Annotated in this window: 91 protein-coding genes and 1 rRNA gene (1 of these 92 running past the window's edge); 33 read left to right on the forward strand and 59 right to left on the reverse strand. The window is 61.4% G+C overall.

Going from position 1 to position 95,070, the window contains the following annotated elements:
• The 10 genes from ruvB to tyrS all read right to left on the reverse strand — a co-directional run.
• Positions 1–901 carry the 5' portion of a Holliday junction branch migration DNA helicase RuvB gene (ruvB, locus tag ACQ4WZ_RS25280; RefSeq protein WP_101483827.1) on the reverse strand. Its footprint begins 155 nt before the window's first position, so the window shows 901 of its 1,056 coding nt (coding positions 1–901); its start codon is at positions 899–901; its stop codon lies off the left edge, out of view.
• Positions 902–907: 6 nt separating this feature from the next.
• Positions 908–1,486: a Holliday junction branch migration protein RuvA gene (ruvA, locus tag ACQ4WZ_RS25285; RefSeq protein WP_070222695.1), complete on the reverse strand. Its 579-nt coding sequence runs from the start codon at positions 1,484–1,486 to the stop codon at positions 908–910.
• Positions 1,487–1,528: 42 nt separating this feature from the next.
• Positions 1,529–2,068 carry a crossover junction endodeoxyribonuclease RuvC gene (gene ruvC / locus ACQ4WZ_RS25290; RefSeq protein WP_101483826.1) on the reverse strand — a complete coding sequence of 180 codons (540 nt, stop codon included), beginning with the start codon at positions 2,066–2,068 and terminating at the stop codon, positions 1,529–1,531.
• 182 nt (positions 2,069–2,250) lie between these two features.
• Entirely contained in the window at positions 2,251–3,837 is a 1,587-nt protein-coding gene (gene purH / locus ACQ4WZ_RS25295) for a bifunctional phosphoribosylaminoimidazolecarboxamide formyltransferase/IMP cyclohydrolase (RefSeq protein WP_133988668.1), read from the reverse strand.
• 106 nt (positions 3,838–3,943) lie between these two features.
• Positions 3,944–4,177, reverse strand: coding sequence for a helix-turn-helix domain-containing protein (locus tag ACQ4WZ_RS25300; RefSeq protein WP_008445162.1), 234 nt, complete (start codon positions 4,175–4,177; stop codon positions 3,944–3,946).
• A gap of 178 nt (positions 4,178–4,355) precedes the next feature.
• Entirely contained in the window at positions 4,356–5,396 is a 1,041-nt protein-coding gene (gene dusB, locus ACQ4WZ_RS25305; RefSeq protein ID WP_101483824.1) for a tRNA dihydrouridine synthase DusB, read from the reverse strand.
• Positions 5,397–5,558: 162 nt separating this feature from the next.
• Positions 5,559–6,203 (reverse strand): histidine phosphatase family protein, encoded by a 645-nt coding sequence (locus tag ACQ4WZ_RS25310; RefSeq protein WP_436574770.1) that lies wholly within the window; start codon positions 6,201–6,203, stop codon positions 5,559–5,561.
• A 3-nt stretch (positions 6,204–6,206) separates the two neighbouring features.
• On the reverse strand, positions 6,207–6,839 hold the full coding sequence (locus ACQ4WZ_RS25315; RefSeq protein ID WP_436574771.1) for a YbhB/YbcL family Raf kinase inhibitor-like protein: 633 nt from the start codon (positions 6,837–6,839) through the stop codon (positions 6,207–6,209).
• A gap of 25 nt (positions 6,840–6,864) precedes the next feature.
• Positions 6,865–7,314 (reverse strand): D-aminoacyl-tRNA deacylase, encoded by a 450-nt coding sequence (gene dtd / locus ACQ4WZ_RS25320; RefSeq protein WP_101483821.1) that lies wholly within the window; start codon positions 7,312–7,314, stop codon positions 6,865–6,867.
• Positions 7,311–8,576 (reverse strand): tyrosine--tRNA ligase, encoded by a 1,266-nt coding sequence (gene tyrS / locus ACQ4WZ_RS25325; RefSeq protein WP_076568307.1) that lies wholly within the window; start codon positions 8,574–8,576, stop codon positions 7,311–7,313. The genes dtd and tyrS overlap by 4 nt, the downstream gene beginning before the upstream one ends.
• Before the next feature lie 154 nt (positions 8,577–8,730).
• Between tyrS and ACQ4WZ_RS25330 the strand changes: the two genes are divergently transcribed.
• Together ACQ4WZ_RS25330 and ACQ4WZ_RS25335 are read left to right on the forward strand one after the other, a co-directional pair.
• Positions 8,731–10,098, forward strand: coding sequence for a M23 family metallopeptidase (locus ACQ4WZ_RS25330; protein ID WP_101483820.1), 1,368 nt, complete (start codon positions 8,731–8,733; stop codon positions 10,096–10,098).
• A gap of 110 nt (positions 10,099–10,208) precedes the next feature.
• A complete protein-coding gene (locus ACQ4WZ_RS25335; protein WP_436574772.1) occupies positions 10,209–11,339 on the forward strand; it encodes an anhydro-N-acetylmuramic acid kinase in 1,131 nt (376 codons plus the stop codon).
• 65 nt (positions 11,340–11,404) lie between these two features.
• Here the strand turns inward: ACQ4WZ_RS25335 and erpA are convergent, their stop codons facing one another.
• The 5 genes from erpA to rplM form a co-directional block, all read right to left on the reverse strand.
• Positions 11,405–11,767, reverse strand: a complete 363-nt coding sequence (erpA, locus tag ACQ4WZ_RS25340; RefSeq protein WP_029496047.1) for an iron-sulfur cluster insertion protein ErpA — start codon at positions 11,765–11,767, stop codon at positions 11,405–11,407.
• A gap of 98 nt (positions 11,768–11,865) precedes the next feature.
• Entirely contained in the window at positions 11,866–12,255 is a 390-nt protein-coding gene (locus ACQ4WZ_RS25345) for a bactofilin family protein (protein ID WP_436574773.1), read from the reverse strand.
• A gap of 91 nt (positions 12,256–12,346) precedes the next feature.
• The gene (gene argC, locus ACQ4WZ_RS25350) at positions 12,347–13,384 is read right to left on the reverse strand and encodes an N-acetyl-gamma-glutamyl-phosphate reductase (protein ID WP_101483818.1); all 1,038 of its coding nucleotides are present in this window, start codon (positions 13,382–13,384) and stop codon (positions 12,347–12,349) included.
• A 168-nt stretch (positions 13,385–13,552) separates the two neighbouring features.
• A complete protein-coding gene (gene rpsI / locus ACQ4WZ_RS25355; RefSeq protein WP_010393285.1) occupies positions 13,553–13,945 on the reverse strand; it encodes a 30S ribosomal protein S9 in 393 nt (130 codons plus the stop codon).
• 9 nt (positions 13,946–13,954) lie between these two features.
• Positions 13,955–14,383, reverse strand: coding sequence for a 50S ribosomal protein L13 (rplM, locus tag ACQ4WZ_RS25360; RefSeq protein WP_010393282.1), 429 nt, complete (start codon positions 14,381–14,383; stop codon positions 13,955–13,957).
• A gap of 225 nt (positions 14,384–14,608) precedes the next feature.
• Here rplM and ACQ4WZ_RS25365 point away from each other — a divergent pair, with 225 nt between their 5' ends.
• Entirely contained in the window at positions 14,609–15,031 is a 423-nt protein-coding gene (locus tag ACQ4WZ_RS25365) for an OsmC family protein (RefSeq protein WP_436574774.1), read from the forward strand.
• A 51-nt stretch (positions 15,032–15,082) separates the two neighbouring features.
• Here ACQ4WZ_RS25365 and coq7 read toward each other — a convergent pair whose 3' ends face one another.
• Together coq7 and ACQ4WZ_RS25375 are read right to left on the reverse strand one after the other, a co-directional pair.
• Complete coding sequence (coq7, locus tag ACQ4WZ_RS25370) at positions 15,083–15,727, reverse strand: 2-polyprenyl-3-methyl-6-methoxy-1,4-benzoquinone monooxygenase (RefSeq protein WP_133988677.1); 645 nt, start codon at positions 15,725–15,727, stop codon at positions 15,083–15,085.
• 85 nt (positions 15,728–15,812) lie between these two features.
• Positions 15,813–16,244: a hypothetical protein gene (locus tag ACQ4WZ_RS25375; RefSeq protein ID WP_101483815.1), complete on the reverse strand. Its 432-nt coding sequence runs from the start codon at positions 16,242–16,244 to the stop codon at positions 15,813–15,815.
• Between the two features lie 148 nt (positions 16,245–16,392).
• Here ACQ4WZ_RS25375 and ACQ4WZ_RS25380 point away from each other — a divergent pair, with 148 nt between their 5' ends.
• The 4 genes from ACQ4WZ_RS25380 to ACQ4WZ_RS25395 all read left to right on the forward strand — a co-directional run bounded on the left by ACQ4WZ_RS25380 (position 16,393) and on the right by ACQ4WZ_RS25395 (position 23,046).
• Entirely contained in the window at positions 16,393–17,172 is a 780-nt protein-coding gene (locus tag ACQ4WZ_RS25380) for an ABC transporter ATP-binding protein (RefSeq protein ID WP_101483814.1), read from the forward strand.
• Positions 17,173–17,175: 3 nt separating this feature from the next.
• On the forward strand, positions 17,176–18,372 hold the full coding sequence (locus tag ACQ4WZ_RS25385) for an ABC transporter permease (RefSeq protein ID WP_436574775.1): 1,197 nt from the start codon (positions 17,176–17,178) through the stop codon (positions 18,370–18,372).
• Between the two features lie 191 nt (positions 18,373–18,563).
• The gene (locus tag ACQ4WZ_RS25390; protein ID WP_133988678.1) at positions 18,564–19,457 is read left to right on the forward strand and encodes an ABC transporter ATP-binding protein; all 894 of its coding nucleotides are present in this window, start codon (positions 18,564–18,566) and stop codon (positions 19,455–19,457) included.
• A gap of 10 nt (positions 19,458–19,467) precedes the next feature.
• Positions 19,468–23,046 (forward strand): ABC transporter permease/M1 family aminopeptidase, encoded by a 3,579-nt coding sequence (locus ACQ4WZ_RS25395; protein ID WP_436574776.1) that lies wholly within the window; start codon positions 19,468–19,470, stop codon positions 23,044–23,046.
• Positions 23,047–23,095: 49 nt separating this feature from the next.
• Here ACQ4WZ_RS25395 and ACQ4WZ_RS25400 read toward each other — a convergent pair whose 3' ends face one another.
• The 4 genes from ACQ4WZ_RS25400 to ACQ4WZ_RS25415 form a co-directional block, all read right to left on the reverse strand.
• Positions 23,096–23,479, reverse strand: coding sequence for a hypothetical protein (locus ACQ4WZ_RS25400; protein WP_436574777.1), 384 nt, complete (start codon positions 23,477–23,479; stop codon positions 23,096–23,098).
• Positions 23,480–23,651: 172 nt separating this feature from the next.
• Positions 23,652–25,115: a catalase gene (locus tag ACQ4WZ_RS25405; protein ID WP_101483809.1), complete on the reverse strand. Its 1,464-nt coding sequence runs from the start codon at positions 25,113–25,115 to the stop codon at positions 23,652–23,654.
• Between the two features lie 93 nt (positions 25,116–25,208).
• Positions 25,209–25,865: a DsbA family protein gene (locus ACQ4WZ_RS25410; protein ID WP_436574778.1), complete on the reverse strand. Its 657-nt coding sequence runs from the start codon at positions 25,863–25,865 to the stop codon at positions 25,209–25,211.
• Between the two features lie 20 nt (positions 25,866–25,885).
• Positions 25,886–26,755, reverse strand: coding sequence for an MBL fold metallo-hydrolase (locus tag ACQ4WZ_RS25415; protein WP_436574779.1), 870 nt, complete (start codon positions 26,753–26,755; stop codon positions 25,886–25,888).
• A 304-nt stretch (positions 26,756–27,059) separates the two neighbouring features.
• Here ACQ4WZ_RS25415 and ACQ4WZ_RS25420 point away from each other — a divergent pair, with 304 nt between their 5' ends.
• From ACQ4WZ_RS25420 to ACQ4WZ_RS25430, 3 genes are all read left to right on the forward strand, one after another.
• A complete protein-coding gene (locus tag ACQ4WZ_RS25420; RefSeq protein ID WP_436574780.1) occupies positions 27,060–28,511 on the forward strand; it encodes an alkaline phosphatase in 1,452 nt (483 codons plus the stop codon).
• A gap of 29 nt (positions 28,512–28,540) precedes the next feature.
• Entirely contained in the window at positions 28,541–29,965 is a 1,425-nt protein-coding gene (locus ACQ4WZ_RS25425) for an alkaline phosphatase (protein WP_436574781.1), read from the forward strand.
• Positions 29,966–30,038: 73 nt separating this feature from the next.
• Positions 30,039–30,764 carry a hypothetical protein gene (locus ACQ4WZ_RS25430; RefSeq protein ID WP_436574782.1) on the forward strand — a complete coding sequence of 242 codons (726 nt, stop codon included), beginning with the start codon at positions 30,039–30,041 and terminating at the stop codon, positions 30,762–30,764.
• An 80-nt stretch (positions 30,765–30,844) separates the two neighbouring features.
• Here the strand turns inward: ACQ4WZ_RS25430 and ACQ4WZ_RS25435 are convergent, their stop codons facing one another.
• From ACQ4WZ_RS25435 to dprA, 3 genes are all read right to left on the reverse strand, one after another.
• Positions 30,845–33,511 carry a DNA topoisomerase III gene (locus ACQ4WZ_RS25435; protein WP_436574783.1) on the reverse strand — a complete coding sequence of 889 codons (2,667 nt, stop codon included), beginning with the start codon at positions 33,509–33,511 and terminating at the stop codon, positions 30,845–30,847.
• Positions 33,512–33,883: 372 nt separating this feature from the next.
• Positions 33,884–34,348, reverse strand: coding sequence for a Smg family protein (locus ACQ4WZ_RS25440; RefSeq protein WP_101483804.1), 465 nt, complete (start codon positions 34,346–34,348; stop codon positions 33,884–33,886).
• 94 nt (positions 34,349–34,442) lie between these two features.
• Entirely contained in the window at positions 34,443–35,546 is a 1,104-nt protein-coding gene (dprA, locus tag ACQ4WZ_RS25445; RefSeq protein ID WP_436574784.1) for a DNA-processing protein DprA, read from the reverse strand.
• 302 nt (positions 35,547–35,848) lie between these two features.
• On the opposite strand from dprA, the gene def reads away from it, so the two are divergent.
• Positions 35,849–36,391, forward strand: coding sequence for a peptide deformylase (gene def / locus ACQ4WZ_RS25450; protein ID WP_436574785.1), 543 nt, complete (start codon positions 35,849–35,851; stop codon positions 36,389–36,391).
• Between the two features lie 97 nt (positions 36,392–36,488).
• The gene (gene fmt, locus ACQ4WZ_RS25455) at positions 36,489–37,445 is read left to right on the forward strand and encodes a methionyl-tRNA formyltransferase (RefSeq protein WP_436574786.1); all 957 of its coding nucleotides are present in this window, start codon (positions 36,489–36,491) and stop codon (positions 37,443–37,445) included.
• A 78-nt stretch (positions 37,446–37,523) separates the two neighbouring features.
• On the opposite strand, the gene ACQ4WZ_RS25460 is transcribed toward fmt, so the two are convergent.
• Entirely contained in the window at positions 37,524–40,001 is a 2,478-nt protein-coding gene (locus ACQ4WZ_RS25460; RefSeq protein ID WP_436574787.1) for an IPT/TIG domain-containing protein, read from the reverse strand.
• A 664-nt stretch (positions 40,002–40,665) separates the two neighbouring features.
• Here ACQ4WZ_RS25460 and metH point away from each other — a divergent pair.
• Entirely contained in the window at positions 40,666–44,436 is a 3,771-nt protein-coding gene (gene metH, locus ACQ4WZ_RS25465) for a methionine synthase (protein WP_436574804.1), read from the forward strand.
• A gap of 329 nt (positions 44,437–44,765) precedes the next feature.
• On the opposite strand, the gene ACQ4WZ_RS25470 is transcribed toward metH, so the two are convergent.
• The 8 genes from ACQ4WZ_RS25470 to rsmB all read right to left on the reverse strand — a co-directional run bounded on the left by ACQ4WZ_RS25470 (position 44,766) and on the right by rsmB (position 52,994).
• On the reverse strand, positions 44,766–46,046 hold the full coding sequence (locus ACQ4WZ_RS25470; RefSeq protein ID WP_101483799.1) for an EAL and HDOD domain-containing protein: 1,281 nt from the start codon (positions 46,044–46,046) through the stop codon (positions 44,766–44,768).
• A 137-nt stretch (positions 46,047–46,183) separates the two neighbouring features.
• Positions 46,184–46,963 carry a class II glutamine amidotransferase gene (locus ACQ4WZ_RS25475; protein ID WP_101484851.1) on the reverse strand — a complete coding sequence of 260 codons (780 nt, stop codon included), beginning with the start codon at positions 46,961–46,963 and terminating at the stop codon, positions 46,184–46,186.
• Between the two features lie 77 nt (positions 46,964–47,040).
• Positions 47,041–47,298 carry a BTH_I0359 family protein gene (locus ACQ4WZ_RS25480; protein WP_071079509.1) on the reverse strand — a complete coding sequence of 86 codons (258 nt, stop codon included), beginning with the start codon at positions 47,296–47,298 and terminating at the stop codon, positions 47,041–47,043.
• A gap of 151 nt (positions 47,299–47,449) precedes the next feature.
• A complete protein-coding gene (locus ACQ4WZ_RS25485; RefSeq protein WP_436574788.1) occupies positions 47,450–47,851 on the reverse strand; it encodes a GTPase in 402 nt (133 codons plus the stop codon).
• Positions 47,848–48,567, reverse strand: a complete 720-nt coding sequence (locus tag ACQ4WZ_RS25490; RefSeq protein WP_436574789.1) for a response regulator — start codon at positions 48,565–48,567, stop codon at positions 47,848–47,850. Before ACQ4WZ_RS25490 ends, ACQ4WZ_RS25485 begins: the two co-directional genes overlap by 4 nt.
• A 98-nt stretch (positions 48,568–48,665) precedes the next feature.
• Complete coding sequence (locus ACQ4WZ_RS25495) at positions 48,666–50,963, reverse strand: sensor histidine kinase (protein WP_101483796.1); 2,298 nt, start codon at positions 50,961–50,963, stop codon at positions 48,666–48,668.
• Positions 50,963–51,523 (reverse strand): DUF4390 domain-containing protein, encoded by a 561-nt coding sequence (locus ACQ4WZ_RS25500; protein WP_243857861.1) that lies wholly within the window; start codon positions 51,521–51,523, stop codon positions 50,963–50,965. Before ACQ4WZ_RS25500 ends, ACQ4WZ_RS25495 begins: the two co-directional genes overlap by 1 nt.
• A 43-nt stretch (positions 51,524–51,566) precedes the next feature.
• Positions 51,567–52,994, reverse strand: a complete 1,428-nt coding sequence (gene rsmB / locus ACQ4WZ_RS25505) for a 16S rRNA (cytosine(967)-C(5))-methyltransferase RsmB (protein ID WP_101483794.1) — start codon at positions 52,992–52,994, stop codon at positions 51,567–51,569.
• 376 nt (positions 52,995–53,370) lie between these two features.
• Between rsmB and argS the strand changes: the two genes are divergently transcribed.
• The 7 genes from argS to ACQ4WZ_RS25540 are packed head-to-tail and all read left to right on the forward strand — an operon-like array spanning position 53,371 to position 59,583.
• A complete protein-coding gene (gene argS, locus ACQ4WZ_RS25510) occupies positions 53,371–55,080 on the forward strand; it encodes an arginine--tRNA ligase (protein ID WP_133988691.1) in 1,710 nt (569 codons plus the stop codon).
• Between the two features lie 20 nt (positions 55,081–55,100).
• Positions 55,101–55,823 (forward strand): SPOR domain-containing protein, encoded by a 723-nt coding sequence (locus ACQ4WZ_RS25515; protein WP_133988692.1) that lies wholly within the window; start codon positions 55,101–55,103, stop codon positions 55,821–55,823.
• A gap of 9 nt (positions 55,824–55,832) precedes the next feature.
• Complete coding sequence (locus ACQ4WZ_RS25520; protein ID WP_101483790.1) at positions 55,833–56,504, forward strand: thiol:disulfide interchange protein DsbA/DsbL; 672 nt, start codon at positions 55,833–55,835, stop codon at positions 56,502–56,504.
• Between the two features lie 37 nt (positions 56,505–56,541).
• Positions 56,542–57,324 carry an SDR family oxidoreductase gene (locus ACQ4WZ_RS25525; RefSeq protein WP_101483789.1) on the forward strand — a complete coding sequence of 261 codons (783 nt, stop codon included), beginning with the start codon at positions 56,542–56,544 and terminating at the stop codon, positions 57,322–57,324.
• Positions 57,325–57,339: 15 nt separating this feature from the next.
• Complete coding sequence (locus tag ACQ4WZ_RS25530; RefSeq protein ID WP_436574790.1) at positions 57,340–58,134, forward strand: biotin--[acetyl-CoA-carboxylase] ligase; 795 nt, start codon at positions 57,340–57,342, stop codon at positions 58,132–58,134.
• Between the two features lie 4 nt (positions 58,135–58,138).
• Complete coding sequence (locus ACQ4WZ_RS25535; protein ID WP_436574791.1) at positions 58,139–58,897, forward strand: type III pantothenate kinase; 759 nt, start codon at positions 58,139–58,141, stop codon at positions 58,895–58,897.
• Positions 58,891–59,583 (forward strand): SPOR domain-containing protein, encoded by a 693-nt coding sequence (locus tag ACQ4WZ_RS25540; protein ID WP_436574792.1) that lies wholly within the window; start codon positions 58,891–58,893, stop codon positions 59,581–59,583. Before ACQ4WZ_RS25535 ends, ACQ4WZ_RS25540 begins: the two co-directional genes overlap by 7 nt.
• On the opposite strand, the gene ACQ4WZ_RS25545 is transcribed toward ACQ4WZ_RS25540, so the two are convergent.
• From ACQ4WZ_RS25545 to ACQ4WZ_RS25570, 6 genes are all read right to left on the reverse strand, one after another.
• Complete coding sequence (locus ACQ4WZ_RS25545; protein ID WP_101483785.1) at positions 59,584–60,627, reverse strand: septal ring lytic transglycosylase RlpA family protein; 1,044 nt, start codon at positions 60,625–60,627, stop codon at positions 59,584–59,586.
• Complete coding sequence (gene rodA, locus ACQ4WZ_RS25550) at positions 60,627–61,742, reverse strand: rod shape-determining protein RodA (RefSeq protein ID WP_101483784.1); 1,116 nt, start codon at positions 61,740–61,742, stop codon at positions 60,627–60,629. Before rodA ends, ACQ4WZ_RS25545 begins: the two co-directional genes overlap by 1 nt.
• A 9-nt stretch (positions 61,743–61,751) precedes the next feature.
• Complete coding sequence (gene mrdA / locus ACQ4WZ_RS25555; protein WP_133988697.1) at positions 61,752–63,722, reverse strand: penicillin-binding protein 2; 1,971 nt, start codon at positions 63,720–63,722, stop codon at positions 61,752–61,754.
• Positions 63,723–63,734: 12 nt separating this feature from the next.
• Entirely contained in the window at positions 63,735–64,247 is a 513-nt protein-coding gene (mreD, locus tag ACQ4WZ_RS25560) for a rod shape-determining protein MreD (RefSeq protein ID WP_035824494.1), read from the reverse strand.
• The gene (gene mreC / locus ACQ4WZ_RS25565; RefSeq protein ID WP_436574793.1) at positions 64,244–65,311 is read right to left on the reverse strand and encodes a rod shape-determining protein MreC; all 1,068 of its coding nucleotides are present in this window, start codon (positions 65,309–65,311) and stop codon (positions 64,244–64,246) included. The genes mreD and mreC overlap by 4 nt, the downstream gene beginning before the upstream one ends.
• A gap of 104 nt (positions 65,312–65,415) precedes the next feature.
• Positions 65,416–66,459: a rod shape-determining protein gene (locus tag ACQ4WZ_RS25570; protein WP_010393186.1), complete on the reverse strand. Its 1,044-nt coding sequence runs from the start codon at positions 66,457–66,459 to the stop codon at positions 65,416–65,418.
• Between the two features lie 351 nt (positions 66,460–66,810).
• On the opposite strand from ACQ4WZ_RS25570, the gene gatC reads away from it, so the two are divergent.
• From gatC to ACQ4WZ_RS25600, 6 genes are all read left to right on the forward strand, one after another.
• The gene (gene gatC / locus ACQ4WZ_RS25575; RefSeq protein ID WP_101483781.1) at positions 66,811–67,113 is read left to right on the forward strand and encodes an Asp-tRNA(Asn)/Glu-tRNA(Gln) amidotransferase subunit GatC; all 303 of its coding nucleotides are present in this window, start codon (positions 66,811–66,813) and stop codon (positions 67,111–67,113) included.
• A 178-nt stretch (positions 67,114–67,291) separates the two neighbouring features.
• Positions 67,292–68,776: an Asp-tRNA(Asn)/Glu-tRNA(Gln) amidotransferase subunit GatA gene (gatA, locus tag ACQ4WZ_RS25580; RefSeq protein ID WP_436574794.1), complete on the forward strand. Its 1,485-nt coding sequence runs from the start codon at positions 67,292–67,294 to the stop codon at positions 68,774–68,776.
• 35 nt (positions 68,777–68,811) lie between these two features.
• Positions 68,812–70,287, forward strand: coding sequence for an Asp-tRNA(Asn)/Glu-tRNA(Gln) amidotransferase subunit GatB (gene gatB / locus ACQ4WZ_RS25585; protein WP_279587407.1), 1,476 nt, complete (start codon positions 68,812–68,814; stop codon positions 70,285–70,287).
• A 189-nt stretch (positions 70,288–70,476) separates the two neighbouring features.
• Positions 70,477–70,860, forward strand: a complete 384-nt coding sequence (locus ACQ4WZ_RS25590) for a BlaI/MecI/CopY family transcriptional regulator (protein WP_133988700.1) — start codon at positions 70,477–70,479, stop codon at positions 70,858–70,860.
• Positions 70,857–72,104, forward strand: coding sequence for a TonB family protein (locus tag ACQ4WZ_RS25595; RefSeq protein ID WP_436574795.1), 1,248 nt, complete (start codon positions 70,857–70,859; stop codon positions 72,102–72,104). The genes ACQ4WZ_RS25590 and ACQ4WZ_RS25595 overlap by 4 nt, the downstream gene beginning before the upstream one ends.
• Positions 72,105–72,201: 97 nt before the next feature.
• Positions 72,202–73,239, forward strand: a complete 1,038-nt coding sequence (locus tag ACQ4WZ_RS25600; protein WP_101483776.1) for an oxidoreductase — start codon at positions 72,202–72,204, stop codon at positions 73,237–73,239.
• Between the two features lie 21 nt (positions 73,240–73,260).
• Here ACQ4WZ_RS25600 and ACQ4WZ_RS25605 read toward each other — a convergent pair whose 3' ends face one another.
• The 5 genes from ACQ4WZ_RS25605 to ACQ4WZ_RS25625 form a co-directional block, all read right to left on the reverse strand.
• Positions 73,261–73,575: a hypothetical protein gene (locus ACQ4WZ_RS25605; RefSeq protein ID WP_101484850.1), complete on the reverse strand. Its 315-nt coding sequence runs from the start codon at positions 73,573–73,575 to the stop codon at positions 73,261–73,263.
• Positions 73,575–74,039: a carboxypeptidase-like regulatory domain-containing protein gene (locus ACQ4WZ_RS25610; protein WP_101483775.1), complete on the reverse strand. Its 465-nt coding sequence runs from the start codon at positions 74,037–74,039 to the stop codon at positions 73,575–73,577. Before ACQ4WZ_RS25610 ends, ACQ4WZ_RS25605 begins: the two co-directional genes overlap by 1 nt.
• 65 nt (positions 74,040–74,104) lie before the next feature.
• Positions 74,105–74,296: a YqaE/Pmp3 family membrane protein gene (locus ACQ4WZ_RS25615; protein ID WP_092716721.1), complete on the reverse strand. Its 192-nt coding sequence runs from the start codon at positions 74,294–74,296 to the stop codon at positions 74,105–74,107.
• 93 nt (positions 74,297–74,389) lie between these two features.
• On the reverse strand, positions 74,390–75,265 hold the full coding sequence (locus ACQ4WZ_RS25620) for an alpha/beta fold hydrolase (protein WP_101483774.1): 876 nt from the start codon (positions 75,263–75,265) through the stop codon (positions 74,390–74,392).
• A gap of 21 nt (positions 75,266–75,286) precedes the next feature.
• On the reverse strand, positions 75,287–76,180 hold the full coding sequence (locus ACQ4WZ_RS25625; protein ID WP_034749390.1) for a LysR family transcriptional regulator: 894 nt from the start codon (positions 76,178–76,180) through the stop codon (positions 75,287–75,289).
• A gap of 124 nt (positions 76,181–76,304) precedes the next feature.
• Here ACQ4WZ_RS25625 and ACQ4WZ_RS25630 point away from each other — a divergent pair, with 124 nt between their 5' ends.
• Both ACQ4WZ_RS25630 and ACQ4WZ_RS25635 read left to right on the forward strand, forming a co-directional pair.
• Positions 76,305–77,048, forward strand: a complete 744-nt coding sequence (locus ACQ4WZ_RS25630) for a sulfite exporter TauE/SafE family protein (protein WP_436574796.1) — start codon at positions 76,305–76,307, stop codon at positions 77,046–77,048.
• Positions 77,036–77,290 carry a GNAT family N-acetyltransferase gene (locus ACQ4WZ_RS25635; RefSeq protein ID WP_180338576.1) on the forward strand — a complete coding sequence of 85 codons (255 nt, stop codon included), beginning with the start codon at positions 77,036–77,038 and terminating at the stop codon, positions 77,288–77,290. Before ACQ4WZ_RS25630 ends, ACQ4WZ_RS25635 begins: the two co-directional genes overlap by 13 nt.
• On the opposite strand, the gene pyrE is transcribed toward ACQ4WZ_RS25635, so the two are convergent.
• The gene (gene pyrE / locus ACQ4WZ_RS25640) at positions 77,287–77,949 is read right to left on the reverse strand and encodes an orotate phosphoribosyltransferase (protein ID WP_010393161.1); all 663 of its coding nucleotides are present in this window, start codon (positions 77,947–77,949) and stop codon (positions 77,287–77,289) included. The two genes, ACQ4WZ_RS25635 and pyrE, sit on opposite strands and share 4 nt — an antisense overlap.
• A gap of 108 nt (positions 77,950–78,057) precedes the next feature.
• Here pyrE and ACQ4WZ_RS25645 point away from each other — a divergent pair, with 108 nt between their 5' ends.
• On the forward strand, positions 78,058–78,834 hold the full coding sequence (locus tag ACQ4WZ_RS25645) for an exodeoxyribonuclease III (protein WP_101483771.1): 777 nt from the start codon (positions 78,058–78,060) through the stop codon (positions 78,832–78,834).
• Between the two features lie 6 nt (positions 78,835–78,840).
• Here the strand turns inward: ACQ4WZ_RS25645 and ACQ4WZ_RS25650 are convergent, their stop codons facing one another.
• The 13 genes from ACQ4WZ_RS25650 to ACQ4WZ_RS25710 form a co-directional block, all read right to left on the reverse strand.
• On the reverse strand, positions 78,841–79,740 hold the full coding sequence (locus tag ACQ4WZ_RS25650; protein WP_101483770.1) for a pseudouridine synthase: 900 nt from the start codon (positions 79,738–79,740) through the stop codon (positions 78,841–78,843).
• Between the two features lies 1 nt (position 79,741).
• On the reverse strand, positions 79,742–80,644 hold the full coding sequence (locus ACQ4WZ_RS25655; RefSeq protein ID WP_101483769.1) for a M48 family metallopeptidase: 903 nt from the start codon (positions 80,642–80,644) through the stop codon (positions 79,742–79,744).
• A complete protein-coding gene (locus ACQ4WZ_RS25660; protein WP_101483768.1) occupies positions 80,625–81,884 on the reverse strand; it encodes an AmpG family muropeptide MFS transporter in 1,260 nt (419 codons plus the stop codon). Before ACQ4WZ_RS25660 ends, ACQ4WZ_RS25655 begins: the two co-directional genes overlap by 20 nt.
• Positions 81,884–82,495: a methionine biosynthesis protein MetW gene (gene metW / locus ACQ4WZ_RS25665; protein ID WP_070222822.1), complete on the reverse strand. Its 612-nt coding sequence runs from the start codon at positions 82,493–82,495 to the stop codon at positions 81,884–81,886. Before metW ends, ACQ4WZ_RS25660 begins: the two co-directional genes overlap by 1 nt.
• Positions 82,492–83,691 carry a homoserine O-succinyltransferase MetX gene (gene metX / locus ACQ4WZ_RS25670; RefSeq protein WP_101483767.1) on the reverse strand — a complete coding sequence of 400 codons (1,200 nt, stop codon included), beginning with the start codon at positions 83,689–83,691 and terminating at the stop codon, positions 82,492–82,494. Before metX ends, metW begins: the two co-directional genes overlap by 4 nt.
• Before the next feature lie 134 nt (positions 83,692–83,825).
• Complete coding sequence (ptsP, locus tag ACQ4WZ_RS25675) at positions 83,826–85,568, reverse strand: phosphoenolpyruvate--protein phosphotransferase (RefSeq protein WP_436574797.1); 1,743 nt, start codon at positions 85,566–85,568, stop codon at positions 83,826–83,828.
• Between the two features lie 44 nt (positions 85,569–85,612).
• Positions 85,613–85,882 carry an HPr family phosphocarrier protein gene (locus ACQ4WZ_RS25680; protein ID WP_034749416.1) on the reverse strand — a complete coding sequence of 90 codons (270 nt, stop codon included), beginning with the start codon at positions 85,880–85,882 and terminating at the stop codon, positions 85,613–85,615.
• Positions 85,883–85,974: 92 nt separating this feature from the next.
• Positions 85,975–86,379: a PTS sugar transporter subunit IIA gene (locus ACQ4WZ_RS25685; RefSeq protein WP_029496035.1), complete on the reverse strand. Its 405-nt coding sequence runs from the start codon at positions 86,377–86,379 to the stop codon at positions 85,975–85,977.
• A 2-nt stretch (positions 86,380–86,381) separates the two neighbouring features.
• Entirely contained in the window at positions 86,382–87,350 is a 969-nt protein-coding gene (gene gshB, locus ACQ4WZ_RS25690) for a glutathione synthase (protein WP_133988707.1), read from the reverse strand.
• 97 nt (positions 87,351–87,447) lie between these two features.
• On the reverse strand, positions 87,448–88,746 hold the full coding sequence (gshA, locus tag ACQ4WZ_RS25695) for a glutamate--cysteine ligase (RefSeq protein WP_101483765.1): 1,299 nt from the start codon (positions 88,744–88,746) through the stop codon (positions 87,448–87,450).
• 204 nt (positions 88,747–88,950) lie between these two features.
• On the reverse strand, positions 88,951–90,486 hold the full coding sequence (locus ACQ4WZ_RS25700) for an ammonium transporter (protein WP_436574798.1): 1,536 nt from the start codon (positions 90,484–90,486) through the stop codon (positions 88,951–88,953).
• An 11-nt stretch (positions 90,487–90,497) separates the two neighbouring features.
• A complete protein-coding gene (locus ACQ4WZ_RS25705; RefSeq protein WP_010393464.1) occupies positions 90,498–90,836 on the reverse strand; it encodes a P-II family nitrogen regulator in 339 nt (112 codons plus the stop codon).
• A gap of 11 nt (positions 90,837–90,847) precedes the next feature.
• Complete coding sequence (locus ACQ4WZ_RS25710) at positions 90,848–91,615, reverse strand: TorF family putative porin (protein WP_101483763.1); 768 nt, start codon at positions 91,613–91,615, stop codon at positions 90,848–90,850.
• A 269-nt stretch (positions 91,616–91,884) separates the two neighbouring features.
• On the opposite strand from ACQ4WZ_RS25710, the gene ACQ4WZ_RS25715 reads away from it, so the two are divergent.
• The 4 genes from ACQ4WZ_RS25715 to ACQ4WZ_RS25730 all read left to right on the forward strand — a co-directional run bounded on the left by ACQ4WZ_RS25715 (position 91,885) and on the right by ACQ4WZ_RS25730 (position 94,900).
• On the forward strand, positions 91,885–92,133 hold the full coding sequence (locus ACQ4WZ_RS25715; RefSeq protein ID WP_035824443.1) for an accessory factor UbiK family protein: 249 nt from the start codon (positions 91,885–91,887) through the stop codon (positions 92,131–92,133).
• A 111-nt stretch (positions 92,134–92,244) separates the two neighbouring features.
• Positions 92,245–93,765 carry a YifB family Mg chelatase-like AAA ATPase gene (locus ACQ4WZ_RS25720; RefSeq protein ID WP_133988709.1) on the forward strand — a complete coding sequence of 507 codons (1,521 nt, stop codon included), beginning with the start codon at positions 92,245–92,247 and terminating at the stop codon, positions 93,763–93,765.
• 64 nt (positions 93,766–93,829) lie between these two features.
• Positions 93,830–94,375, forward strand: coding sequence for a hypothetical protein (locus tag ACQ4WZ_RS25725; protein ID WP_436574799.1), 546 nt, complete (start codon positions 93,830–93,832; stop codon positions 94,373–94,375).
• Between the two features lie 180 nt (positions 94,376–94,555).
• Positions 94,556–94,900, forward strand: coding sequence for a DUF1840 domain-containing protein (locus ACQ4WZ_RS25730; RefSeq protein WP_133988711.1), 345 nt, complete (start codon positions 94,556–94,558; stop codon positions 94,898–94,900).
• 60 nt (positions 94,901–94,960) lie between these two features.
• On the opposite strand, the gene rrf is transcribed toward ACQ4WZ_RS25730, so the two are convergent.
• Positions 94,961–95,070, reverse strand: a 5S ribosomal RNA gene (rrf, locus tag ACQ4WZ_RS25735); the annotation flags it as partial.

The raw sequence follows: 95,070 nt of genomic DNA on the forward strand, positions 1-95,070 counted from the left end.
CCGCTTCACCGATAGCGGCCGCCAGGTTGCCGATGCCGACGGGACCGCCGCCAAACTTGAACAGCACGGCTTCGAGCAGCTTGCGGTCCATCACGTCGAAGCCCACAGAATCGACGTCCAGCATGGCCAAGGCGCGGTCGGCCACCACCTTGGTGATCTCGCCATTGCTTTTGACTTCCGCAAAATCGCGCACGCGGCGCAGCAAGCGGTTGGCGATACGCGGCGTGCCACGGGCGCGCTGGGCGATCTCGTGCGCGCCTTCCGGGTCGATGGGCGCTTTCAGCAAGGCGGCGCTGCGCGTGACGATCTTCGTCAGTTCGCCCGTGTTGTAAAACTCCAGGCGCGCCACGATGCCGAAGCGGTCGCGCAGCGGGTTGGTCAACATGCCGGCCCGCGTGGTGGCGCCGACCAGGGTAAACGGCTGCAGATCGAGTTTCACGGAACGGGCAGCCGGGCCTTCGCCGATCATAATATCGATTTGATAATCCTCAAGCGCCGGATACAAAATCTCTTCCACGACCGGCGACAGCCGGTGGATTTCATCGATGAACAGGACGTCGTTCGCTTCCAGGTTCGTCAAAATCGCCGCCAGGTCGCCCGGGCGCTCCAGCACGGGGCCGGACGTCTGGCGCAGGTTGACGCCCATTTCGCGCGCGATGATGTGCGCCAGGGTCGTCTTGCCCAGGCCCGGCGGCCCGAACAGCAAGGTATGGTCGAGCGCTTCCTTGCGCTGGCGCGCCGCCGTGATGAAGATTTCCAGCTGGTCGCGGATCTTTTCCTGCCCCACATACTCGTCTAGCTGCTTGGGGCGCAAAGCCCGTTCGATGGCTTCTTCGTTGTGCGAGATAGGCGCCGCGTCGATGATGCGCTGTTCCGTGAAGCTGTCGGTCTGGATGCTCATGCCTTATCAGCCTTTCGACAGCGCTTTCAGCGCCAGTTTGATGCCGTCCGAGACGCCGCTGCCAGCCGGCACGTTTTTCACGGCGGCCAGCGCTTCCTTGTCCGAATAACCGAGCGCCACCAGCGCGTTCAAAATATCCGATTGCGCGTCCGGCGCCGCGTGTGCGCCACCGGCGCCGATATCGGCACCCAACTTGCCCTTCAATTCCAGCAGCAGACGCTCGGCCGTCTTCTTGCCGATGCCAGGTACTTTGACCAGGCGGCCCGAATCCTGCAAGGTGATCGCTTGCGCCAGGTCGGCAATCGTCATGCCCGACAGGATGGACAAGGCCATGCGCGCGCCCACGCCCGTGATCTTGATCAACTGGCGGAACACGGCCCGCTCAGCCGCATTGCCGAAGCCAAACAACAGATGCGCATCTTCGCGGATGGCCTGGTGCGTGAACAGCACGACTTTTTCACCCACGTGCGGCAAGTTGTAAAACGTGCTCATCGGCACGTCGACTTCATAGCCGACGCCCTGGCAATCGACCAGCAATTGTGGCGGATTCTTTTCAAGCAAAATACCGGAGAGACGACCTATCATCGCGTGTTCCTAATGTTGTGTATATAGTTATGGGCCATGCGTTTACCCCACTAAACGGCCGCGCTTCATGCGCAAGCCCTGCAGCTGGGGCGCCAGTGCGCCTATCATGGCCAGCGCATCGATGCTGTTGGCGTGGCAAATGGCCACGCCCAGGGCATCGGCCGCATCCGTGCCGGGCAAGCCGGGCAGTGACAACAGCCGCGACACCATTTCCTGCACCTGCTCCTTGGCCGCCTTGCCGTGGCCCGTGACGGCCTGTTTCACTTGCAGCGCCGTATATTCGGCCACCGACAGGTCGGCATGCACGAGCGCGCAGATGGCCGCGCCGCGCGCCTGGCCCAGCAGCAAGGTCGATTGGGGATTGACGTTGACAAACACTTTTTCGATGGCAGCGCAGTCGGGCTGGTAGGTGCCGACAATTTCGCTCACGCCCTGCAGGATGATCTTCAGGCGCGGTGGCAATTGCCCTTCGGAACCCGTCTTGATGGTCCCTGACGCGATATAGCGCAGCTTGTTGCCGTGTTTTTCAATGACCCCAAAGCCGGTCGTGCGCAGGCCAGGATCGATGCCAAGAATAATCATCGCCAGATTCTATAATGAATACGGCAGGCACCGGTGAATAACCGATGCCTGCCGCTGAGTACTTTTTAGAGAGGCTGTAGGTCGGATTAGCGGTACGCGTAATCCGACATGCGTTGCCAACTGCGCTTGTCGGATTACGCGCGACCTGCGGCCCCGCTAATCCGACCTACTTTCTCCATCGATCAATGACGGAAGTGACGCGTGCCCGTGTAGAGCATGACCACGCCGCGCTCGTCCGCCGCATCGATCACTTCCTGGTCGCGCATGGAGCCGCCCGGGTGGATGACGCAGGTCGCGCCCGCATCGACGACGACGTCGAGGCCGTCGCGGAACGGGAAGAAGGCGTCCGACGCCACCACGGAACCGGTCAGCGACAGGCCCGCGTTTTGCGCCTTGATGGAAGCGATGCGGGCCGAATCGATACGGCTCATCTGGCCAGCACCCACGCCCAGGGTCATGTTATTGCCGCAGAAGACGATGGCGTTCGACTTGACGAATTTCGCCACTTTCCAGGCGAACATCAGGTCGGACAATTGCTGCGGCGTTGGCTGCAGCTTGCTGACCACGCGCAAGTCGCCGATACCGACGTTTTTCGCGTCCGGCGATTGCACCAGCAGACCGCCACCCACGCGCTTGAAGTCCATGGCGTTGACGCCATTGCCCAGTGGGATTTCCAGCATGCGCACGTTTTGCTTGCTCGACAGAATCTGTTTCGCTTCCTTTGAAAACGATGGGGCGATCAGCACTTCCACGAACAGCTTGGCGATTTCGCCGGCGGTGGCGCCATCGAGTTCCGTGTTGAAGGCGATGATGCCGCCAAACGCGGAGGTCGGGTCCGTCTGCAGGGCACGCGCATACGCTTCGGCCGCATTCTTGCCCAGGGCTACGCCGCATGGGTTCGCGTGCTTGACGATCACGCAGGCGGCGCTTTGCTCGAAGCCGCCCAGGCTCTTCACACATTCCCAGGCTGCATCGGCATCGGCGATGTTGTTATACGACAATTCCTTGCCTTGCAGCTGGCGATAGTTGGCCAGCGCGCCATCGATGGTCACCAGGTCGCGGTAGAAGGCGGCGCTCTGGTGCGGGTTTTCACCGTAGCGCATGTCTTGCACTTTTTCAAAGGCAACGTTCAGGATTTGCGGATAAGCGCCGCGCTCGGCGTGCACTTTCGTCGGGCCCAGGCTGGTCAGGTAGTTGGTGATGGCGCCATCGTATTGCGCCGTGTGCGCAAAGACTTTTTTCGCCAGCATGAATTTGGTGTCGTAGCTGACGTCGCCTGCCTTGCCGTCGGCCGAGCGCATTTCCGCCAGCACGGCGTCGTAGTCGGTCGGGTCGCAGATGACGACCACGTCCTTGTGGTTCTTGGCCGCCGAACGCAGCATGGTCGGGCCGCCGATATCGATGTTTTCAATGGCGTCTTCCAGCGTGCAATCGGCCTTGGCAACCGTGCCCTGGAACGGGTACAGATTGACCACCACCATGTCGATGGTCGGCATGTCGTGCTCGACCAGTTTCGACATGTGCTCAGGGAAATCGCGGCGCGCCAGGATACCGCCATGCACTTTCGGGTGCAGGGTTTTCACACGGCCATCGAGCATCTCCGGGAAACCCGTGTAATCGGCAACTTCCGTGACAGGAACACCGTTGTCTGCCAGCAATTTTGCGGTACCGCCGGTGGACAGGAGGTTGACGCCGAGGGCCGACAGGGCACGGGCGAATTCGAGAACGCCGGTCTTGTCGGAAACGGAGAGGAGAGCTTGTTTGATCATGGCTGTGGCTAGGTGGTTAAGTGTTCTTGGCGAATGGCGCAGCGCTCAGCTTCAGGCTAAGCCCGCTGCGGCGGATTCAAATCTTGGCGTCACTTGCATGCCGGCATTACAGCAAACCGTGCTCCTGCAATTTCTTGCGCAGGGTATTGCGGTTGATGCCCAGCATCTGCGCGGCGTGCGACTGGTTGCCATCGGCGCGTGTCATCACGACTTCCAGGATGGGCTTTTCCACGGTCAGCACGACCATGTCATAGATATTCGATGCTTGCTGTTCGCCCAGGTCATTGAAGTAATCTTCTAGACTTTTCTGTACGACTTCCTGAATGCTTTCTTTGCTCATTTTTATGCTTCAACCGGCTGAACACCTGGCAATGCGGTGCCGCGCCGCTCATGCGGTCCGCGTGCTGCCCTTTTGCCTCGGTGTTGTAATTAATATTGCATGACGCTCTGTATAGGCGCTCGCCCTTGTACTTCTCGCAACTATTGCTTGTAACTTATATCACTGCGTTGCTATCTGCTCATGCTGCCGTGGCCGTTTCCAGCAGGCCACTTTCACTGGATTCGGAGAGGCGGTATTGTAACCGCTCGCCAAATTTCCATTGCGACTCAAAAAATTGATCGACGGCCAGCAATTGCGCGTCCGTCGACTCCAGCAAGTTCATTTGCTGGCGGAACGCTTCGCCGCCTTCCAGGTCTTTCACATACCAGCCGATGTGCTTGCGCGCCGTGCGCACACCGAGAAATTCTCCGTAAAACGCGTAATGGGCGCGCAAATGCTCATCCATCAAGGTACGCACTTCATCCACGTAGGGTGCCGGCAACACGGTGCCGGTGCGCAGGAAATGGTCGATTTCGCGGCAAATCCACGGCCGGCCCTGCGCCGCGCGGCCGATCATGACGGCATCGGCACCCGTTTGATCGAGCACAAAACGGGCCTTCTGCGGACTGGTAATGTCGCCATTGGCCACCACGGGAATGCCCACTGACGCTTTCACGGCGGCAATGGTTTCATATTCGGCATCGCCCTTGTAGCCATCGGCGCGCGTGCGGCCGTGCAAGGTCAGCATCTGGATGCCAGCCTGCTCGGCGATGCGGGCGATTTTCAGGGCATTCTTGTTTTCGCGGTTCCAGCCCGTGCGAAATTTCAGGGTGACGGGGACGTCAACGGCATTGACGACGGCGTGCAGGATCTTTTCGACCAGGCTTTCGTTTTGCAGCAGGGCCGAACCGCACCAGCTGTTGCACACCTTCTTCACGGGGCAACCCATGTTGATGTCGATGATCTGCGCGCCCCGGTCCACGTTGAACTTGGCGCAATCGGCCAGGTCTTGCGGATCGGCACCGGCGATTTGCACGGCTTTCGGCTCCATTTCGCCTTCGTGGTCCGTGCGGCGCGCACTTTTTTCCGTCGCCCACAGGCGTGGATTCGACGCCGCCATTTCCGACACGGCATAGCCGGCACCCAGCTGCTTGCACAACTGGCGGAAAGGCCGATCCGTCACGCCCGCCATGGGAGCGACGAAAACGTTATTGCGCAGAATGTAAGGGCCGATTTGCACTGAAGAACCTGGAATGGACGGAGGAACCTGCTATTTTAACCGATTCCCTGCCTATTTAATAAGCACTATTTTTTTGTTTCAGTGCGCCAGAGTGGGCGCCGCGCTTGTGCAGCACAGCAAAACGGACCGCTGGCGGCCCGGTCCGGCAGCGCGCCCCAACTGTTAGCTCAGCTCGTCCATTGCGGGCACGCTCAGGTGGTCGATGTCTCCCCAGTGCTTTAATTGCAGCTTGCCATCCGCATACAAGAAGCGGTTGACGCTGGCATTTTGAACCTGGAAGTCGCGCGGACTGTCGAGCGCCATGCCGATCGCCTCGCGGTAGGCGCATTCGAGCACGCCGCCGTGTGCCACGATGGCAATCGTCTGGCCGTCATAGCGCTGGGCCCAGCACGCTATGGCGCCATTTGCGCGCGCATAGAACTGGCGGAAGCTCTCCGCTACGCGCTCGCCTGAGGGCATCACGGCATCGATCTGCCGCGATTGCCATTGCGCATACTCATGCGGATAGCGCGCGGCGATATCCGCATACAGCAAGCCTTCGAAGGCGCCATAGCAGCGCTCGCGCAGCAAGGGGTCTGCCTGCACGGGAAGGTCTTTCACATCGGCTACGGCTTGCGCCGTCTGCTGCGCGCGTTGCAAGTCGCTGGCAATGATGGCGGCCAGCGGTTCGTCCGCCAGCGCCTGCCCCAGCGCGGCCGCTTGCGCCAAGCCCGCCTCGTTCAAGGCGATGTCGATATGGCCCTGCAGGCGGCGACCCGCGTTCCAGGCCGTTTCGCCATGGCGTATCAGTAAAATCGTGGTGCTCATGCTTTATTTCTTCAGGGTAAGTGCCAGCTCGGGCTTGAGCGAGTAGGCAACGACGAGCTGGGCTTCGTCGAGGATGTGGCCGTAGAGAGCGGCATGGGCTTGCTGCCCCGTAAAACGCTCGGGCAAGGCCAGGCGCGGCACGTCGAGCGCATACAGGCGGAAGATGTAGTGGTGGATGCGCTCATCATTCCACGGCGGGCACGGGCCATCATAACCGTAATAATCGCCGGCCATGGCGGCATCGCCGGCAAACCAGCCCGTGTAGTCGTTGATGCCCTGGCGCAACACAGTACCAGCAGGCTTGCCGCGCGGCGTGATGCCGCTGGAAAACTCTCCGGCGGCTATGACCCGCATGTCCGGCGGCAAGTCGAGCAAGCTCCAGTGATAAAAGTCGCCGCGCGGCGCCGTCAGCGGCAGAGCCTGGTCATCGCGGTTGGCCAGACTGGCGTCTTGCGGCGCATCGGGGTCGATGCAGAACAGGGCCAGCGATTCGGTGCCGCTCGGCACCTCATCCCAGGCCAGATGGGGATTGCGGTTGCCGGCGAGGCGCACGCGGCTGACCGGATCGATCTCGGCAAACGCATAGTCGGCCGGCATCAGACCGCCATCACGAAACGTCTCGCTCCACAATTTCATCGCTTGCTCCCTTTTATCTTTTTAGTTATTGCTTTGCATTCACTTGCAGCCAAAAGGTGACGGGTCCGTCATTCGTCAGCGACACTTGCATGTCGGCGCCAAACTGTCCCGTTTGCACGGTCGCATGGCGGCTGCGCGCCTGTTCCACAAAATGCGAAAACAGGCGCAAGCCATCCTGCGGCGCGGCTGCCGGCGTAAACGACGGGCGCGTACCGGACTTGGTATCGGCCGCCAGCGTAAACTGGGGCACCAGCAGCAAGCCGCCGGCCACGTCCGTCACACTGCGGTTCATCTTGCCCGCCTCGTCGGCAAACACGCGATAGCCAAGCAATTTGGTCAGCAGGGCGTCCGCTTCCTTCTCCGTATCGCCCCGCTCCGCACACACCAGCACCATCAGGCCGGCGTCGATGGCGCCGATGGTGGCGCCGGCGACGTCGACTTTCGCCTGCGTGACTCTTTGCAGCAGCGCAATCATGCCGTCAAGGTGACGCGCGCGAAACTGCGCTTGCCAACTTGCAACACGAATTCGCCGGCCGCCACTTGCAAGCCCTTGTCGCTGATGACGGTGCCGTCGATGCGCACGCCGCCCTGGTCGATCTTGCGCATGGCTTCCGATGTCGATGGGCACAGACCTGCTTGCTTGAGCAATTGCGGGATGCCCAGCGGTGCACCAGCCAGCGTCACTGCCGGGATATCGTCGGGAATGCCGCCCTTCGAGCGGTTGACGAAGTCGGCCAGCGCATCTTCCGCCGCCTGCTGCGAATGGAAACGGGCGACGATTTCTTGCGCCAGCGCAACCTTGGCATCGCGTGGATTGCGGCCTTCCTCGACTTCGCGCTTCAGCTGGGCCAGTTCGGCGATCGAACGCCACGACAGCAGCTCGTAGTAGCGCCACATCATGACGTCGGAAATACTCATCAGCTTGGCGAACATGGTGTTACCCGGTTCCGTGATGCCGATGTAGTTATTCTTCGACTTGGACATTTTTTCCACGCCGTCCAAACCTTCCAGCAGCGGCATGGTCAAAATACATTGCTGCTCCTGTCCATACTGCTTTTGCAGTTCGCGGCCCACCAGCAGGTTGAACTTCTGGTCCGTGCCGCCCAGTTCCAGGTCCGACTTCAGAGCCACCGAGTCGTAGCCTTGCATCAGCGGGTAGAGGAATTCATGCACGGAAATAGGAATGCCGCCCTGGAAGCGCTTGGTGAAGTCGTCGCGCTCGATCATGCGCGCCACCGTGTAGTGGGAAGCGAGCTGAATGATGCCGCGCGCGCCCAGCGGATCGCACCACTCGGAGTTATAGCGGATTTCGGTCTTGCTGGCGTCCAGCACTAAAGATGCTTGCGCGAAATACGTCATCGCGTTAATCTCGATCTGTTCCTTGGTCAAAGGCGGGCGCGTGACGTTGCGGCCCGAAGGGTCGCCGATCATCGAAGTAAAGTCGCCAATGAGGAAAATGACTTGATGGCCCAGGTTTTGCAACTGGCGCATCTTGTTCAGCACGACAGTGTGGCCCAGATGCAAGTCGGGTGCAGTCGGGTCTAGGCCCAGTTTGATGCGCAGTGGAACACCGGTTTTCTCGGAGCGTGCTAATTTTTGCGCAAATTCGCTTTCGATCAAGAGTTCGTCGACGCCACGCTTGGTAATCGCGAGGGCTTCTTGTACTCTGTCCGACAGCACAAGCGCGGTCTGAGCGGCGTTAGCCTTTGTAGGCGATGCGGTGGTGTTGATTTCCATAAAATTTGACTGTAGATCTCAAAATGGTAGTAGGTTTGCGGAGTTTGCTATAATGCTCGATCCCATCAATCTTGCCGTATGAAAACGAACCAAAATAACAATAACAAAGAGCACTAGTTCACGAATCGTTCAAGGGCAAATTTTAACTGATTGCATGAACCCTATACATAAAATCACAAGCTCACGCTTGTACACACAGCTGACGACGACACGCAAGGCACGCATTATCGGCGCGTCCGCAGTGCTGCTCGCCGTCGCCGCCTTCGGCGCTGTCGCTGTGTCGCCCATGGCGCCAGACGCATCCGACTTGCCGGTCACGTCCATCGCCCAGAACCTGGAAATGCCTGATCTCGCCTCGCAAATTTCCGCGATGGAACAGGTAGACCAGAATTTCACCCACGAAGAAAAAGTCCGCGCTGGCGATACCCTCGCCACCCTGCTGACCCGTCTCGGCGTGAATGATTCGGCGGCCGCCAATTTCATCAAGACCGACAAGATTGCGCGCGGCGTGATGTTGCTCAAATCGGGCAAGCGCGTGCAAGCGCAAACGTCCGAAAACGGCGACCTCAACTGGATGCGCGCCACTCTCGTCGATGGCACGGACAAATCGGTCAAGAACATCCTGATCACCCGCAAGGGCGACAAGTTCGTGGCCACGGAAGTGGCAGCCCAGCTGGAACGCCGCGTTGAAATGCACGCGCGCAAGATTACCTCCACTCTGTTTGCCGCCACCGATTCCAGCCTGGACGGCACCCGCCTGCCAGACACGATTTCCGCGCAAATCGTGGAAATGTTCTCCACCAATATCGACTTCCGCTCCGATCTGAAACGAGGCGATTCGTTCAACGTTGTCTACGAAACATTCTGGCAAGATGGCGAATTTGTCCGCGCGGGCCGCATCCTGGCCGGTGAATTCACCAACCGCGGCAAGACCTACCAGTCCGTTTGGTTCGAAGACCCAGCCAGCAAGCAAGGCGGCGGCTACTACAGTTTTGACGGCAAGTCCCTCAAAAAAGCCTTCCTGAAATCCCCCCTCGAATTTTCCCGCATCTCGTCCGGCTTCTCCATGCGTGTGCACCCGATTTCCGGCAACTGGAAAGCGCACAAGGGCATCGATTTCGCCGCAGCAACTGGCACGCCTATCCGCGCCTCGGGCGACGGCGTGGTCGATTCCGTTGGCAGCCAAAATGGCTACGGCAATGTTGTTGTCCTGAAACACTGGGCCAACTACAGCACCGCCTACGCCCACATGAGCCGCTTCGCTTCGGGCTTGAAAAAGGGTCAAAAAGTAAGCCAGGGCGATGTGATTGGCTATGTCGGCACCACCGGCTGGTCCACGGGCGCCCATTTGCACTATGAATTCCGCGTCGGCGGCGTGGCACAAGACCCAAGCAAGCTGAACGTGCAAGCCCAGGCGCCGCTGACGGCCGCCGAGCTGAGCCGCTTCCGCATGGTCTCCGCTGACATGATGCACCGCTTCACCCTGCTGCGTCCGAACGACACGGCACTGGCGTCGCGCTAAGCAACACTGCGACACTGCCTTCGGGCAATACACAAAGGCACCGCCCATGCAGATGGCCGGTGCCTTTGTTTTTTCCCCCGCGCTTTTGCGTACGGCACAAATGCGGCACAATGCACCTCATCACTTACGCACGCGAGGAAACACCCATGCTGTATATCGGTTTAATGTCGGGCACCAGCCTCGATGGCGTCGACGGCGCGCTGGTCGATTTTTCCGATGATGGCGGCGTGCGCAGCCTTGGCGACAGCTATATTGCCTTTCCCGCCAGCCTACGCGCCGACCTGATGGCCCTGCAAAGTGCGGGCCAGAATGAAATCGAACGCGAAGCGCTGGCGGCCAATCAACTGGTGCGCCATTACGCCGACTGCGTCGCCATGCTATTGAGCAACGCCGGCATTGCCCCGGACGCCATCACCGCCATCGGCGCGCATGGCCAGACCATCCGCCACCGCCCCGAACTGGGTTTTACGCGCCAGCTGAACAACCCGGCTCTGCTGGCCGAACTGACGGGCATCGATGTCATTGCCGACTTGCGCAGCCGCGACGTGGCTGCCGGCGGCCAGGGCGCGCCGCTGGTACCAGCCTTCCATCAAGCCATTTTCAATCTTCCCGGCCACACGCGCGTGCTGGCCAATATCGGCGGCATCAGCAATATCAGCGTGCTGCATGCGGATGGCACGGTGACGGGCTACGACACAGGCCCGGGCAATGCGCTGATGGATGGCTGGGTCTTGCAGCACCAGGGCCAACCGTACGACGCCAACGGCGCCTGGGCCGCTACAGGCCAGGTCATCCCCGCCCTGCTGGCAGAATTGCTTAATGAACCGTATTTTGACTTGCCGGCGCCAAAAAGCACGGGGCGCGACCTGTTCCATGCCGACTGGCTACAAGGCAAGCTGGTCAGGCATCCAGCTGCCCGGCCGGCCGACGTGCAAGCGACCCTGACGCAGCTGACGGCCGCCAGCCTGGCGCAAGCCATCGCGCGCGACGGGGCGCAGGCGGAAAACGTGTATGTATGTGGCGGCGGCGCGCAGAACGCCAGCCTGATGGCTGCCCTGGCCGCTGAATTGCCGGGCATGGCGGTGGCATCGACGGAAGCGCTGGGCGTGGCGCCCAGCCAGGTCGAGGCGCTGGCCTTTGCCTGGCTGGCCTGGCGTTTTACACAACGCAAGCCTGGCAACTTGCCGGCCGTGACGGGCGCGCAGGGTTTGCGAGTACTGGGTGCGCTGTATCCCCGTTGATCATGCGTAGAAACACAAATAGCGGATCAACGATCCGCTATTTTCTTGCTTGCTCCGCCTAATACTTAAACGGAGAAGGACGAGCCGCAACCGCAGGTAGAAGTAGCCGTTGGGTTTTTAATCACGAACTGCGCACCCTCCAGGTCATCCTTGTAATCGATTTCCGCGCCGACCAGGTACTGGTAGCTCATGGAGTCGATCAACAGCTGGACGCCGTTCTTGACCATGGTGGTGTCATCTTCATTGACGATTTCGTCGAAGGTGAAACCGTACTGGAAGCCGGAACAGCCGCCACCCTGCACGAAAACGCGCAATTTCAGGTCGGGATTACCTTCTTCTTCGATCAACTGCGCGACTTTTTCAGCGGCGCTATCGGTAAAGATAATGGGTGAAGGGATCACATCTTGCATTTCAGCGACGGCATTCATATTGGACACTCCTACTAGAAAACATTAACTCATTATAGACTGTTGCCGCAACTCGCGCTGCGACAGCCACTGAGGCGGCTGGACGGTGTTGTTCTTGCTCACATTTCCGACACGGCCAGGTGCAGCACGGGGTCGGCGCTGTCGTGGCGACTCAGCCTGCCTTGCACCAGGGCGCCGCTGTGCATTTCCAGCACCTTGTAATAGACCTCTCCTACAATGCGGGCTTTCGGCTGGATTTCAAGCATTTCGGACACGTACACGGGGCCGTTGATCTCGCCGCTGACGACCAGGCTGGAGCAGCGCACTTCGCCATCGATGCGCCCCGCCTCGCCCAGCACCACATACGTGGACTCGCCCGGCTCGCCCGTGACATTGCCGCGCACCTGACCATCGATGCGCAGGCCGCCGCAAAACAGCAAGTCACCCTCGATCCGCGTGGAGGCGCCGATCAGGGTATCGATGGGGTTTTTCGCGTTGCGCTCGAACATGAACGTCATCCTATCCGGTGTACGTGGCAGCCCAATTTATCACAGGTCCGGCAAAAAGACGCCGGACCTCCGCAAACGCTAGTGCCTATATTTAAGGCATCACGGCGATATGTTGCAAACCGGCCGTCTCTTTCAGGCCAAACATCAAGTTCATGCATTGCACAGCCTGGCCCGACGCGCCCTTGACCAGATTATCTTGCACCACCAGCACGATGACGGTATTGCCGCCTTCAGGACGGTGCAAGGCCAGGCGCAGCATGTTCGAGCCGCGCGTGGAGCGGGTTTCCGGGTGCGAGCCGAATGGCATCACGTCGACGAAAGGCTCATCCTTGTATTGCTCTTCGAACAAGGCTTGCAATGCTTCATTGCTGACGTCCTTGTTCAGCTGCGCGTACAGGGTCGAATGCATGCCGCGTATCATCGGCACCAGGTGCGGTGTAAAGGTCAGCCCCACTTTCTCATCCGTGAAACGCTGCAATTGCGCCGCCGTTTCCGGCAGGTGGCGGTGGCCGGCCACGCCGTATGCTTTGAAGCTGTCGCTGCTTTCCGAGAACAGGATGCCGATTTCCGCCTTGCGGCCGGCACCCGACACGCCCGACTTGCAGTCGGCGATCAAGCCGCCCGCGTTGACCAGGCCCGCCTTGAGCAAGGGGTAAAAGCCCAGCTGCATGGTGGTCGGGTAGCAACCAGGATTGGCGATCAGGCTGGCTTTTTTAATATCTTCGCGGTTCAGTTCCGGCAAGCCGTACACGGCTTGCTCGATCAGCTCGGGCGCAGTGTGGGCAATCTTGTACCATTGCTCGAACTTGGCCTGGTCTTTCAGGCGGAAATCAGCCGCCAGGTCGATGACTTTCACACCGGCGGCCAGCAGGGCTGGCGCTTGCGCCATGGCAACACCATGCGGGGTGGCAAAGAAAACCACGTCGCACTGTTCCAGGTTGGCTTTGTCTGGCGAAGTGAACGCCAGGCTCACGTGGCCACGCAGGGAAGGATACATGTCAGCAACGGGCAAGCCATCTTCCTTGCGCGAGGTAATCGCCGTCAACTCGACATCTGGATGGGTTGCCAGCAAGCGCAGCAATTCCACGCCCGTGTATCCAGTGCCGCCGACGATGCCAACTTTGATCATGTTCTTTCCTTGTGTATAGATTGCATAAAGATGAGGGGAAATGCTACCCCAGCGGGTTTTCCGCGTATTTTACAGCGCAACGGCGCATCCCGCTGAAATGCAAAAAAGCCGCGAGACCAAAGTCCAGCGGCTTTTCGACCAGCACCCGAAGGTGCTGTAGCGTAAGAATTAACGCTTCGAGAATTGCTTTGCGCGACGTGCTTTGCGCAGACCAACTTTTTTACGCTCGACTTCACGTGCATCGCGGGTAACGAAGCCGGCTTTAGCCAGTTCCGGTTTCAACGCTGCATCGTAGTCGATCAGAGCGCGGGTGATGCCGTGACGAACTGCACCAGCCTGGCCCGACTCACCGCCGCCATGGACGTTGACTTTGATGTCGAAACGCTCGACATTGCCGGTCAGTTCCAGTGGTTGACGGATGACCATCAGACCCGTTTCGCGCGAAAAGTATTCGTTTGCTGGTTTGCCGTTAACAACGATCAAGCCTGTGCCAACTTTGATAAAAACCCGAGCCACTGCACTTTTGCGACGGCCGGTTCCATAATTGTAATTACCGATCATGTCAGTTCCTTAGAGAACAAGTGCTTTAGGTTGCTGAGCAGCGTGCGGATGGGAACCTTCCGCGTACACTTTCAGCTTCTTGATCATTGCGTAGCCGAGTGGGCCTTTAGGCAACATGCCCTTGACCGCTTTCTCAAGCGCGCGACCTGGAAAACGCTGTTGCATTTTCTGGAAGTTGGTTTCGTAGATGCCGCCTGGATAGCCAGAGTGACGGTAGTAAATTTTCTCAGTAGCTTTGGTACCGGTCACACGCAGTTTGCCTGCGTTGATGACGACGATAAAGTCGCCGGTATCGACGTGAGGAGTAAATTCTGGTTTGTGTTTGCCGCGCAGTCGGAGTGCCACTTCGCTGGCAACACGTCCGAGGACTTTGTCCGTCGCGTCAACCACGAACCAATCGCGCTGGACTTCATGTCCTTTAGCGGAAAATGTTTTCATGTTGACTTCCTAATAGATTACACGCTCAAATGGTGGTTCCGCCGATGTTGCTATGCGGACTCTGCCTTATTTACTTTTCCTGAGCGAACGGAAAGCCGACAAGTATAAGCGGCTTTGTCTTGCCGCGTCAAGCCACGATGCAGACCGGCTGCGGGCTGGCGGGCGGCACATGGACAGGCATTCCTCTATTACAATACAAAACGCTTACAATTTTCGGAGAGTACGATGGAATGCAAAGTCAGCTGGAACGGCCCGTCGGGCATGAGTTTTCGGGCAGAAACCGGTTCCGGCCACATGGTGACCATGGATGGCGCACCCGATGGCGGCGGCCACAACCTGGCGCCACGCCCCATGGAAATGGTCTTGCTGGGCACGGGCGGCTGCACCGCCTATGACGTGGTGCTGATCCTGAAACGGGGGCGCGAAGCCGTCAGTGGCTGCGAAGTGACCCTGAAGGCCGAGCGCGCCGACACCGATCCGAAAGTATTTACCAAGATCCACTTCCATTTCACCGTGCGGGGCAAGGCCCTGAAACCGGCGGCCGTGGAACGGGCCGTTTCGTTGTCACACGAAAAATATTGCTCGGCGTCGATCATGCTGGCCAAGACGGCGGAAATTACGCACTCGTTCGAAATCATCGAAGAGTAGGTCGGGTAGGTCGGATTAGCGCGCCAGCGCGTAATCGGCTATTTTCTGCGCCTAAATATAGTAAGCCGTTTTTGTCATCACTTTACCCATGATGCCCATCAGCGCCTTCACGGGCGCCGGGGTATCGATGGCGCCCAGGCGCTGGGCGGCGGCGCCGTGTTCCACTTCGTCCATCGCCATCTGCTTGACGATGGCGCGCGACTTGGCGTCCTGCGGCGGCAATTCCTGCAAATGGCTGGCCAGGTGCGCTTCCACCTGTCGCTCTGTTTCCACCACAAAACCCAGGCTGCGGCCGTCGCCCATGCGCGCGGCGATGGTGCCCAACGCAAAGGAACCTGCATACCACAGAGGATTGAGCAGACTCAAACGCGAGCCCAGCTCCGTCAAACGCTGCGCCGTCCAGGCCAGGTGGTCTTCCTCTTCGCGTCCCGCCTCATCGAACTGGGCGCGGATGGCCGGGCTGTGCGCAAAGCGCGCCTGCGAGTTGTACAGGGCTTGCGCGCATACTTCGCCCACGTGATTGACGCGCATCAAGCCGGCGCTGTGGCGCTGCTCGGCCGCGCTCAGCTCCGCATCGGGCGCGTGCGCGGCCGGCGTGGGGCGCGAGGCCGAAGCCACGCCCGCGATGACGCGCAGGGCCTTGTCGGCGCCAACAATCAAACGATCCAGGGGGTCAAAATGGCGGTTCGCGGTCATCGTGGCTATTCATGTAAGGGAAAACATGGATTATAGGACGATCAGGGCCAGCCGTACCCACGCCGCGCGCAGGGTGAACGGGGCTTTATTGACTTGTGCGCGCTTTTTCCCGCTCGATCCAATCGACCACGGGGCCGACGGCGTCCAGGCCGGACAGGCTTTTCGCCACGCCCAGGTTCAGTGAAACCAGGAAGGAAATGCTGTCGACGGGAATATCCGGGCAGTGCGCGGCAAACGCGGCGAGAAAGCGCTCCGACTGCAGCACGCGCAAGACTTTCTCGCCGCTCATGAATTGCAGCACGCTGGCGATGCTGTGCCCGCCACCTATCGAGTGATAAATAAAGCGGTTGTACCTTGCGTCGATCTGCTTGAAGTCGAGCGTTTCTTCCGTCATCAGGCCGGCCAGGTAGTACAAGCCCAGGCTGACGCGGAAGAAACCGATGGCTTCGGCACTGGTCATGCCGGCACGCGCCACGGCCAGTACCTTGTCCTGCATTGCCTGATCGATCGTTTGCATTGCGCTCTCCCGCGCCGTCCGCCGGCGCCTACCGGGCCAGCTTGCATGAAGATGCTGTTTTTTTCAATAGACCAAACGATATTTCCATCTTGCAAGTTACATTTTTTGCATGCTACTCTCGTTCTTCACCTTTGAATGGATGAAATACATGATTGAGGTCAAACACCTGGCAAAACGTTTCCGCATGCCGCCCCACAAGGGCAAGGGCGTGCACGTCAGCGATCCGCGCGAACATGATGGCTGGTTTCACGCCGTGCGCGACGTCAGTTTCAGCTGCGCCCCGGGCGAGGTGCTGGGCCTGCTGGGTCCGAACGGCGCCGGCAAGACCACCACCTTGCGCCTGCTGTCGACGGCCCTGCAGGCGGACGCCGGCAGCGCCCTCGTCAACGGCGTCGATGTGCTGCGCCAGCCGCTGGTGGCGCGCCAGAGCATCGGTTTCCTCTCCGGTTCGACGGGCTTGTATGGCCGCCTGACGGCGCGCGAAAACGTCGAGTACTTTGGCCGCTTGCATGGCATGCCGGCCGACAAGCTGAAACGCCGCTGCGATGAGCTGTTTTCCCTGCTGCAAATGGAGGAATACGGCGGCAAGCGGGCCGATCAGTTGTCGACGGGCATGAAACAGAAGTGCGCGATCGCCCGCACCGTCGTGCACGAGCCGCAGGTGGTGATCCTCGATGAGCCGACGACAGGCCTCGATGTGATGTCGGCCAAGATCCTGCTCGACTTCATCGCCAGTTACAAGGCGCTGCGCGTGCCACTGATCTTTTCCACGCACCACCTGCACGAGGTGGAAAAGCTGTGCGACCGCGTCTGCATCATCAACCGCGGCACCACCGCTTTCAATGGCACAGTCAAGGAACTGCGCCACCTGGGCGGCAGTACCGATCTGTACGACGCCTTTGTCAGCGTCATCAACCAGGGAGCCTGAGCCATGTGGACCATTTATCTGAAAGAGTTGCTGGAGCTCACGCGCGACCGCAAGACGCTGATTTTCACCATCCTCATCCCCATCTTTGCCATGCCGCTGATCTTTGGCGGCTTCGCCTACGTCTCGAACAATATGTTCAAGAACGCCAAGACGGCGGAAATGCGCTACAGCTTGTTCGGCAAGGACCATTCGCCGGGCCTGAGCGCGCGTTTTGCCCAACAGAACAACCTGCGCGAAGTGCCGCTGGCCAACGAGGGGGACATCCGCCGCGCCATCGGCGACGACACCATCAAGTTTGCCGTCGTCATCCCACCCCACTTTGAAGAAGCGCTGCAGCAACAACAGCAAGCCAAGGTGACCCTGCATTACAACAGCGCCAGCACGGTCGACGTGACCCAGCAAAGGGTGCGCGAAATCGTAGACACCTACAACGCCAGTCTGCGCGAGGGGGCGCTGTCGGCCCTGAACCTGAGTCCGGCCCAGTTGGCCTTCGCCCTGCACCCCATCGTGCTCGACAAGCAATCGACTGCCAACGAGCGCGAGCAGATGGGCGCCGTCATCGGCGGCCTGCTGCCCTATCTGCTGCTGATGGTGTGCCTGACGGCGGCCATGTATCCGGCCATCGACCTGGGCGCCGGCGAAAAGGAGCGGGGCACCCTGGAAACCCTGCTGCTGGCGCCCGTGCCGCGCAGCGCCATCGTATTGGCCAAGTTCCTCGTGCTATTTACCGTCGGCATGACGTCCGCCGTGCTGATGGTCGGCAGCATGGGCGCCCTGCTGGCCATCTTCGGCAGCTCGCTCGAGGGCCACATGGCCGTCATGGTGCGCAGCATCGGCTTGCCCGACCTGGCCATGGTGACCCTGATGCTGGTCCCGACGGCCGCCATCTTCGCCTCGCTGCTGCTGTCGATCTCGATCTACGCAAAAAGCTACAAGGAGGCGGCCGGCATGATCACGCCGCTGATGCTGTTCGTCATCCTGCCCACGGTAGCGGCCATGCTGCCCGGCGTGGAGCTGAACTGGATCTGGGCCATGGTGCCGCTGACGAACGTGTCTCTGGCCATGAAGGAACTGGTGAAAGGCACCATGGATTACCGCATGTTCGGCGTGATCCTGGCTTCGACCACGGTGATCGCAGGCGCCCTCTTGATGCTGTGCCGCTGGTGGTTTAACCGCGAATCGGTCCTCTTCCGTAATTGATAGTCACGCGGCGCGCCAGCGGGGTACAACAGTCCCCGATATGGCGCGCCATCCACCCCGCCCATCCGCACTCTGGGCACGCGAAAATGCCGTGTATCGCATGCAACTGCCCAGTACGTCTTAAATTCAATACAATGCCAGCATAGAGAAGCCCTGCACCATCGGGCTGCAACGCATGAGTTAGGAGTTGTATGGAATTGCAGATTCGCAAATTGTCGAAGACCTACGCGAATGGCGTGGTGGCGCTGGATAACGTATCGCTGACAATACCGCCCGGGATGTTTGGCTTGCTGGGCCCGAATGGCGCCGGCAAGTCGACCCTGATGCGCACCCTGGCCACACTGCAGGAATGCGATTCCGGCTCCATCTTCTTCGGCGACTACGACGTGCTCGACGACAAGGACGAGATCCGCCGCATGCTGGGCTACCTGCCGCAAGACTTCGGCCTGTACCCGAAAGTGACGGCTTACGAATTGCTCGACCACTTCGCCATGTTAAAAGGGCTGTCGCAAAAGGCGCGCCGGCGCGAGGTCGTCGATGGCCTGTTGCAGCAAACCAATCTGTTCGACGTGCGCCACCAGCGCCTGGGCAGCTTTTCCGGCGGCATGCGCCAGCGCTTCGGCATCGCCCAGGCCCTGCTGGGCGACCCGAAACTGATCATCGTCGACGAGCCGACGGCTGGCCTCGACCCGCAGGAACGCGTGCGCTTCCACAATTTATTGTCCGACATCGGCGAAGACAAGACGGTGATCCTGTCGACCCACATCGTGTCCGACGTGGCCGACCTGTGCGCCAACATGGCCATCATCAACAAGGGCCATTTGCTGCTGTGCGGCAAGACCCAGGAACTCATCGATGAAGTCAGCTGCAAGATCTGGGCACGCTTTGTCGAAAAGAAAGAACTGGCCAGCTTCCAGCAGCGCCACGCCGTCATTTCCACGCGATTGCTATCAGGCCGCACCCTGATCCACGTCTACAGCGACGACGACCCGGGCGACGGCTTCGAGGAAGCCATCGGCGACCTGGAAGACCTGTATTTCGCCACCATTGCAGGGCGCCACCGCGTCGCCCCGCAGTGCGACTGAGGGGGCTGCCATGTTTGCCATCGCCCGCTTTGAAGCGCGACAGCGGCTCAAGCTGCTGTCCACCTGGGTGTATTTCGCCATGTTCCTGGCCCTGGCCATGCTGTGGATGGCTGCCGCCGGCGGCGTCTTCAAGGAAGCGAGCATCAGTTTTGGCGGCAAGTTCCTGATCAACGCGCCCCGCTCGCTGGCGTTCACGTGCAGCCTGCTGGGCTGCTTCGGCGCTGTGGTGGTGGCCGCCATGATGGGCCGCTCGGTACAGCAGGATTTCGAATACGGCATGCAGCATTTCTTCTTCAGCGCGCCGATCAAAAAATATCAGTATGTATTTGGCCGTTTCCTCGGCGCCTACCTGGTACTGGCCGTGGTGTTTTCCAGCATCGTCATCGGCGCCTGGCTCGGCGCCTGGCTGCCCGGCATCGACCCGGAGCGCCTGGGGGCGCAGCGCGCGCTGGCCTACCTGATGCCCTACGTGTTTACCCTGCTGCCCAACCTGTTCATCTTCGGCGCCATCTTCTTCGTCATCGCCGCCCTGACGCGGCGCATGCTGCCTGTGTACATCAGCTCGGTGGTGATGCTGATCGGCTATCTGGTGGCGCCCTCGCTGGCGCGCGACCTCGACTACAAGACCCTGGCCGCCCTGATCGACCCCTTCGGCACCACGGCGCTGATACGCCTGACGGAATACTGGCCGAACGCGGAGCGCAACACGCGCCTGGTGACCTTGGAGGGCGTGTATTTGCTGAACCGCGCCATCTGGTCCGGCTTCGCCCTGGTGGCCTTGCTGCTCGGCTATTGGCGCTTCCAGTTCCACGCCACGACGGACGCGGGCGCCAGCAAGCGCCGCAGCGATGGCGACGTGCCGCTGCGCCTGTCGAACGCCTCGCTGTCCACGCAGGAAGCGCCGGACTTCGCGCAGCGCAACCTGGCCGCCTTGCTCGTCAAGATGAGCTGGCTGAACCTGCGCGAAACCATCAAGAACATTTATTTTGTCGTCATCGTGCTGGCCGGCGTGCTGACCATGTATGGCGGCGCGCTCGACATGGGTTCCATCTACGGCACGAATACCTATCCGGTGACGGAAAAAGTGCTGGAAATGGTCAGCGCCTCGTTCGCCCTGTTCATGCTGATCATTACCACCTTCTACGCGGGAGAGCTGGTGTGGCGCGAACGCGAGACCAGCATCCACCTGATGCTCGACGCCCTGCCCGTGCCGAACTGGCTGCCGCTGCTGTCAAAGCTGTTCGCCCTGATCGGCCTGCAAGCACTGTTGAGCCTGGTCATCATGCTGTGCGGCATGTCGATCCAGGTCTTCAAGGGCTATTACCGCCTCGATCCCGGCCTGTACCTGGAATCGCTGTTCCTGTCGCACTTGCCCTACTACGCTCTGATCGCCGTGCTGGCCATCTTTTTGCAAGTGGTGATCAATCACAAGTATCTGGCGTATTTCGCCATGATTCTGTACCACATCGCCAGCATCAGCTTTGCCTCGCTGGGCCTGGGCGACCCGCTGCTGCTGTACGGCAGCACACCGGATTTCGTGTATTCGGCCATGAACGGCGCCGGCCACTATGTGTTGCGCGAGCGCTGGTACTTGCTGTACTGGAGCGGCGCGGCCGTCATGCTGGCGGTGCTGTCGCTGCTGTTCTGGCCTCGCGGCGCGCACGATAGCTGGCGCATCCGGCTGCGCCTGGCGCGCCACGGCCTGACGCAGGGCGTTCTGGCCAGCTTTGCCGGTGGCGCCCTGATTTTCGTCGGCGCAGGCGGCGTGCTGTTCTACGTCTTCCACGTGGCCAACGATTACAAATCCGAATTTTCCCGCGATGCGGACCGCGCCAGTGCCGAGCGCCAGTACCGCAAGTTTGCCGCCACGCCGCAGCCGAGAATCACCGACGTGAAACTCGACGTGGCCATCTACCCGGCGCAGCGCAGCCTGGCCGTCACGGGCCGCTATATGCTGCAAAACAAGACCAGCTTGCCGATCAGCCACATTTTTGTGCAGCAAGACCCCACTTCCACCATGCGGCTGCGTTTTGATGCGCGCGTACATCCCGGCCTCGATGACAGCAAGCTGGGCTTTTACAGCTACCGCCTGGCCGCGCCGCTGGCGCCGGGCGCCAGCCTGGGCCTCGATTTCGACATTTCCTATGCGCCGCGCGGCATCTTCGGCCTGGGCCAGGACACGCCCGTGGTGGCCAACGGCACCTTCTTCACGAATGCCGTACTCCCGCACATCGGCTACCAGCCGCAGCTTGAATTGACGGACCCGCGCGACCGCAAGAAACACGGCTTGCCGGCGCGCGAACGGGCCTTGCCGCGCGACGATGCACGGGGACTGGCAGACAATTACGTCAGCATTGACGCCGACCGCATCAACTTTGACGCCACCGTCAGCACCGTCGACGGCCAGACGGCCATTGCGCCGGGCATGCTGGACAACGACTGGATCGCCAAGGGCCGCCATTACTTCCATTACACAATGGACCAGCCGATCCTGAATTTCTACGCGTTCCAGTCGGCCCGCTACGCCGTCAGGCATGAGCGCTGGCAGGATGTGGCCATCGACGTGTATTACCATCCTGGCCATGAATACAACCTCGATCGTTTCGTGCGTGGCAGCAAGGAAGCGCTTGAGTACTACACGAAAAACTTTGGTCCCTACCAGCACAAGGTCCTGCGCATCGTCGAATTCCCCCGCTACGCCACGTTTGCGCAATCGTTCCCGAACACGATTCCGTACTCGGAAGGCCTGGGCTTCATCGCCAAGGTAGACGACAAGAATCCGAAAGACCTCGACTATCCGTTCTACGTCACGGCGCATGAAGTGGCGCACCAGTGGTGGGCGCATCAATTGGTGGGCGGCAACACGCGCGGCGCCACCGTGCTCAGCGAAACACTGGCCGAGTATTCGGCCCTGATGGTCATGAAAAAAACCACGGGGCCGGCAAAGATGCGCCGCTTCCTGCGCTATGACCTGAATCAATATCTGATGGGGCGCAGCGAAGAACGCAAGAAGGAACTGCCGCTGGCCGAGAATGAAAACCAGACCTACATCCATTACAACAAGGGCAGCCTGGCCATGTATTTGCTGCAGGACATCATCGGCGAAGACAAGGTCAACGGCGTGCTGCGCGAGCTGCTGAAGACTTACGGCCAGAAGGGGCCGCCGTATGCAAGCGTGACGGCGCTGATCGACGGCTTGCGCAAGGTCACGCCACCCGAGCAGGCTTACCTGATCGACGATCTGTTCGAGAAAATCGTGCTGTTTGACAACCGCGCCCTGTCGGCCACGGCCATCAAACGCAGCGATGGCAAGTATGCAGTCACCCTCAAGGTGCAGGCCAGCAAATTGACGGCCGGCGAACAAGGAGAGGAACACGACGCCCCCCTGCACGACTGGATCGAGATCGGCGTCGACGATGCGAATGGCTATCCGCTGCTGCGCGAACGCCTGCGCATGACGGCCCGTGAAGCGAGCTATACCGTAATCGTCAGCAGCCGGCCCGGCAAGGCGGGCATCGATCCCGACAACAAGCTGATCGACCGCAAGCCGGACGACAATATGGTCACCGTCGAGCTCGAAGAACCGTGACGAAAAATGGCCGCCTGTTCAGGGCGGCCATTTTCGGTATCATTGGATGTCAGGCTGCGGCGCAGCGCGTCACCAGGCTCAGGCTGATGCCCATTTCCGTCAGGTGCTGCATGTCGGCCAGGGTCAGGTCCAGCGGCGCATCGACCGTGTCATCGCCATTCAACTCCAGTTGCAGCTCGGCCACAATGCGCGGCATGGTGAACGTGACGCCGCGCGAACGGCATTCGGCCAGGTAGGTGCGTATGCGCGAGGGCAGCACTTGCGCTTTGGACGCCTGCGCGATGAGCACTTCAAAGCCGGAATCGAGATGCACGCGGCCCGCGCCCTTCGCCTCGCCCTTGCGCCATTGCCGTTCCGGATCAGTGGGCAAGACTTCGAGAATGGATTTGAGCGTGGGGTCATCCCCATGCACCGACAGCTTCACCATATTCATATTGCAAGACTTTCTAGTCAGGATGCCGCCAGGAAGACGGCGCAATCATCAGACCGACAAGTCTACGCATGGAAGACAAATATGTCCATACGGCAATATTTAATATCAACCACCAATTTGTGCTATATCAACAACAGACGGAACATGGTAGGTCCGTCTGCCACAGACACACTTACAGGGTCACGCCACGCGCCTGCAAGGCTGCCCGTACGCCGGTGCCATAGGCGGGGTCGGCCTGGTCGAAGTGAGCCAGCTGACGCTGCAAGGTTTCTGCGCGCACCTGGCTCAAGGGACCGGCCAGGTTGTCGAACAGGTTCTGTTTCGCCTGGACGGACATCAGACGGAACAGATTGCCGGCCTGCGTGTAATCGTCTTCCACGCCGCGCCCATCGTAGCGCGCCGCGCCACCATCGAGCGCCAGCGCCCCCTCGCCATGGCCCAGGCCTTGCGGCTGCGTGCCTGCCGCCGCCACGTTCGCGTAATTCTGCGCCGCGCCGCCATTGTTGATCGCCATGCTGCCGTCGCGCTGCTGGTTATGGAAGGGGCAGCGGGCCGCATTCACGGGCAGATGCTGGTGGTTGGTGCCGACTCGGTACAGCTGGGCGTCGTGGTAGGCGAACAGCCGGCCTTGCAGCATCTTGTCCGGCGAATAGCCCATGCCCGGCACGGCATTGGCCGGCGAAAAGGCCGCCTGCTCGACCTCCGCGTGGTAATTGTCCGGGTTGCGGTTCAGCTCGAAAATACCCACCGGCAGCAGCGGGAAGTCCGCATGCGGCCACACTTTCGTCAGGTCGAACGGGTTCCAGCCCGTGCGCTGCTCCCATGCATCGAGCTGCTCCTGCGTTGCCACCTGCAGCTTGACTTCCCACTGCGGGAAATCACCGCGTTCGATGGCGCCGAACAGGTCGCGCTGGGCGTAGTCGGGATCAAGGCCGGCCAGGCGGCCCGCTTCCGAGGCAGGCAGATTCTTGATGCCCTGGCGTGTCTTGAAATGCCATTTCACGTACACGCGCTGGCCGTCGGCATTGATCAGGCTATACGTGTGACTGCCGAAACCATCCATATGACGGTAGCCGTCCGGCGTGCCGCGGTCCGAGAACAGCATGGTGACCTGGTGCAGGCTTTCCGGCGCATGGCTCCAGAAATCGAACATCATCTCGGCCGATTTCAGATTGCTTTGCGGATCGCGCTTTTGCGTGTGGACGAAATCGGGGAACTTGATCGGGTCCTTGATGAAGAACATCGGCGTGTTGTTGCCTACCAAATCCCAGTTGCCTTCTTCCGTATAGAAGCGCACGGCAAAGCCGCGCGGGTCGCGTTCCGTATCGGCACTGCCACGTTCGCCGCCAACGGTGGAAAAGCGGGCGAAAGTCGCCGTCTGCTTGCCAACTTCACTGAACAGCTTGGCCTTGGTGTAGCGCGCGATGTCATGCGTCACGGTAAAGGTGCCATAGGCGCCCGAGCCTTTCGCGTGTACCACGCGCTCGGGAATGCGCTCGCGGTTGAAATGCTGGAGTTTTTCGATCAGGTGGAAATCTTGCAGCAGCAGGGGGCCGCGGGGGCCGGCGCTGATGGAATTCTGATTGTCGGCGACGGGGATGCCCGAGGCGGTACTGAATGGCGGCTGTTGGCTCATGGCTGCTTTTCCTTCGTTGTTGACTGATGAAAGCAGTGTAGCGAGGTCGACAACAAAGGAAAAGATAATTGATTTTATCGAAGCGATAGATATTTACAATGCACAACCGTGAGCGTCGCACACGCCGCCCAGCTGCGCCTGCAGCTTCGCCGGCTGGCCCAGGTAATCGCCGATATCGATCACGGACAGTGCACCGCTGCCATCGTCGAGCACGAACGTGGGAAAGCCCTGCCCGCCCACCTGCGCCAGCAAGGCGCGGCTGGCATCGATATGCTGCTGCGTGGCGGTACCCGCCTGCTGCGCGTATTCGGCCTGAAAGGCAGCGCCATCCATGCCCAGTTCTTGCGCCAGCGCCACCAGCACGGGCAGGTCCGCGATGCGCAAGCCGTCCACGTAATGGGCGCGCTGCAGGCGCTGCAGCATGTCCAGGCCCTTGCCGGCCAGCGATTCGGCCGCCAGGATGGCCGTGATCGGCGGTTCGGAATCCATCATGGCCGTGGTGTCGTTCAGCAAGCCGTTGACGTAGGCGTCACCAAATGGCTGGCCAGACAATTGCTCGATGCGGCGGTCATGCGGCAAGACGTAGCCGCGCCAGGCAGGCGTAATCTGACGGCGATTGCTGCCCGTCATCATGCCGCCGCCGTGAAAGGCCACCGTCAGGCCAGGCACGGCTTGCGCCGCCTCGACCAGCGGCGCGGCGCCGTAGCACCAGCCGCACAGGGGATCGAAAATGTAGTGCAGTGTGGGCATGACGACCTCCTTGTTTCCGCTTACCATTTCATTTCACCTTTGGCGACCTTCGCGCTGGTCTCTAAGGCGCCATCGAGGCCCAGGCTCGGGTAGTGCTGTTTCATGGACTCGATCAGGGCGGCGGAATTGGCGGCCTTGGCCGTTTCCGTTTCAAACGTCACCAGGTAGTCGCGCGTAAAACCGATGCTGTCGGGCGTCAGGCTGGAACCGACCTTGAAGTGGCCCGGCACGACGGTGACGGGTTTCAGCGCGGCGATGCCATCGAGTGTCTTGAGCCAGTCCTGGCGCGATTGCAGGCTTTGCGTATCGGCCGTCCACACGTGCAGATTGCCAAACAGCACCACGCCGCCGACGACGGCCTTGATCGATGGAATCCACACATAGGTACGCGATGGCGTCGGCCCCGAGATGGTCAGCGACTGGCCTTCCAGGCTGATGCGATGGCCTTTCAGCGCTTCGGGAATGACGATGCTGTGCGGCGCGTTATCCTTCAAAATCGGGCCCCAGTAGGCGACCTTGGCATCGGCCTTGCGGCGGATTTCCGCCACCGTCTCCGGCGTGGCGACGATTTTTGCCTGCGGGAACGCAGCCTTGATCACGTCGAGGCCAAAGTAAAAATCGGGATCGCTGTGGCTGATGTACACCGTCGTCAGTTTCTTGCCGCTGGCGCGGATCTTCTCCACCAGTTTTTGCGCTTCGGCGCGCGAAAACTGCGCATCGATCAGCACGGCATCATGCTTGCCCGCGACCAGCACGGAAGCGACGGGGAAGATGGCCGCTTCGCCCGGATTGAACACGTCCAGGGTCAGTGGGGCGCTGGCGGCGGCCGAGGCGGCGCCGGCGGCAAACAGGGTGGAAACAAGAACGCTGCTGATGGATTTGGAGAACATGATGCGCCTTCACAAGATGATTGGGATGCCCGCATCTTACGTTGCCTAATCCGGTAGAAAAACCCAATAAAACGCAATAGTTTGTTGCATATTTCGGCGCAATAAACGATGCAACAGACAAATGGCAGGCAAAGGCGGGCAGGACCGCTTGCGCGATACGCTGTATTTTTCCAGCGATAACGTGCGCAAAAACCGCGCCACAGGCGTCGGCGTAGCGCCGTCGCAAAACGTGTCACAACGTCATGAGGGTGTCACATTGGATTGTTATCTTGCTAGCTCTTTCAAACCTAGCCGGATGAACCACATGACACGCAGAAAAATTTCCGTCGCTGGCTGCAGCGTCGCCATTACCCTGATGCTGGCCGCCTGCGGCAGCGACGCCAAAAAAGAAGATGTGACGCCAGAAGCGCCACCGAAAAACGTCATCTTCTTCCTCGGCGATGGCATGGGCCTGACCACCATGACGGCCGCGCGCATCTATTCGGTGGGCGAAGACGGTGCGCTGACCATGGACACCCTGCCGGAAACGGCCTTCGTCAAGACCTTCTCGAACGACGCGCAAGTCACCGACAGCGCACCATCGATGGCTGCCTACATGACGGGCGTGAAGATGAACAACGAAGTCATCTCCATGTCGGCCAACACGGTTGCCATCGATCCGGGCACGGATGCGAACGGCAACAAACTGGTCAACAAATGCGGTACCGGCAACGGCACGCCCGCCACCACCCTGCTGGAACTGGCCAAGGCCAAGGGCTTTGCCGCCGGCGTCGTCAGCACGGCGCGCGTGACGCACGCCACGCCGGCCGCGACCTATTCGCACATCTGCCACCGCGACCTGGAAAACGATATCGCTGCGGCCCTCGTGCCAGGCGGCACGGGCTACAACAGCGCCTTGGGCGCCACCGGCCTGGAAGTAGTCCTCGGTGGCGGCGCGCAATTCTTTACGCCATTCAAGAATGGCGGCAAGCGTTCCGACGACCGCGATCTGGTGGCCGAGCTGAAAGCGAAGAGCTACACCGTGGCCAACAACGCCACCGACTTCAAGGCTGTCGATGCTGCCAAGACGGACCGCCTGTTCGGCGTGTTCACTTCCAGCCACATGAGCTACGACCTGGACCGCGATGCTGCCAAGGAGCCTAGCCTGGCGGAAATGACCACCAAGGCCATGGATGTATTGGCCAAGAACAAGAAGGGTTACTTCCTGATGGTCGAAGGCGGCCGCATCGACCATGCGCTGCACGAAACCACGGCCAAGAAAGCGCTGCAAGATACCGTCGCCTTCGACAACGCCATCAAGGCCGCCATCGAAAAAGCCAAGGTGACAGATCCGACCCTGGCCAATACCCTGATCGTCGTCACGGCCGACCATGACCACACGCTGGTGCTGAACGGCTACGCCAAGCGCACGGGCAAGACGGCTGCCGGCAACGCTGGCGTGCTGGGCGTGGTGAAGAACTACGTGACCGGCGCGGTCGAGAAAGACCTGGACGGCGCACCGTATTCGATCATCGGCTTCGGCAATGGCGAAAACCGCACGCAATCGAGCCGCGCCGCCATGGCCAGCCTCGATGAAACCGTCACCAGCGCCAACACCTACCACCAGGAAGCGGTAATCCGCACCACGGCCGGCAATGAAACCCACGGCGGCACCGACGTCTTCCTGGGCGCCATCGGCAAGGGTTCGGAAACCTTCCTTGGCACCATCGACAACACCAAAGTATTCGGCCTGGTCAAGACCGCCGGCGGTCTGTAATCCCCAAGAGACAAGAATTGGACAAGCACATGAAACTTGCATCGAAACCCGCCGCACTGAAATCGGCCCTGAAACTCTCCTTGCTGACCACGCTCGTGGCCGCCAGCGTTACCAGCGCCTACGCCGCCGACGCCAAGAACGTCATCTTCTTCCTGGGCGACGGCATGGGCCCGTCCGTCGTGACGGCGGCGCGCATCTACCAGTACAAGGAAGAAGGCAGCCTGACCATGGACACGCTGGAGCGCACGGCGCGCATCAAAACGTTCTCGAACGATGCGCAAACGACGGACAGCGCGCCATCGATGGCCGCCTACATGACCGGCGTCAAGATGAACAATGAAGTCATCTCGATGGCGCAGGACACCATCGCCAAGGAACCCGGCCGCGACGCCAACGGCAACCTGGGCGTGGACAACTGCCCGGCCGGCGGCAAGACCGTGCCGACCATCCTGGAACTGGCAAAAGCCAAGGGCAAGGCCGTGGGCGCCATCACCACCACGGAACTGACGCACGCCACGCCAGCGACGACTTTCTCGCACATCTGCAACCGCAATGCCCAATACGCGATCGCCGCGCAAACGGCGCCAGGCGGCGCAGGCTACAACGCCGCCCTGGGCGACGGCGTGGACGTGCTGATGGGTGGCGGACGCAACCACTTCACCCCATGGTCGGCAAGCAACAAGTATGGCCGCGCCGATGGCCGCAACCTGTTGACGGAATTTGCCGCCAAGGGCTACACCGTGGCCGCGACGAAAGCGGAAATGGCGGCAGCGCCGAGCGGCAAGAAGTTCATCGGTCTGTACAGCACGCGCAGCCACCTGGAATATGAACTGGACCGCACCGCCACGCCGCCACTGGGCGAAGGCGCGACCCAGCCTAGCCTGTCGGAAATGACGCTGAAAGCCATCGACTTGCTGTCGAAAAACGCGAACGGCTACTTCCTGATGGTCGAAGGCGGCCGTATCGACCACGCCTTGCACGGCATCAACGCCAAGCGCGCGCTGACCGACACCATCGCCTTCGACGACGCCATCAAGGCGGCCATCGCGAAGATCAAGGAAACCGATCCGACCCTGGCCAATACCCTGATCGTCGTCACGGCCGACCATGACCACACGCTGGCCTTCAACGGCTACGGCAAGCGCGGCAACCCTATCCTCGACATCAACCGCGGCTACAAGGATAACCAGCCGAGCAAGGATGCCGATGGCAATACCTACACCACCCTGGTGTTCGGCAACGGCCCGAACCGCCCTGCCCTGCGCAGCAACGTCGACAGCACCACGGCCCTGAAAGACAACTACCTGCAAGAAACAGGCGTGCGCCTGGCCAGCGAAACCCACGGCGGCGGCGACGTCAAGCTGCTGGCCACGGGCGCCGGCGCCAAGACCTTCAAGGGCACCCTGGACAACACCAAGGTGTTCGACTTGCTGAAGGCGGCTTTCGGCTTCTGATCCGCATCAACACGGTAACCCCACCGGGGCGGATGGCACTGCCCTCCGCCCCTCTGCACGTAAAGGCAACACCATGAAATCGTCCCTGATCGCCGTCCTCCTTGCCGCCGGCTTTGCCGCCAGCGCCCAGGCAGCGCCTGCCACGCCTTCCGCCCCTGTCGACCTGGACCTCGGCATCACTTATTACAGCCGCGTCCTGACGCCCGAAGGCGTGACGCGCGAGAGCCGCTACGAAGAAAAGATGCTGCGCCGCCCCGGCCACGTGTGGGTCGAGCGCGTGCTGGCGCCATCGACGGACGCGCATGCCGGCCACAAGCATGGCGAAAACACCAAAGTGGCGCTGAAGGCCACGCAGCATGAACACAAGCATTTCAATCCCGTGCTGATTCCCCGCCACGTGATGCTGGAAAAGAACACCGTGCGCGTGGAATACATCGATGCGCATGACAAGATCGTCGTCTCCATCCCGAAAGCCGAGTACGAGAACGTCAATTTCGACGGTTCCTGGGAAAACAGTTTCTATCTGCTGGACCCGAAACTGGTGACCGCCATGCCGCTGTCGAAACAGGCGTCGAATGTGACGGGCGCGCGCTGGCGCGAAGTGGAAAAGAATGGCGTGTTCCAGCGCATCCTGTGGGACGAGCAAAAACAGATTCCCCTGGTCATCGAGAGCGGCGACCGCGCGAATACCTTCTATCGCAGAGTCGACGTCAAGTTGCAGCCGACCGTCAGCAAGGCGCAGCCGTGGGCCAATCTGCAGCATTACGCACAGCGCGAGTATTCCGACTACCTGGACTAAGCGCCAGGCTAGCAACAGGCAGCATCGGGACGTAAAAAAAGCCAGGGGAAATCCCTGGCTTTTGTTTGGCCGGCGCCGGATTACTCCGCCGCTGCCGCTTTCTTAGCCGGCGCCTTCTTGGCGGCCGGCTTTTTCACGGCCGTGGCTTTCTTGGCTGGCGCTTTTTTGACGGCTGCCGCTTTCTTGACGGCCGTTTTCTTCGCTGGCGCCGCGCCTTCTTCGCCTTCGACCTCGGTCGCTGCCGCTTTGGACTTGGCGCCCGGCTTGGCCTTGCGCTCTTCAAACTCGAAGCTCACCTTGCCATCCTTGCCCCGTACGAGGAAAGCCTTGAACGGGCGACGGGTACGCTGCGAAACAAAGCCTGGCAGCAAGTCCGTCTTGCCATCGTTGAGCAGTTTTGCCATTTGTTCCGGCAAGATTTCCTGCTGCAAGATGATGCGGCCGCTACGGAAATCGCACGTCTTCGGCTTGGCCATGCTGTGTTCGCACACATAGGCCAGGCCCATTTCATACACGCCGGCATTGCACTTGGGGCAAGGTCCCACTGGCGTCTGGCCCGTGAAATCGACGCCTTCGCCATCTTCGCTCTCGTCGTTCTGGCCGAAATCGAATTCCAGCTTGAAATTCTTGATCTCTTCATCGCGCACGATACGCAGGATGGCGGCGAACGGACGGCCCATCTTCGAGCGGAAGCCTTGCAGCGGGCCGATGGTGCGGTCCTTCAGCAATTGTTCCACTTCGGCGATTTCGAACTGGCGCGAACCCGGCGTCTTGCTCATCGAAAATTCGCACTTGGTGCAGGCGAAACGACGGTAGTTTTCCTTCACCACGCCACTGCAATTCGGGCAAGGCGTTTCCAGGGTGGCATAGTCGCCGGGGATAGTATCGTTGTCGTATTCCTTGGCGCGCTTGACGATGATTTGCGTCATCTGCGCAATTTCACGCATGAATTCTTCGCGCGAAATCTTGCCTTTTTCCATCTGCGACAGCTTGTATTCCCACTCGCCCGTCAGTTCCGGTGCCGTCAATTCATTGACGCCCAGGCCTTTGAGCAAAGTCATCAACTGCGAAGCCTTGGCCGTCGGAATCAGTTCGCGGCCTTCGCGTATCAGATAGCGTTCTGTCAGCAAGCCCTCGATGGTGGCTGCGCGCGTTGCCGGGGTTCCAAGACCCTTGCCGGCCATCGCATCGCGCAGCTCGTCGTCGTCGATCAGCTTGCCGGCGCCTTCCATGGCCGACAGCAAGGTCGCCTCCGTGAAGCGCGCTGGCGGTTTCGTTACCAGGCCGTTGGCGCTGACGCTTTCCGTCTGCACTTTCTCGCCCTTGGCCACGGGCACCAGGTTGCCGTTGCCATTGCTTTCCTTGTCCGCGTCCGTCGATGCTTCCTTGCCGTAGATGGCCAGCCAGCCCGGATTGGTCATGACCTTGCCTTCAGTCTTGAACTGATGGCCGGACACTTCCGTGTAGCGCGTGGTGACCTGGAATTCTGCAGGCGGGAAGAACACGGCCATGAAGCGGCGCGTGACCAAGTCATACAATTTTTGTTCCGGCTCGGACAAATTCTTCGGCGCGATCGTCGTCGGGATGATCGCGAAGTGATCCGAGATCTTGGTATTGTCGAAGATGCGCTTGTTCGGCTTGACCCAGCCCTTGTCGATGATCTGCTTGGCGAACTGGTGGTAGTTGCTGTTTTCCTTGACCGTTTCCAGCGCCTGCAGCACGGTCGGCATGTAGTCTTCCGGCAGGTGGCGCGAATCGGTACGCGGATAGGTCAATACCTTGTGCTTTTCATACAGCGCCTGGGCCAGGCCCAGGGTGTTCTTGGCCGAGAAGCCAAAACGCGAGTTTGCTTCGCGCTGCAAGCTGGTCAGGTCGAACAGGCCCGGCGCCATCGAGGTGGTCGGTTTCGACTCTTCCGTGACGATGCCTTGGCGGCCACGGCAGGCGGTGGCGATCGAATCGGCAGCCGTCCTGCTCCACAGGCGCTCGGCACGCTTCTCGGGGTCGTTCTCGTCCTTCTTGAACTTGGTGTCGAGCCAGCGGCCTTCATAGATGCCGGCTGCGCAAACGAATTCGGCGCGCACTTCCCAGAAGTCGCGCGGCACGAATTTCTTGATCTTGTCTTCGCGTTCGACCACGATGGACAAGGTTGGCGTCTGCACGCGGCCCACGGTGGTCAGGTAGAAGCCGCCTTCTTTCGAATTAAACGCCGTCATGGCGCGCGTGCCATTGATACCGATCAACCAATCGGCTTCCGAGCGGCAGCGGGCCGCGTCCGCCAACGGCAGCATTTCTTCGTCGCTGCGCAGATGCGAGAAACCGTCGCGGATAGCGCCCGGCGTCATCGACTGCAGCCACAGGCGCTTGACCGGTTGCTTGGCCTTGGCGTTTTGCGCGATCAGGCGGAAAATCAGCTCGCCTTCGCGCCCCGCATCGCATGCGTTGATGAGGGTAGTGACGTCTTTACGTTTGATCAGCTTGTTTAATACTTTGAGGCGCGCTTCCGTCTTGGCGATCGGGTTCAGCGCGAAATACGGTGGAATCATCGGCAAGTGCGCGAAACTCCATTTGCCGCGCTTCACGTCGAATTCTTCCGGTACGGCGATCTCCAGCAAGTGGCCAACCGCCGACGACAGGACGTATTCATCCGATTCAAAGTACTCATCGTGCTTGGTGAAGCCGCCAAGCGTCTTCGCGATATCGTTCGCGACAGAAGGCTTCTCGGCGATGATGAGGGTTTTTGTCATATTTTTTGGTCTCGAAAAATGCTCTAGGATAGTTTCAGCATGCGCATCATACAGTGCATTGCCAGGCGCCGACGCTTTTGTCTGCGCAATGCCTTGTGACTTGTGGTCTTGTCAAGCGGCCAATGATAAGCGCCTATTGAAGAATTCGGCAAGTTATCTGCAAGCAAGAATGCGCAGGCGCAAACACAATGGTCTGGCGTGCGCGCCGGTGCAGTGCATCTTGGAGGGGATGGCGCGGCAGCGACGCCAGGGTCGAGCCAACGGCTGCGTGGCAGCCAGCAAGACAGCATAAAAATGTTAAGGGCAAGGCGCAGCGTCGCAGACAGTACGCTAGTACGGCAAGACGCTGTAACGCCGCCATGGACATTTTTATTAGTGTAGCAGGCGGGGAGGCAGGTCTTCGTCGTCTACGAACAGATCGTCAAACATCAGGGCATCGGGTTCCTTGCCCTGGCTCCACAGCAGCATCAGCACGATGACTTTCAGCTTGCCCAGCGACACGGGCGCCTCGTCGAGCGCCAGCGCCCGTTCGATGACGATTTCGCGCTGCAGCGGCGAGAGCACCTTGGCGCTTTCCAGGAACTGGATGAAACCGATGGCTGCCGTGCCCAGCACGTCGCTTTCCTGCTGCACATAGAAGCGTGTGCCAGTGGAACTGGACGTCAGGGTTTGCTCGACGCCAGCCATGGCGTTCAAGTCCGTCAGCCAGACCAGCGCTTCGGAAATCTCCACGTCGTCGAAACCGACGGCCGACAGTTTGCGCGCCAGGACTGCCGGCTCGGGGCAGGCGTCGGGGCGATAGTAAGTCTCGTAGAGGTACACCAGGATATCGAACATGGCTCTACTCTATCAGCTAAGTTCGCTGCGACACAAGGGTGCGCGCCGACAAAGCGCCCCCGTGCGGCAAGGCCGCCACACAAGTGACAAGCTGTCATTTGCAGCGTTGAAACAGTCCTCCTGGCAAGCGTTCGAGCAGGCCCGCCAGCTCCAGCGCCAGCAATTCGCCCATCAGCGCACCCATGGCCAGGCCGCTGCGCGCGGCCAGGGTATCGGCATCGAGGGGATCGTGGCCCAGTGCGGCCAGCAGCGGTGTTTCGTCTTCCACCGCGGGCGGTACAACGGGCACGCCGACTCGCCACTGCAACTCTTGCAGCACGTCATCGGCCGACTCGACCAGCTTGGCGCCCTGCTTGATCAGCGCGTGGCAACCCTTGGACAGGGTGGCATGGATGGAACCGGGCAAGGCATACACGTCGCGCCCCTGTTCACCGGCCAGGCGCGCCGTGATCAGGGAACCCGATTGGGCTGCCGCCTCGATCACCAGCACGCCGCGCGCCAGACCGCTGATCAGCCGGTTGCAGCGCGGAAAGTTAGCAGGCATGGCCGGCAAGCCCAGCGCGTATTCGCTGACGATGCAGCCTTGTTCGGCAATTCTTTGCGCCAGATCAAGGTTGCGTCGTGGATACACCAGATCGGCGCCCGTGCCGATCACGGCCACGGTGGCGCCCGCGCCGCGCAAACCGCCCTCGTGCGCATGCGTATCGATGCCCAGCGCCAGCCCGGAAATGATGGTCAAGCCTGCCGCGCTGAGGGCGTGGGCAAAGGCGGCAGCATTCTGCATGCCTTGCGCGCTGGCATTGCGGCTGCCAATAATGGCCACGCCGGGGCGCGACAGCAGTTCCGCCCGCCCCCGTACATATAGTAATAGCGGCGGATCGGCAATTTCCAGCAGCAGGGGCGGATACGCGGCGTCGGCCAGGGTCAGCACGGCATTGCCGGGCCGCTGCAACCACTGCAGTGTGAGCGCCAGCTGGCTGTTGGCCACCGGTTTGGGCGGTTGCACGATGGCACGCGCCAAGCTGGCCGGCACCACAGCGCGCAAGGCATCGAACGGCGCGGCAAAGATTTGCGGCGGCAAGCCGAAGCGGGCCAGCAAGGCGCGCGCCGCCACCGGCCCCACGCCGGGCAGATGCTGCAGGCGCAGCCAGCCCGCCAGTTCCGTGGCCGTGTCTGCCGTCGTTGCAATTGCATGCATGACAACCTCACTGTGTACTGTGCCCCCCAATGCTAGCGCCATGGCGCGCACGCGATACCGACGCGCGCAAGGATGCGTGCAATGGCCGTGCCAAACGGCCCGCCGTCCACAGGGCCATGGGCGTCTGTGATAAAATTTCCCTTTGCAGCAAACGAAGCGCACTGGCAAACGCATCTGCCGCGCCGTTGTGCCATACGCGCCCAACCGTAGCGTACTCAAATAAAATAGCCCTGCCATCGTTCGCATGGCCCAGGCATGAATAATCCGGCGCACCGGCGTCCACCTTAACCAGTCGAATCAGTATGTCCATATTAAATATCCTGCGTTACCCCGATCCTCGCCTGCACACGATCGCCAAGCCCGTCACCGAATTTGACGCGCGCCTGCAAACCCTGATCGACGACATGGCCGAAACCATGTACGACGCCCCTGGCGTCGGCCTGGCCGCGTCGCAAGTGGACGAGCATATCCAGATGATGGTGATCGACATCACCGAAGAGAAAAACCAGCTGCAAGTGTTCATCAACCCGGAAATCACCTGGGCCAGCGAAGAAAAGCAGGTCTACGACGAAGGCTGTTTGTCCGTGCCTGGCGTCTACGATGGCGTCGAGCGTCCGGCCCGCATCAAGGTGCGCGCCCTGGACCGCCACGGCAAGCAGTTCGAACTGGAAGCCGATGGCTTGCTGGCCGTCTGCATCCAGCATGAGATGGATCATCTGCTGGGCAAGGTATTCGTCGAATACCTGTCGCCGCTCAAGCGCAACCGCATCAAGACCAAGATGGTCAAGGAAATCCGTGGTCTTGAGCGCGAAGCAAGCTTGCGCGCACAGAACCGCCGTTTTTAAGCCACTGCTGATAGACTAAGCAACAACAGTACTCGTTACACCACGCCAGCCTGGCGCCCTCGGGCGCGGGCCTGCGCACCTCACGTCAAGGAACCATATGAAAGTGATCTTCGCAGGCACGCCTGAATTCGCCGCCACGGCCTTGAAAGACTTGCACGAAGCGGGATTCGAGATTCCGCTGGTATTGACCCAGCCCGACCGCCCTGCCGGACGCGGCATGCAGCTGCACGCCTCGGCCGTCAAGCAATATGCGCAGCAGCACGGCATCGACGTGCTGCAGCCTTTGTCCCTACGCATGGATAGCAAGGACCCGCAGCGCGCCGCCGAGGCAAAAGCGGCCCACGAGCGCCTGCTGGCCACGGATTACGACGTGATGGTGGTGGCGGCCTACGGCTTGATCTTGCCGCGCAGCACGCTCGACATCAAACCCTGCATCAATATCCACGGTTCATTGCTGCCACGCTGGCGCGGTGCCGCGCCCATCCACCGCGCCATCGAGGCAGGTGACGATGAAACGGGCGTGACCATCATGCAGATGGAAGAAGGCCTCGATACTGGCCCCATGCTGGCCATCGAGCGCACGCCCATCGAGGCGGGCGATTCCACCGCCAGCCTGCACGACAAGCTGGCCGCCCTGGGCGGCAGAATGATCGTCGAGACCCTGCGCAAGATGCAGCATCAGCCGCTGGAAGCCGTGCCGCAGCCGGAAGCAGGCGTGACCTACGCGGCAAAGATCGCCAAGGAAGAGGCGGCGCTCGATTTCAGCCAGCCTGCGCTGGAACTGGGCCTGAAAATCCGCGCCTTCAATCCGTTTCCCGGCGCCTGCGGCCAGGTTGATGGCACAACCATCAAGATCTGGGCCGCCGACGTGCTCGAAGCGGACAGCAAGGAAGCGCCTGGCCAGGTGCTGGCAGCCGACGCCCAGCACGGCATCGTCGTGGCTTGCGGCAATGGCTCCCTGCGCCTGACGGAACTGCAAAAGCCGGGCGGCAAGCGCCTGCCTGCGGCCGAGTTCATCAAGGGCTTCCCGCTGGAAGGCAAACGTTTTACTTGATGGCACGGCGTCGTCCTGTCGACGGCCATCAAAAAAGGGCTTGCCGCGGCAAGCCCTTTTTGCATCCGGCACCCGTGTTTACCGGCGCGCCACTTTCATCAGGCGTGCGCCCAGGGACGACGACAGACTGACCTCGAAGCGGCCACCGGCCGGCAAGGCGCTGACATCGACGCTGGCGTTTCCGCCAGTCAAGTCACTTGCGACCACCGTCTTGCGGCCATCTGCGGCTACGTGCAGCACGGCGGCGGACGGTTCCGCCTGGGCATTCCAGGTCAGCACCAGCTTGCCGCCGCTTTGTGTCGTATCAAACGTGGCATCGTTGGCGGCGGCCTTGCTGCGGCGCGCCGGGCGCTCCAGCTTGGCCAAGGCCTTGCCATTTGCCAGCACCTGCACGTCGCTGATTTCTCCCGGGTTGGCGAAGCTGACGCGGAAGTGGCTCATGGCGCTGCCGCCATGGTCAGCCACGGTTACGGCATCAAAGGGCAAGTCGATAGTCGCTCCCGACGCCGTCAGGACCCGCAGGGTGTACGCCTGGCCGCTGCCGCTGGCCACTGCGCCCACACGCGTGGACGAGGCAACGGCTGGGCGCAAGGCCACGCCGGTCGGCGTGATGCGACCGGAAATGGTCAGATAGCCCTGCTGGGCCACGGACATGCTGGCGGCCAGCACATTGCTGCCCGTCACTTGCGTGCTGCGTTTTTCCAGGAATTGCTGTACCCGCGCATAGCTGTAATCGGAGAACCAGGCGCCGCTGCAATAGCTCATCACATCCTTCATCGGCGTGCTGCCATAGACTGCCTTGCTCAGCTGGCCAATGTTGCCCGCATAGTCGCTGTTATACAGAGGTTGCGGGCCCAGATCGCCATTGACATACGGGTAGTCGGTAGCCGCATTGGCCGCGCCGCCGCAGGCAACGTGCTGCAGCGAATGGTTGTGGCCCAGCTCATGTACGAGCGTGGTCAGCCATTCAGGCCATTGATTACCGAAGGGATCGACCGATGCGATGTTGCTGGCCTTGGCGTCCAGGCCGATGGCCGACGTGAAGTCGTGGCTATTCCCAGTCAGGTTGATGTAGGCCAGGCCGGCGGCACGCGTGGAAGACATCTTCGGCACGAAACCATAATAATAAGCGCCGCTGTCTTCCAGCGCGCGCTTGTCTTCCAGCTTGCCCAGGGCATCGCTCCACCAGCTGTCGGCCGTGCTGCTGCCAGGCATGCTCAGCGCCGCGCGCGTGGTGATGCTGATATTTTCCGTCGCATACGGATACACGCGCAGCAGCGCGGCGCGGATCACCGCGGCGTCAGGCAGTTGCGCCACGCCATCGTCGGTGCTCAAGGGCACGAGCACCAAGCGGATTCTGGCCAAGCTGGCCACCACGGGTGCCGCTTCCTGGCTCACTTGCACGCCGTTATTGCCGATGGCCGTCACGCGCACGCGCACGCCCGGCAAGATCCAGCCTGCAGGCAGGATGGCACTGAAATTGCCGTTGAAACTGTCATCGTTCTTTTGCGTCGGCAAAACCGACGGGCCGCTCATGCTGATGCTTCCCAGGTTGCTGCCATTGGCGGTGGTCGCATTCAAGGTCACGGCGGGACTGGCCTGGCCCGCCTGCGGGGCCAGCACGGACACGCGTACGGCGGCCGGCTTGCCGCGCGTCAGGCGCAAGGCCGTATTGCTGGCGTTCAAATTCAGTACTTGCGCGAAATCAATGCTGCCCAGGGTAAAGGCCGACACCGCGCCCGCATTGACGGCAACGCGCGCAGCGGCTGACAGCATCACATCGCCCGTTGCCGAGCCTGGTGCAGTCAACAGCAGCTGGCTGGCACTGGCGCTGACGATCACGGCCGGTGTATTGCCCACCGATGCCGAGCTGACCTGGTCAAGATTGCTGCCCTGCACCGTCACCGACAAGGTCCCGCCGTTGACGGCCGAGGTGATCGACGTCACGGTTACGCTCGCCAATACCTTGTACGTATCGCTGCTGATGGCATCATTGTAAGGACCGCGCACCGTCAGCGCCCCCGTTGCCGCACCCAAGGGCACCAGCACGGTCACGCTGCCGGCCGTCTGGCTTTGCGGCGTTGCTGCTGCGCCATTGCCAAACTGCACCGCCGTCACGGCACCCATACCAGCGCCCGCGATCGTCACGCTGGAACCGACGCCGCCCGTCGCTGGTGCGACGCTGACCACACTCAATGGCAGGTACACATTGACGTTATAGCTGGTGGCCGCCGTGCCGCTGGCGCTGACCAGGCTCAAGGCGCCAGAGACGGGCACGCCCGGCATGGCCAGGGTCACGCTGGTATCGCTGGCGGCGCTGGTGGCAAGCTTCACGCCGCCCACCTGGAAGGCCGTCACGCGGCTCAGATTCGTACCCGTCACCACCAGGCTGCCACCAACGGCGAGATTCGCCGCCGAGACTGCCGTCACGGCAGGCATCACGACAGGATTGCCCGAGGTGGTCGCCACCACCGTGTCGCCACCGCCACCGCCTCCCCCGCCGCAAGCGGACAGGCCCAGCACGACAAACAATGCAATAAGCAAATGGTTTTTCATGGCTGGCAACCATGTTGGTGTAGCGCGATGCCGGGGAGGACACGAAGGAAATGTGACATATTGGAGATTTTTGGTGAGAATTTACTTTCGAGGAACCAATATTATGGGCTAACTCGATTCCTAGAGACAACTATTGCTGCTTTTGATTCAATTGGTTTTGATAATAAATAACGTATCTGATTGGCAATCGCTATGTTGAGAACTATTCGCTTCGCTCTGCATTGACTTAAGTCACAATTATTTTCCTTTGCAGCTATTGCCATTCAATTCATTAAAAATATCCTCAGACAGCACAAATAATGTGGAAATTTTTCCACAGCCCAGACACCGTATTTTCCTGCCAACTTTATTGGAAGAATTAACATTTTGAGTAAGATTTTCAGAAATGTAATTTCAGAAGCAGGCCAGGTGGAAGGTGATGTGTTGCAAGAAGGCCTGCCGTGGCGCGAACGGCCGCTTTTGCTTAAAACCAAAGCAGCCTGATGCCGTATAATTTTAGACCCGGTGAAATCAGGCGATTGCCACCTTCTGCCTGCCCTACCCGGCCGGCAACTCTCCGTCAGCTGATCCTGCTGTCCCGCATCCGCCTCGTAAAGTCTTGTCGCCGCGCCGCCGCCCGTTTGCCTATTGAAAGCATGAAATGAACGATACCGTGATCCCCGCCATGTCCCCGACCGAAGCCACCTTGCGCGCCATTCTTGCGCGACGGATCATGATACTCGACGGCGCCATGGGCACGATCATCCAGCAATACAAGCTCGACGAAGAAGCGTACCGCGGCGGCCCCGCTGGCCGCTTCATCGATTTCACCGCGCCGGCCGATAGTGGCGCGCGTGAACTGTTCGTCAAGGGCAATAACGAGCTGCTGACCCTGACGCAGCCGCACATCATCCAGGAAATCCACGAGCGCTACCTGGCGGCGGGCGCCGACCTGATCGAAACGAATACTTTCGGCGCGACGACGATCGCGCAAGACGATTACCACATGGCCCACCTGGCCTATGAAATGAACGTCCAGGCGGCCAAGCTGGCGCGTGCCGCCTGCGACAAGTATTCCACCCCGGACAAGCCGCGCTTCGTCGCCGGCGCCCTGGGCCCCACGCCAAAGACGGCATCGATTTCGCCCGACGTCAACGACCCGGCCGCGCGCAACGTCAGTTTCGACCAGCTGGTGGCCGCCTACCTGCAGCAGACGCAGGGCCTGGTGGAAGGCGGCGCCGACGTGCTGCTGGTGGAAACCATTTTCGATACCTTGAACTGCAAGGCGGCCCTGTTCGCCATCGACCTGTTCTACGAGCTAAATCCGACCGTCGTGCGCCTGCCGCTGATGATTTCCGGCACCGTCACGGACGCCTCGGGGCGCATCCTGTCGGGCCAGACCGTGCCCGCCTTCTGGAATTCCGTGCGCCACGCGAAACCGCTGACCATCGGCCTGAACTGCGCGCTGGGCGCCGCCCTGATGCGCCCGTACGCGGAAGAGCTGGCCAAGATCGCCGACACCTTCGTGTGCATCTACCCGAACGCGGGCTTGCCCAATCCCATGAGCGACACGGGCTTTGACGAGTTGCCAGCCGACACGTCCGCCCTGCTGCGCGAATTCGCCGACGCGGGCTTTTTGAACATGGCGGGCGGCTGCTGCGGCACCACGCCCGAGCACATCGCCGCCATCGGAGAGTTGCTGTCGAAAAACACGCCGCGCACCGTGCCTGCACCGTCGCATGACTTGCGCCTGGCCGGCCTGGAACCGTTCGTCGTCAACGAAGAATCGCTGTTCGTCAACGTGGGCGAGCGCACCAACGTCACGGGCTCGAAGGCGTTCGCGCGCATGATTCTTAACGAGCAATACGACGAAGCCCTGTCCGTGGCACGACAGCAAGTGGAAAATGGCGCGCAAGTGATCGACATCAACATGGACGAGGCCATGCTCGATTCGCTGGCCGCCATGACGCGCTTCTTGAACCTGATCGCCTCGGAACCCGATATTTCGCGCGTGCCCATCATGGTCGACTCCTCGAAATGGTCCGTCATCGAAGCGGGCCTGAAGTGCGTGCAGGGCAAAGCCATCGTCAATTCCATCTCGATGAAGGAAGGCGAGGAAGAATTCCTGCGCCAGGCGAAACTGTGCCGCCGCTATGGCGCGGCCGTGATCGTCATGGCTTTCGATGAAAAGGGGCAAGCCGATACCTTCGAGCGCAAGATCGAGATTTGCGCTCGCGCGTATCACCTGTTGATCAATGCGCTGGACTTCCCGCCGGAAGACATCATTTTCGACCCAAACATCTTTGCCGTCGCCACCGGCATCGAAGAGCACAATAATTACGCCGTCGACTTCATCAACGCCACGCGCTGGATCAAGGAAAACTTGCCGTACGCGAAGATCTCGGGCGGCGTATCGAATGTGTCCTTCAGTTTCCGCGGCAACGATCCGGCCCGCGAAGCCATCCACACGGTGTTCCTGTACCACGCCATCAAGGCCGGCATGACCATGGGTATCGTCAACGCCGGCATGGTGGGCGTGTACGACAATCTGGACCCGGAATTGCGCGAGCGCGTGGAAGACGTGGTGCTGAACCGCCGCGAAGACTCCACCGAACGCATGATCGAGTTTGCCGGCACCCTGAAGGCGGGCGGCAAGGCCGAAGCGCAAACCCTGGCCTGGCGCGAAGGCACGGTGCAGGCCCGCCTGTCGCACGCGCTGGTGCACGGCATCACGCAATTCATCGTCGAAGACACGGAAGAGGCGCGCCAGGAACTATTGCACAATGGCGGCCGTCCCATCCACGTGATCGAGGGCCCGCTCATGGCCGGCATGGACGTGGTCGGCGATCTGTTTGGCCAGGGCAAGATGTTCCTGCCGCAAGTGGTGAAATCGGCCCGTGTGATGAAGCAAGCCGTGGCCCATTTGATTCCGTTCATCGAGGAAGAAAAGCTGCTGGAAGAAAAACGCACGGGCATCGTCGCCAAGCCGAAGGGCAAGATCATCATGGCCACCGTGAAGGGCGACGTGCATGACATTGGCAAGAACATCGTCACCGTCGTTCTGCAGTGCAATAACTTTGAAGTGGTGAACATGGGCGTGATGGTGCCGTGCTCGGAAATCCTGGCGCGCGCCAAGGTGGAAAACGCGGACATCATCGGCCTGTCGGGTCTGATTACGCCGTCGCTGGAAGAAATGGCGTACGTCGCCAAGGAAATGCAGCGCGATGAACATTTCCGCATGCTGAAAATCCCCCTCCTGATCGGCGGCGCCACCACCAGCCGCGCCCACACGGCAGTGAAAATCGCCCACAACTACGAAGGGCCCGTGATCTACGTGCCGGACGCCTCGCGTTCCGTGTCCGTGGCGCAATCGCTGCTGACGCCGGAGCAGCGCGACAAATACGTGGAAGACATCGAACTCGACTACGCACGCATCCGCGAGCAGCACGCCAACAAGAAGGCCCTGCCCATCCTGCCGCTGGCGCAGGCGCGCGCCAACAAGATGATCGTGCCCTTCGACGGTCCCTGCACACCCGTGAAACCGAAGTTCATCGGCCGCCGCGTCTTTAAAAATGTCGACCTGGCCGCCCTGGCCAACTATATCGACTGGGGCCCGTTCTTCCAGACTTGGGACCTGGCCGGCCCCTTCCCCGCCATTTTGACGGATGAAGTCGTGGGCGACGCGGCCACCAAGGTGTACGCCGAAGGCCAGGCCTTGCTGAAGAAACTCATCGACGGGCGCTGGCTGACGGCCAACGGCGTCGTGTCCCTGCTGCCGGCAAACAGCGTCAATGACGACGATATCGAGGTGTACACGGACGATACGCGCAGTACGGTGGCGTTCACCTATTACGGCATGCGCCAGCAGGGCGTCAAGCCCGTGGTCGATGGCGTGCAACGGCCGAACCAGTGCCTGGCCGATTTCATTGCGCCTAAGGCATCGGGGGTGAAGGATTACATCGGCATGTTCGCCGTCACGTCCGGCTTGGGCATCGAGAAATACGAGAAGCGCTTCGAGGATGCGCATGACGATTACTCGTCCATCATGCTCAAATCCCTGGCCGACCGTCTGGCCGAGGCGTTTGCCGAATACCTGCATGAGCGCGTGCGCAAGGACCTGTGGGGCTATGTGCCGGACGAGCAGCTGAACAACGACGACATGATCGGCGAGAAATATGTCGGCATCCGCCCCGCGCCCGGCTACCCCGCCTGCCCCGAGCACACGGTCAAGAAAGAGATGTTCGAGGTCATGCAAGCCGAGGAAATCGGCATGCAGCTGACGGAATCGTATGCCATGTTCCCTGGCGCGGCCGTTTCCGGCTTCTATTTTGCCCACCCGGAGTCGAAATACTTCGTTGTCGGCAAGATCGGCATGGACCAGGTGGAAGACATGGCCAAGCGCCGCGGCGCCAGCATCGAGGACGTGGAACGCTGGCTGGCACCCAATCTGTCCTGATAGGCGCAAGGCGCGCGGAACTTATCGCGCGCCGCAGCGCACTAACCGAACAGCGCGTCCTCATGCGGAACGAGCTGCTTGTCGGTATCGCCGTCGCCGTGCTGGCCCTGTGGGAGTTACGTAACACCCCCGAGCTGCACAAGCACTGGCCCGGCGCGGCAGCCTAAGAAAAACCCCGCTACGGCGACGCCGTACGGGGCTTTTTAAGGGATGCTACGACAGCGGGTAGGTCGGATTAGCGCTTGCGCGTAATCCGACAACACCGGTCAGCGCCAACAATGTTGTCGGGTTACGGCCCTGCGGGCCTCGGCGGCCCCACCTAATCCGACCTACAACGCATACCTTACGACGTTGTCGCTCCATTCATAGGCCGCCATTTCCAGTTCCACCAGGTCGTCCGGCGACATGGCCAACTCGCGCAGGGTCGGCACGATCTCGCCTTCCATGTCTTCGATGCGCTCGATGCATTCAGCCAGGCGCAGCAGGTCGCCGTAGAAGCCCTCGCGCGACAGCAGCGCTTCGGCCACTTCATCGATGACTTCGATCTGGCTGAGGATTTCGGACATCGGCACGCCGAACAGGGTATCCATCAGGGACATGATGCCAACCGTAAAGGCGATATCGGCCGAATGGGCATGGTTCGGGCGCAGTTTATGCGCGAGCAGCTCCAGCAAACGGCCGCGCGTGGTGGCCAGCATCAGCAAAGGCGTCATGCTATGGCCGCGTTTGCTTGGCTCCGCATACAACATGATTTGCAGCCAGCGCTGCAATTGGCGGCGGCCCAGCACGGTCACGGCCTGGCTCAGCGAATCGATGCGCTGGCGGGCGCCCACGGCGGGCGTATTAACCAAACGCAACAAGTTCAGGGCCAGCGATACGTCGCGCTTGATGGCGCGCTCGATATCCATGTTGTCGGCGTCGGACGTCACCAGTGTCATCAGTTCCATGACAGCCAGTTGCGACGGCGACAGCTTCTTGCCCGTCATGATCGCGGGCTTGGCGAAATAATAGCCCTGGAAATAATCGAAGCCCAGGTCCAGGCCCGACTTGAATTCTTCGCGCGTCTCGACCTTCTCCGCCACCAGTTTCTTTTGCTCCCGCTTGAAACGGGGCGCCAGGGCTGCCAGCACTTTCGGATCGACGGTACTCATGTCCATCTTGACGTATTGCACCAGCGGCAGCAGCTCCTGCACTTGCGCCGTGTCGGAAACGACGTTTTCCAGCGCGAAGGTGAAGCCATGGCCCACCAGTTCGCTGATGCGTGCGCGCACTTCCGGTGTGACGGGCATCGATTCGACGATTTCCAGCACGACTTTTTCACGCGGCAGGAAAACGAAGATATCGCTCATGATCACGTCGGCATCGACGTTGACGAAACCGAGAGCATCGCCGATGACCTTTTCCATGCCCAGCTGGGACGCATGGGCGATCACGGACGCCGTGGCGGACAGGTCGCTGGTAATGTTGGCGGGGCCGACCGGAGCGTTGCGGAATAGCAACTCATAGCCAAACAGCGCTTGATTGCGGTCAAGAATAGGTTGTCGACCCAGATAGAACTCGCGCACACGCAAGGGTTTCGGGGTGATGTCGTTGCTGGAAATATCGATCATTAAGTCTTCATCAATCAGGTCGAGTGACACCGGCCGCGCCGCGCCCGCATCAAGGTTCACTATTGACAATACTTTAGCTGAATTTCGCCCGCGCTGTGGGTATTTTGGCAGCAATCAAGCGTATTGTCGTCAACAAATTAGGCCACTGGCGTGTCTTGCACCATCCCGTCGACAAATAATTTCAATTCGCCCGGTGCAAACGCCGTCCATTGCTCATTCGTCGTCAGCGGCTGGGTAACGATCACGGCCACGCGGTCCTGGGGCGTCGTCACTTGGGAAAAGTCGACGCTCAGGTCTTCATCGGAGAGTTTAGCAGTTGGAAACGGATGTTGTCGCACCAAATAATGCAAGCTGGTCGAGCAATGGGCGAACAGCGCCTCGCCACTCGACAGCATCATGTTGAATGTGCCGTGGGCGGCAATGCTGGGCAACAACTCCGCCAGGGCAGCATGCAGCTGCGGCAAGGCTGGCGGAGCATCGCCAAAGCGCGCATGCAGTTCCTGCAACAGATAGCAGAAGGCCAGCTCGCTGTCGGTGCAGCCGACAGGGCGGTAACTGCCCGTCAGCACGGGATGGAATTCCTTTAAATCGCCATTGTGGGCAAATACCCAGTAGCGGCCCCACAGTTCGCGCACGAAGGGATGGCAGTTTTCCAACGCCACCTGGCCTTGCGTGGCCTTGCGGATATGCGCGATGACATTGCGCGACTTGATGGGATAGCGCTTGATCAGTTCGGCCACTGGCGAGGCGATGGCCGCCTGGTGGTCGACGAAATGGCGCACGCCGGCGCCCTCGAAAAAAGCGATGCCCCAGCCGTCATGGTGGGTATCGGTATGGCCGCCGCGCATGGCGAAGCCGGTAAAACTAAAGACAATGTCCGTGGGGACATTGCAATTCATTCCGAGAAGTTGGCACATGGTCTGTTTGCAGCTGGATAACACAACCACCATACCATGCCGTCAGACGGATTGGTATGGTGGCGATAGCCATCCGGTCAGTGCAACAGCACGGGCTGGCTCATGAGGGAATCGTAGCTGCCCAAAAATTCATCGATCTCTTCCATGCTGGGTTCGCTGGCGATCAATTCCGTGACGTCACGGCGGAAGTTTTGCGCAAGGATGCCGGCGATAAAGGTTTCGCGCTTGCCGCCCTTGTCGACGATTTCATAGCCGCCAAAGCGCAGGGCTTCCAGGTCGACGTCGGCGCCGAATTCCACGACGCTGTATTGTTCGCTGTTATAGATCAGATTCATTTTGCATCCTTCGCTCAAGCAGGAGAGCCTCCTGCGGTTTCAGAACAGAGGTGGGGCTGATACGGCGCCATTTCAAGCGCCATGCCACCCGGCGGGCTACAGAGTTGTAACGAGATGCAAAGGCAACTGCGGTAATTCCATCAGGAGATCGTCAAGCAACCACTATGTCGGCTTGCAGAGCCAACAGGACGTCGTAGGGACTGACAGTGAGCCAAGCGCGCAATTGTTCGATATGCGTGGCATCGGCCAGGCTGATGAACAAGCGTGCGGGAGGATGACGCAGCAGACGATTCAATGTTACACGCAATACGAGATTGCCGCTGCAGCACAGGCAACCAGGCGCAATGCGCAAAAGTTGCAATGGAAACGATGGAGAAGGGGAAATTTGTTCGGCCAGGTCGGCCAGGATGGCGCTTCCGTCAGCCAGTCCCTCGAGGATCACGGCGGCCGGCTGGTCCGGTGCCAAGGCTCGCGCGATGGCTGCCTCGCGCTCGGCGGCGCGTCCACCGCTGACCAGGGTCAGCGGCGTCGGACGCCGCACTGCTGCCGTCACAGGCTTTTCTTGGCCAGCTTGCCCGGTTCGACGCCCAGCTGTTTCAGCTTGCGGTACAAATGGGTACGTTCCAGGCCTGTTTTTTCCGCCACGCGGGTCATGCTGCCGCCTTCACGGCCCAGGTGGTGTTCGAAATACATGCGCTCGAACGCGTCGCGCGCCTCGCGCAGGGGCAAGTCGAATGACAGGTTGTAGCCATGGCCTTCGGCCACCGCCGGTACGGCGATGCCTGGGCGCACCATCAGCTGCTGCGGTGCACTGCCGCCAAAGCTGGGCACGGGATGACTGCTTTCCTCGACCACCACGGCTGCCACGGAACGCGGCGCCACACTCGGCGCGCGCACGGTTTCCTGTGCCCGCGTCAAGCCTTGCTGGACTGCTTTCAGCAGTTTTTGCAGGGCAATCGGTTTTTCCAGGAAGTTCATGGCGCCGATGCGCGTCGCCTCGACCGCCGTATCGATGGTGGCGTGGCCCGACATCATGATCACCGGCATGGTCAACAAGCCGTCACGCTGCCATTCCTTGAGCAGGGTCACGCCATCGGTGTCGGGCATCCAGATATCGAGCAATACCAGATCCGGCGCACCGGCGGCACGCGCTTCACGCGCCTGCTGCGCATTTTCGGCCAGCTGGATAGCATGTCCTTCGTCGCCCAATATTTCCGAGAGCAACTCACGGATACCCATTTCATCATCCACTACGAGTATGTTTGCCATTCGTGTCTTGCCTTCCTCATTTCGCCGGCCCTCGCGCACAAGATGCACACGGCGGACAGCTATGATTTTATTAGTGTTTTAAATACTAAACCAGACCCTCACGCCAGGAATTCCTGGGCAGGAGTGTCGGGAGCTAACTTTAACAGCAAAATGACCACCGAAGCGCCATTGCCGTCGACCCGGTTCTCGATATCGATGCGTCCGCCATGTTCATCGATAATTTTCTTTACCATCGCCAGGCCCAATCCCGTACCGCGCGCCTTCGACGTCACATAGGGTTCGAAGGCACGCGCCAGGATTTTTGGCGCGAAACCAGGGCCATTGTCGGTGATGGCCAGCCGCACGGCGATATTCACGCCGCCGTCCGCACTGCGATAATGAATTGCTTCCGTCCTTACGTCAATCCGCGGATGCGGCGAGTCCGGCGGCAAGTCGGCCATGGCGTCCTGCGCGTTCTGCAGCAAGTTATGGATCACCTGGCGCAACTGGGTCGGATCGCCCATCACCATCGGCAGATTCTGCGCCAGCTGCGGGTGGATGATGTCGCCATCATCACCGCGCAGGTACAGGTTCAGGATTTCTTCGATCAGTTCGTTCAGGCGCAAAGGCGTGAGCACGGCCGGCGGCGTGCGCGCATAGTCGCGGAAGTCATCGACCATGCGCTTCATAGCATCGACCTGCTTGACGATGGTGGTGGTGGCGCGGCTGAGCAAATCTGCATCAGGCTGCTCAAGCTTGCCTTCGAGCTTCATCTGCAGGCGCTCGGCCGACAGCTGGATGGGCGTGAGCGGATTCTTGATTTCATGCGCCAGGCGGCGCGCCACCTCGCCCCAGGCGATCGAGCGCTGCGCGGAAATGACATCGGAAATATCATCGAAGACGACGATGTAGCCGCTGCCGGACTCCAGCGGCAGGCGCGAACCGCGCGCCAGCAAGGTGATGTCATGCTCGTCGGCACTACTGCCCAGGCGGCGCGGAATCTCGATCTGGCGCTGCCAGTGCAGGCGCTGCTGGTTGCGGCCCGACGCCGATTGCGCGCTTTGCGCCGTGAAGGCGCTGATGATGGCACCGCCAAACTCTTCCATTCCAGCAATATGTGCCAGCGGCTGGCCTACCATGCTCATGCCCGAATGCTGCAAGATGCGCTCGACCGATTCGTTGCACGTCACTAATTTGAAATCGCCGTCGAGCACCATCACGCCGGCCGACATGTTCGCCAGCACCGATTCCAGGTGGGCCTTGGCGTTTTGCAGCGCGGCGCGGTTGCTTTCCACGGCCGTGCGCGCGTCGAGCAGCTGGCGCGTCATGATGTTGAACGACTGCGTCAGGGTGCCCAGTTCATCCTTGGTGGCGACGATGGGGCGCGGCGACAGGTCACCCTCGGCCACGGCGCGCGTGCCTTCGGCCAGCAGTAGCAGCGGCTGGGCCAGGTTACCCGCGATCAGAAAAGCGCTGCCGATGGCGCCAAAGATGGCCAGCAGCAAGGTCAAGGTGAGGATTTCCATGTACATCTTGCGCAAGCCCACGCGCGCGACGAAACGTTCCTTGTATTCGCTGTAGGCGGCGCGCAGCACCTCTCCATTCGTCGCCAGCTTGGGCGGTACCGCCTGCAGCAGTTGCAGGTAGCGGGGAGAGACGGAAGGGCCCGGCACGGCCACCAGCACGCGCAAACGCAGGCTCGCCGCCGTTTCCAGCGATGCCGACGTACCCGCGCGAAAACCGCCTCCGCCCGACTCCGTGCCATCATCGTGCAACTCCAGCCCCCCTTCGGCGGAGGCATAACCGGCCGGCAAGGCGGCCTGCACCAGCATGGCCGGCGTGGGCAAGTCGGCCGCGCTGTGCGGCCCGGCGCTGGCCAGCAGCACGCCGTCGCCGCTGACGATCATGACATTTTGCATGCCTTCTTCGCGTAACAGGCTCGTCAGCACCGCCGGACCAGCCACCGGGTCGGCGCCCAGTTCTTCGACCGCCTTGTGGCCCCGGTGGTCCAGCTCGACCAGCGCCGCATCGAGGCCGGCACGGCCCAGCTCAATCCCCGACTCCAGCGCCGCTTCGATCTTGACGTTGAACCAGGACTCGATGGAGTGGGAGACGAATTGCACAGAGACAAGAAAAATCACCAGCCCCGGCAGGATGCCGACGGCGGCGAACAGCATCACCAGGCGTGTCATCAGCTTGGAGCCGAACTTGCCGCTCTTGTAGCGCACGTACAGGCGGCCCAGGGAAATGCCCACCAGCGCCAGCAGCGACACTGCCACGGCCGCATTCAGGCCCAGCAGCCAGGTGTAATAACGGTCGAAAAAGCCGGAATTGTCGGAAGCCGACGCCAGCAGGAACAGCAAAATACTGACAATGCCGCCGCCTACCACCAGCAGATAGCGCAATGCTTGACTCACTACTCCGCCGTATACAAAAAGGTTTTCTTATTCGAAGCCAGGCGCCAGTCGCTGTTATTGAAGGCATTGACCTGTATCGGCTTGGGCAGGTAGTCACGGTCCATGCCCATGCGCAAGGTGACGTTATACGTCTGCCCCACTTTCAGCGCACCGCGCGGCGCCACCAGCCAGCGGCTGGGGCGCCGAATCAGGAACAGCGCATCGTCGAGCGTGGGGAAACTTTGCTGCAAGCCACCGCCCGACACATGATACTGGCGCGTGAGCACGTTGTACGACAGCCGGCTGGTCTGGCGCGCCACGATGGCCTTTTCATCGAACCAGTACCAGCGGGGCCGGGTCAGTTCGATTTCTGTCGTGAAAAACAGCGGCACGCCATGCTGCACGGCATCATCGAGGTCGTGATTGAGATCAAAGGAGTAGGTGGCGGCCAGCTTGTAGCCCTCTTCACTCGACTCGATGTAGGCACGGGTAATCTCGACCATATCGCCAGCATGCGCGCGTGGCATGGTACATGCCAGCATCAGCAGCAGGGTCAGGAGTCGGAAGAGTCGTGTTGTCACAAGTGTGCCGGTGGTGTCCGTAAGAAAAGGTTCGACGAATCGTTCAAGCCGCATTTTTTTGGAATAGAGCATAGAACAAACCGTCATGGTCCTGCTCCGCGCTGCCAGTCGGCAACAGCTGGCCAGGCGCTGTCAATCGGGTCGCATTATTGCGCACCGCAAATGCCGCCGCCTGTGCCTCGGACTCCTGCGGCCACAATGAACATGTCACGAATAGCAATTTACCATCGGGACGCAGCATCTGCCACAGGTTGTCCAGAATTTTGGAGGAAAGTGTTGCAAGTTGGAACGCATCGCCCTTGCGGCGCAACCAGCGAATGTCCGGATGGCGACGCACGATGCCCGAAGCCGTGCAAGGCACGTCGGCCAGGATGCGGTCGTACTGCTGGCCGTCCCACCACGCGCTCGATTGCGCGTCCTGCGCCTTCAAGGTGGCATCCAGGCCCAGGCGCTCGAGGTTTTCCGCGATGCGCGGCAGGCGCTTGGCGTCCGCGTCGATGGCGGTGACTTGCACATCGGCCAGTTCCAGGATGTGGCACGTCTTGCCGCCGGGCGCCGCACAGGCATCGAGCACGCGCATTCCATCTTGCAAGTCCAGCAGCGGGGCCGCCAGTTGCGCGCCGGCATCCTGCACGGAGACGACTCCCTGCTCGAAGCCGGGGATCAGCGCCACGCCGATGGGCTTGTCCAGGCGCACGGCAAACGGCCCCACCTGGCGCGCGGCGATGCCCGCCTCTGCCAGCACGGCCAGATACGCTACAACCGTGCTCTTGCGGCGATTCACGCGCAAGGTCAATGGCGGCACGGCATTGCCGGCTGTCAAAATGGCTTGCCAGTCGCGGGGATAGGCCAGGCGCAGCGAATCGATCCACCATTGCGGATAATTCCATTGCGCCAAAGGCTGCTGCAGGGCCGCTTCCAGCAAGGACTTGCGCTCGCGCAAGAAACGGCGCAATACGGCGTTCACCATGCCCTTGGCATGCGCCAGGTCAGGATGCGAGGTGGCCACCGTGACAGCCTGGTCGACAACGGTAAACTCTTCGTAGGGCTGCTCGCCAGGCTCGGCGGACATCAGCGACAGCGCGCAGCACAGCAGCGCCGCAAGCATCGGCGGCTCGGGCGCCTTCGACGTCATCAGGCCGACCAGGGTTTCGCTGCGGCCCAGCTGGCGCATGGTGCGGTAGGAAATATCCTGGATGGCGCCGCGCGCCTGCGGGCTGGCGTTCGATTGCGTAAACACCTTGGCCAGCGCTTGCGGCAGGGCCGTGCCCGTGCGCACCTGCGCCACGGCATTGGCGGCGCCCAGCAGGCAAAACGCCAGCGAGTCGGCGCGCAAATCGGGTTGGAAGCCTGGCTGCAAGACCGGTTTCAGGTCGGGATGGTAGCTGGGACGCAATTTCGGTGCGGCAGGGGCAGGAGCCTGGCCTGGCGCCGGCTTGGTTTTCAATTTCAGCGTGGGGCGCTTGTTCATAATTATCCGGTGTGGCTGCGCGCGGCTGGCGGCATGGAAGCAAATACGCGGCCGCGCGTCATCAATAAAGGGTCGATTGTAGCGTTTGTGGCGCTCTCTGGCCCAAGCGATTGCAGCGATATTGGCAATTTGGGGCAAAAAACTGCATATATACAAGCAGAATGCGCCATGCTGATGTTTTCATGCACCAACATGGGCATGTACTCCTGATAATATCGTGAAATGCGCCGGCACGGGGACCTTGCCGGCAAGCGTATTGTTCCCGCCGGCAAACCAGTATAATTGACGCAGTCTGGGCGGCTTGGGTACTGGCCGTCCGTTTTGCTTTTCGATTCATTCTATTCATTCTTAACGCGGTTCCACCGCCATCCTGCTCATGCTCGCCCAACAGAAACAAGAAATCATCGCCCTGTTCCAGGCCGCCCTCGCTCCCGTCCTGGCCGGCACTTCGCTTGAGCCATCCGTGGTGCTCGAGCGACCACGCGACGCATCGCATGGCGACGTCGCCTGCAACATCGCCATGCAACTGGCCAAGCAGCTGAAACAGAATCCCCGAGAACTGGCGCAAACCATCGTCACGGCCGTGCTGGCCAATCCGGCTGGCCAGGGCTTGATCGAGGCAGTGGAAATCGCCGGTCCCGGCTTCATCAACGTGCGCGTCTCCGCCGCCGCCAAGCAGGCCGTGGTGAAGACCATCCTGGGTGAAGGTGACAGCTATGGCCGCAGCACGGCAGGCACCGGCAAGCAGGTCATCCTGGAATTCGTCTCGGCCAACCCGACCGGCCCGCTGCACGTGGGCCACGGCCGCCAGGCGGCCCTGGGCGACGCCCTGTCCTCGCTGTTTGACGCGCAAGGCTACCAAGTGACGCGCGAGTTCTACTATAACGACGCGGGCGTGCAGATCCAGACCCTGGCCAATTCCGTCCAGGCGCGCGCGCGCGGCTTCAAGCCGGGCGACGCCGAATGGCCCGAGTCGGCCTACAACGGCGACTACATCGCCGATATCGCCAACGATTTCAAGGCCGGCAAGACCGTCTCGGCCAGCGATGGCTTGCCTGCCACGGCCAATGGCAACATCGACGACATCGATTCGATCCGCCCATTCGCCGTCACCTACCTGCGCAACGAGCAGGATATCGACTTGCAGGCGTTTGGCGTGAAGTTCGACAATTACTACCTGGAATCGTCGCTGTACGCGGACGGCAAGGTCAATAGCGCCGTGGAAATGCTGATCAAGGCGGGCCACACCTACGAGCAGGATGGCGCGCTGTGGCTGCGCACCACCGACTTCGGCGACGACAAGGACCGCGTCATGCGCAAGACGGATGGCACCTACACGTATTTCGTGCCGGACGTGGCATATCACCTGGTGAAATGGCAGCGCGGCTTCGTACAGGCCATCAATATCCAGGGCAGCGACCACCACGGCACCATCGCGCGCGTGCGCGCCGGCTTGCAGGCGGTCGACATGGGCATCCCGCAAGGTTACCCCGACTACGTGCTGCACAAGATGGTCACCGTCATGAAAGACGGCGAAGAAGTCAAGATTTCGAAGCGCGCCGGCTCCTACGTGACCGTGCGCGACCTGATCGAATGGTCGGGCGGCGGCGACATCGCCAAGGGCCGCGACGCGGTGCGCTTCTTCCTGATCTCACGCAAGGCCGACACGGAATTCGTCTTCGACGTCGACGTGGCGCTGAAAACCACCGATGAAAACCCGGTGTATTACGTGCAGTACGCGCATGCGCGCATCTGCCGCATCCTGGAAAACTGGGGCGGCGATGCAAGCACGGTCGCCGGCGTTGACTTGTCTCCTCTGACGGCACCGACCGAAGCGACCCTGCTGGCAACCCTGGCTGCCTATCCGGAAATGCTGGCGCGCGCGCAAGCGGAACTGGGGCCGCATCAAGTCGCTTTCTACCTGCGTGACCTGGCTGCCAACCTGCACAGCTTCTACTTCGCCGAAAAAGTGCTGGTCGAGGACGAAGCCGTCAAGATGGCCCGCCTGGCCCTCGTCATCGCCGCGCGCCAGGTGCTGCGCAACGGCCTGGCACTGATCGGCGTGTCCGCGCCAAACAAAATGTAATCGCGAAGGTCAAACCGTCAATGAGTCACGCTTCTCCCCACGCTTCCCGCTTCTCTTCGACCCGGCGCCAGCAGGGCAATACCCTGGTCGGCATCATCATCGGCCTGGTCATCGGTCTGGGCATCGCCGTGGTGGTCGCCCTGGTGATCACCAAGGGCGCCTCGCCCTTCACCGACAAGTCGGGCAAGGCCGGCAAATCGGCCGAACCGACGGCCGGCCAGATCGCCGACCCGAACAAGCCGATGTACGGCAACAAGGAAGCGGCCAAGGAAGCGGCGCGCGACTTCTCCAAGGAGCCACGCGAGATCGTCACGCCAACGCAGCCAGTCGCGCCAGCGCCCTCGCCAAGCACCGCGCAGCAGCCGAAGGCACCGCCGCCGGACGCGTTGCAGGAATTGATCGGCACCCTGAAGGACAAGCCGGCACCGAAAACGCCAGCGGCAGCGCCGGCAGCGCAAGCCAAGGCCGACGTGAAAACCGAAGCCAAGGCCGATGCAGCCAGCGACAAATGGATTTATTATCTGCAGGCCGGCGCATTCCATGACATGTCGGACGCCGAAAGCACGCGCGGCAAACTGGCGCTGCTTGGCTTCGAAGCGGCCATCAGTGACCGCAGCACCGATGCCGGCGTGCTGCACCGCGTGCGCATCGGGCCGTTCAACCAGCTCGAATCGATGAACCGCGCGCGCACCAAACTGTCTGAAAACGGCATCGATGTCGCCGTCGTCCGCAACCAAAAATAAGGAACCAGCATGCGTTTTCTGAAGAAAATCCTGTTCGCCGCCGCCCTGTGCACGGCCGCCATGGGCGCATCGGCCTCGCCGGCCGAGCCGAAGAATGGCGTCGAATACGAAACTCTGGCCACGCCGCAGGCAACGGAATCGGGCAAGAAAATCGAAGTGACTGAATTCTTCGCCTATTACTGCCCGCATTGCAACGTGCTTGAACCACAACTGGCGGCCTGGGTCAAGAAACAAGGCGACAACATCGTCTTCAAGCGCGTGCACGTGTCGCGCGATGACAGCGTGGCGCCGCAGCAGCGTTTGTTCTTCACCCTGCAAGCCATGGGCCTGCTCGACAAGCTGCACACCAGCGTCTTCCACGCCATGCACGTGGAGCGCAACCGCCTCAACACCGATGACGCCGTATTCGACTTCGTCGCCAAGCAGGGCGTGGACCGCCAGAAATTCATCGACACCTACCGTTCGATGGGGATCTCGGCCCGCGTGCGCCGTGCGGACGCCATGATGCAGGGCTATAACGTGACGTTCTGGCCCATGATCGCCATCGATGGCCGCTACATCACTTCGCCATCGCAGGCCGACCAGGGCAGCAAGTCGGCCAAGAACGAAGAGCAGCTGAACGCCCAGGCGCTCAGCGTGATGGACGTGCTGGTTGCGAAAGCCAAAGCGGAAAAGAAATAAGCATGGCCACTTCCCTGGCGCGCCCGGGCATCGCCTGATGCACAGCGTTTTCATCACGGGCGCGTCGAGCGGACTGGGCGCCGCCCTGGCGCTGCAGTACGCACGCCAGGGCGCCAAATTGGGCCTGCTGGCCCGCCGCGGCGACACCCTGCAGCAACTGATCGCCTCCCTGCCCCACCCTGAACGCCACCGCGCCTACGCCGTCGATGTGTGCGACCACGCCGCCCTGAAAAGCGCGGCGCAGGACTTCATCGGCTACGCTGGCCGTATCGACGTCGTCATCGCCAGCGCCGGCGTATCGTTCGGCACCCTGACTGAACACGCGGAAGACCTCGACGCCTTCGCGCGCCTGATGGCCATCAACGTCACGGCCACCGTTGCCACCTTCGCGCCCTTCATCGCCGCCATGAAAACCCAGGGCAGCGGGCGCCTGGTGGGCATCGGCAGCGTGGCCGGCATCCGCGGCCTGCCCGGCGCCGAAGCCTACAGCGCCTCGAAGGCGGCCGTGATCAGCTACTGCGAATCGCTGCGCCTGGAACTCAAGCCCGCCGGCATCAGGGTCGTCACCATCACGCCCGGCTACATCGACACGCCGATGACGCGCCATAACGCCTACCGCATGCCCTTCCTGATGCCGGCCGAAAAATTCGCCGTGCGCGCCGCGCGCGCCATCGCCGACGGCGACAGCTACCGCGTGATCCCGTGGCAGATGGGCGTCGTCGCCAAGCTGCTGCGCGCGCTGCCCAATGCCGTGTACGACCGGGCCTTCGCGAATGCGCCGCACAAGGCGCGCAACAAGCCCTCCGGCGACAGCCAGTAAAACTCTACGATCCCCATGACGAAGCACTCAGACCTGAACAGCGCGGCCATCGCCGCCCATTGCGCCACGGGCGCTTCCCACGTGGCCATCGAAGTGGTCGACGAAACGGGATCGACCAACGCCGACCTGCTGGCGCGCTGCGCCACCCTGGGCGGGCCGACATTGCGCATCGCCGGCCAGCAGACGGCCGGACGCGGACGCGCCGGACGGCCGTGGGTGTCGCAGCCGGACGCCAGCCTGATGTTCTCGCTGGCCTGGCGCTTCAAGGGGCCGCTGCATCAACTGGTCGGCCTGCCACTGGCCGTCGGCGTGGCGCTGGCCGAAAGCATGACTTCCTTGGGCGTGCCGGTACAACTGAAGTGGCCGAACGACATGCTCAGGGATGGCCATAAACTGGCCGGCATCCTGGTCGAGACGCAGCAGGTAGCGGATGGCGGCGTGTGGGCCGTCATCGGCTGCGGCATCAATTTGTTGATGCCCGATGCGCTGGAGCGGCAGATCGGCCGCAGCGCCTCGGCCGTGCCCTGGCTGGCGCAGATGGAGCGCAATACCTTGGTGGCAGCCCTGCTCAGCCGCCTCGCTGGCGTGCTGGCCGAATTCGACGACACGGGCTTCGCGCCCTTTGCCGAACGCTGGAACCTGCTGCATGCCTGGCAGGGCCAGCACGTGAAAATCCTCGACAACGGCCAGCTGATGCAGCAAGGCGTGGCCGCCGGCGTGGACCAGCTGGGCCGCCTGCTGCTGCGTACCGACGGCGGCTTGCAGGAAATCATGTCCGGCGATGTGTCCTTGCGCCTGGCCGGGGAGTAAGCGCATGCTACTGCTGATAGACGCCGGCAATACGCGCATCAAATGGGCACTCGTGGCCGCCGATAGCCCCCTCGGCGGCTGGCTGGCCAGCGGCGCCGTCACGCATGCGCAGATCGATACGCTGGCTACGCAGTGGGAGACACTCGCCATCAATGAGGTGCTGCTGTCGAACGTGGCAGGCAGCGTCATCGGCACGCGCCTGCGCGCCATGCTGCCGGTGGTGCCCCGCGACTTCGCCTCGCTGCCGCAGCTGGCCGGACTGACGAACGCCTACCGCGCGCCTTCGCAACTGGGCTGCGACCGTTTTGCCGCCGCCATCGGCGCACGGGCGCTGACGCCTGACCAGGCCGTCATCGTCGCCAATTGCGGTACTGCCACCACCATCGACGCCATCACCGCCGACGGCGTTTTCCTCGGCGGGATGATCTTGCCCGGGCTGGGATTGATGGCCAGTTCGCTGGCACGCAATACGGCACAGCTGCCGCAAATCGCCAGCGACACCATGCTGCCGGCCGGCTTTGCCGACAACACGGACGACGCGATTTTGAGTGGTTGCCTGGCGGCCCAGGCGGGCGCCATTGAACGGGCCGTGCGCATGCACGGCGCCAGCACCTGTGTATTGTCAGGCGGCGCCGCGCCGCGTATCGCACCGGCCCTGGCACTGCCGGTACCGCTGAATCTGGTGGACAATATCGTCATGATCGGCCTGCAGGCAGCCGCGCGCGCCGGCGCGGCAGGAACACAAGGAAACCACGTATGCTGAAATTCGTCTTCTGGCTGCTGGCCGGCGTCAACCTGCTGGTCTTGGCCATCGGCCAGGGTTATCTAGGCAGTTTTCGCAGCGAGACGCGCGAACCGGCGCGTCTGAAAAACCAGCTGCAGGTGACCAAGCTAACCTTGCTCACGCAGGAGCAGGCCACGGCGGCAGCCGCGCCGCCAGCCGCCGAGGCGGCGGCGACGCCCGCAGTGCCGGCGCCGCAGCCTACGTATGCCTGTACGAAGGTGGGCAATTTCCTGCTGGCCGACGGACGCCGCTTCGAAGCGCAAGTGGCAGCGCTGGATCTGGGCGACCGGCAGTCGCGCCGCAACGTGGCCGGCCAGGAGATTTCCAGCTACATGGTGTACATCCCGCCGCAGGGCAGCAAGGAAGGCGCGGACCGCAAGGCAGGCGAATTGAAGCAGCTGGGCGTGACGAATTACTTCATCATGAACGACAGCAGCCCGCTGCGCTGGGGCATTTCCTTGGGCGTATTCAAGTCGGAAAACAGCGCGCAAAGCCAGTTGGCATCGCTCAACAAGCAGGGCGTGCACAGCGCCCGCATCGCGCCGCGCTACAGCGCCAGCAAGCAGATGGCCTACCAATTCCGCGACCTCGACGCCGCCACGCGCGCGCGGCTGGAGAAAATCAAAGCGCAATTCCCGGAGCAGGAATTGCGTAATTGCAAATAACTACCTTTGAATAACGATAGGCTTGATACCAGTCGATTCCGGTAAATTAGCCGCCGCGCGTGCCGCCTCGGCACGGCTGGAGAACGGTCCGCCGTACAGGCGGAACAGGTTACCGGTCTGCACCACCCCAAGCGTACCCAGGGCCGCCGCGTATGGCGCCAGGCGCGTACGCCCCGTTTCCGCATTGTCGGCGCGCGAGTAAGCGCCCAGCTGCAAATAAAAGCCGCTGGCCAGCGCCGCCGGGGCAGGCATGGCCACCGTCGCATCGACGGGCAACATCTGCGACGACACTTCCGGCTGCACCACGGCGCCCGTTTCCACCGGCGTGTCGATGGAGATGGCCACCACGGAAGGCACCGGCTTGGGCGCCGCTCTGGCAGCCAGGATGGCGTCGATATCGGCCGGCAGCAAGCGTTCGACGACCACCTGGTGGCTGCCCTTGCCCAGGAAGCCCAGTTTCAGCGCCGCCGTGTAGGATACGTCGATCACGCGCGTGGCGTGGAAGGGGCCACGGTCATTGATACGCACGATCACCTGTTCGCCGCTGTCGATGCTCGTCACGCGCGCATACGACGGAATCGGCAAGGTGGGATGGGCCGCCGTCATCTTGTACATATCGTAGATTTCACCCGAGGAGGTGCGCTGGCCATGGAATTTCTTGCCATACCAGGTCCCCGTGCCCTTCTGCTTGAACGGTTCGTTGTCGGTGATCGGCGTGTACGTCTTGCCAAACACGACGTAGGGACGGTTCGAACGCGTCGAATACGGCTCGTTGCGTACTTCCGCGTCGGGCACGTCGCGCAGGTTGGCAGGCGGATTGTCGCCCGGACCATCGTCCTTGTAGTAGCCGCCGCGTCCGGAGCCGGCCGCCGGCAGCGCCGGCAAGGTAGGGTCCTGGCGCACGGGGGACTTGACCTTGCCGCCTGACGGCAGCGGCACGTTATTCGATGCCGGTTTGTGCGGCGTGGTGCCGCAGGCGGCGAGGGTCAGCAAGACCGCCAGGCTCAGTCCGCGCATGGCGAGAGTGTCGAAAGGCGCGCGCATCAGGTCTGCACCAGCTTGCGATGACGCTGGATGCTCATCAAGATACCGGTGGCCACGCCCAGGGTCAGCAGCGCGGTGCCGCCATAGCTGAGGAAAGGAAGGGGAACGCCGACCACCGGCACGATGCCGCTGACCATGCCCATGTTTACAAACGCATACGTAAAGAAAATCATTGTTATCGCTCCTGCCAGCAGGCGAGTGAAAAAACTGGGGGCGTTGGCGGCAATCATCATGCCCCGTCCCACCAGCAGCAAATACATCAGCATCAGAATCAGATTACCCACCAGGCCAAACTCCTCCGAATACACGGCGAAGATAAAGTCGGTCGTGCGCTCCGGGACAAATTCCAGGTGGGCCTGCGTGCCGTGCGTCCAGCCCTTGCCCGTCATGCCGCCGGAGCCGATGGCAATGATGGACTGGATGATATGGAAGCCCTTGCCCAGCGGGTCCTTGGTCGGATCGATCAGCATCATCACGCGGTCACGCTGGTAATCATGCAGATGCGACCAGGCGATCGGCAGGCAGGAAACAAAGGTGATCAGCAAGCCGGCCAGCACTTTCCACGACAGGCCGGCCAGGAAGATGACGGTAAAGCCGGCCGCCACCACCAGCAATGCAGTGCCCAGGTCAGGCTGGCGCGCGATCAGGTAGACGGGCACCAGCAACAGCACGGCCGCCATCAGGAACGATTTCCAGCGCAGGGCGCCCGCATTGTGCTGGAAGAACCAGGCCAGCATCAGGGGCGTGGCGATCTTCAGGAATTCCGAGGGCTGGATGTCGATCACGCCGATATGCAGCCAGCGCCGCGCACCCAGCTTGATGGTGCCGAACAGCGCCACGGCCACCAGCAATATCACCGATACCGTGTACGCCGGCACGGCGATGCGCATCATCATCTGCGGCGTGACGTTGGCCGCCACCCACATGACGAAAAAGCACAGCAGGATGTTGCGCAGGTGGTCCTCGATCTTGCCGGGGATGCCGATGCTGGCCGAATACAGGGTCAGCAGACTGGTGCTGAGCAACATCAGGATGATGATCATCAGCGGTGGATCGAACACCGCCAGATAGGGTTTGGCGCGCCGCCACAGCGAGCGCCTCTCGTTAATGGGCATGTGCTTCCTTTATTGCCTGGCAGGCGGCGCCGGGGCAGCCTGCTCGTCAGTGATTTCTTCCAGGGTACGCACTTCGTCGACATCTTCCTTGGGCACCTTGGTAGTGTCCCTTTCCTTGTCGCTCGGGCGCTTGCCCAGCAGGTAGTAGTCGAGTGCCTTGCGCGCGATCGGCGCAGCCACGCCGGCGCCGAAGCCCGCATTTTCCACCACGATGGCAATCGCGATGCGCGGCTTGTCGGCCGGCGCGAAGGCCGTAAACAAGGCGTTGTCGCGCAGGCGTTCGGCCAGCAGCTTGGCATTGTACTTCTCGTTTTTCTTGATGCCTACCACCTGCGCCGTACCCGTCTTGCCGCCCACCGTGTACTGCACGCCGGCGAAGATGCGCGCGGCCGTGCCGCCCTGCTCGCTGGTCACGCCCACCATGGCGCGCTTGATGGTGTCGATGTTTTCCTGCTTGAGCGCGATGCGGTAGCTTTCCTTCGGTACCGTCAGGGTACGCGCGCGCGTGGCGGCGTCTTCGATGATCTTCACCAGATGCGGCTTCATCACCACGCCGTTATTGGCCAGGTTGGCTGTCGCGTGGGCGATCTGCAGCGGCGTGTAGGAATTATAGCCGGAGCCGTTACTCACCGAAATCGTGTCGCCGCCCACCCATTTTTTCTGCTGTGGCGTCTTGAAGCGGTTGCGCTTCCATTCCGTCGACGGCAGCACGCCCGTCTTTTCATTATTCAGGTCGATGCCCGTCAACTGGCCGAAACCGAACGGCTTCATGAAGTCGTGGATGGCATCGATGCCCATGTCGCGGCCCAGCTGATAGTAATAGGTGTTGCAGGAGACAACGATGGACTTGTGCATGTCCACCGTGCCATGGCCGCCCACCTTGTCGTCGCGGAAGGTGTGGCCACCGAGGATGAAGAAACCGGGATCGGAAATCGACTGGCTCGGCGTGCGCTTGCCCAATTCGAGTGCGGCCAGCGCCATGAAGGGCTTGAAGGTCGAGCCGGGCGCGTAGGTGCCGGACAGGGGACGGTTCACCATCGGCCGGTCCAGAGAGGTATTGAGTTCATTCCAGCTTTGCTGGTCGATGCCGTCGACGAACAAGTTGGGGTCGTAGCCGGGCTTGGAGACGTAAGCCAGGATGTCGCCCGTGGCCGGGTCGATCGCCACGGCTGCGCCACGCCATTCCCCAAACGCTTCCTCGACCACTTTTTGCAGTTCGATGTCGATCGACAGGATCAGGTTGTTACCAGGCGTCGCTGCCGTGCGCGACAGGGTGCGCATGGCGCGCCCGCCAGCCGACACTTCCACTTCTTCGTAGCCGGTGGTGCCATGCAGCTGCTTTTCGTAGCTTTTTTCCAGGCCTTCCTTGCCGATATGGTCGGTACCGTTGTAGTTGGCCGCGTCCTCGCCCTCTTCCAGCGCCTTGGCTTCATTGCGGTTGATGCGCCCGATGAAGCCCACCACGTGCGACGCCACCTCGCCCATCGGATACTGGCGGAACAATCGCGCCTGCACCTCGACGCCGGGGAAGCGGAAGCGCTGCGCCGTGAAGCGCGCCACTTCCTCGTCCGTCAGGCGCGTGCGCAGCGGCACGCTGACGAAGTTCTTCGACTCTTCCAGCAGCTTCTTGAAGCGGCGGCGGTCCTTGATGTCGATCTGCACCAGTGTCGACAGCTCGTCGATCACCGAATCGAGGCTGGCACTCAATTTCGATGGCGTGATTTCCAGCGTATAGGCCGAGTAATTGCGCGCCAATACCACGCCGTTACGATCGAGGATCAGGCCGCGCGTGGGCACGATGGGCACCACGGCGATGCGGTTGTCCTCGGCCTTGGTCGCGTAGTCCTCGTGCTTGATCACCTGCAGCCAGATGAAGCGCGCCAGCAACAGCGAAAAGCAGACGAAGACAAGCCCGCCCAGGATGGTCAGGCGCATGCGGAAAAAATGCAGTTCGCGCTCGGTATTCTTAAGTTCAGTCATGGCAGGCGCCCGTCAAATCGGCCGGTTATGGTCGCGGTCCACGGCGCGGCGCTGCGGCGCCAGCAAGATCCACGTGACGAAGGGCCACAGGGCCACGGCGACGAAGCTCTCGATGAAATTGAGCCATCCGGGGAAACGGCCCGAGACGATCAGGCGCGTCAGCAATTGCAGCGCCTGCGTCAGCAGCAGCAGCGGCAGCACGTGCAGCGCCTGCGTCAGGATGGGGAACCACAGCACGCGGCGGTGCATCATGATGGCGAAATAAGACAGCAAGGTGTAGGCCAGCGCATTCTCACCCAGCAGGGTCGAGTCGTGCACGTCCATCATCAAACCCATGAAGAATGCCACGCCGATGCCGACCTTGCGCGGCTGGTGGATACCCCAGAAGACCAGCACCAGGGCGACGAAATCGGGCACGCCGACAAACTGCCCCCATGGCAGCAGGTTCAGCAGAAAAGCGCACAGCAGGGAAAATCCGATGAACAGGGGGCTGACCGGCAGCAGGATGTAATGCGGGCGGTTCATCGTGTCGCTTCCTTCGGTGGCACGGCAGCAGGTGTTGTGGCAGCGGCCGGCGCCGCCGGTTTCGGAACCGGGCCAGCGGATGGCTTCGCGGCCGGTGTGGCCGGTGCGGTGGCCGGCGCTGCCGCCGCCCCGCCGGCGGCAGCCTCCTTGACAGGGTCCTTGATCGGCGCCATCTTGCCGGCGATCTTGCGGCCCGTCTTGACTTCTTCGGTCGGCGGGCGGGCGGGCATCTCGGGCGACGTCATCAAGATAAGCAGTTGGGTGTTGCGTTCGATGCCGGCCAGCGGCTGGCACACGACGCGGCCAAACGGGCCATGCGCGTTGCGCTCGACCAGTGTCACGCGCGCCACTGCCAGGCCGGCCGGGTACAGGCCGTCGAGGCCAGAGGTAATGACGATGTCACCGATCTGGATATCGGCGGTGGGCGCTGTAAAACGCAGCTCCATGGTGCCGGACTTGCCGCGACCGATGGCCACGCTGCGCACGCCATTGCGCAGCAGCTGCACGGGAATGGCTTGTTCTTCATCGGTCAGCAAGGTCACTTCCGAGGTGAACGGGAACACGCGCGTGACTTGTCCCACCACGCCCAGGTTGTCGATCACGGGGCGGCCCAGTTCGACGCCATTCTGGATGCCCCTGTCCAGCACGATCTTGCGCGTGGCAGAATCGCGCGTGTCATACAGCACTTCAGCCATCAGGGTCTTGACGGGGACTCTTTCGCGCGCCTCCATCAATTTGCGCAAATGGTTGTTTTCAACGATATTGAGCTGCGCCTGCTGCATGATCTGCGCCGAAGCGATTTGTTCGTGCTTCAGGTCGCGCACCTGTTTTTCCAGGGAAGACAGCGAAGAAAAGTAGTTGCCGACGCCAAGCGCCACATCGCGCGGCACCAGGGCTGCCATCTGCACCGGATACAGCACGGTGCCGACTGCCTGGCGCACGGCCGTCAAGGCGTGCATGCGCGAATCGACCAGCAACAGGGCGATAGAAATGCCGGCGAACACCATCATCTTGACGCGGGCGGAGGCGCCTTGTTTGAAAAGTGGCGGAGGACTGTATTCCATGACATCCAATAATCAGGCGCAGTGCGCCAACGTGCAAGGCCCGGTCGAACGCCGGCGCCAAAACCAAAAAAAGGCCGGAGTTGGTTTCCGGCCCTTCTGTCAGATTATTCGTAGGAGAAGATCGAGCCGAGCTTGTCCATACGCTCCAGGGCCATCCCGGAACCACGCACCACGCAGGTGAGCGGGTCCTCGGCCACCAGCACCGGCAGGCCGGTTTCCTCCATCAGCAGGCGGTCCAGGTCGCGCAGCAGTGCGCCGCCGCCCGTCAGCATCATGCCTTTTTCGGCGATGTCGGCGCCCAGTTCCGGCGGTGTCTGTTCCAGCGCGTTCTTCACGGCCGAGACGATGTTGTTCAGCGGATCGGTCAGCGCTTCGAGAATCTCGTTGCTGGAAATGGTGAACGAGCGCGGGATGCCTTCGGACAGGTTGCGGCCCTTGACTTCCATTTCCTTCACTTCCGAACCCGGGAAAGCCGAACCGATGGCCTTCTTGATGGCTTCGGCCGTTTGTTCGCCGATCAGCATGCCGTAGTTGCGGCGGATGTAGTTGACGATGGCTTCATCGAACTTGTCGCCGCCCACGCGCACGGAACCCTTGTAGACCATGCCGCCCAGCGAGATGATGCCCACTTCCGTGGTGCCGCCGCCGATGTCGACCACCATCGAGCCGGTCGCTTCGGACACGGGCAAGCCCGCGCCGATGGCCGCTGCCATCGGTTCTTCGATCAGGTATACCTGCGAGGCCCCGGCGCCCAGGGCCGATTCGCGGATCGCGCGGCGCTCGACCTGGGTCGAACCGCACGGCACGCAAATGATGATGCGTGGCGAAGGACGGAAGAATTTCGAGTCGTGCACCATGCGGATGAACTGCTTGAGCATCTGTTCGGTCACGGTGAAGTCGGCGATCACGCCATCTTTCATCGGACGAATCGCTTCGATATTGCCCGGCACCTTGCCCAGCATCTGCTTGGCTTCCTTGCCGACTGCCTGAATGGTCTTCTTGCCATTCGGACCGCCTTCCTGGCGGATGGCGACGACGGATGGCTCGTCCAGGACGATACCGAGGCCGCGCACATAAATAAGGGTGTTGGCCGTGCCCAAGTCAATGGCCAGATCGGTGGAGATATACCTGCGTAAAAAACCAAACATGAGTGTCCTGTAGCGCATCGAGCTGCGCAAAAGCTGTTTATGGGGAGTTTCAAAGCGGGCGCTTTCAGGCACCCTGAAAATCCATGAAGGCGATTTTCCCGGGTTTCGCTTGGCGCTTGCGCAATCTTTTCTATGCTGCGGCAGCAGTCCATCAGCGCCGGCAACGCATTAACCCGCCATTCTACCTTATAATTTGAATGCGATTTGCTCAAAAACCATGGAAAAGTGCGACTCTTGCAGCCGCGAGTTACGCGGCATTCCTCGGCTTTTGTGAGCAAAAAAGCAGCATATACCCGCGTTTTAACAAAACGCCAACTTAATACTCATGCGCGGCACTCCGCGCCATTCGCCATGTCCCTGACACTATCCGACGTAAAACGCATCGCCCACCTGGCACAACTTGAAATGGCCGACGATCAGGCCGTCACGTCGCTGGCCCAATTGAACAAGATTTTTGCACTGGCGGAACAAATGCAAGCCGTCAATACCGATGGCGTGGCCCCCCTGAGCCACCCGCTGGCCGCCCACATGGACAATATCGCCCTGCGCCTGCGCGAGGACATCGCCACCGAAGCAAATCACCGCGACGCCTACCAGGCAGTGGCACCGAAAGTCCAGGACGGCCTGTATTTGGTGCCGAAAGTGATCGAATAACTGGCACCTGACATAAGCTACTGCGCGTCGCGACTTGCGGCCTCCGATGCTCACTGTGCCAAAGCACAGCTCCGCTTCTCGGCCACAACTCACTTTCGCTCGCTACGCTTCTGTCAGGCGCTAGAACGGCGCAGTGCACGAAAAACAACCTTGCCGAATAGATAAAAATAGAAACGCCATGCATACAAAATCCATCAAACAGCTGTCCACGCTTTTGCAGAACAAGGAAATTTCCGCCGTTGCACTGGCGACGCACTTCCTCGACCGCATCGCAGCGGACAACTCGAACGCCTTCCTGCACGTCGACCGTGCCTTGACCCTGGCGCAAGCTGCAGAGGCCGACGCGCGCATCGCCGCCGGCACGGCCACACCATTGACGGGCGTGCCGATCGCGCACAAGGACCTGTTCGTGACCCGTGGCTGGCGCACCACGGCCGGCTCGAAAATGCTGGCCAACTACGCCAGCCCGTTTGACGCCACCGTGGTGGAAAAATTCCTGGCGGCTGGCATGGTCACCCTGGGCAAGGTCAATTGCGATGAATTCGCCATGGGTTCCGGCAACGAAAACTCGGCCTTCGGCGCCGTGAAGAATCCCTGGGATACAACAGCAGTGCCGGGCGGCTCGTCCGGCGGCTCGGCCGCCGCCGTTGCTGCAGGCCTGACACCAGCGGCCACCGGCACCGACACTGGCGGCTCGATCCGCCAGCCTGCCGCCTTCTGCGGCATCACCGGCATCAAGCCAACCTATGGCCGCGTGTCGCGCTTCGGCATGATCGCCTTTGCCTCGTCGCTGGACCAGGGTGGCCCGATGGCTCGCTCGGCCGAAGACTGCGCCCTGCTGCTCACCGCCATGGCCGGCTTCGACGAGCGCGACTCGACCAGCCTCTCCCCGGAACAAGGCGGCGTGGCGGAAGATTTTTCGCGTGAACTGGGCCAGCCGTTGACGGGCTTGCGCATCGGCGTGCCGCGCGAGTACTTCGGCGAGGGCCTGGCCAAGGACGTGGAAGCGGCCGTGCGCGGCGCACTGGCGCAGTATGAAAAACTGGGTGCCACCCTGGTCGACATCTCGCTGCCGAACACGGCCCTGTCGATTCCCGCCTACTACATGATCGCCCCGGCTGAAGCGTCGTCGAACCTGTCGCGCTACGACGGCGTGCGCTACGGCCACCGCGCCGCCGAGTACAAGGACTTGCAGGACATGTACAAGAAATCGCGCGCACAGGGCTTCGGCCCGGAAGTGCAGCGCCGCATCATGGTCGGTACCTATGTGCTGTGCCACGGCTACTACGACGCCTACTACCTGAAGGCGCAAAAGATCCGCCGCCTGATCGCGCAGGATTTCGATGCCGTATTAAATGGTCAGAACGCCGTCTGTGACGTCATCATGGGACCGGTCGCGCCAACTGTCGCCTGGGACCTGGGCGACAAGACGGATGACCCGGTGGCGAACTACCTGGCCGACATCTACACCCTGTCGACCAGCCTGGCCGGCCTGCCCGGCATGTCGATCCCTTGCGGTTTCGGCACCGGCGAGAAAAACGCCAAGCGCCCCGTTGGCCTGCAAATCATCGGCAATTATTTTGGCGAAGCCAAGCTGCTGAACGTGGCCCACCAGTTCCAGCAAGTGACGGACTGGCATACGCGCAGCCCTGCCGGCATTTAAGAACAGACGCGCCGCCCTGGCGGCGCCACTAAAAAATAAGCGAGAACACTATGCAATGGGAAGTCGTCATCGGTCTTGAGAACCACGTGCAGCTCACGACCGAATCCAAAATTTTCAGCGGTTCGCCGATCAAGTACGGCGCCGAAGCCAACACGCAGGCCAGCCCGGTAGACCTGGCGCTGCCAGGCGTGCTGCCCGTCATGAACAAGCAAGCGGTCGACCGCGCAATCCGCTTCGGCCTGGCCGTCGGCGCCACCGTCGCGCCGCACTCGGTCTTCGCGCGCAAGAATTATTTTTATCCGGATTCGCCCAAGGGCTACCAGATCAGCCAGTTCGAGGACCCTGTCGTCATCGGCGGTGCGCTGACCTTCGGCTATGAAAAGGATGGCGAATTCGTCACCAAGACGGTGAACCTGACGCGCGCCCACCTGGAAGAAGACGCGGGTAAATCCCTGCACGAAGACTACGCAGGCATGAGCGGCATTGACTTGAACCGCGCCGGCACGCCGCTGCTGGAAATCGTCTCGGAACCGGAGATCCGCAGCGCTGCCGAAGCCGTGGCCTACGCCAAGGCCCTGCACTCGCTGGTCATGTGGCTGGGCGTTTGCGACGGCAACATGCAGGAAGGCTCGTTCCGCTGCGACGTCAACGTCTCCGTGCGTCCTGTCGGCCAGAAAGAATTCGGCACCCGCTGCGAGATCAAGAACCTGAACTCCTTCCGCTTCATCGAGGAAGCCGTGCACGTGGAAGTGCGCCGCCAGATCGAGCTGATCGAAGACGGCGGCAAGGTCGTGCAAGCCACGCGTTTGTACGATCCGGATCGCAAGGAAACGCGCGAAATGCGCAGCAAGGAAGACGCCCAGGATTACCGCTACTTCCCGGACCCCGACCTGCCGCCGCTGGTCATCTCGCAAGCGTGGATCGACACCGTCAAGGCCTCGATGCCGGAACTGCCGGCCGCCATGCGCGCGCGCTTCATCAGCGAATACGCGCTGCCTGAATATGATGCGCTGGTGCTGACGCAATCGAAAGCCATGGCGACCTATTTCGTCGCCGTGGTGGACAAGGCCGGCAAGGAAAACGCCAAGGCTGCCGCCAACTGGCTGATGGGCGACGTGTCGTCGACCCTGAACCGCGAAGGCGTGGACCTGGACGACGCCCCCGTCTCCGCCGCGCAGCTGGCCGCCATGCTCAAGCGCATCGCCGATGGCACGATCTCGAACAAGGCGGCAAAGGAAGTCTTCGCCGGCATGTGGGAAGCCAAGTCCAGCGACGAGAACCTGGTCGACGCCATCATCGACGCCAAGGGTCTGAAACAGATCTCGGACTCGGGCGCTCTGGAAGCCATCGTTGATGAAGTACTGGCGGCCAACGCCAAGTCGGTGGAGCAATACCGCGCCGGCAAGGAAGCGGCCATCAACGCGCTGATCGGCCAGGCCATGAAAGCGTCCAAGGGCAAGGCCAACCCGGCCCAGCTGACGGAACTGCTGAAGGCCAAGCTGGCGGGATAATTCCCACGCCCCCCAAAAAAGACGCCGCGGCGTCTTTTTTTTTGCCTGGCCACTTCACTCATAAACAAGCTTGTCTAGTTTTTCCCGCATGGCTGGAAGGCGTTTATGCGGCACATAAAATTAAAGTATACATTTCTGTCTACAACGACTATTCTAACCTTATTGATTTTCAGGCAAGAGGAAAACAGCATGGCCAAGACGCACGACATCCCGAAACCGACGGCAGCCGAACTCGATCTGCTGCAGGCACTGTGGCCGCTGGGCGCCGCCACGGCCAAGCAGGTGCACGAGGCGATGGCCCTGGCCAAGCCGGCCATCACGTATGGCACCGTGCTGCGCCTGATGCAGATCATGCACACCAAGGGCTTGCTGATTCGCGACGCAAGCCAGCGTTCGCACGTGTATGCGCCGGCCCAGGCGCAGGACAGCCTGCAGACGAACCTGCTCAAGGAATTGATGCAGAAGGCCTTTGCCGGTTCGGCCAAGGCGCTGGTGCTGGCGGCGCTGCGCACGGGCGTGTCGCGCGCAGAACGTGAAGAGATAGAAAAAATGCTCAAGGAGGATCAATCATGAACGGCTTCGTGCCAGCGCTGGGCTGGACCCTGCTGCACTTCCTGTGGCAAGGCTTGCTGATCGGCTGCACCACGGCGCTGGCGTGGGCGGCCCTGCGCAACGCGCGTCCCGAGGCGCGCTACGCCATCGGTTGCGGCGCCTTGCTGGCCAGCCTGGCATGGCCGGCGGCGGGCTTGTATCTGCGCCTGGCCGGCGGCGATGCCACGGGCGCGCTGTTCTCCAGTGCCTTGCTGCCGGCCGCCCTGCTGGCGCCCGACAGCTTGCCCGACCTGGACCTGCTGCTGCGCGCCGTCGTCGGCGTGTGGGCCCTGTGCGCCGCCGTGCTGGCCGTGCGCATGGCGCTGGGCATGCTGTGGATAGAGCGCAGCGCCAGGAACACCGGGGCCACGCACCCGCAACTGCAGACAAGGCTGTCGCGCATGGCGCAGCATGCCGGCGTGGGACGGCCCGTGCGTCTGCGCGTGCTCGACAACATTGCCAGCCCGCTCACGGCCGGCATCTGGCGCCCCATGGTGCTGGTGCCTGCAGCGCTGATCACCGGCATGCCGCCGCACCTGCTCGATGCGCTGCTGGCGCACGAACTGGCGCACATCCGGCGCCACGATTATCTGATCAACCTGCTGCAAAACGCCATCGAGACGCTGCTGTTCTTCCACCCTGCCGTCTGGTGGATCTCTCGCGGCGTGCGCCTCGAACGCGAACATATTGCAGATGATTTCGCAGCAAGACAACTGGGCGAACCGCGGCGTCTGGCTCTTGCACTCTCGGAACTGGAACGTCTCCAGTTCTCAACCCACCACCTGGCCCAAGCGGCCAACGGAGGAGATCTTATGTCACGTATCAAACGATTGCTGCGCCCTGTACCACAAACCTTGAACTGGAAAGCGGCCGTGCCGCTGCTGGCCCTCGCCGGCGCCTGCCTCGGCATCTACGGCCAGGCCGTCGCCGCCGACAGTGCACCTGTACTGGAGCGCCGGCCCATCATCGACTTTGGCGTCTGCGGCAAACCGGTCTACCCAGCCGCATCGCTGCAGGCGAAAGAAGAGGGCACGGTCAACATGTCCTTTGACGTCAATGCCTCCGGCAAGGTGTTGGGCTCGAGCGTGGTCAAAAGCAGCGGCCATCCGGCCCTCGACGAGGCGGCGCGCAGCGGCATTGCCAAGTGTACGTTCAAGCCTGCCCTTGCTGGCGGCAAGCCTGTCAGCGCCAGCGTCAAGGTGCAATACGTCTGGAGCCTGAACTAATGTATGCGCGGCGGCATCGTAGCAACATTGCAGCAGCGCTGCCGCCGCCCGCTTGCGGGTATGATCATGGATTCTTCCACGCACCTGTGAACCCGCCATGAACAAGATCAAAACCGGCCTGGTTGGCTACGGCTTTGCCGGCTCCACCTTCCACGCCCCCGTCCTGTCTACCGTCTCTGCCCTGGAACTGGCCGCCGTCGCCTCCAGCAAACCGGAGCTCGTGCACAAGGATTGGCCGAATACGACCGTGTATGCGGAAGCGGCGCAGCTGTTTGCCGATGCGTCGATCGAGCTGGTCGTCATCGCCGCGCCCAATGAAGCGCATTTCAGCCTGGCCCTGGCGGCCCTGCAGGCGGGCAAGCACGTGGTGGTCGACAAGCCATTTACTATTTCCAGCGCCGAGGCGCAGACCCTGATCGCCCTGGCCAAGGAACGCAAGCTGGTGCTCAGCGTGTATCACAACCGGCGCTGGGATGGCGACTTCCTGACCCTGAAAACACTGCTGGCACAGGGCACCCTGGGGCGCATCGCCAGCGTCGAATCGCATTTCGACCGTTTCCGCCCCGAGATCCGCCAGCGCTGGCGCGAGTCTGGCGCACCCGGTGGCGGCTTGCTGTACGACCTGGGCCCGCACATGCTGGACCAGGCCATGCAGCTGTTCGGCCAGCCGGAAAAACTGTACGCCGATATCGTCCTGCAGCGCGATGGGGCGCAAGCAGTCGACTATATGCACATCGTTTTGTACTACGACCGCTTGCGCGTGGTGCTGCAAGCCGGCTGCCTGGTGAAGGCGCCGACGGCGCGCTTCGCCGTGCATGGCGACAAGGGGAGTTTCGTGAAGTTTGGCCTCGACCCGCAGGAAGATGCCCTGAAGGCGGGCGGCAGGCCGGGACAGCCAGGTTGGGGCGTGGACCCCGTGCGCGGCGCGCTGCACCTGGGTACCCAGCCGGATGGACATTTTGAACACCTCGACATGCAGGCGGGCCGCTACCAGGACTTTTACCAGGGCATGGCCGACGCCATCCGCCACGGCGCACCGGCGCCCGTAGCAGCCGAGGATGCGGCAGCGACAATACGCCTGATCGAACTGGCGCTGCAAAGCGCCGCCGAAGGACGCGTGCTCGCGGTCAGCTGATTCGATGTCAACTGACCGAGGTCAGTTGATGACGAAGGCCAGCACCACGGCACCCAGCGCCAGCAGGGCCAGGCCGCAAATGAACAGCAGTTCACCCCACCATTCGTAGCGCAAGCGCGACTGGCCGGGGCGCAGCGACATGAACGAAAGCACGGCGCTGACGAGAAAGACGATGGCATCGACGGCGAGCAGCTTGTCGATGGCCACGCGCACCTCGCCGCGCGGCGCCAGGTGCCCGATCGACAGCACCGTCATGCACACGCCGACCATCGTCGCCGATGTGGGCAGGATATGCGCCGACAAGCCCCGTTCGGACGCCTTGCCGTCGCCGGGCATCAAGGCCGGCCCTGGTTCGTTCCCGCCGCCCAGACCAGCTCAACGCGCGCGGACGATCCCGCCTTGACTTGCACCTTGCGCGCCAAAGTATTGCCGGCAAGGGTGGCGCGCAAGCTGTAGCTGCCCGGCGGCAGTTTCGCCAGCAGGAACGGTCCGCTGGCCGTCGTTTCAAGCACCTGCGCGCCCTTGGCATCGTGTATTTCCAGCTTCACGTCGGAGGCAAATTCCGCCTTGCCCCCCGCCTGCACGGAAAACACCAGGCTCAAGGGCCAATGCCGGCTGGCGCTCTTGATGGCAGTCGACTCGTCGAGGCCGATACCGCCGCTCAGATATTCCACCGCGCCGCTCTTTTGCACGGGCGGCAGTGCGCTGTCGGTTTGGGCTTGCACCGCACTTCCCAGCAACAGCCCGGCTGCCAGCATTACCGCCGCCAGGCTCAGGGTACCGCGTCTGTCTGGTGCCATCTCACTCTCCTCATATTGCTTGAATCAAGATAGGAAGCGCAGCTTAGGCCAGCCTTAGAACACGATCAGCGCCGGCGCATGGCTTCGGCGATCTTCTGGTCCGTCTTGTACTGGCTCAGCGCATAAACGGCCCAGATCGTGGCTGGCAGCCAGCCGATCAAGGTGATTTGCAGGATCAGGCAAATGATGCCGGCAATGGGGCGGCCGATGGTGAAAAAGGTCAGCCACGGGAGTATCAGGGCAATCAGCAAGCGCATCGTTCGTTCCTTGAGTATTCCCCTGTGCCGCGGGGACCGGGCCGGCGCGCCGGCGATAAAATCAATTTATCCGATTATAACGATACCTGCGACTCACGCCGGCACGGGTGGGAGCAGCTTTTCGATCCAGGCCAGGATGGCGGCAAAGATCACGTCGCGGTTCACTTCATTGAAATTCTCGTGGTAATTGGCCGGATAGTAATGATAGTCGAGCAGGCCCTCGGGCACGCTGCGCAGCAGGCTTTCCGTGGCGCGGCTGTTGGCCAGCTTGTCGTCGCCCGCCACCACGGCAAACAGGGGGAAGCGCCAATCCGACAAGCCGCCCGCCAGTTCCTTTTGCGCCGACGTCAAGGCATGGGCGAAGCGCACCGACGCTGCACTGGCGCGTATGCCATCGCGCTCATCCTGAAAATGGCGCGCGGTGATGGTTTGATCGTGCGTCAGCAACATGGTCAGGTTGCCCAGCGGCACCTTCATCGTGGGGTAGCGCTTGGCCAGCCAGCCGGACAGCATCTGCAGCACCTTCGGCACGGGAATCGCATTCACGTAATACGGCGAGGAGATAATGAAACCCCGGATGGCCGGGTCGCCCGCAAAACGGCGCAGGCCAAGGTGCGTGGCGATCAAGCCCCCCATGGAATGGCCCATGACGAAAATCGGCAAGCCCGGATACGCCTGCTTGATCCAGGCGAGGAACAGTTCCTCGTCGTCGAGGAAGGCCTCGAACGAAGGGATATCCACCTTGCGCTTGCCATCGTGGCCCACCATGTCGAAGCTGGCGGTGGCGAAGCCATGTTGGCGGAAGGTCAGCGCCGGCGTGACGTAATCGCCCGCGTGCGCCATGCCGCCGTGGATCGCCAGGATCACGGCGCGGGGGCGTTGGGGCTGTGGCGGCTGCCAGATATGAATGGGCCGCTCGACCTGGTCGCTGCACAGCAGGCTGGCCATCTTGTCTTCTGAAAAACGCATCGCTGCTCCTGTCGTGCCCTGTTACGCCTTCAGATGATCGATCAACTGGCGCGCGTACAGGGGTAATTCACTGAACTGGCGTACGCAAATCGTCAGATTGCGTACCGACCAGGGATCGGATAATTCCAGGCAGCGCAGCGCCATCGTCTGCTGGCAGCGGCTGGCCGCCGCCAGCGGCACCACGCTGATGCCCACGCCGCTGGCGACCATGCGGCACACGGCATCGAAACTGCGCAGGCGCACGCGCACCTTCAACGGACGACCCAGGCGCGCCGCATGCATGCCAAGGTACTGCTGCATCGCGCTGTCATCGGCCAGGCCGATGAAATCGTGATCGAGCACGCTGGCAAAGTCAACGACGCCATCCTGGCCGAGCGCGCGGTGATGCACGCCGTCGGCTGCCGCGATGACGACTAAACGGTCGGGGCGGAACAAAAACGTCTGCAAGCCGCGCATGTCGACCGAGTCGGACACGATGCCCATGTCGGCCAGCCCTTCCGAAACGGCTTTGACGATATCGTAACTGAGGCGCTCCTCCAGGTCGATGGTCAGGTTCGGATGGCGGTCGAGAAAAGCACCGAGTGCCTCAGGCAAAAATTCGCTGAGCGCCGCCGTATTGCATAGCAGCCGCAACTGTCCTTTCAAGCCGCGCGCAAATTCACCTAACTCGCCGCGCATTTTCTCCATTTGCAGCAGTACCAGGCGCGCGTGATGCAGCAAGGTCTGCCCTACCGGTGTCGGCTCAACGCCACGCCGCCCGCGCAGCAGCAGGGGCATGCCCAGCATCTCTTCCATGCCGCGCACGCGCGCGCTGCTTGAGGCCAGCGCCAGGTGGCTGCGCGCAGCCCCCGCCGTCAGGCTGCCCGCCTCCACCACGTTGACAAACAGCTGCAAATCGACCAGATCAAAACGCATGGCAGCTCTCCTTTTCGCCATCTTATCAGCCTTCGTCCATCCCTAAGGCTGACTCAAGATAATCCACCTTGGCGAAAGGCGCGGGCAGGCGCAGAATCCTTGCAAAACCACTGTGGAATAAAAAATGGAGACATCATTTCTGCTGGCTATCGGCGCCAGCTTCCTCGTCGCTGGCTTCGTCAAGGGCGTAGTCGGACTGGGGCTGCCGACGGTGGCCATGGGCACGCTCAGCCTCGTCATGCCACCCGTGCAGGCGGCAGCCCTGCTGATCGTGCCGTCGATGGTGACGAATGTATGGCAGCTGGCGGCCGGCCCGGGCCTGCGCGCCCTGCTGCGCCGTTTGTGGCCCATGCTGGCCGCCGTCATCGCGGCTACCTTGACGGGCGGCGCCCTGCTGCCGCAGGACAGCGGCGCCTGGGCCGTCGTTGCGCTGGGCGTGGCGCTGATGCTGTACGCGCTGGCGGGACTGTTCTCGCTGCAACTGCGCGTGCCGACGCGGCATGAAGCCTGGCTGGGGCCCATGGCAGGCGCCGTGACGGGATTGCTGACTGCCGCCACGGGCGTCTTCGTGATCCCCGCCGTGCCGTATCTGCAGGGACTGGGGCTGGCACGCGACGCGCTGGTGCAGGCGCTGGGCCTGGCGTTTACGGCATCGACCGTGGCGCTGGCGGCCAGCCTGGCATTGCACGGCAACTTCAGCCTGGGCGCGGCGGCCGTTTCCGCGTATGCGCTGCTGCCGGCGCTGGTCGGCATGCTGGCCGGCCAATGGCTGCGCGGGCGCATCGCGCAGCAAGTATTCAAGCGGTGCTTTTTTGTCGGGCTGTTCGCCCTGGGCCTGCATGCGGCGCTGAAACCATGGCTGGCGTGATGCAGATAGAGTGGCAAGGGGATAGCGCGCTGTGCGCGTGGATCGACGGCCAGCAAGTGGCCATGCTCGATATCAGCAGGCGCGCCGATGAAGTGACGGTGAACATGCTGTTCGTGAAACCGCCGTTCCGGCGGCGCGGCATCGGCGGCGCGCTGTTGCGGCGCTTGTTGCAATGCCACCCATCGGCCAGCGCTACCTGCAGCGACCCGCGGCTGCGGGCGCTGCTGGAGAGGACTACTTAAATTCCATACCGATTGCGGTACGCGGAAACAGCCTCTTTATATTTCAGCAGTTCCGGATCGGCGCCCGCGCCATTCAGGTAGCCGAACAAGTCGTCCAGGTTGCCGATTGAGATGACGGGAATACCATACTGTTTCGACACTTCCTGCACCGCCGAACTTGGCGACAGCTGGCCGTCCGGGCCCGAACGCTCCATGCGGTCCAGGGCGATCAGCACGGCGCATGGCTCGGCGCCGGCGGCGCGGATCATGTCCACCGACTCGCGTACCGAGGTACCGGCCGAGATCACATCGTCAATAATGACAACCTTGCCATGTAGCTTGGCGCCGACGATGGTGCCGCCTTCGCCATGGTCCTTGGCTTCCTTGCGGTTGAAGGCGAACGAAGTGTTGCGGCCCTTGCCGGCCAGCGCCACGGCGGTGGCCGATGCCAGGGTGATGCCCTTGTAGGCGGGGCCGAACAGCATGTCGAATTCGACGCCCGAGTCGAGCAGGGTCTGCGCGTAGAACTGCGCCAGCTCGGCCAGGGTAGCACCATCATGGAACAGGCCCGCATTGAAGAAGTATGGCGACTGGCGTCCGGCCTTGGTGGTGAACTCGCCAAACCGCAAGACTCCCTTGGATACTGAAAACGCGATAAACTGCTGGCGTAAATTATTCACATTAGCCTCATTTTTTAAAAGTGCCTGTATTTTAATCCGCGCGCACCGGCGAGACAATCGCCATGCCGCGCCCGCCGGCCCCGTCCAGCGCCCTTTCACTCTCGACTTATGCCAAAAATTATCTCCGCCAACTTGAACGGCATCCGTTCCGCCGCCAAAAAAGGCTTTTTCAACTGGATGGGCACGCAGACGGCCGATTTCATCTGCGTGCAGGAATTGAAGGCGCAACTGCCCGACATGACGCCGGAATTCCTCAATCCCCACGGCTATCATGGCCATTTCCACTATGCCGAGAAGAAGGGTTATTCGGGAACGGGCATATATAGCAAGGTCGAACCGGACGCCGTGCATATCGGCTTCGGCAGCCCGGAATTCGACGCCGAAGGCCGCTACGTGCGCTGTGATTTTGGCAAGCTGTCCGTCATTTCCGTGTACTGCCCTTCCGGCTCGTCCGGCCCGGAGCGCCAGGAAGCCAAGTTCCGTTTCATGGAGCTATTCCTGCCGCATCTGCTGGAATTGAAGGCGCTGGGCCGCGAAGTGGTCATCTGTGGCGACTGGAATATCGCCCACCATGAAATCGACCTGAAGAACTGGAAGGGCAACAAGAAGAATTCCGGCTTCCTGCCGGAAGAGCGCGCGTGGCTGACGCGCGTCTTCGACGAAGTGGGCTTTGTCGACGTGCACCGCGGCCTGGACAAGCGCGAAGACCAGTACACCTGGTGGAGCAACCGGGGCCAGGCCTACGCGAAGAACGTGGGCTGGCGCATCGACTACCATGTCGCCACGCCCGGTATCGCGGCCCAGGCGCATACGGTCAGCGTCTACAAGGACGAGCGTTTCTCCGACCATGCGCCACTGATCATCGATTACACGATCAAGGCATAAGCACTGCTACAGGCTGCGCCGGCTTTCAAAATGGCGCAGCTCGCCCGTCAACGGATCCGTGAAATCGATCGCCCGCGCCAGCAGCTGCAAGGGCTGCGACATGTCATCTTCCTTGCACTGCAGGGCCAGCGGGTAAAACGCATCGTTGACGATGGGGATGCCGAGTGAAGCCAGGTGCACGCGCAGCTGGTGCTTGCGCCCCGTGTGCGGGTACAGCCGGTACAGGTTCACCTCGCCGCGCCGTTCGATCACGTCGATGACGGTTTCCGAGTTCGGCTCGCCCGCCTCCTCACGCATGAGGAAGAACTGCTCGCCCTCGACCATGCGGCTGCGATAGGTGAACGGAAAATCGCGGCCATCGAGGTGCGGTGCCAGCGCCTCATACGTCTTGCGCACTTCGCGGCGCTGGAACAGCGACTGGTAGGCGCCACGGCTGGCTACCAGGCGCGAAAAAATCACCACGCCGGCCGTCTCGCGGTCGAGGCGGTGGATCGGCGTCAGCTCGGCGCAGTCCAGGTTTTTCTTCAGGCGCGTCAGCAAGGTCTCCTGCACGAACCGCCCGGCCGGCGTCATGGGCAGGAAATGCGGTTTGTCGACCACCACCAGGTGTTCGTCCTGGAACAGGATCTCTTCCTGGAACGGGATCGGCGTTTCGCGCTCCAGCTCGCGGTAGTAAAAAATGCGCATGCCGCGCCGGTATGCGCTGTCGGGCGCCAGCACGGCGCCGTCGCCATTGACCACGTCACCGCGCGCCATGCGGTCCTGCCATTGCGCGGCGCTGATCTGCGGATAGCGATCAAGCAGAAACGACAGCATGTCGGGCCATTGTCCTTCCGGCAGCCACAGGTAGCTGGGCGCCACGCCATCGCGCATGGGCAAGGGTGAGGCAGCGTGGCGGCTGGACATCCTAGCGCTGCGCGATAGCGTTGCTGCGGTAGGGCGGCAATGCCTCGACACTGACGCCCTTGCTGCGCGCGTACAGGGGCAGCACCTGCGCCATATGGCTGTTCATCTGCGAGATGCGGTCCTTGCCCGACGGGTGGGTCGAGAGGAATTCCGGCGGCGCGCCCGCGCTTGCGGCCGCCATCTTCTGCCACAGGATGACGCCGGCGCGCGGATCGAAACCTGCACGCGCGGCCAGGTCCATGCCGATCAAATCCGCCTCGCGTTCATCGTCGCGCGAGAACTTCAGCATCACGCCCTTGGCCGCCATATTCGTGGCGGTGCTGGTCAGATTCGGGTCGACGCCGAGCCAGGCCGACAGGCCGGCGCCGGCCAGCTTGGCGCCGACGGCGGCCAGGTTGCCCTTGCCTGCCTGCGCCTGCGCGTGTTCGCGCAAGGCATGCGAAATTTCATGTCCCATGACGACGGCCACTTCATCGTCGGTCAAATTCAGCTTCGTGATAATGCCGCTGTAAAAAGCGATCTGCCCGCCCGGCATGCAAAAGGCGTTGACCTCATCCGAGTTGAGCAGGTTGACCTGCCAGTTCCAGTTAGCCGCCGCCTCGTTCCAGCGCGTGGCGAACGGGATGATGCGCTGGGCGATGGCGCGCAGGCGTTTCACTTGCGGGTCGCTGTCCGGCACCAGCGCATTTTTTTCCTTCGCTTCGTTGACCAGCTGCGTATATTGCTGCTTCGATTGTGCGTTGAAATCGGCGCCGCCGGCAAAGATGCGCGAGGTCGACAAAGGACGCACCTTGATGCCATCCTGTACCGTCGCCTGCTGGGCAAAGACGGACAGGGGCGCCAGCGCGGTGGCCGCGCACAGGCTGGCCAGGACGGTATAACGTTTAAGGGATATTGGTGCCATTGGCAGACCTCCATGGGGCAATTTTAGGCAACATCATCATGGCCGGGAAGGCCAGGAAGAAGCAAACAATGAAAAACGAGAACCAGCCCAGCTCGGCAACCAGAAAGCCCACCGAGGCATTGATCAGGGTGCGCGGCACGGCGCTCAAACTGGAAAACAGCGCATATTGCGTGGCCGTGTAGCGCGGATCCGTGGTGCGCGACAGGAACGCGACAAAGGCGGCAGCACCCAGGCCCAGGCTGGCAAATGCTTCAAAACCGATCACGGCACTGAGCAGCATGGTGTTCGGCCCCACCTGCGCCAGCCAGGCAAAGCCGAGAATGGCGATCGCCTGCAGCGCGCCAAACACCCACAGGCCACGGTTGATGCCCAGCTTGAGCATCCACACGCCGCCCACCACGCCGCCGGCCAGGCTGGCCCAGAAACCCGTGGTATTGGCGGCCAGGCCGATCTGCGTCATGCTAAACCCCAGGTCCAGGTAAAACTTCGTCGCCAGCGCCGTGGCCATGCTGTCGCCGATTTTGTAGAGTAGTACGAAGGCGAGGATCCACATTGCGTTACGCCAACCATCGCGCGCGATGAATTCCTGGAACGGCAAGATGATCGCTTCGCGCATGGTCTTCGGCGGCGAACCGTAGACGGTGGGTTCCTTGATCAGCAAGGTACAGACGAGGCCCGGCAACATGAAGGCGGCCGTGATCCAGAAGACGGGCTGCCACGGCATGCGGTCGGCCAGGATCAGCGACAGCGCACCCGGCACCATGCCCGCCACTTTATAGGCGTTGACGATGACGGCGGCGCCCAGGCCCTGCTCGTTATCGGAAAGGATTTCGCGTCGGTAGGCGTCGATAACGATGTCCTGGCTGGCCGACAGAAAGGCCACGCCGCCCGCAGCGGCGGCGATCAGGCCGATCTGCGTGAGCGGATCGAGCATGCCCATGCCGCCGATGGAAAAGAACAGCGCCACCTGCGTAAGTGCCATCCAGCCGCGTCGGCGACCCAGTCCCAGGATGCGGTAGCGGTCCATCAGAGGCGCCCACAGGAATTTCCAGATGTAGGGGAACTGCACCAGGGCGAACAGCCCCAGCGCTTTTACGTTCAGGCCCGACTTGGCCAGCCATGCCTGCAGCAGGTACAGCAGGATGAACAGGGGCAGGCCGGAACTGAAGCCCAGCACCAGCACGGCCAGCATGCGGCCGCTGGCGTAGGAACGCCAGCCTGGCGCCGGACTTGTCGTCATCAATGCACCGCTTTTTTGCGCAGACGGAAGACGGCCAGGTCGCCGCGCAGGTTCGGCAGCACGGAGACCATCTTGCCTTCGGCAAGGGCCACGCATTCGATCACTTCCAGGCCGCATTCTTCGGCCAGTTCACGGAAGTCATTGATGGTAGCGCAGCGCACGTTGGGCGTGTCATACCACTGGTAAGGCAGCGATTTCGACACGGGCATGCGCCCTTTCAGCAGCGCCACGCGGTGCGGCCAGTAGGCGAAATTGGGAAACGAGACGATAGCCTCGGCGCCCACGCGCACGATGTCGCGCAGCAGCGGCTCGACCTGCTTCATCATCTGCAAGGACGACAGACACAGCACCGTGTCGAAGCTGTTGTCGCCAAAAATGGCCAGGCCTTTTTCCATGTCCTGCTGGATCACATTGACGCCGCGTAACGTACTGGCCAATACCTTATCGTCGGCGATCTCGATGCCATAGCCGCTGCACTCCTTGTCGCTTTGCAGGTACTGCAGCATCACGCCTTCGCCGCAGCCCACGTCCAGCACATGCGCGTTATTCGGCACCCAGTGGGCGATGAAGGCCAGGTCGGGGCGCAACGCGCTCAATTCGTCAAAAGTCATGCTATCTCCTTGGCGCCCTGGCGGACGGCGGTGTTCCTGGCTGCTGCGGGCGCGCCCACGTTGATGTCATTCCATACCTGGCCATAATAGGCGCGCACCATGTTCATGTAGCGCGCATCTTCCAGCAGGAAAGCGTCGTGGCCGTGCGGCGCGTCGATTTCCGCATAGGTCACCTGGCGGCGGTTGCACACCAGCGCCTCGACGATTTCGCGGCTGCGCTCGGGCGAGAAACGCCAGTCGGTGGAAAACGAGGCGAGGAAGAACTTGGCCTGGGTGCCCGACAGGGCCTTGGCCAGGTCGCCGCCATGCGCGCGCGCCGGATCGAAATAATCGAGCGCCTTGGTAATCAGCAGATAGGTGTTCGCGTCGAAGTACTCGGAGAACTTGTCGCCCTGGTAGCGCAAGTACGATTCGATCTCGAAATCGATGCCGAAGCCGAATTTGTAGTCGCCCGTCTGCGCCGCATCGCGCAGCTTGCGGCCGAATTTTTCGGCCATGTCGTCATTTGACAGATACGTGATGTGGCCCACCATGCGCGCCACGCGCAAGCCGTTCTTCGGCACCACGCCGTGTGCATAGAAGTCGCCGCCATGGTAATCGGGGTCGGACAGGATGGCCTGGCGCGCAACGTCATTGAAGGCGATGTTCTGCGCCGACAGCTTGGCCGTCGAGGCGATTACCACACAGTGCCTCAACCGCTCGGGGAACATGATGCTCCACGCCAGCGCCTGCATGCCGCCCAGCGAGCCGCCCATCACGGCGGCGAACTGTCTGATGCCCAGCTCATCGGCCAGGCGCGCCTGCGCGCTGACCCAGTCTTCCACCGTCACGACAGGGAAAGAGGCGCCATATGGCTTGCCGGTGGCGGGATTGGTGTGCATGGGGCCCGTCGAACCGAAGCAGGAACCCAGGTTGTTGACGCCGATGACAAAGAATTTGTTCGTATCGAGCGGCTTGCCCGGCCCCACCATATTGTCCCACCAGCCCGTGCTCTTCGGCTCGTCGGCATACACGCCGGCCACGTGGTGCGAGGCATTCAGGGCGTGGCAAACCAGCACCGCGTTCGATTTGTCGGCGTTCAGGGTGCCGTAGGTTTCATACATCAACATATAGTCCCGCAGCGATGCTCCGCTTTGCAGCTGCAGGGGTTGCGCAAAATACATGGTTTGCGGCGAAACGATTCCAATGGATGACATGTGTGTCGGTTTATAAAAGGGGGTGGCCCCACGGGCCATGGTCGATGCAGCACCGCGATGATAGGTTCTGCAACTTTAACACCAGGAAACATCTTGCCGCGCGCGATGCCTCCTGGTGCTGATAAAGCGACAGTTTACATGAGCTGCAACTGTTGTACGGCTTCCGCGATCACATTTGGTTCCATGGAGCGCATAATTTTGCGCATTTGTGGTGCGATCAGACCCAGGTCGCTGTTGAGGATCTCTTGCTTGACCGCCAACAGCTGGGCCGGATGCATGGAAAACTCGCGCAGCCCCATACCCAGCAGCAAGCGCGTGAGCTTCACGTCGCCCGCCATTTCGCCGCACACGGCCACGTCGATGCCCGCCTTGTGGCCAGCCGCAATCGTCATGGAGATCAGCTGCAGCACGGCCGGGTGCAGCGGATTGTACAAATGCGCCACTTCGTAATCGACGCGGTCGATGGCCAGGGTGTACTGGATCAAATCATTCGTGCCGATCGACAGGAAATCCATGCGCTTGACGAACATGGGCAAGGCCAGCGCAGCGGCGGGAATCTCGATCATGGCGCCCACTTCGACGGCGTCGTCGAACTTGACGCCCTCCTCGCGCAGGCTGGCCTTCGCCTGGGCGATCATGGCCAGCGACTGATCGATCTCGAAGGCATGCGCCAGCATGGGGATCAGGATGCGCACCTTGCCAAAGGCCGAGGCGCGCAGAATCGCGCGCAGCTGCGTCAGGAACAGTTGCGGCTCGGCCAGGCAGTAACGGATGGCGCGCAGGCCCAGGGCAGGATTCAAGGCCGTATGGTCGGACTGATCGAGCGGCTTGTCGGCGCCGATGTCGAGCGTGCGGATGGTCACCACGCGCCCTTTCATCGACTGCACCGTGCTGCGGTAAGCCTCGAACTGCTCGTCCTCTGTAGGAATCTTGTGGGCGCGGCCCATGAACAGGAATTCAGAACGGAACAGGCCCACGCCGCTGGCGCCCGATTCCAGCGCAAACGGACAATCTTCGGGCAGTTCGATATTCGCCAGCAGGGTGATGGAGGTGCCGCACTTGGTGACGGCCGGCGTCTTTTTCAGCTTGCCCAGCTTCTTGCGCGCGCGCTGCATGGCCACCTGGCGCTCGCGGTACTGCTCCAGCACCAGGGCGCTGGGGTTGGCGATGACCACGCCGGCGTCGCCGTCGATGATCAGCCAGTCGTCCTGCTCGATCAGCATCGACGCCTGCGACATGCCAACGGCGGCCGGGATATCCAGGCTACGCGCGACGATGGCCGTGTGCGAGTTCTGTCCGCCCACGTCGGTAATGAAGCCGATGAAGGAGCGGTCGCGGAATTGCAGCATGTCGGCGGGCGAAATATCGTGGGCGACCACGATCATCTGCGCCAGCACCTCATCTTCGGCTGCCGCCTTGGGCAGCAGCTGTTCGGTGCCCAGCAAGACCTTCAGCACGCGTTCGGCCACTTGCTGGATATCGGCCTTGCGCTCGCGCAAATATGGGTCTTCGATTTCGTCGAACTGCGCCGATAATTCATCGATTTGCGTCAGCAGCGCCCATTCGGCGTTGTAATGGCGCGAACGGATGATGTCGAGCGGCGCTTCGGCGATCATCGGGTCCGAGAGGATCAGCGCATGCACATCGATGAACGCACCCAGCTCGGTGGGCGCATCTTTCGGCAGCTCGTTCCACAGGGTTTGCAGTTCCTTGTGGACGGCGGCGATGGCGTTTTGCAAACGCTGGACTTCGGCTTCGATCTGTTCCTGGGCGACCAGGTAATGTTTGACGTCAAGGGCGGCCGGCGCCAGCAGATGCGCGCGGCCAATGGCGATGCCGCGGGAGACCGGGATGCCGTGGAGCGTGAAAGATGCCATGGGGTGACCTGTCGAAATGCGGCTGCGGCTGCGTTCGGCGGGCATTACTCGCCTTCGCCAAACCTGTCATTAATCAGGGCGGTGAGCGCATCGACACATGCCTGCTCATCATCGCCCTCGGCTTCCAGGGTCACTTTCGCGCCCTTGCCGGCGGCCAGCATCATTACGCCCATGATGGACTTGGCGTTGATGCGGCGCGCGTTGCGGGTCAGCCAGACGTCGCTCTTGAACTTGGCGGCGAGCTGGGTAAATTTGGCGGAGGCGCGTGCGTGCAGTCCCAGCTTGTTGATGATTTCGAGTTCTCTTTGAATCATTTTTGTATGGTCTCTATCCCTGAATGCACTACGCTGATGACAATCTTGGCCTATAAAACCCGCCGCCTTCAGGGCGGCGGCCATGCACTTCCTTATTCGCCCACACGGATGCGGTTATCGACGCGCACGGCGCCGCTTTGCGCACCGGCCAGCGCCATCTCCACCACCACGTCGAGCGTGTCGCGGCGATACGTGATGGCGCGCAGCAGCATCGGCAGGCTGATGCCGGCGATGACTTCCACCCGGCCCGCATCGGCCAGCTTGTTGCAGCAGTTCGACGGCGTGCCGCCCTTCACATCGGTAATTACCAGCACGCCGGAGCCGTCGTCGAGGCGGCAAATGGCTTCGGAAGCCAGCTTTTGCACTTCCGCCAGGTCCTGGTCGGCGACAACATCGATGGCTTCAAAACGTTCTGTTGGCCCGCGAAACACATGCGCGCAGGCGGCGATGAACGCCTGTCCCAGCGGGGCATGTGTCATGAGCAAAATCCCTACCATAGTCATTTCACCTTCTGGCGCTGCTGCGCTTGTGCGACGCCATGTTCGACGGCGTCGACAAACATGGCCGCCACGTCAAAACCCGTCTGCTGCATGATTTCCTGGAAGCAGGTCGGGCTGGTGACATTGACTTCCGTCAGATAGTCGCCGATCACATCCAATCCTACCAGCATCAGGCCACGCGCGGCCAGGATCGGGCCCAGCTTTTCTGCTATTTCCAGATCGCGCGCCGTCAAGGGCTGCGCCACGCCCGTTCCACCGGCCGCCAGGTTGCCGCGTACTTCGCCCGCCTGCGGGATGCGCGCCAGCGAAAATGGCACCGGCTTGCCGCCGATGACGAGGATGCGCTTGTCGCCCTTGACGATGTCGGCAATGAAACGCTGCGCCATGATGGTTTGCGCGCCGTTCTCGCTCAAGGTCTCGATGATGGCGCCCAGGTTCAGGCCATCGGCCTTGACGCGGAAGATGCCCGTGCCGCCCATGCCGTCGAGGGGCTTGAAGATGACGTCCTGGTGCTTGGCGTGGAAGGCGCGCAGGCGCGCTTCATTCGACGTCACCAGGGTGGGCGAAGTGAATTCGGAAAACTGGGCGATGGCCAGCTTTTCATTGTTGTCGCGGATGGCGGACGGCTTGTTGAAGACATGCGCGCCCTGCTTTTCCGCCAGTTCCAGCAGATACGTGCCGTACACGTATTCCATGTCGAACGGCGGGTCCTTGCGTTCGATGATGGCGTCCAGGGCCGACAGGCGCACTTCCTCGCGCGAGACAACCTTGTACCAGTCGTGCTCGTCGCCGGTCAGCTCGATGTGCTGCACATGGGCCGTGACGATGCCCTCTTCCAGCGCCATGTCCTTCTGCTCGAAGGCGTAGACGGCGTGGCCGCGTTTGGCCGCTTCGCGCATCATGGCGAAAGTGGAATCTTTGTAAGTCTTGAAGCCTGCCAGCGGGTCGGCAAGGAATGCAATTTTCATGGTGCGTCCAATCGGGGAGCCTGGATAAGGAATGCTTGATTCTAGCCGAGATCGCCAGGCGCAGTAGTCACCGCGCCCGGCAAGCTGCTGGGATCGATCAATACACCTCGGGATTCGGGTCCGTGCGCTCCATTTCCAGCGATGCAGCCAACAAGGCCAGTCGCGCCACCACGCCATACACATAGAAGCGGTTCGGCGCGGCCGTGCCCGGCTTGGCCTTCAAGTCCGGCACGGCATGCTGCTGGGCAAACGCCAGCGGCACGTACTGCGAACCGGGCGCGTTCAGGTTCTGGTCCACGCCCCGCTCCGCGTGCACGCGATAGAAACCGCCCACCACGTAGCGGTCGATCATGTAGACAACAGGCTCGGCCACGGCATCCTTGATGCTTTCAAACGTGGGCACGCCTTCCTGGATGATGACGTCGGTGACGACTTTGCCGTCCTTGACGATGGACATCTTGTCGCGCTGCTTGCGCGACAAGTCGCGCACTTCGCTGGCGTCGCGCACCGTCATGATGCCCGTGCCATACGTGCCCGCATCGGGCTTGACGATGACGAAGGGCTTTTCCTTGATGCCGTATTCCTTGTATTTCTTGCGGATCTTGGCCAGCAGCACGTCGACGCTGGCGGCCAGCGCATCTTCGCCCTCGCCTTCCTGGAAGTTGACGTCACTGCACTTGGCGTGAAACGGGTTGAGCATCCATGGATCGACATCGATCATCTTGCCGAATTTTTTCACCACCTCATCGTAGGCCGTGTAGTGGTTGCTCTTGCGGCGCAGGGCCCAGCCCGCGTGCAAAGGCGGCAGCAGGCTTTGTTCATGAATATTTTGCAAGATATCGGGGATGCCGTCCGACAAGTCGTTATTCAGCAAGATCGTGCACGGATCGAAATCCTTCAAGCCCAGGCGGCGGCCGTTATTCAGGCGCACGAGCGGCTCGATGACGAGCATGTTGCCATCTGGCAACGCCAGCGGTGTCGGCTGGGTGATCTCGGGCGACCACGAGCCCAGGCGCACGTGCAGTCCCGTCTGGCGGAAGATCTGCATCAATCGCGCCACGTTTTGCAAGTATTGCGGCGTGGTGTTGTGCAATTCCGGCACCATCAGCAGGTTGCGGGCGTCCGGGCAATACTTGTCGATGGCAGCCATGGCCGCCTGCACTGACAAGGGCAGCATTTCCGTGGCGAGGTTATGAAAACCGCCGGGGAACAAATTGGTATCGACGGGCGCCAGCTTGTAGCCCGCATTACGCAAATCCACCGAGCAATAGAAGGGCGGCGTGTGCTCTTGCCACTCCATGCGGAACCAGCGCTCAATGGCCGGCGTCGCGGCCAGAATCTTTTTTTCGAGGTCGAGCAGCGGTCCGGTCAGGGCCGTGACGAGATGGGGAACCATAGTTACATCCTTAAATTATGTGCAGTATTCAAAAAAGCACACAGAACTGCCGACTATATTACCGTGTAAGTACCCCAAATCGGGGCAAAAGCCTTGTTTTAAAGACCTTTTCCATTCCCACAACGAAAAAAAGGCACCTCAAAGAGGCGCCTTTTCAAGCCTAGCATGCCGCGCCGGGGCGCTGACATGCCAGATCATTATCATTTAGCCATGATATGCCTGTTCGCCATGGCTGGTGATATCGAGGCCTTCGCGCTCTTCTTCTTCCGGTACGCGCAGGCCGATGACGATGTCGACCAGCTTATACGCGATGAGGGAGACCACGGCCGACCAGATGATGGTGGTGCCGACCGCTTGCGCCTGCACCCATACCTGGTGTCCGATCGAATACGGGTCAGCCGACATCTTGTTGGTGACATAGTCGAAGATGCCTTGACCGCCCAGTTGTGGTGCAGCAAACACACCCGTCAACAAGGCACCCAGGATACCGCCCACGCCATGCACGCCAAACACGTCGAGCGAATCGTCGGCGCCGATCAGGCGTTTCAGGCCGTTCACGCCCCACAGGCAGATGACACCGGCCAGCAAGCCGATGACCAGGCCGCCCATCGGGCCGACAAAGCCCGCCGCCGGGGTGATCGCCACCAGGCCGGCAACGGCGCCCGATGCGCCACCGAGCATGGATGGCTTGCCTTTGCTGATCCACTCGCCAAATACCCACGACAGGGTGGCGGCAGCAGTTGCCAGCAGTGTGTTGACGAAGGCCAGGGCCGCCACATCGCCCGCTTCCAGCGAGGAACCGGCATTGAAACCGAACCAGCCCACCCACAACAGGGAGGCGCCGATCATGGTCATCGTCAGCGAGTGCGGCGCCATCGATTCACGGCCGTAGCCAACGCGCTTGCCGATCATGATCGCGCCCACCAGGCCCGCGACAGCGGCATTGATGTGCACCACGGTGCCGCCGGCGAAGTCCAGCGCGCCTTTTTGCCAGATCCAGCCAGCCTTCAGGGCTTCGCTGGCTGAGGTAGCGGCATTCGTGATCAGGTCAGGACCGGTCCAGAACCACACCATGTGGGCGGCCGGCAGGTAGGCGAACGTGAACCACAGCACGACGAAGGCCAGCACGGCGGCAAACTTTGCGCGCTCGGCAAAGGCGCCGACGATCAGTGCGCACGTGATGGCGGCAAACGTGCCCTGGAAAGCCACGAAGACGAACTCGGGAATGACGACGCCCTTGCTGAAGGTGGCGGCGGCGGCAAACGTGCCCTTGGCCGGATCCCAGATGCCGTTCAGGAACAGGCGGTCGAAGCCACCGAAGAAGGCGGTTTTTTCCGTGAAGGCGATCGAGTAGCCATAAATACACCACAGCACGATCACCAGCGCGAACACCATGAACACTTGCATCAGCACCGACAGCATGTTCTTCGACCGCACCAGGCCGCCGTAGAACAGGGCCAGGCCGGGGATGGTCATCAAAATCACCAGCAAGGTACTGATCATCATGAAGCTGGTATCGCCCTTGTTGGCGACGGGCGCAGCTGCTGGCGCGGCAGCTGCCGGTGCCGGAGCGGTAGCTGCGGGCGCTGCGTCAGGAACCGGCGTCACGGCGGGAGCGGCGACGACAGTAGTCGTGGCCTCTTCCGCCTTGGCGGGGGCATCGGCAAAGCTCGGCGTGGCAAGGCCAAAAGCACACAGACAGGCTATCCCAGCGAGCAATTTTGTTATATTTTTACGCATCAATATTCCCCTTAGAGCGCTTCGTTGCCGGTTTCACCGGTACGGATGCGGATGACTTGTTCCAGGTTGTAGACGAAGATCTTGCCATCGCCGATTTTACCGGTACGCGCGGCACCTTCGATCGCTTCAATGGCCTGGTCGACAATGGCGTCATCCACGGCCGCTTCAATCTTGGTTTTTGGCAAGAAATCGACGACATACTCAGCGCCACGGTAGAGTTCCGTGTGACCTTTCTGGCGACCAAACCCTTTGACTTCGGTGACGGTAATGCCTTGCACATTGATAGCCGACAAGGCTTCGCGCACTTCGTCCAGTTTGAACGGTTTAATGATTGCTGTAATCATTTTCATGGCATTCTCGCTTAAAAGGTTTTGGACACGGTCAGCACGAGACCGGATTTCGCCAGGTTCTTGCCATTCGGCGCCAGCGAAGTGATATTGGCTTTGACGTAGGCCAGGGCGACTGTTGCCACGCCGAAATCCTTGGTGACACCCAGCTTGTAATCGGTATAGCTGAGGGCATCGTTGTGCTCGACCTTCTGACGGCCCACATGCAGGTTCAGCAGATAACCTTCGTATACATCGATATTCGCGCCCACATCGAGGTAGCCGCTGTTCTTGCTGTCAGCCACGCCAAACAGATTGGTCGTCGAGTGCGAGTACTTGATGTAGGCCGGACCATAGCCGAGCTGGCCATACAGCTCGAAGGTGTTCGCGTTGGTGCTCAGCCCATTCGAGGGATAGAAGTAGTACAGGCCGCCCACATCGTAGGTGAAGTCCTTGCTGATCTCGCCACGCTTGCCGCCGTAGATATCCCATTCCAGGTTGGTATCGCCGCCGCCGTCCTTGATCCATTTGATGCTCGACAGCCAGGTGCCTACATACAGGCCCGTCGGATTGTGGGTGTAGTCGGCACCACCGCTGATGGCAGGATCGAGTCGACTTTGCGAGATCCCACGGTAACGATAGTCGCTGGTCAGCGCCACGTTATAGCTCACCACGTTATCAGGTACGGCTTCGGCCGCAGCAGGCGCTGCCACTGCATCCTGGGCCATGGCGCTACCGCACACGGCGGTCATGGCCAGCGTCAACGCTGCTACTAAAGTCATGTTCTTGGACAGATTCTTCATGGCGATTCCCTTTTATTGAACTTTTAAAGCGGTTGAGGTTTAAAATCTTGGCTGGAGATCACAAAGCGTTCATAGCTTCTTTAGCAGAATACGTGCCAGCTCTCTTGCCACCTTGACAGGTGCATTTCCGTCCATACATACCCTGCAAGCCGCCAGGACTGCGCTAATGGACTGCTGAAGCACAATGAACCGCCCAGTTTCGCACCAGATTAACGCCGCTGTGCACCGCAATGGTGCGATGCACAGGCCGCACCATAAAAGGACTGACCATGGACATGAATACCTTCTTTAACGACTTGCAAGGCAAGATCCATCAAGCCATCGAAAACTCGCCTGCCAAGGATATCGAGAAAAACGTGAAATCGATGATGACCCAGGGCTTCGCCCGTCTCGATCTCGTCACGCGCGAGGAATTCGATATCCAGGCACAAGTGCTGGCCAAGACCCGCGCCAAGCTGGACGCACTGGAATTGCGCCTGATCGAACTGGAAACGCGCCTGAACGACCCAAAGGCATAAAGTACCGCCAGCAAGGTCGCGTTATTGACAACCTTGCTGGCATACCTCAAGCCTGACACCTTTTCAAGGACTAGACTGATCCTGACCGCGCCCGCGCTAAAGGGGAGTCTGATGAGTCTGGCCGTCCTGAAAAGCCGCGCCCTGGCCGGCATGGAGGCACCCGAGGTAAGTGTCGAAGTCCACCTTGCCAATGGCTTGCCCTCCTTTACGATAGTCGGCCTGCCGGACACCGAAGTGAAGGAATCGCGCGACCGCGTCCGTGCCGCGCTGCAAAACTGTGGCTTTGACATGCCGGCGCGGCGCATTACGGCAAATCTGGCGCCTGCGGACCTGCCCAAGGAATCGGGCCGCTTCGACTTGCCCATTGCGCTGGGCATCCTGGCCGCCTCCGGCCAGTTGCCAGGCGACCAATTACACCATTACGAATTCGCGGGTGAACTGTCGCTATCGGGACAGCTCCGCCCCATCCGTGGCGCACTGGCCATGACCTTTGCCATGCAGCGCAGCCAGGCTGGCGCGCCACGCGCCTTCATCCTGCCGCAGGCGAACGCGGACGAGGCGGCGCTGGTCAGTGATGCCTGCATCTATCCCGCCCACAGCCTGCTCGAGGTCTGCGCCCATTTTGCCGCGCATGCCAGCAAGACCGCGCTGCAGCGCCATCAGCCCGTGCTGGCAGCGCAGGTTTTTGCGTATCCCGACTTTGCTGACGTACAGGGGCAGCAGCAGGCGCGGCGCGCACTGGAGGTAGCGGCCGCAGGCGGCCATAACGTGCTGATGGTGGGGCCACCGGGCGCGGGCAAAACCATGCTGGCCAGCCGCTTCCCCGGCGTGCTGCCGCCCATGAGCGATGAAGAGGCGCTGGAATCGGCCGCCGTGCATTCCCTGAGCGGCCACTTCAAGGTGGAACACTGGAAACGTCGTCCCTATCGTGCCCCGCACCAGACGGCGTCCGGCGTGGCCCTGGTGGGTGGCGGCAACGTGCCGCGCCCGGGAGAAATCTCGCTGGCCCACTGCGGCGTGTTGTTTCTCGATGAAATCGCCGAATTCCAGCGCCGGGTACTCGATGTCTTGCGCCAGCCCATGGAATCGGGCGTCATCAGCATTTCGCGCGCGGCCCGCCAGGCCGAATTTCCTGCCCGCTTTCAGTTGATCGCCGCCATGAATCCCTGCCCATGCGGCTATCTGGGCCACGCTTCCGGCCGCTGCCGCTGCACACCGGACGCCGTGCTGCGCTATCACAGTCGCCTGTCCGGCCCGCTGCTCGACCGTATCGACTTGCAAATCGAAGTTGCCGCCATGCCGCCTGCGGCGCTGGGCAGGCACGCAGGCGCTGGCGAAAGCACGCAAGCCATCGCCACCCGGGTGGCGGCAGCCTTTGCTCTGCAATTGGCACGCCAGGGGAAAGCAAACCAGCACCTGAGCAGCATGGAAATCGAACAACATTGTCATCTGGAAATACATGGTGAGCAGTTGCTGCATGGCGCCATGTCCCGCCTGCACTGGTCGGCACGCACCTACCACCGGGTACTGCGCGTGGCACGCAGCATCGCAGACCTGGCGGGCAGCCCCGCTATCACGCAGCCGCATGTCGCCGAAGCGATCCAGTACCGGCGCGTGCTGCGCGAGATATAAAGCGGCCAGTGACCGCCACACGTGCGCGATTGCGCGTGATTGGCGGCACTGCTACCATCTGCTGATGAAAAAACCATCACTTGCCCTCTTCCTTGCCATGCTCGCTACAGCCTGCACGCTGGCCGCCTGCAGTCCGAAATTCGACTGGCGCGACTATCGCAGCCCCGACGCCCAGTTCACGGCCCTGTTTCCAGGCAAGCCGGCCGTGCTGACGCGCGAGATCGATCTCGATGGCAAGAAAGTCAGCCTGACCATGACAGCGAGCGAAATCGATGGCAATACCTTCGCCATCGGCAGCGCGGTGCTCGACAGCGCAGAACAGGCGCAAGCTGCCCTGCCCGCCATGCAGACAGTTCTGTTGAAAAATATCAACGGCACCGTGCGCAGCGAAAAAACCGCATCGGCGGCCAGCAGCACTGCTTCCGGAACGCGCCAGCGCACTTCGCTCAGCATCGAGGCGAGCGGCACGCAGCAAGGCAAGCCTGTCTTGCTGGTCGGCCGTTTCGTGGCACAGGACAAGCACATCTTCCAGATCATCATTCTCGGTGAAGAGCGCAAGCTGTCGCGTGACACCATCGACACTTTCATGGATTCAGTGAAACTGGATTGAGACTTAATGATCGCTTAAACAGGCAGCTGCCTGGAGCAGCCGCCCTTGTAAATACGTGTGCTGTCCAACAGATAGCCCTATCCGGCTCGCAAATGCGTCATCCGGGCAATCGGACAGCCTGTGCAATATTTCAAGTCGTGATATTGTTTCGACACTAACAACAAGTTTCAGAAAGCGCTTATGTTGATCTCATTCAAATCCAAATCCTCCCCTGAAGTGCTGATGTACCAGGAACATGCCCAGCGTATCCTCGACATCCTGCACAAAAACCCCACCCGCGGCGTGATCACGCCGATGGAAGCGGGAGATGCCCTGGCCTTGCTGGAAAAGGAAGTCGCGGAAAGCAAACTGCATCCGGAGAACGACATCGAACACGATGCGCATACGCCTGAATCGCTGGAAGATGGCGAAACGGGCACCCATGCGCGCGCACAGAAAGTGCATTTTTCGCAGCGTGCCTACCCATTGATGGAAATGCTGCGCTCAGCCAAGGCGGAAGGTGAAAGCATCACCTGGGGCATCTAGTTCGATGAACACTGAAGACGAAAAAAAACCCCGCGCACGCGGGGTTTTTTTATATAACAAGCCTGACGATAACCTACTTTCACACTGGTTGCAGCACTATCATCGGCGCAAAGTTGTTTCACGGTCCTGTTCGGGATGGGAAGGGGTGGGACCAACTTGCTATGGTCATC

This window comes from Janthinobacterium darwini (genome assembly GCF_051380905.1).
Taxonomy (GTDB): Bacteria; Pseudomonadota; Gammaproteobacteria; order Burkholderiales; family Burkholderiaceae_D; genus Janthinobacterium.

Coding starts and splice junctions, on each gene's coding strand:
- ACQ4WZ_RS25590 (WP_133988700.1), top strand. CDS start 70,477: ATGGCCAAGACGCACGACATCCCGAAACCGACGGCAGCCGAACTCGAT.
- ACQ4WZ_RS25680 (WP_034749416.1), bottom strand. CDS start 85,882: ATGATTCAAAGAGAACTCGAAATCATCAACAAGCTGGGACTGCACGCA.
- ACQ4WZ_RS25375 (WP_101483815.1), bottom strand. CDS start 16,244: ATGCAAACGATCGATCAGGCAATGCAGGACAAGGTACTGGCCGTGGCG.
- dprA (WP_436574784.1), bottom strand. CDS start 35,546: ATGCATGCAATTGCAACGACGGCAGACACGGCCACGGAACTGGCGGGC.
- ACQ4WZ_RS25430 (WP_436574782.1), top strand. CDS start 30,039: ATGAAATCGTCCCTGATCGCCGTCCTCCTTGCCGCCGGCTTTGCCGCC.
- fmt (WP_436574786.1), top strand. CDS start 36,489: ATGAAAGTGATCTTCGCAGGCACGCCTGAATTCGCCGCCACGGCCTTG.
- ACQ4WZ_RS25470 (WP_101483799.1), bottom strand. CDS start 46,046: ATGATCGATATTTCCAGCAACGACATCACCCCGAAACCCTTGCGTGTG.
- ACQ4WZ_RS25595 (WP_436574795.1), top strand. CDS start 70,857: ATGAACGGCTTCGTGCCAGCGCTGGGCTGGACCCTGCTGCACTTCCTG.
- argS (WP_133988691.1), top strand. CDS start 53,371: ATGCTCGCCCAACAGAAACAAGAAATCATCGCCCTGTTCCAGGCCGCC.
- ACQ4WZ_RS25420 (WP_436574780.1), top strand. CDS start 27,060: ATGACACGCAGAAAAATTTCCGTCGCTGGCTGCAGCGTCGCCATTACC.
- ruvC (WP_101483826.1), bottom strand. CDS start 2,068: ATGATTATTCTTGGCATCGATCCTGGCCTGCGCACGACCGGCTTTGGG.
- ACQ4WZ_RS25635 (WP_180338576.1), top strand. CDS start 77,036: ATGGCTGGCGTGATGCAGATAGAGTGGCAAGGGGATAGCGCGCTGTGC.
- ACQ4WZ_RS25515 (WP_133988692.1), top strand. CDS start 55,101: ATGAGTCACGCTTCTCCCCACGCTTCCCGCTTCTCTTCGACCCGGCGC.
- metH (WP_436574804.1), top strand. CDS start 40,666: ATGTCCCCGACCGAAGCCACCTTGCGCGCCATTCTTGCGCGACGGATC.
- argC (WP_101483818.1), bottom strand. CDS start 13,384: ATGATCAAAGTTGGCATCGTCGGCGGCACTGGATACACGGGCGTGGAA.
- def (WP_436574785.1), top strand. CDS start 35,849: ATGTCCATATTAAATATCCTGCGTTACCCCGATCCTCGCCTGCACACG.
- ACQ4WZ_RS25650 (WP_101483770.1), bottom strand. CDS start 79,740: ATGTCCAGCCGCCACGCTGCCTCACCCTTGCCCATGCGCGATGGCGTG.
- ACQ4WZ_RS25300 (WP_008445162.1), bottom strand. CDS start 4,177: ATGAGCAAAGAAAGCATTCAGGAAGTCGTACAGAAAAGTCTAGAAGAT.
- ACQ4WZ_RS25630 (WP_436574796.1), top strand. CDS start 76,305: ATGGAGACATCATTTCTGCTGGCTATCGGCGCCAGCTTCCTCGTCGCT.
- ACQ4WZ_RS25460 (WP_436574787.1), bottom strand. CDS start 40,001: ATGAAAAACCATTTGCTTATTGCATTGTTTGTCGTGCTGGGCCTGTCC.
- ACQ4WZ_RS25625 (WP_034749390.1), bottom strand. CDS start 76,180: ATGCGTTTTGATCTGGTCGATTTGCAGCTGTTTGTCAACGTGGTGGAG.
- ACQ4WZ_RS25685 (WP_029496035.1), bottom strand. CDS start 86,379: ATGGTAGGGATTTTGCTCATGACACATGCCCCGCTGGGACAGGCGTTC.
- gshB (WP_133988707.1), bottom strand. CDS start 87,350: ATGAAAATTGCATTCCTTGCCGACCCGCTGGCAGGCTTCAAGACTTAC.
- coq7 (WP_133988677.1), bottom strand. CDS start 15,727: ATGACCGCGAACCGCCATTTTGACCCCCTGGATCGTTTGATTGTTGGC.
- ACQ4WZ_RS25385 (WP_436574775.1), top strand. CDS start 17,176: ATGTGGACCATTTATCTGAAAGAGTTGCTGGAGCTCACGCGCGACCGC.
- ACQ4WZ_RS25530 (WP_436574790.1), top strand. CDS start 57,340: ATGACGAAGCACTCAGACCTGAACAGCGCGGCCATCGCCGCCCATTGC.
- ACQ4WZ_RS25655 (WP_101483769.1), bottom strand. CDS start 80,644: ATGGCACCAATATCCCTTAAACGTTATACCGTCCTGGCCAGCCTGTGC.
- ACQ4WZ_RS25620 (WP_101483774.1), bottom strand. CDS start 75,265: ATGCGTTTTTCAGAAGACAAGATGGCCAGCCTGCTGTGCAGCGACCAG.
- ACQ4WZ_RS25700 (WP_436574798.1), bottom strand. CDS start 90,486: ATGCGTAAAAATATAACAAAATTGCTCGCTGGGATAGCCTGTCTGTGT.
- ACQ4WZ_RS25710 (WP_101483763.1), bottom strand. CDS start 91,615: ATGAAGAATCTGTCCAAGAACATGACTTTAGTAGCAGCGTTGACGCTG.
- ACQ4WZ_RS25405 (WP_101483809.1), bottom strand. CDS start 25,115: ATGAGCCAACAGCCGCCATTCAGTACCGCCTCGGGCATCCCCGTCGCC.
- tyrS (WP_076568307.1), bottom strand. CDS start 8,576: ATGGAAATCAACACCACCGCATCGCCTACAAAGGCTAACGCCGCTCAG.
- ACQ4WZ_RS25480 (WP_071079509.1), bottom strand. CDS start 47,298: ATGAATCTGATCTATAACAGCGAACAATACAGCGTCGTGGAATTCGGC.
- ACQ4WZ_RS25525 (WP_101483789.1), top strand. CDS start 56,542: ATGCACAGCGTTTTCATCACGGGCGCGTCGAGCGGACTGGGCGCCGCC.
- ACQ4WZ_RS25345 (WP_436574773.1), bottom strand. CDS start 12,255: ATGTTCGAGCGCAACGCGAAAAACCCCATCGATACCCTGATCGGCGCC.
- ACQ4WZ_RS25395 (WP_436574776.1), top strand. CDS start 19,468: ATGTTTGCCATCGCCCGCTTTGAAGCGCGACAGCGGCTCAAGCTGCTG.
- rodA (WP_101483784.1), bottom strand. CDS start 61,742: ATGCCCATTAACGAGAGGCGCTCGCTGTGGCGGCGCGCCAAACCCTAT.
- mreC (WP_436574793.1), bottom strand. CDS start 65,311: ATGGAATACAGTCCTCCGCCACTTTTCAAACAAGGCGCCTCCGCCCGC.
- ACQ4WZ_RS25330 (WP_101483820.1), top strand. CDS start 8,731: ATGAACCCTATACATAAAATCACAAGCTCACGCTTGTACACACAGCTG.
- gatC (WP_101483781.1), top strand. CDS start 66,811: ATGTCCCTGACACTATCCGACGTAAAACGCATCGCCCACCTGGCACAA.
- ACQ4WZ_RS25615 (WP_092716721.1), bottom strand. CDS start 74,296: ATGCGCTTGCTGATTGCCCTGATACTCCCGTGGCTGACCTTTTTCACC.
- gshA (WP_101483765.1), bottom strand. CDS start 88,746: ATGGTTCCCCATCTCGTCACGGCCCTGACCGGACCGCTGCTCGACCTC.
- ACQ4WZ_RS25310 (WP_436574770.1), bottom strand. CDS start 6,203: ATGAGCACCACGATTTTACTGATACGCCATGGCGAAACGGCCTGGAAC.
- ACQ4WZ_RS25660 (WP_101483768.1), bottom strand. CDS start 81,884: ATGACGACAAGTCCGGCGCCAGGCTGGCGTTCCTACGCCAGCGGCCGC.
- ACQ4WZ_RS25610 (WP_101483775.1), bottom strand. CDS start 74,039: ATGGCACCAGACAGACGCGGTACCCTGAGCCTGGCGGCGGTAATGCTG.
- ACQ4WZ_RS25425 (WP_436574781.1), top strand. CDS start 28,541: ATGAAACTTGCATCGAAACCCGCCGCACTGAAATCGGCCCTGAAACTC.
- mreD (WP_035824494.1), bottom strand. CDS start 64,247: ATGAACCGCCCGCATTACATCCTGCTGCCGGTCAGCCCCCTGTTCATC.
- ACQ4WZ_RS25380 (WP_101483814.1), top strand. CDS start 16,393: ATGATTGAGGTCAAACACCTGGCAAAACGTTTCCGCATGCCGCCCCAC.
- ACQ4WZ_RS25390 (WP_133988678.1), top strand. CDS start 18,564: ATGGAATTGCAGATTCGCAAATTGTCGAAGACCTACGCGAATGGCGTG.
- ACQ4WZ_RS25705 (WP_010393464.1), bottom strand. CDS start 90,836: ATGAAAATGATTACAGCAATCATTAAACCGTTCAAACTGGACGAAGTG.
- ACQ4WZ_RS25475 (WP_101484851.1), bottom strand. CDS start 46,963: ATGTGCCAACTTCTCGGAATGAATTGCAATGTCCCCACGGACATTGTC.
- ACQ4WZ_RS25545 (WP_101483785.1), bottom strand. CDS start 60,627: ATGCGCGCGCCTTTCGACACTCTCGCCATGCGCGGACTGAGCCTGGCG.
- ACQ4WZ_RS25715 (WP_035824443.1), top strand. CDS start 91,885: ATGGACATGAATACCTTCTTTAACGACTTGCAAGGCAAGATCCATCAA.
- ACQ4WZ_RS25720 (WP_133988709.1), top strand. CDS start 92,245: ATGAGTCTGGCCGTCCTGAAAAGCCGCGCCCTGGCCGGCATGGAGGCA.
- ACQ4WZ_RS25490 (WP_436574789.1), bottom strand. CDS start 48,567: ATGGCAAACATACTCGTAGTGGATGATGAAATGGGTATCCGTGAGTTG.
- metW (WP_070222822.1), bottom strand. CDS start 82,495: ATGACTTTTGACGAATTGAGCGCGTTGCGCCCCGACCTGGCCTTCATC.
- ruvA (WP_070222695.1), bottom strand. CDS start 1,486: ATGATAGGTCGTCTCTCCGGTATTTTGCTTGAAAAGAATCCGCCACAA.
- ACQ4WZ_RS25645 (WP_101483771.1), top strand. CDS start 78,058: ATGCCAAAAATTATCTCCGCCAACTTGAACGGCATCCGTTCCGCCGCC.
- rplM (WP_010393282.1), bottom strand. CDS start 14,383: ATGAAAACATTTTCCGCTAAAGGACATGAAGTCCAGCGCGATTGGTTC.
- dtd (WP_101483821.1), bottom strand. CDS start 7,314: ATGATTGCGCTGCTGCAAAGAGTCACGCAGGCGAAAGTCGACGTCGCC.
- ACQ4WZ_RS25725 (WP_436574799.1), top strand. CDS start 93,830: ATGAAAAAACCATCACTTGCCCTCTTCCTTGCCATGCTCGCTACAGCC.
- purH (WP_133988668.1), bottom strand. CDS start 3,837: ATGATCAAACAAGCTCTCCTCTCCGTTTCCGACAAGACCGGCGTTCTC.
- erpA (WP_029496047.1), bottom strand. CDS start 11,767: ATGAATGCCGTCGCTGAAATGCAAGATGTGATCCCTTCACCCATTATC.
- ACQ4WZ_RS25570 (WP_010393186.1), bottom strand. CDS start 66,459: ATGTTTGGTTTTTTACGCAGGTATATCTCCACCGATCTGGCCATTGAC.
- ACQ4WZ_RS25600 (WP_101483776.1), top strand. CDS start 72,202: ATGAACAAGATCAAAACCGGCCTGGTTGGCTACGGCTTTGCCGGCTCC.
- rpsI (WP_010393285.1), bottom strand. CDS start 13,945: ATGATCGGTAATTACAATTATGGAACCGGCCGTCGCAAAAGTGCAGTG.
- ACQ4WZ_RS25415 (WP_436574779.1), bottom strand. CDS start 26,755: ATGTTCTCCAAATCCATCAGCAGCGTTCTTGTTTCCACCCTGTTTGCC.
- ACQ4WZ_RS25535 (WP_436574791.1), top strand. CDS start 58,139: ATGCTACTGCTGATAGACGCCGGCAATACGCGCATCAAATGGGCACTC.
- ACQ4WZ_RS25540 (WP_436574792.1), top strand. CDS start 58,891: ATGCTGAAATTCGTCTTCTGGCTGCTGGCCGGCGTCAACCTGCTGGTC.
- ACQ4WZ_RS25410 (WP_436574778.1), bottom strand. CDS start 25,865: ATGCCCACACTGCACTACATTTTCGATCCCCTGTGCGGCTGGTGCTAC.
- ACQ4WZ_RS25730 (WP_133988711.1), top strand. CDS start 94,556: ATGTTGATCTCATTCAAATCCAAATCCTCCCCTGAAGTGCTGATGTAC.
- ACQ4WZ_RS25400 (WP_436574777.1), bottom strand. CDS start 23,479: ATGAATATGGTGAAGCTGTCGGTGCATGGGGATGACCCCACGCTCAAA.
- ACQ4WZ_RS25435 (WP_436574783.1), bottom strand. CDS start 33,511: ATGACAAAAACCCTCATCATCGCCGAGAAGCCTTCTGTCGCGAACGAT.
- ACQ4WZ_RS25365 (WP_436574774.1), top strand. CDS start 14,609: ATGGAATGCAAAGTCAGCTGGAACGGCCCGTCGGGCATGAGTTTTCGG.
- gatA (WP_436574794.1), top strand. CDS start 67,292: ATGCATACAAAATCCATCAAACAGCTGTCCACGCTTTTGCAGAACAAG.
- ptsP (WP_436574797.1), bottom strand. CDS start 85,568: ATGGCATCTTTCACGCTCCACGGCATCCCGGTCTCCCGCGGCATCGCC.
- ACQ4WZ_RS25520 (WP_101483790.1), top strand. CDS start 55,833: ATGCGTTTTCTGAAGAAAATCCTGTTCGCCGCCGCCCTGTGCACGGCC.
- mrdA (WP_133988697.1), bottom strand. CDS start 63,722: ATGACTGAACTTAAGAATACCGAGCGCGAACTGCATTTTTTCCGCATG.
- rsmB (WP_101483794.1), bottom strand. CDS start 52,994: ATGAACAAGCGCCCCACGCTGAAATTGAAAACCAAGCCGGCGCCAGGC.
- ACQ4WZ_RS25440 (WP_101483804.1), bottom strand. CDS start 34,348: ATGTTCGATATCCTGGTGTACCTCTACGAGACTTACTATCGCCCCGAC.
- metX (WP_101483767.1), bottom strand. CDS start 83,691: ATGTCATCCATTGGAATCGTTTCGCCGCAAACCATGTATTTTGCGCAA.
- ACQ4WZ_RS25605 (WP_101484850.1), bottom strand. CDS start 73,575: ATGCCCGGCGACGGCAAGGCGTCCGAACGGGGCTTGTCGGCGCATATC.
- ACQ4WZ_RS25335 (WP_436574772.1), top strand. CDS start 10,209: ATGCACCTCATCACTTACGCACGCGAGGAAACACCCATGCTGTATATC.
- ACQ4WZ_RS25315 (WP_436574771.1), bottom strand. CDS start 6,839: ATGAAATTGTGGAGCGAGACGTTTCGTGATGGCGGTCTGATGCCGGCC.